The organism is Planobispora rosea (assembly GCF_014648175.1).
Taxonomy (GTDB): domain Bacteria; phylum Actinomycetota; class Actinomycetes; order Streptosporangiales; family Streptosporangiaceae; genus Planobispora; species Planobispora rosea.
The window spans coordinates 113,544-216,792 of the sequence record NZ_BMQP01000011.1; the positions used below are offsets into that span (position 1 = coordinate 113,544).

Annotated in this window: 85 protein-coding genes (1 of these 85 running past the window's edge); 44 read left to right on the top strand and 41 right to left on the bottom strand. The window is 71.4% G+C overall.

What is annotated here, in order from left to right; genetic code table 11:
• Window positions 1-1,090: the end of a DNA gyrase/topoisomerase IV subunit A gene (locus IEZ08_RS13560; RefSeq protein ID WP_068929018.1), read on the top strand. Its footprint begins 1,412 nt before the window's first position; only the last 1,090 of its 2,502 coding nucleotides appear in the window; the start codon falls outside the window, past its left edge; it ends in the stop codon at window positions 1,088-1,090.
• Between the two features lie 118 nt (window positions 1,091-1,208).
• On the opposite strand, the gene IEZ08_RS13565 is transcribed toward IEZ08_RS13560, so the two are convergent.
• A complete protein-coding gene (locus IEZ08_RS13565) occupies window positions 1,209-1,574 on the bottom strand; it encodes a VOC family protein (RefSeq protein ID WP_189242236.1) in 366 nt (121 codons plus the stop codon).
• Between the two features lie 99 nt (window positions 1,575-1,673).
• Entirely contained in the window at window positions 1,674-1,991 is a 318-nt protein-coding gene (locus tag IEZ08_RS13570) for a hypothetical protein (RefSeq protein ID WP_068925440.1), read from the bottom strand.
• Window positions 1,992-2,156: 165 nt separating this feature from the next.
• Between IEZ08_RS13570 and IEZ08_RS13575 the strand changes: the two genes are divergently transcribed.
• On the top strand, window positions 2,157-2,651 hold the full coding sequence (locus IEZ08_RS13575) for a beta-class carbonic anhydrase (RefSeq protein WP_084781057.1): 495 nt from the start codon (window positions 2,157-2,159) through the stop codon (window positions 2,649-2,651).
• A 152-nt stretch (window positions 2,652-2,803) separates the two neighbouring features.
• Window positions 2,804-2,983, top strand: coding sequence for a YegP family protein (locus tag IEZ08_RS13580; protein ID WP_068925444.1), 180 nt, complete (start codon window positions 2,804-2,806; stop codon window positions 2,981-2,983).
• A gap of 198 nt (window positions 2,984-3,181) precedes the next feature.
• Here the strand turns inward: IEZ08_RS13580 and IEZ08_RS13585 are convergent, their stop codons facing one another.
• Entirely contained in the window at window positions 3,182-5,254 is a 2,073-nt protein-coding gene (locus tag IEZ08_RS13585) for a DNA gyrase/topoisomerase IV subunit B (RefSeq protein WP_176728572.1), read from the bottom strand.
• Between the two features lie 238 nt (window positions 5,255-5,492).
• On the opposite strand from IEZ08_RS13585, the gene IEZ08_RS13590 reads away from it, so the two are divergent.
• Window positions 5,493-5,723 (top strand): DUF7455 domain-containing protein, encoded by a 231-nt coding sequence (locus IEZ08_RS13590; protein ID WP_068925449.1) that lies wholly within the window; start codon window positions 5,493-5,495, stop codon window positions 5,721-5,723.
• Between the two features lie 14 nt (window positions 5,724-5,737).
• Here IEZ08_RS13590 and IEZ08_RS13595 read toward each other — a convergent pair whose 3' ends face one another.
• Window positions 5,738-6,481 (bottom strand): GNAT family N-acetyltransferase, encoded by a 744-nt coding sequence (locus IEZ08_RS13595; protein WP_189242237.1) that lies wholly within the window; start codon window positions 6,479-6,481, stop codon window positions 5,738-5,740.
• A gap of 192 nt (window positions 6,482-6,673) precedes the next feature.
• Between IEZ08_RS13595 and IEZ08_RS13600 the strand changes: the two genes are divergently transcribed.
• Window positions 6,674-7,408, top strand: coding sequence for a YaaA family protein (locus IEZ08_RS13600; protein ID WP_068925453.1), 735 nt, complete (start codon window positions 6,674-6,676; stop codon window positions 7,406-7,408).
• A gap of 281 nt (window positions 7,409-7,689) precedes the next feature.
• On the opposite strand, the gene IEZ08_RS13605 is transcribed toward IEZ08_RS13600, so the two are convergent.
• Window positions 7,690-9,324 (bottom strand): RNA polymerase sigma factor, encoded by a 1,635-nt coding sequence (locus IEZ08_RS13605; protein WP_068929019.1) that lies wholly within the window; start codon window positions 9,322-9,324, stop codon window positions 7,690-7,692.
• 242 nt (window positions 9,325-9,566) lie between these two features.
• Complete coding sequence (locus IEZ08_RS13610; RefSeq protein WP_189242238.1) at window positions 9,567-11,660, bottom strand: SpoIIE family protein phosphatase; 2,094 nt, start codon at window positions 11,658-11,660, stop codon at window positions 9,567-9,569.
• A 757-nt stretch (window positions 11,661-12,417) separates the two neighbouring features.
• Here IEZ08_RS13610 and IEZ08_RS13615 point away from each other — a divergent pair.
• The 5 genes from IEZ08_RS13615 (at window position 12,418) to IEZ08_RS13635 (ending at window position 17,117) form a co-directional block, all read left to right on the top strand.
• Entirely contained in the window at window positions 12,418-12,660 is a 243-nt protein-coding gene (locus IEZ08_RS13615; RefSeq protein WP_068925457.1) for a hypothetical protein, read from the top strand.
• Window positions 12,661-13,223: 563 nt separating this feature from the next.
• Window positions 13,224-14,735 (top strand): hypothetical protein, encoded by a 1,512-nt coding sequence (locus IEZ08_RS13620; RefSeq protein ID WP_068929020.1) that lies wholly within the window; start codon window positions 13,224-13,226, stop codon window positions 14,733-14,735.
• A gap of 19 nt (window positions 14,736-14,754) precedes the next feature.
• Window positions 14,755-15,510 carry a LamB/YcsF family protein gene (locus IEZ08_RS13625; protein ID WP_189242267.1) on the top strand — a complete coding sequence of 252 codons (756 nt, stop codon included), beginning with the start codon at window positions 14,755-14,757 and terminating at the stop codon, window positions 15,508-15,510.
• A gap of 40 nt (window positions 15,511-15,550) precedes the next feature.
• Window positions 15,551-16,171, top strand: a complete 621-nt coding sequence (locus IEZ08_RS13630) for a 5-oxoprolinase subunit B family protein (protein ID WP_189242239.1) — start codon at window positions 15,551-15,553, stop codon at window positions 16,169-16,171.
• Between the two features lie 73 nt (window positions 16,172-16,244).
• Window positions 16,245-17,117 (top strand): 5-oxoprolinase subunit C family protein, encoded by an 873-nt coding sequence (locus IEZ08_RS13635; RefSeq protein WP_189242240.1) that lies wholly within the window; start codon window positions 16,245-16,247, stop codon window positions 17,115-17,117.
• A gap of 81 nt (window positions 17,118-17,198) precedes the next feature.
• Here the strand turns inward: IEZ08_RS13635 and IEZ08_RS13640 are convergent, their stop codons facing one another.
• The 3 genes from IEZ08_RS13640 to IEZ08_RS13650 all read right to left on the bottom strand — a co-directional run bounded on the left by IEZ08_RS13640 (window position 17,199) and on the right by IEZ08_RS13650 (window position 22,784).
• The gene (locus tag IEZ08_RS13640) at window positions 17,199-18,305 is read right to left on the bottom strand and encodes a winged helix DNA-binding domain-containing protein (RefSeq protein ID WP_189242241.1); all 1,107 of its coding nucleotides are present in this window, start codon (window positions 18,303-18,305) and stop codon (window positions 17,199-17,201) included.
• A 63-nt stretch (window positions 18,306-18,368) separates the two neighbouring features.
• Window positions 18,369-20,708 (bottom strand): AAA family ATPase, encoded by a 2,340-nt coding sequence (locus IEZ08_RS13645; RefSeq protein ID WP_068925463.1) that lies wholly within the window; start codon window positions 20,706-20,708, stop codon window positions 18,369-18,371.
• Between the two features lie 162 nt (window positions 20,709-20,870).
• Entirely contained in the window at window positions 20,871-22,784 is a 1,914-nt protein-coding gene (locus IEZ08_RS13650) for a tetratricopeptide repeat protein (RefSeq protein ID WP_189242242.1), read from the bottom strand.
• A 526-nt stretch (window positions 22,785-23,310) separates the two neighbouring features.
• On the opposite strand from IEZ08_RS13650, the gene IEZ08_RS13655 reads away from it, so the two are divergent.
• From IEZ08_RS13655 to IEZ08_RS13665, 3 genes are all read left to right on the top strand, one after another.
• A complete protein-coding gene (locus tag IEZ08_RS13655; RefSeq protein WP_084780507.1) occupies window positions 23,311-24,957 on the top strand; it encodes an MFS transporter in 1,647 nt (548 codons plus the stop codon).
• 67 nt (window positions 24,958-25,024) lie between these two features.
• The gene (locus tag IEZ08_RS13660) at window positions 25,025-25,765 is read left to right on the top strand and encodes a DoxX family protein (protein WP_068925469.1); all 741 of its coding nucleotides are present in this window, start codon (window positions 25,025-25,027) and stop codon (window positions 25,763-25,765) included.
• 149 nt (window positions 25,766-25,914) lie between these two features.
• The gene (locus IEZ08_RS13665; protein ID WP_189242243.1) at window positions 25,915-27,063 is read left to right on the top strand and encodes a low temperature requirement protein A; all 1,149 of its coding nucleotides are present in this window, start codon (window positions 25,915-25,917) and stop codon (window positions 27,061-27,063) included.
• A gap of 30 nt (window positions 27,064-27,093) precedes the next feature.
• Here IEZ08_RS13665 and IEZ08_RS13670 read toward each other — a convergent pair whose 3' ends face one another.
• Window positions 27,094-27,480 carry a VOC family protein gene (locus IEZ08_RS13670; RefSeq protein ID WP_068925471.1) on the bottom strand — a complete coding sequence of 129 codons (387 nt, stop codon included), beginning with the start codon at window positions 27,478-27,480 and terminating at the stop codon, window positions 27,094-27,096.
• Window positions 27,481-28,051: 571 nt separating this feature from the next.
• On the opposite strand from IEZ08_RS13670, the gene IEZ08_RS13675 reads away from it, so the two are divergent.
• On the top strand, window positions 28,052-28,213 hold the full coding sequence (locus IEZ08_RS13675) for a hypothetical protein (RefSeq protein WP_176728330.1): 162 nt from the start codon (window positions 28,052-28,054) through the stop codon (window positions 28,211-28,213).
• A gap of 20 nt (window positions 28,214-28,233) precedes the next feature.
• Here the strand turns inward: IEZ08_RS13675 and IEZ08_RS13680 are convergent, their stop codons facing one another.
• The 3 genes from IEZ08_RS13680 to IEZ08_RS13690 all read right to left on the bottom strand — a co-directional run bounded on the left by IEZ08_RS13680 (window position 28,234) and on the right by IEZ08_RS13690 (window position 30,682).
• A complete protein-coding gene (locus tag IEZ08_RS13680; protein WP_084780509.1) occupies window positions 28,234-28,746 on the bottom strand; it encodes a hypothetical protein in 513 nt (170 codons plus the stop codon).
• Window positions 28,743-29,537, bottom strand: a complete 795-nt coding sequence (locus IEZ08_RS13685; RefSeq protein WP_068925473.1) for an SDR family oxidoreductase — start codon at window positions 29,535-29,537, stop codon at window positions 28,743-28,745. The genes IEZ08_RS13680 and IEZ08_RS13685 overlap by 4 nt, the downstream gene beginning before the upstream one ends.
• A gap of 155 nt (window positions 29,538-29,692) precedes the next feature.
• Entirely contained in the window at window positions 29,693-30,682 is a 990-nt protein-coding gene (locus IEZ08_RS13690; RefSeq protein ID WP_307815387.1) for a sigma-70 family RNA polymerase sigma factor, read from the bottom strand.
• 78 nt (window positions 30,683-30,760) lie between these two features.
• Here IEZ08_RS13690 and IEZ08_RS13695 point away from each other — a divergent pair, with 78 nt between their 5' ends.
• The 3 genes from IEZ08_RS13695 to IEZ08_RS13705 all read left to right on the top strand — a co-directional run bounded on the left by IEZ08_RS13695 (window position 30,761) and on the right by IEZ08_RS13705 (window position 33,491).
• Window positions 30,761-31,402 (top strand): TetR/AcrR family transcriptional regulator, encoded by a 642-nt coding sequence (locus IEZ08_RS13695; RefSeq protein ID WP_229803087.1) that lies wholly within the window; start codon window positions 30,761-30,763, stop codon window positions 31,400-31,402.
• A gap of 119 nt (window positions 31,403-31,521) precedes the next feature.
• Complete coding sequence (locus IEZ08_RS13700) at window positions 31,522-32,904, top strand: pyridoxal phosphate-dependent decarboxylase family protein (protein ID WP_189242244.1); 1,383 nt, start codon at window positions 31,522-31,524, stop codon at window positions 32,902-32,904.
• Between the two features lie 98 nt (window positions 32,905-33,002).
• Window positions 33,003-33,491 carry a cupin domain-containing protein gene (locus IEZ08_RS13705; RefSeq protein WP_068925476.1) on the top strand — a complete coding sequence of 163 codons (489 nt, stop codon included), beginning with the start codon at window positions 33,003-33,005 and terminating at the stop codon, window positions 33,489-33,491.
• 38 nt (window positions 33,492-33,529) lie between these two features.
• Here IEZ08_RS13705 and IEZ08_RS13710 read toward each other — a convergent pair whose 3' ends face one another.
• Entirely contained in the window at window positions 33,530-34,156 is a 627-nt protein-coding gene (locus IEZ08_RS13710) for a TetR/AcrR family transcriptional regulator (protein ID WP_068925477.1), read from the bottom strand.
• Between the two features lie 110 nt (window positions 34,157-34,266).
• Here IEZ08_RS13710 and IEZ08_RS13715 point away from each other — a divergent pair, with 110 nt between their 5' ends.
• Entirely contained in the window at window positions 34,267-34,926 is a 660-nt protein-coding gene (locus IEZ08_RS13715; RefSeq protein ID WP_203863377.1) for an alcohol dehydrogenase catalytic domain-containing protein, read from the top strand.
• A gap of 54 nt (window positions 34,927-34,980) precedes the next feature.
• Window positions 34,981-35,154, top strand: coding sequence for a zinc-binding dehydrogenase (locus IEZ08_RS39530; RefSeq protein ID WP_268249331.1), 174 nt, complete (start codon window positions 34,981-34,983; stop codon window positions 35,152-35,154).
• 70 nt (window positions 35,155-35,224) lie between these two features.
• Here the strand turns inward: IEZ08_RS39530 and IEZ08_RS13720 are convergent, their stop codons facing one another.
• The 3 genes from IEZ08_RS13720 to IEZ08_RS13730 form a co-directional block, all read right to left on the bottom strand.
• Window positions 35,225-38,098, bottom strand: a complete 2,874-nt coding sequence (locus tag IEZ08_RS13720; protein WP_189242245.1) for a vitamin B12-dependent ribonucleotide reductase — start codon at window positions 38,096-38,098, stop codon at window positions 35,225-35,227.
• A 90-nt stretch (window positions 38,099-38,188) separates the two neighbouring features.
• Window positions 38,189-38,650, bottom strand: coding sequence for a transcriptional regulator NrdR (nrdR, locus tag IEZ08_RS13725; protein ID WP_068925480.1), 462 nt, complete (start codon window positions 38,648-38,650; stop codon window positions 38,189-38,191).
• A 393-nt stretch (window positions 38,651-39,043) separates the two neighbouring features.
• Window positions 39,044-39,310: a LysM peptidoglycan-binding domain-containing protein gene (locus tag IEZ08_RS13730; protein ID WP_141704179.1), complete on the bottom strand. Its 267-nt coding sequence runs from the start codon at window positions 39,308-39,310 to the stop codon at window positions 39,044-39,046.
• A 524-nt stretch (window positions 39,311-39,834) separates the two neighbouring features.
• On the opposite strand from IEZ08_RS13730, the gene lexA reads away from it, so the two are divergent.
• From lexA to IEZ08_RS13745, 3 genes are all read left to right on the top strand, one after another.
• Window positions 39,835-40,545 (top strand): transcriptional repressor LexA, encoded by a 711-nt coding sequence (gene lexA, locus IEZ08_RS13735; RefSeq protein WP_068925482.1) that lies wholly within the window; start codon window positions 39,835-39,837, stop codon window positions 40,543-40,545.
• Between the two features lie 463 nt (window positions 40,546-41,008).
• Window positions 41,009-43,210 (top strand): glycosyl hydrolase family 18 protein, encoded by a 2,202-nt coding sequence (locus IEZ08_RS13740; protein WP_189242246.1) that lies wholly within the window; start codon window positions 41,009-41,011, stop codon window positions 43,208-43,210.
• 72 nt (window positions 43,211-43,282) lie between these two features.
• Window positions 43,283-44,446, top strand: a complete 1,164-nt coding sequence (locus IEZ08_RS13745; RefSeq protein WP_229803088.1) for a MalY/PatB family protein — start codon at window positions 43,283-43,285, stop codon at window positions 44,444-44,446.
• 55 nt (window positions 44,447-44,501) lie between these two features.
• On the opposite strand, the gene IEZ08_RS13750 is transcribed toward IEZ08_RS13745, so the two are convergent.
• Genes IEZ08_RS13750 through leuS form a run of 3 tightly spaced genes read right to left on the bottom strand, consistent with a single transcriptional unit; the run spans window position 44,502 to window position 49,159 of the window.
• The gene (locus IEZ08_RS13750) at window positions 44,502-45,599 is read right to left on the bottom strand and encodes a hypothetical protein (protein WP_068925484.1); all 1,098 of its coding nucleotides are present in this window, start codon (window positions 45,597-45,599) and stop codon (window positions 44,502-44,504) included.
• A gap of 25 nt (window positions 45,600-45,624) precedes the next feature.
• The gene (locus IEZ08_RS13755) at window positions 45,625-46,617 is read right to left on the bottom strand and encodes a hypothetical protein (protein ID WP_189242247.1); all 993 of its coding nucleotides are present in this window, start codon (window positions 46,615-46,617) and stop codon (window positions 45,625-45,627) included.
• 55 nt (window positions 46,618-46,672) lie between these two features.
• Complete coding sequence (gene leuS / locus IEZ08_RS13760) at window positions 46,673-49,159, bottom strand: leucine--tRNA ligase (protein ID WP_189242248.1); 2,487 nt, start codon at window positions 49,157-49,159, stop codon at window positions 46,673-46,675.
• 565 nt (window positions 49,160-49,724) lie between these two features.
• Here leuS and IEZ08_RS13765 point away from each other — a divergent pair.
• Window positions 49,725-51,419, top strand: coding sequence for a hypothetical protein (locus IEZ08_RS13765; RefSeq protein ID WP_189242249.1), 1,695 nt, complete (start codon window positions 49,725-49,727; stop codon window positions 51,417-51,419).
• Between the two features lie 21 nt (window positions 51,420-51,440).
• Here the strand turns inward: IEZ08_RS13765 and IEZ08_RS13770 are convergent, their stop codons facing one another.
• The 6 genes from IEZ08_RS13770 to IEZ08_RS13795 all read right to left on the bottom strand — a co-directional run bounded on the left by IEZ08_RS13770 (window position 51,441) and on the right by IEZ08_RS13795 (window position 59,828).
• Entirely contained in the window at window positions 51,441-52,715 is a 1,275-nt protein-coding gene (locus IEZ08_RS13770) for a cytochrome P450 (RefSeq protein ID WP_189242250.1), read from the bottom strand.
• A gap of 46 nt (window positions 52,716-52,761) precedes the next feature.
• Entirely contained in the window at window positions 52,762-54,036 is a 1,275-nt protein-coding gene (locus tag IEZ08_RS13775) for a cytochrome P450 (RefSeq protein ID WP_189242251.1), read from the bottom strand.
• 39 nt (window positions 54,037-54,075) lie between these two features.
• Entirely contained in the window at window positions 54,076-54,927 is an 852-nt protein-coding gene (locus tag IEZ08_RS13780) for an alpha/beta fold hydrolase (protein ID WP_189242252.1), read from the bottom strand.
• 132 nt (window positions 54,928-55,059) lie between these two features.
• Window positions 55,060-56,316: a cytochrome P450 gene (locus tag IEZ08_RS13785; protein ID WP_189242253.1), complete on the bottom strand. Its 1,257-nt coding sequence runs from the start codon at window positions 56,314-56,316 to the stop codon at window positions 55,060-55,062.
• 171 nt (window positions 56,317-56,487) lie between these two features.
• Window positions 56,488-58,023, bottom strand: coding sequence for an ankyrin repeat domain-containing protein (locus IEZ08_RS13790; protein WP_189242254.1), 1,536 nt, complete (start codon window positions 58,021-58,023; stop codon window positions 56,488-56,490).
• A 188-nt stretch (window positions 58,024-58,211) separates the two neighbouring features.
• Entirely contained in the window at window positions 58,212-59,828 is a 1,617-nt protein-coding gene (locus IEZ08_RS13795; RefSeq protein ID WP_068929032.1) for a GMC family oxidoreductase, read from the bottom strand.
• Window positions 59,829-60,003: 175 nt separating this feature from the next.
• On the opposite strand from IEZ08_RS13795, the gene IEZ08_RS13800 reads away from it, so the two are divergent.
• Together IEZ08_RS13800 and IEZ08_RS13805 are read left to right on the top strand one after the other, a co-directional pair.
• On the top strand, window positions 60,004-61,539 hold the full coding sequence (locus tag IEZ08_RS13800; protein WP_189242255.1) for a long-chain-fatty-acid--CoA ligase: 1,536 nt from the start codon (window positions 60,004-60,006) through the stop codon (window positions 61,537-61,539).
• 249 nt (window positions 61,540-61,788) lie between these two features.
• On the top strand, window positions 61,789-63,276 hold the full coding sequence (locus IEZ08_RS13805; protein WP_068925506.1) for a GGDEF domain-containing protein: 1,488 nt from the start codon (window positions 61,789-61,791) through the stop codon (window positions 63,274-63,276).
• A 49-nt stretch (window positions 63,277-63,325) separates the two neighbouring features.
• Here the strand turns inward: IEZ08_RS13805 and IEZ08_RS13810 are convergent, their stop codons facing one another.
• The 3 genes from IEZ08_RS13810 to IEZ08_RS39535 all read right to left on the bottom strand — a co-directional run bounded on the left by IEZ08_RS13810 (window position 63,326) and on the right by IEZ08_RS39535 (window position 67,986).
• Entirely contained in the window at window positions 63,326-64,585 is a 1,260-nt protein-coding gene (locus IEZ08_RS13810; RefSeq protein ID WP_068925508.1) for an SAM-dependent methyltransferase, read from the bottom strand.
• 13 nt (window positions 64,586-64,598) lie between these two features.
• Window positions 64,599-65,948: an FAD-binding oxidoreductase gene (locus tag IEZ08_RS13815; RefSeq protein WP_189242270.1), complete on the bottom strand. Its 1,350-nt coding sequence runs from the start codon at window positions 65,946-65,948 to the stop codon at window positions 64,599-64,601.
• A gap of 196 nt (window positions 65,949-66,144) precedes the next feature.
• Entirely contained in the window at window positions 66,145-67,986 is a 1,842-nt protein-coding gene (locus IEZ08_RS39535; protein ID WP_229803089.1) for a serine/threonine-protein kinase, read from the bottom strand.
• 187 nt (window positions 67,987-68,173) lie between these two features.
• Between IEZ08_RS39535 and IEZ08_RS13825 the strand changes: the two genes are divergently transcribed.
• The 7 genes from IEZ08_RS13825 (at window position 68,174) to IEZ08_RS13855 (ending at window position 75,614) form a co-directional block, all read left to right on the top strand.
• Entirely contained in the window at window positions 68,174-69,301 is a 1,128-nt protein-coding gene (locus IEZ08_RS13825; protein WP_068925514.1) for a CaiB/BaiF CoA transferase family protein, read from the top strand.
• Window positions 69,302-69,317: 16 nt separating this feature from the next.
• Complete coding sequence (locus tag IEZ08_RS13830; protein ID WP_189242256.1) at window positions 69,318-70,511, top strand: cytochrome P450; 1,194 nt, start codon at window positions 69,318-69,320, stop codon at window positions 70,509-70,511.
• A gap of 201 nt (window positions 70,512-70,712) precedes the next feature.
• Entirely contained in the window at window positions 70,713-72,959 is a 2,247-nt protein-coding gene (locus IEZ08_RS13835; protein WP_189242257.1) for a hypothetical protein, read from the top strand.
• A 106-nt stretch (window positions 72,960-73,065) separates the two neighbouring features.
• Window positions 73,066-73,911 carry an ABC transporter ATP-binding protein gene (locus IEZ08_RS13840; protein WP_068925517.1) on the top strand — a complete coding sequence of 282 codons (846 nt, stop codon included), beginning with the start codon at window positions 73,066-73,068 and terminating at the stop codon, window positions 73,909-73,911.
• The gene (locus tag IEZ08_RS13845) at window positions 73,908-74,741 is read left to right on the top strand and encodes an ABC transporter permease (protein WP_068925519.1); all 834 of its coding nucleotides are present in this window, start codon (window positions 73,908-73,910) and stop codon (window positions 74,739-74,741) included. The genes IEZ08_RS13840 and IEZ08_RS13845 overlap by 4 nt, the downstream gene beginning before the upstream one ends.
• A 25-nt stretch (window positions 74,742-74,766) precedes the next feature.
• Window positions 74,767-75,006, top strand: coding sequence for a helix-turn-helix transcriptional regulator (locus IEZ08_RS13850; protein ID WP_068925521.1), 240 nt, complete (start codon window positions 74,767-74,769; stop codon window positions 75,004-75,006).
• Window positions 75,003-75,614 (top strand): hypothetical protein, encoded by a 612-nt coding sequence (locus IEZ08_RS13855; RefSeq protein ID WP_141704183.1) that lies wholly within the window; start codon window positions 75,003-75,005, stop codon window positions 75,612-75,614. The genes IEZ08_RS13850 and IEZ08_RS13855 overlap by 4 nt, the downstream gene beginning before the upstream one ends.
• 57 nt (window positions 75,615-75,671) lie before the next feature.
• Here the strand turns inward: IEZ08_RS13855 and IEZ08_RS13860 are convergent, their stop codons facing one another.
• Window positions 75,672-76,139: a GyrI-like domain-containing protein gene (locus tag IEZ08_RS13860; protein WP_068925525.1), complete on the bottom strand. Its 468-nt coding sequence runs from the start codon at window positions 76,137-76,139 to the stop codon at window positions 75,672-75,674.
• Between the two features lie 133 nt (window positions 76,140-76,272).
• Between IEZ08_RS13860 and IEZ08_RS13865 the strand changes: the two genes are divergently transcribed.
• Window positions 76,273-77,712: a GuaB1 family IMP dehydrogenase-related protein gene (locus IEZ08_RS13865; protein ID WP_068929034.1), complete on the top strand. Its 1,440-nt coding sequence runs from the start codon at window positions 76,273-76,275 to the stop codon at window positions 77,710-77,712.
• 106 nt (window positions 77,713-77,818) lie between these two features.
• Window positions 77,819-78,541 carry a YflT domain-containing protein gene (locus tag IEZ08_RS13870; protein WP_068925527.1) on the top strand — a complete coding sequence of 241 codons (723 nt, stop codon included), beginning with the start codon at window positions 77,819-77,821 and terminating at the stop codon, window positions 78,539-78,541.
• 28 nt (window positions 78,542-78,569) lie between these two features.
• Here the strand turns inward: IEZ08_RS13870 and IEZ08_RS13875 are convergent, their stop codons facing one another.
• From IEZ08_RS13875 to IEZ08_RS13890, 4 genes are all read right to left on the bottom strand, one after another.
• Window positions 78,570-79,565, bottom strand: coding sequence for a LacI family DNA-binding transcriptional regulator (locus tag IEZ08_RS13875; RefSeq protein ID WP_068925529.1), 996 nt, complete (start codon window positions 79,563-79,565; stop codon window positions 78,570-78,572).
• A gap of 111 nt (window positions 79,566-79,676) precedes the next feature.
• On the bottom strand, window positions 79,677-80,642 hold the full coding sequence (locus IEZ08_RS13880; RefSeq protein ID WP_189242258.1) for a carbohydrate ABC transporter permease: 966 nt from the start codon (window positions 80,640-80,642) through the stop codon (window positions 79,677-79,679).
• Window positions 80,639-81,619: a carbohydrate ABC transporter permease gene (locus IEZ08_RS13885; protein WP_068925533.1), complete on the bottom strand. Its 981-nt coding sequence runs from the start codon at window positions 81,617-81,619 to the stop codon at window positions 80,639-80,641. Before IEZ08_RS13885 ends, IEZ08_RS13880 begins: the two co-directional genes overlap by 4 nt.
• A 100-nt stretch (window positions 81,620-81,719) precedes the next feature.
• Window positions 81,720-83,075 (bottom strand): ABC transporter substrate-binding protein, encoded by a 1,356-nt coding sequence (locus IEZ08_RS13890; RefSeq protein ID WP_068925534.1) that lies wholly within the window; start codon window positions 83,073-83,075, stop codon window positions 81,720-81,722.
• An 851-nt stretch (window positions 83,076-83,926) separates the two neighbouring features.
• Here IEZ08_RS13890 and IEZ08_RS13895 point away from each other — a divergent pair.
• A complete protein-coding gene (locus IEZ08_RS13895; protein WP_068925536.1) occupies window positions 83,927-85,312 on the top strand; it encodes a GH1 family beta-glucosidase in 1,386 nt (461 codons plus the stop codon).
• A 46-nt stretch (window positions 85,313-85,358) separates the two neighbouring features.
• Here IEZ08_RS13895 and IEZ08_RS13900 read toward each other — a convergent pair whose 3' ends face one another.
• On the bottom strand, window positions 85,359-86,126 hold the full coding sequence (locus tag IEZ08_RS13900; RefSeq protein ID WP_068925538.1) for an SDR family NAD(P)-dependent oxidoreductase: 768 nt from the start codon (window positions 86,124-86,126) through the stop codon (window positions 85,359-85,361).
• A gap of 138 nt (window positions 86,127-86,264) precedes the next feature.
• Here IEZ08_RS13900 and IEZ08_RS13905 point away from each other — a divergent pair, with 138 nt between their 5' ends.
• The gene (locus IEZ08_RS13905) at window positions 86,265-86,639 is read left to right on the top strand and encodes an FKBP-type peptidyl-prolyl cis-trans isomerase (protein ID WP_068925540.1); all 375 of its coding nucleotides are present in this window, start codon (window positions 86,265-86,267) and stop codon (window positions 86,637-86,639) included.
• Between the two features lie 349 nt (window positions 86,640-86,988).
• Window positions 86,989-88,512: an ATP-dependent DNA ligase gene (locus IEZ08_RS13910; protein WP_189242259.1), complete on the top strand. Its 1,524-nt coding sequence runs from the start codon at window positions 86,989-86,991 to the stop codon at window positions 88,510-88,512.
• Between the two features lie 216 nt (window positions 88,513-88,728).
• On the opposite strand, the gene IEZ08_RS13915 is transcribed toward IEZ08_RS13910, so the two are convergent.
• The gene (locus IEZ08_RS13915; protein WP_229803090.1) at window positions 88,729-89,295 is read right to left on the bottom strand and encodes a DUF1707 and DUF4870 domain-containing protein; all 567 of its coding nucleotides are present in this window, start codon (window positions 89,293-89,295) and stop codon (window positions 88,729-88,731) included.
• A gap of 229 nt (window positions 89,296-89,524) precedes the next feature.
• Between IEZ08_RS13915 and IEZ08_RS13920 the strand changes: the two genes are divergently transcribed.
• Entirely contained in the window at window positions 89,525-89,863 is a 339-nt protein-coding gene (locus tag IEZ08_RS13920; RefSeq protein WP_068925546.1) for a hypothetical protein, read from the top strand.
• A gap of 37 nt (window positions 89,864-89,900) precedes the next feature.
• On the opposite strand, the gene IEZ08_RS13925 is transcribed toward IEZ08_RS13920, so the two are convergent.
• The 5 genes from IEZ08_RS13925 to IEZ08_RS13945 all read right to left on the bottom strand — a co-directional run bounded on the left by IEZ08_RS13925 (window position 89,901) and on the right by IEZ08_RS13945 (window position 94,592).
• Complete coding sequence (locus tag IEZ08_RS13925) at window positions 89,901-91,013, bottom strand: DUF4192 domain-containing protein (RefSeq protein ID WP_068925548.1); 1,113 nt, start codon at window positions 91,011-91,013, stop codon at window positions 89,901-89,903.
• Window positions 91,014-91,085: 72 nt separating this feature from the next.
• Window positions 91,086-91,946: an EI24 domain-containing protein gene (locus IEZ08_RS13930; protein ID WP_189242260.1), complete on the bottom strand. Its 861-nt coding sequence runs from the start codon at window positions 91,944-91,946 to the stop codon at window positions 91,086-91,088.
• A gap of 93 nt (window positions 91,947-92,039) precedes the next feature.
• On the bottom strand, window positions 92,040-92,642 hold the full coding sequence (locus IEZ08_RS13935) for a Maf family protein (protein WP_068925550.1): 603 nt from the start codon (window positions 92,640-92,642) through the stop codon (window positions 92,040-92,042).
• A 145-nt stretch (window positions 92,643-92,787) separates the two neighbouring features.
• A complete protein-coding gene (locus IEZ08_RS13940) occupies window positions 92,788-93,771 on the bottom strand; it encodes a hypothetical protein (RefSeq protein WP_189242261.1) in 984 nt (327 codons plus the stop codon).
• 92 nt (window positions 93,772-93,863) lie between these two features.
• Window positions 93,864-94,592 (bottom strand): peptidyl-tRNA hydrolase, encoded by a 729-nt coding sequence (locus tag IEZ08_RS13945; RefSeq protein WP_068925554.1) that lies wholly within the window; start codon window positions 94,590-94,592, stop codon window positions 93,864-93,866.
• 679 nt (window positions 94,593-95,271) lie between these two features.
• On the opposite strand from IEZ08_RS13945, the gene IEZ08_RS13950 reads away from it, so the two are divergent.
• From IEZ08_RS13950 to IEZ08_RS13975, 6 genes are all read left to right on the top strand, one after another.
• Window positions 95,272-96,975 (top strand): ABC transporter family substrate-binding protein, encoded by a 1,704-nt coding sequence (locus IEZ08_RS13950; protein WP_229803091.1) that lies wholly within the window; start codon window positions 95,272-95,274, stop codon window positions 96,973-96,975.
• A 139-nt stretch (window positions 96,976-97,114) separates the two neighbouring features.
• Window positions 97,115-98,623: an ABC transporter permease gene (locus IEZ08_RS13955; protein WP_068925557.1), complete on the top strand. Its 1,509-nt coding sequence runs from the start codon at window positions 97,115-97,117 to the stop codon at window positions 98,621-98,623.
• Between the two features lie 70 nt (window positions 98,624-98,693).
• Window positions 98,694-99,623: an ABC transporter permease gene (locus IEZ08_RS13960; protein WP_307815392.1), complete on the top strand. Its 930-nt coding sequence runs from the start codon at window positions 98,694-98,696 to the stop codon at window positions 99,621-99,623.
• Window positions 99,623-100,801: an ABC transporter ATP-binding protein gene (locus IEZ08_RS13965; protein ID WP_068925562.1), complete on the top strand. Its 1,179-nt coding sequence runs from the start codon at window positions 99,623-99,625 to the stop codon at window positions 100,799-100,801. The genes IEZ08_RS13960 and IEZ08_RS13965 overlap by 1 nt, the downstream gene beginning before the upstream one ends.
• On the top strand, window positions 100,798-101,832 hold the full coding sequence (locus IEZ08_RS13970) for an ABC transporter ATP-binding protein (protein WP_068925564.1): 1,035 nt from the start codon (window positions 100,798-100,800) through the stop codon (window positions 101,830-101,832). Before IEZ08_RS13965 ends, IEZ08_RS13970 begins: the two co-directional genes overlap by 4 nt.
• Window positions 101,833-101,982: 150 nt before the next feature.
• On the top strand, window positions 101,983-103,249 hold a 1,267-nt coding region (locus IEZ08_RS13975; RefSeq protein ID WP_189242263.1), incomplete at its 3' end, for an AfsR/SARP family transcriptional regulator.

The window sequence follows — 103,249 nt, forward strand, 5'->3', positions numbered from 1 at the left end:
CCGGCTGCGCAAGGTCGTCTCCGGCGAGCTCGCGCAGGTCGCCAAGACCTACGGCACCCCCCGCCGCACGGTCCTGCTGGAGTCGTCGGGAGTGGCGAAGAAGGCGCCGGTCGCGCTCGAGGTCGCCGACGACCCGTGCCTGGTGCTGTTCTCCTCCACCGGCCTGCTGGCCCGTACGGCCGACGCCACCCCGCTCCCGGGCGAGGGCAAGCGCACGACCCACGACGTGCTGGTCTCGGTGGTGAGGAGCACCGTCCGGGGCGAGGTCGGCGCGGTCACCAGCGAGGGCCGGATGATCCGCGTCCAGGTGGTCGACCTGCCGACGCTGCCGCCGTCGACCGGCCTGCCGTCGTTGTCCGGCGGCCATCCCGTCTCCGAGTACGTCACGCTGAACCCCGGCGAGACGGTCGTGGGCATCGGATCCCTCGACCCGGACGGGCCCGGCCTGGCGTTGGGCACCGCGCAGGGCGTGGTCAAGCGGGTCGTGCCCGACTACCCGCCCAACCGCGACGAGTTCGAGGTCATCGGGCTCAAGGACGGTGACACCGTGATCGGCGCGGTGGAGCTCGCCTCCGAAGACCACGACCTGGTCTTCATCACCTCCGACGCGCAACTCCTGCGCTACCCGGCCTCCGTCGTCCGGCCGCAGGGCCGCCCGGCGGGCGGCGTGGCCGGCGTCCGTCTGGACGACTCGGCCCGGGTCATCTGGTTCGGCGCCGTGGACCCGGCCCTGGAGTCCCGGGTCGTGACGATCGCCGGATCCTCCACCGCCCTGCCCGGCACCCAGATCGGCGGGGCGAAGGTCTCCGACTACGCCGAATATCCCCCCAAGGGCCGCGCCACCGGAGGCGTGCGCGCCCAGCGGTTCCTCAAGGGCGAAGACGTGCTGCTGCTCGCCTGGGCGGGTCCCGGCCCGGCCCGCGCCGTCTCGGCCACCGGCAAGCCGGTCCCGCTCCCGGAGGAGCTCGGCCGCCGCGACGGCTCCGGCGTCCGCCTGACCCACACCGTGGCCGCGGTCGGCGGCGCGCTGGGCACGACCGTCGGCGTGCCCTCCGACGAGTCCGGACCCGCCGGGGAGCGTGAGGAGTAGCACCCCCGCGGGGACGCCCTCCATAGGAGGCCGTACGGGGCGCATACAGCCCCGTACGGCCTTCCCGGCTGGGGGGAACCTCCGGCGCCGACAGGCCGCTCTCAGGACTGCTGAGACCTCAGGGCAGGCAGAGGCAGAAGGGGTGACCGGCGGGGTCGAGGAAGACCCGGAAGTCGTCGTCCTCGCTCGGCTGGTGGGTGTGCTTGACCGCCCCGATCGCGAGCACCTCGGCCTCGGCCTTGTCCAGGTCGTCCACCCTCAGGTCCAGGTGGACCTGCTGGGGACGGTCCGGGTTGGGCCAGTCCGGCGGCTGGTGGTCGGGCGCCTGCTGGAAGCAGATCCGTACGGGCCCTCCGTCGGAGAGCGTCACCCAGTCGTCCTCGACATTGGTGATCTTCCAGCCGAGGAGCTCGCCGTAGAAATCGGCGAGCCCCTTCGGGTCGGGACAGTCGAGGACGACGGACCGTATCCGTGCGATTGCCATGATTCCTCCCATCTGAGACACCACTGAAGGCTCTATGACGGTGTTCCGATCATCTCAATGGGAGACTGCCCCAGCCGTGCACGGACATGCGGGCGCCCCTCAGACCGGTGAGCCGTGGAGGGCGGCGGCCATCGCGGCGAGCAGCTGCCGAGGCTCGCCGGTCTCCCAGAACCGCACCAGCTTGGCGATCCCGTCTCCGGGCTGGAAGTCGCCGAAGCCGTGCGGGCCGAAGCGTCCCGCCGCCGCCAGCGCCTCCAGGAACGGGTCGTCATCGGCCAGCGTCTCGACATAGGCGGTCGCGTCGAGCAGCGCCAGTGCCGAACGCGCGTTGCGTCCTCTGTCGCGGACCTCCACCCGGTCCAGCTTTCTTCTGGCTTGCTCGCGCAGATAGCCGGCCAGGGATTCGCTCCTGCTCATGACTCTCTCCATGTGATTGCTTTGCGTCACGGCATCATTACGCATGGCGGGTGATGATCGCGCGATCTTCTGCAACTTGGCCGCCGACGGCCCCCCGGAAATATCGATGAAACGGGTATGGGGGATCATTAACGGGACGATTCCGCCGACTGAGAGGTGTACCAGGTGACCGCCTTCGACGATCTGCTGGCCGCCAACGAGGAGTTCTCCGCCACGTTCACGAACGCGGAGCTGACCGGGAGGGCAGCTCGCGGACTGGCCGTCGTCACGTGCATGGACTCCCGCATCGACCCGCTGGGGGTGTTCGGCCTGAAGCCCGGTGACGCCAAGATCCTGCGCAACGCCGGGGCCCGCGTCACCGACGACGTCCTGCGCACCCTCGTCCTGGCGGTCACCCTGCTGAACGTGAGCCGGGTGCTGGTCATGCCGCACACCGACTGCGGCATGGCGAAGGTCACCGACGACGACGTGCACCGCCTCGCCGCCGAACGGGGGGTGGACACCCGCAGCCTGGAGTTCCACACCGTTCCGGACCAGGACGCCGCCCTCCGGCACGACCTGGTGCGGATCAGGACCAGCCCGTTCCTTCCGCAGGGCATGCCCGTGGGGGGCGCCATCTACGACGTGCGCACCGGGAAGATCCTGCCGGTCGAGCTGTGATCGCCTCGGCCGTACGGCGGCCGCCGGGCGCCTCAGCCGCCGGATGCCTCCCCTTCAGGCCCGGAGCCGTACGGAATGCGAGGAATAGGGACGCCCGTGCCGGGAACGGGCAACGGTAATCATCCGGTCAGTTCCCGGCAAGGAGTTATTTCATGGCAGCGCGGTACGTGGTGAAGAAGACCTCTGCGGGGTTCCGCTTCAACCTGGTGGCCGGCAACGGTGAGATCATCGCCACCAGCGAGTCGTACACGACGAAGGCCGGCGCGCTGAAGGGCATCGAGGCCGTCAGGGCCAATGCCGACGCCCCCGTCGACGACCAGACCGGCAACTGACACCGGTCCGGGCGACGGCCCGCACCGCGTCCGTCGCCGGGCTCCGGCGCCCGGCGACGGACGCGGTGCGGGAACCGGCGCGGCGTCCCTCAGGGACTGTCTCCCGGACCTCCGCCTCCCGAACCTCCGCCGCGGCGAGGCTCCGTCCGGGCGACCGCAGGAGACAGGACGATCCGGGAGGCGGGTCCCAGGCGTCGATCAGGCGTCGATGTGGTCGCGGTCGATCTCGGCCGCGCTGCTGACGATGAACTCCCGGCGCGGCGCCACGTCGCTGCCCATGAGGAGATCGAAGATGCGCTCGGCCGCCTCGACGTCCTCGATCCGGACCCGCCGCAGGGTGCGGTGGCGGGGCTCCATGGTCGTCTCGGCCAACTGGTCGGCGTCCATCTCGCCCAGGCCCTTGTAGCGCTGGACCGGGTCCTTCCAGCGCTTGCCGCGGCGCTCCAGGTCACGCAGGACCCGGTGCAGTTCGGCGTCGGAGTAGCAGTAGACGTATCTGGCCTGGCCCCGGCCCGGGTTGGTGATCTCGATCCGGTGCAGCGGCGGAACCGCGGCGAAGACACGCCCGGCCTCGACCAGCGGCCTCATGTAGCGGTGGAACAGCGTGAGCAGGAGACAGCGGATGTGCGCGCCGTCGACGTCGGCGTCGGCCATCAGGATGACCTTGCCGTAGCGGGCGGCCTCGATGTCGAACGACCGGCCCGAGCCCGCCCCGATGACCTGGATGATCGCGGCGCACTCGGCGTTCTTGAGCATGTCCGAGACCGAGGCCTTCTGCACGTTCAGGATCTTGCCGCGGATCGGCAGCAGGGCCTGGAACTCCGAGTCGCGGGCGGCGCGGGCGGTGCCCAGCGCCGAGTCACCCTCGACGATGAACAACTCGCTGCGGTCCACGTCGTCACTGCGGCAGTCGACCAGCTTGGCGGGGAGCGCGGAGTTCTCCAGGGCGGTCTTGCGCCGCTGGTTGTCGCGGTGCTCGCGGGCGGCGATGCGGGCCTTGGCCGCCGCGACGATCTTCTCCAGAGCCGCGCGCAACTGCGGCTTGAGCGTGCGCGAGGGGTTGGCGAACAGCTCCTTGAGCTCGCGGGAGACGACGTGGGAGACGATCCTGCTGGCCGCCGAGGTGCCCAGGACCTCCTTGGTCTGCCCCTCGAACTGCGGCTCGGGCACCCGGACGGTCACCACGGCGGTGAGGCCCTCGAAGATGTCGTCCCGGGTGACCGGGGCGTCGCCGTTCTTGAGCAGGCGGATCTCGCGCAGTTGCTCGTTGACCGTGCGGACCATGGCCCGCTCGAAGCCGTTGACGTGGGTGCCGCCCTTGGGAGTGGCGATCACGTTGACGAAGGAGCGCACGGTGGCGTCGTAGCCCTTGCCCCAGCGCAGCGCGACGTCCACGGTGAGCTCGCGCTGGACCTCGGTGGGGGTCATGTGCCCCAGGTCGTCCAGGACCGGCACGGTCTCGTGGAAGTGGCCGACTCCCTGCAGCCGCAGCACGTCGCAGACGGCCTCGTCACGGGCGAGGAACTCGGTGAACTCGGAGATGCCGCCGTCGAAGCGGAACTCCTCCTCCACGGGCTCCTCGCCGCGGCTGTCGCGCACGGACAGGGTGAGGCCGGGCACCAGGAACGCGGTCTGGCGCAGGCGGACATGGATCTCGTCGAGGGAGACCTCCGCCTCCTTCAGGAAGATCTGGCGGTCGGCCCAGAACCGGACGCGGGTGCCGGTGCCCTTGCGGGCGAGCGGGCCGCCGTCGCGCAGGCCGGACTTCTTCTTGAACTTGGCGGTGGGGCCGTCGCCGTCGAAGACGCCCGGGACGCCCCGGCGGAAGCTGATCTCGTGGATCCGGCCGTCGCGGTCGACCTCCACGTCCAGCCGGGAGGACAGGGCGTTGACCACCGAGGCGCCGACGCCGTGCAGGCCGCCGGAGGCGGCGTAGGAGCCGCCGCCGAACTTCCCGCCCGCGTGGAGCTTGGTGTAGACGAGCTCCACGCCGGCCAGGCCGGTCTTCGGCTCGATGTCGACGGGGATGCCGCGGCCGTTGTCGCGGACCTCGATCGAGCCGTCGGCGTACAGCTCGACCTCGATGCGATCGCAGTAGCCCGCCAGCGCCTCGTCGACGCCGTTGTCCACGATCTCCCACAGGCAGTGCATGAGACCGCGGCTGTCGGTGGACCCGATGTACATGCCCGGGCGCTTGCGGACGGCCTCGAGGCCCTCCAGAACCGACAGATGACGAGCCGTATAACCCGTCTCCGTAGTAACTGCGGTCACACCCACTCCCTCTGCTCGAACACTTGTGCGCAGCCTACCGTCCTTCCCGGTACGGCGCGTCATAGCTTGCCATCAGGGACCTGTCAGCGTTACATCGGGCGCGATTCCCATCACTAAGAGATACATTCCGCTCTCGGCGTACTCATGGGTCGGTTGGGAACGCCCGTATCCGGTTAGATGTTGTCTCAAGTGACTGACGCCAGATCCCCCTCCCCGGGGATGACCCGAAAGGCGATACGTGACTGGAGCCCTCGCCCCCGCCAAGCCCCTGAAGGCCACGGACCGCTGTGACCGGTGTGGCGCCCAGGCCTACATCCGCGCGACCCTTCCCGTAGGTGGGGAGCTGCTGTTCTGCGCCCACCACGGGCGTCAGCACGTAGCCGTGCTGCGCGACAAGGGCGCAGACATCCAGGACGAGTCCGCGCGCCTCAGCGCCACTCCCGCGGTCGCGCCCAACGACGAGAGATGACCGAACGGCGGAGGTCATCCGCGGACCCGATAGTGATATCGGCCCGCCACCGTGAAGCCCAGCCGCTCGTAGAGCGCCCGGGCGCCGGTGTTCGCCTCCGTCACGACCAGATATGCCTGCTCCGCGCCCTGCTCTCGCCCGTGTGAGAGCAGGGCGCCCAGCAGGCGCTCCGCATGACCTCGGCGCCGCGCGTGCGGCACCGAGGCCATGCAGTAGATCCCGAACCACTCCCCCTGCGGCACGCCCCTGCCCACGGCCTCCTCGCCCAGTGAGGCGTAGGCCGCGGGCACACCGGTGAGGATCCGCGTCGCCGTCCCCCGGCCTGAGCCGTACCTGCCGTCCACGCTCCACCAGACGTCCGTCCACTCGCGCCCCGGTGCCGCCGCGATCCGGACCTCCGGCCCGGCGTCCCCGCCGCCCGCGCCTTTCCCGGACCGTTCCGGTACGGCCTCCGCCAGGGACGCGGTCATCACCAGCGTGGGATCGGCCAGCCGGTAACCACGCGCCTCCAGCAGACCGTCCAGCCCCGGCGTGGCACCCCCGCCGACGGAGAACACGCACGGCTGCCCCCTCCCGGCGTAGAACTCCTCCGCCTCCTCGACCGCGTCCTCCAGGTCGGCCCGCGCCCCGAGCGGGAGCACCGAGTTGGCCCGCCTGGTCACCCCGCCCGCGGCCCGCAGCGTCCAGCCGTCCCGGTCCACCCGCTCGAACGCGGGCCATGCCTGGTCGACCAGCCGGTCGAACGTCTGACTGATCACATCAGGAGATCCTAGAACCTTCCCCGCGGCGGGCCGGAGGGGGACGGCGATCCGTGATCCGCGACCCACGGGACGGCCGCGGTCGTCCGCGGGAACGGCGCGACGGTGATCCGCAGTAAGGCGGTGGTCTGCGGGAACGGCGGGGCCGGGACCGGGCGGGGAGCCCTCACGCACCGCCTATGCTCGGAGACCGTGCTGATCCTGCTGCCCCCGTCGGAGGGCAAGGCCGAGGCGGGCGACGGTCCCGCCCTCGACCTGCCCGCCCTGAGTTTTCCGTCCCTGCCCCGGCAGACCGTCCTGGATGCGCTGGCCGCACTGTGCGAGAGCCCGCAGGCGCAGAGCGTCCTCGGCCTCTCGGACGGGCAGGCCGGTGAGATCGAGAAAAACCGGCGGCTGCGGACCGCGGCCACCCTGCCGGCCGGAGAGCTCTACACCGGAGTGCTCTACGACAATCTCGGACTGGCCTCCCTGTCCCCGCGGGCCGCCGCCCGCGCCGAGGAGAGCCTGCTCGTCTTCTCCGGGCTCTGGGGGCTGATCAGGATCACCGACCGGGTCCCGCCGTACCGGCTCTCCATGGGCGTGAAGCTCCCGCCGCTGGGCGGGCTGGGCGCCTTCTGGCGCCGCTCGATCACCCCGCTCCTGGACGCGCGCCCCGGCCTGGTGGTGGATCTGCGCTCCAGCACCTACGCCGCCGCCTGGCAGCCGGGCGACCGCGCGGTGGCGGTGCGGGTGCTCAAGGACGGCAAGATCGTCAGCCACATGGCCAAGGCGACCCGAGGCGCGGTCGCCCGCTCCCTGCTGGAGGGCGACGCCGACCCGCAGACCCCGGACGAGCTCGCCAAGGTCCTCGACGACCTCGGCCACACGGTCAGCCTCGGCCCCGCCCCGTCCGGCAGGCGCCCATGGGTCCTCGACGTGCTGGCCTGACGGCGCTCAGCCCCGGCCCGGCCCCGTCGAACAGACCCATGGGCTCTCCGCGTCCGGCACCACGAACGCGAGAGCCTGAATCTGCAACCCGCGACAACCCCCGTGAAACCACGGGAACCCGCATGACACCGCGAGCGGCCCGCGCCTGATGGCGCGGGCCGCTCGTCGGTTGTGCTCGCGGACCCCGTTGCCCGCGCCGGCAGGGTCACCGGCGTGGTGCGAGGGCCGGTCCCGGTCCAGCGTCCCGGCCCGGGAGTCACCGCCCAGGGGCCTGGCCGGTCCTAGTCCAGGTAGTCCCGCAGGACCTGGGACCGGGACGGGTGGCGGAGCTTGGACATGGTCTTCGACTCGATCTGGCGGATCCGCTCGCGCGTCACCCCGTAGACCTTGCCGATCTCGTCCAGGGTCTTGGGCTGTCCGTCGGTGAGGCCGAACCGCATGGAGACGACCCCCGCCTCGCGCTCGGACAGGGTGTCCAGCACGGAGTGGAGCTGCTCCTGCAGCAGCGTGAAGCTGACCGCGTCCGCGGGGACGATCGCCTCGGAGTCCTCGATGAGGTCACCGAACTCGCTGTCGCCCTCCTCACCCAGCGGGGTGTGCAGGGAGATCGGCTCGCGGCCGTACTTCTGAACCTCGATGACCTTCTCGGGGGTCATGTCGAGCTCGCGGGCCAGTTCCTCCGGGGTGGGCTCGCGGCCGAGGTCCTGCAGCATCTGCCGCTGGACGCGGGCCAGCTTGTTGATCACTTCCACCATGTGGACCGGGATGCGGATGGTCCGCGCCTGGTCGGCCATGGCGCGGGTGATCGCCTGCCGGATCCACCACGTGGCGTAGGTGGAGAACTTGTAACCCTTGGTGTAGTCGAACTTCTCCACCGCGCGGATCAGGCCCAGGTTGCCCTCCTGGATCAGGTCCAGGAAGAGCATGCCGCGGCCGGTGTAGCGCTTGGCCAGCGAGACCACCAGGCGGAGGTTGGCCTCCAGAAGGTGGTTCTTGGCCCGGCGGCCGTCCTCGGCGATCCACTCCAGTTCGGCGCGGACGTCCACCGGCAGCTTGTCGCCGTCGGTGCCGAGCTGTTCCTCGGCGAACAGGCCGGCCTCGATGCGCTTGGCGAGCTCGACCTCCTGCTCGGCGTTGAGCAGGGGAACCTTGCCGATCTGCTTGAGGTAGTCCTTGACCGGGTCGGCGGTGGCTCCGGCGGCGGCGACCTGCGCCACGGGGGCGTCATCGTCGTCGTCGGAGAGGATCAGGACCTCGTCGTCGCTCTGGACGACGGCGGGGTCGGGCTCGGCCTTGGCCTCCTCCTCGACTTCCGCCTCGGCCTCGGTCTCGACCTCGACCTCGTCGGCCTCCACCTCGAGGTCGAAGTCCTCGAGCTCGACGTCCTCGAGGTCGATCTCCTCCTCGTCCTCGGAGTCGATCACCTTCGGCTTGGGCTCGGCCTTGGCCGCCGGAGCGGCGGCGTCCTGGGGCCCGGTTCCCTTGGCCGCCGGGCCGGGGACCGGCTTCTTCGCCGGAGCGGCCTTCTTCGCCGGGGCGGCCGGCTTCTTGGCCGCGGGCGCGGGCTCGGAACCGCCGACGACCGCGGTGACGGTCTCCGGCTGCTCCTTGGCCGCCGCGGCGGCGGTCTTGGTCTTCTTGACGGGGGCGGCGGGCGTGGTCCGCGGGCGCTTGGCCTGGGGCCGCTTCTTGGGGGCCGCGGAGTCCTCAGCAGTCAGCCGTACGGTGATGCCCTCTTTGCTGAGGCTGCGCAGGATTCCAGCGACCTGCGCCATCGGAATGTCCGCTTCCTCGACGGCCTTGCGGACATCCTCGGACTCGAGGAACCCCTGCGAGCGCCCCCGCTCCATCAGCTGCTGAATGACGGGCTCGTTCAGCTCGGATGGCTTCGAGCGAGTCGAACTTGCAGGCGACACGAACACCTCTCGAAGGAAAGCGAGACGAGAATGGACTCAGATGCCCGCTAGGGGCGGATGCCTCTAGGTTGTGGTCAGCGAGGCCGTGCGAACCGCGACGCACCTGCCCAGCATTCTGGCATGACACCGTGATCCATACGGCCGCCTCCTGGCGGTTGCCCTCCACCCTAGGCCGACGAAGACAGTAGTGCGTACGGAAGCAGGGCACCGATACCCGAAAGCAACCCTTATGACTGTTTCATTCAGTCACTCTTCGTCGTCGGAGGGACATGAATTGCAAGCACCGTGACGTCATCATCCTGCTCATACCCCGCCAACATGCGATCCACCAGGAAATCCAACAGCATATGCGGACTTCCTACGACTTCCGGAGGCGCTTCGGTCACAACAGAGCAAAGTTCGGCAAGTCCGGCGTCCAGTCCACGCTTCCGGTTCTCCACCAGACCGTCCGAGTACAGGACCGCGGTGTGCCCGGGCGGGACGCAGAACCGGAACTGACGGCGGCTCGCCGGCCAGCCGAGCGGGGTGCCCGGCTCCCCCTCGCACAGCAGCGGCACGCCCTGGGGCGAGACCAGCAGGGGCGGCGGATGACCGGCCAGCGCCAGCGTGCCCTCCCCCGTGCCCGGCTCGACCACCATGTAGGCGAGGGTGGTGACCTGCTCCTCCTCCTCGGTGGCCTCGAAGACCCGGTCCAGGCCGGTGAGGACCGCCGCGGGCGGCGGGTTGGTCAGGGCCAGGGCCCGCATCGCGTTGCGGATGCGGCCCATCCCGGCCGCCGCCTTGACGCCCTTGCCCATGACGTCGCCGACCACCGCCGCGACCCGGCCGTCCTGCAGGACGAACGCGTCGTACCAGTCGCCGCCGACCTGCACATGGCGGCTGCCCGAGCGGAAGCGCTGGGCGAGCGTCAGCCCGCGGACCACCGGCAGGCGGTCGGGCAGCAGGCTGCGCTGGAGCGTCTCGGCGGTGCGGTGCTCCCGCTCGAAGAGGGTGGCCCGCTCGACGGCCAGGGCGCACTGCCCGGCCAGGGCCTCCAGGAAGACGCCGTCCTCCTGGGAGATCTTCTGGGGGCGGGTGAAGGAGAACCGGAGCGCGCCCAGGGCGCGTCCCGCGGCCAGCAGCGGCAGGCCCACCCATGCCCGCTCGTCGCTGTGCGAGATGAACCCGCTGATGGCCTCCTCGTCCCCGCCCGCGTCCACGAGCTGGGACAGCAGGCTCTCGGGCGACTCGGCGAAGACCGGGCGGCGGCTGTTGACCGCCATGGTCATCACGCTGGAGTGCGAGAGCGGGATCTCGTCGCCGGGCGCACCGGGGACGTCCGGGATGCCACCGCTGTTGACCAGCTTCAGCACGGCCCGGTCGGCGTCGAGCAGCGCGACCGCCGAGCGGTCGGCGGCCAGCGCCGTACGGCCCACGTCGATGATGACCTGGACGACCTGCTCCACCGTGAGCGCCTCGGCGAGGATCGCCGTGGCCCCCTGCAGCCGCGCCGTGCGCAGGGCCGCCGCGCCGAGCTGGTCGGTCAGCCGGCCGCGCATCTCCTCGGCCTCGCGCTGCGGGGTGACGTCGGTGTTGGCGCCGACCCACTCGACCACCTTGCCGTGCCGGATGATCGGCACGGCCCGCACCTCGAAGTGGCGGTAGCCGCTGGCCCGGGTGCGGACCCGGTAGCTCCACTCGAACATCGTGCGCCCGCGCAGCGCCTCGCGCCACGCCTCCTCGGTGTGCGGGCGGTCGTCGGGATGGACGGCCTCCAGCCAGCCGTAGGCGAAGTAGTCCTCCAGCCCCTGACCGGTGATGGCCCGCCACTGCGGGGCGTCCTCCACGATCCCGCCGTTGGGCGCGGTGATCCACACGAGCTGCGACTGCGCCTCGACGAGCGAGCGGTAGCGCTCCTCACCGCGCCGCAGGTCCTCCTCGGCCTGTTTGCTCTCGGTGACGTCCGCCCCGACCAGGCAGACCGCGCGGAGCACGCCCTTGTCGTCGTGGACCGGCGAGAAGGTCAGGGACCAGTGGCGGGTGTCGCCGCCCGCCGTACGCACCCGGATCCGCTGGTCCCCCTCGATCGGGGCGCCCTCCACGACGGCACGGACCGAGCCCGAGATCAGGGCGGTGAGGTCGGCGGAGAGCATCTCGCCCGGATCACGGCCGGCCAGCCGCTCGGCGGCCAGGCCCACCAGCCCGGCGAAGACCTCGTTCACCCGCTGGAAGCGGCCGGCGGGGTCGAAGAACGCGAAGGCGAACGGCGACTGCGACAGCAGGCCCTGCAACAGACCGGAGTCTGAGATGTCCACACCCGACTCCCGGGGACGGGGCACGGAGGTTTCGGCGCTCATGGTCGGCACCTCCGTCGCGTGCCAGGGTCTCCCACGAGGCACATCTCCAAACTTGCGAATTCGGCGTAGCAGAGCTCCGGGAAACCGGACCCCGCCCTACATCATCGGCGATTGGCGCCCATGGACGGAAGTCCCGCCCAAAGTGCGATGAACCAGAGTGCGATGGAGCCGCCCGGCCCGAGGACCGGGATGCCCGCGTTGACCTGCTCTCCCCGTCTGCGAGGACGGGGATTCCCGTGCCGCTCACACGGCGGCTCACGGCGCGCCGCGAACCGCGGAACGGGCGCTTGACGCTTCACCGGCCCGGGCAACCCCTAAAGCCTCCACGTCCCGAGACGACCGGCCCGGCCGCCTGCCCGCTTCGGACTCGAACACGTTAGCGTCCAAGTCATGATCCAGAAGGTTCCGGAACCATCTGTCTCACCGCCCCCCACCGCACCGGCGCGATCATCTCCGGCGTCTCCGAGCGCTCGCGGCCAGGACACTAGCAGGATCGAGCCGGACCGTCCCGACAATCGCCCACCTCGCCTCCGCCGACGCCCCGGACAAGATCAGGCTACTCACTTGCGACTGATTCGGTGCCCGCTTCCAGAAGACCCATTTACCTTCGTGACACCGCCTTGAGTCAAGATATGGGTCAACTTTCCCCCCCGCCCATCGGAGGCTTGACACCACCGCGATACGTTGTGGAATGAAAAGCGCACGTCCCCGCCGTCCATCCGGGGTGTCCTCGGTAATCGGGAGGAATGTGACACTCATGCCCGCTCTCGCCATCCACGCCGCCGGCGCCGCCACCATGACGCACGAGCCCGTGAGCACCCGCCTGGCCGCCGAGTTCCTCACCGTCCCCCTTGACACTGTGGACAGGTGTGTGGCCGACGTCCGCGCGTGCACCGAGCATCTCGGCGTCGAGGCCACGCCCGAGGTGGTCGAGCGCGTCGCCCGCGAACACCTCCTGGCCATCGTCAACTCCGCCCCGCCGCCGCGAGCGTTCCGGTAGGCGCGGGCGTTACGGCGTTCCCCCGCCCCGCCCCGGGCCATCCCGGCCCGGCCCGGCGGGCGCGAACGGGCCCGGGGCGCGCTCCCGGCTCGGGACGCGCTCCCGGCGCGGGAACCGCCGGGTTTATCCGGCGGGAGAAGCGCTCCCCTGTTATGGTTCTGGTGTTTGAACGATCAGGGCTTAGCGTGGAAGTCGGGGCTCGGTCGCCGTCTCCCTCCCCCGGGAGTGAGAAGCCGCTCCCTCCGAGGAACAGGTGATGTCACCACCCGCGGAGCCGCGTCCCGAGCGATGCGGACGCCGTGCATATGATGTTGGTCCGGGCGGGTCTCGTCCCGGCTGGTACTGATCGCGTAAGACTTGATCGTCGGCCGATCGATCGAGCGGCGTGAGCCAGGAATCCCTTTCGGTTCACGAGAGGGAGGAGTCAAAATGAGCGAGCGAGCCCACAGGCACGACGCCCTCCGCAGACCCGGGCTCACATCGCCGGTGGAGGAAGCCGCTTGAGCCGCCGACATCGCAGGGACCCCCGGGAGACCCAGGCACCGGACGAGGTCTTCTCCGAGATGCTGCTGGCCGCCCGCGAACTGCTGGCCGTGCGCAGCCCGCTGGACGCCGAGCTCATGGTCTCCGACATGGTCGGGGCGTGGTGGGGACGGCGGTTGCGGCGCGGGGACGCCGAGCAGGTGCTCGGCGAGGGACTGGTCGACTACGCCGCCAAGGCCGGCTCTCCGGCCGCGCTGACCCTGCTGATCGCACTGGCCTACCTGGGCACCGCGCGCCAGGCCGCCAAGGCCGAGGGCGCGGCCCTGGCGCTCATGGAGCGCGGCGTGGCCCGGCCCCGCTGGGCCGACCGGCTGGGTGTGGTCAAGCCGACCGGCTGCTACGTCTCCCGCGACTCCTACGGCGACCAGGACACCGTGGTGTGCACCTTCGGCTACCGGGGTTCCGACAGCGGTGAGGACCGGCACGCGCTGGTCGTGGTCGTCGACTACAACATGCGGGGCATGGCCCGCGACGCGTGGGTCTCCTCGCAGGTGGACAAGCTGCTGGAGCAGGCCCGCGCAGAGGCCGAGGCCAACGCGATGCTCCGGTTCGAGGAGATCGAGCCGCAGCAGGCCAGGGCCCTGCTGGAGTCGGCCATGAAGGCCACCGCGGAGTACGGCGACCGCAAGACGACCGCCCCGGTCAGCGACAGCTACAGCGCCTACCACGCCTTCGCCCGCTCCCGGATCAAGGCGCTCCCGCCCGGCCGCAAGCGCCCGGCCCCGCTGCACAGCGAGGCCCCCTACAGCCGTGACCGCCGGGCGATGCTGGCCGCCGAGTTCCTCTCATCGGACGCCGCCGAGCACCTGTCGGACCCGTCGGCGGCCTCCCGCTGCGCCGACCACATCATCGACTACGGCTGCGAGCAGGACTTCGGCCGCCCGCTGCGGGTCAGCCCGACCAAGTGCGAGACGTTCCTGCTCGACTGGCTGCCGCGCAAGGTGATGCTGAGCCCGGCCGAGCAGGAGGCGATGCCGCACGTCCTGGGCGCCTGGGCGCGCTTCGCCGCGCGCCGTACCGGCCTGGCCGAGGAGGGACTGCGCGCCACCCTGGACGGCGTCTGGGAGGCGACGGCGAGGTTCGCCGAGACCTACCGCGACCCGACGAGCTTCGGCCTCGACCGCGGCCTGGTGGAGCGGCTGCTGCCGGACGGGGACCTGTCGGCGCTGGCCCGGCGGGTCTTCGCCTTCCCGTTCCTGCAGGGCATGCACGGTGAGATCAAACTGGACCTGCTCAACCCCTCCGACGAGACCGACCGCAGGGTCCTGCTGGAGATCGACCACGCCGACGACCGCGACCGGTTCGACTACGACGAGCACCTGGCCTGGCACGAGGAGATCGCCTCGCGACTGTGGGAGGGCGACCCGCCGCAGCTGTGGGAGGCGGCCCAGCGGCTGCTGGACCTCGGGCACGACCGGCACGAGGTGCTCCACGTGCTGATCGAGATAGCCGAGCGGATCGGCGACGACCCGGAGGAGCTCGCCATCGCCCTCGACGACATCGCCGACATCCCCGACGGACCTCCGGTATAGGTGAGCCACGGTGACCGACATGGAGATCGACCTCAACGCCGACCTCGGTGAGGGTTTCGGCATCTGGCGGCTGGGTGACGACGAGGCCCTCCTCGACGTGGTGACCAGCGCGAACGTCGCCTGCGGGTTCCACGCGGGGGACCCGGTCACGATCCGCCGCACCTGCGCGGCCGCGGTCGACCGGGGCGTGGCCATCGGCGCCCAGGTCTCCTACCGGGACCTGGCCGGGTTCGGCCGCCGCGAGATGGAGATGGACCCGGAGGACCTGTGCGCCGAGGTCCTCTACCAGCTGGCGGCGGTGGACGGCATCGCCAGGGCGATGGGCGGGCGGGTCTCCTACGTCAAGCCCCACGGCGCGCTCTACAACCGGATCTGCCGCGACCCGGAGCAGGCCGAGGCGGTCGTGTCGGCCGTCCTCGACTACGACCAGAGCCTGCCGCTGCTCACCCTGCCGGGCTCGGCCGTCCACGAGGTCGCCGCCCGGGAGGGGATCACCACCGTCACCGAGGCGTTCGCCGACCGCGCCTACACTCCCTCCGGCGCGCTGGTCCCCCGCCGTTCCCCGGGCGCGGTGCTCCACGACCCCGGCGCGGTCGCGGCCCGGGCCGTGCGCATGGCGACCGGGCACGTGGTGACCGCCGTCGACGGCTCCCAGGTCCCGGTGGAGGCCCGCTCGATCTGCGTGCACGGCGACACCCCCGGCTCCGTGAGGCTGGCGCGGGCGATCCGCGACAGCCTGGCCGAGGCCGGGGTGACCCTCAAGGCGTTCACCTGAGGCCGGGGCGGCGGTGAACGACGGAGGGGGCGGAGAGGCCGTGATCAGGCGAGCCGGGGAGCACGGGCTGCTGGTGGAGACCGGAGCGCTGGAGATCTCACACCGGCTGGACGCGCTGCTGCGGGCCGACCGCCCGGCCGGGGTGACCGAGATCGTCCCCGGCCCCGCCACCGTGCTGGTCGTCGCGCCGGGCGCGGACCCGGCCCGGCTCCGCTCGTCGTTGTCCCTCCTGGCCCGTACGGCGCGCTCCCCCGGCGCGGGGACCGCCGCGCCCGAGCGGACCGTGACGATCCCCGTGATCTACGACGGCGCCGATCTCGCCGAGGTGGCCGCGCTGGCCGGGCTCACACCGGAGGAGGTCGTCGAGCGGCACACCCGCCGGGAGCTGGTCGCGGGCTGGCTGGGCTTCGCCCCGGGCTTCGCCTACCTCACCGGCCTGGACCCGGCCCTCCACGTGCCGCGGCTGGCCACGCCCCGGACCTCGGTTCCCGCCGGGGCGGTGGCGATCGCCGGCCCCTACTCCGCGGTCTACCCCTCGGCCTCGCCGGGCGGCTGGCGGCTGCTGGGCCGCTCTCCGCTGCCGGTGTGGGACGTGACCGCCGACCCGCCCGCGCTGCTGACCCCGGGCACGCGTGTGCGCTTCCAGGCGGTCCCGGAATGACCACCCGGCCTGCCCCCGCGCATCCCGTCTCCCGGACGACCATCCGGCCCGTCCCCGCGGACCCGGCGATCGCATGATCGAGGTGATCGCGCCCGGCCCGTACGCCACGGTGCAGGACCTCGGCCGCCCCGGATACGGCCACCTCGGGGTGCCCCGTTCCGGCGCCGCCGACGCGCCGAGCCTGCGGCTGGCCAACCGCCTGGTCGGCAACCCCGAGGACACCGCCGGGATCGAGCTGACCTTCGGCGGGTGCCGCCTGCGTTTCTCCGCCGGGACGTGGGTCGCGCTCGCGGGGGCGCCCTGCCCCGTCGGACTGCTCCTGCCCGAAAGAGGGGGGGACCGCCGGGACCCGAGGGCGGGGATGCTCGCGCCCTTCTGGGTTCCCGCGGGCGGGCAGGTCCGTGTGGGGACGCCTGTGACCGGGCTGAGGACCTATCTCGCGGTCCGGGGCGGCGTGGACGTGCCCCCGGTCCTGGGCAGCCGCTCGACGGACTCGCTCTCGGGCCTCGGCCCCGCCCCGCTCGCCCCCGGCCTGGCCCTGGCCGTGGGCCCGGCCCTCGGCCTCCCGCCGATCGTGGTGGACGCCGCCCCGCCCCGCCCCGCCGAGTCACGGCCGCTGCGCCTGATCCCCGGCCCCCGGGACGACTGGTTCGTCCCGGGGGCGCTGGCCGCCCTGTGCGCGGGGCCGTACGAGGTGAGCCAGGACAGCAACCGGGTCGGCGCGCGGCTGCGCGGGGCGGCGCTGGAACGGGCCCGGGACGGGGAACTGCCGAGCGAGGGCATGGTCGCCGGAGCCCTGCAGGTGCCGCCGGACGGGCAGCCGATCGTCTTCCTCGCCGACCACCCGCCCACCGGCGGTTATCCCGTCATCGCGGTCCTGGCCCCGGCCGACCTGGCCCGCGCCGCGCAGCTCCGCCCGGGGGACACGGTCCGTTTCCGCCTGTGACGGCCCGCCGCGCCCCGTCCGCCGGGCGATCGGGACGGCGATCCGGGGCCTCCGGGAGGCCGCCCTCCGCCGGAATCTCCCCTACTCGGCAGCCCCGCGAGACCCCAGCAGCGCCGTGACGCGCTCGGCCTCGGCCCTGAGCGGCGCGGGCGGCACGTCCTCGAACAGATCGAAGGCGATCTCACCGTTCCCGGCCTCCCAGACCCCGGCGACCCGGCCCCGGTGGACCACGACCGGGGAGATCCATCCGGCGGCGCGGCTGACCTTCGCCCTGGCCTCCTTGGGCAGGAGGGGTTCGAGGTCTCGGGGGGCGCCCAGGATGTACTGGTCGAAGCCGGGAAGCAGGTGCACGCCGCCGGCGGGCTCCGTCGCCGCCAGGTCGTCGAGGTGCTCGGCGAGCACGACCATGGGGCGGCCCTCCACCTCGACCTCGGCCAGCTCGGGGGCGAGATCGCGGAACCAGCCCCGCAGGGTCGCCTTGCGGGCGGCCCCCCGGTAGAGCCAGGCGTCGAAGGTCTCGGGAGCCCCCGGCCCGTGGGCGCCGAGGAAGGACCGGACCAGGACCAGACCGCCCTCCTCGGCCGTGGGCAGGGCGGCCGGCCAGCCCGGCACCCGGTCGCGCGGGGCGGCGAAGGTGACCCGTCCCTCGCGCGGCGGGCCGTAGCAGAGCTCGCCCAGGAAGCTGAGCGGCTTGAGCAGCGCTCCCCAGCCGGAGGTGAGCACCTCTCGCAGATGCTCGTCGCCGGTCACCTCGATGACGGCCTCGACCAGCTCCTCGCGGGTGAGGGTCCGTCCCGCGAGCGCCCGCGGGACGGCGTCGAGGATCGCCTCGACCTCGGCGGCGGTCACCCCGTGGCCGCGCTGCCAGGACCCCTTCTCCCAGTGGCGGAACGAACCCAGGACCGCAGCGTAGGAGGGCAGCTCGTCGGCCGGCACGAGGTGGAGCGTGCCGCGCGCCGTCCAGGTCTTGGCCAGGGTGCGCTCCTGCCACAGGGCCCGGCCGATCTCACCGCGCCGGGGTCGCGCCTGCCGTACGGCGACCGCCAGCTCGGCCGAGGACGCCACCTGGGCCTGCACCCCGGTCAGCCGCCGGACCACCGAGACCGCGTCCGCCCCGGCCGCCGGATCGACGAACTGCCGCTTCAGCCGCCACGCGAGCACCTGGGGCCAGGTCACCGAGATCGTCATGTCCTCATTCCTATACCCGGGCGCCGACAGTTCCCCGGGGACGTCAGCGGCATCCGGGGGTCGTCAGCGGCCGGAGATCTCGTCCACGGCCGCGCGCACGTCGGCACCGGTGATGGTGGTCAGCTCGGCCGCGCTGGCGGGGCCGCCCAGGGCGGCCAGCCGCACGTCGCGGCGCATCGCGGCGCGCTCGAACAGGGACCGGGCGAAACGGCCGTTGCCCAGGCCGTCGATCAGGCCGTTCTCGCACACCCAGGTGAAGACCTCGGCCAGGTTCTGCCGGGCCTCGTCGTCGAACCGGTCGCCCGCCCCCTCGGCGAGCAACCCGGCGATCTCGGCCAGCTCGTCCGGGGCGTAGGAGGGGAACCGCACGCGCTGGTTGAACCGGCTGGCCAGGCCCGGGTTGGTGGTCAGGAAGGAGGTCATCTCACGCTCGTATCCCGCCAGGACGATCACCAGCCGGTCGCGGTCGTCCTCGGCCCGCTTGAGCAGGGTCTGCACGGCCTCGGAACCGAAGGCGTCGCCCCCGGCGTAGCCGCTGTTGACCAGGCTGTAGGCCTCGTCGATGAACAGCACCCCGCCCAGCGCCCGGTCGACCAGCTCGTTCGTCTTGATCGCGGTGGCGCCCAGGTGCTGGCCGACCAGGTCGGCGCGCTGGGCCTCCACCACGTCGGGCCGGGCGAGCAGGCCCAGGGCCGCGAAGATGCGGCCGAGGATGCGGGCCACGGTGGTCTTGCCGGTGCCGGGCGGGCCGGTGAAGACGAAGTGCCGCATCTGCGGCGGGGTGGGCAGGCCGCGCTCCTGGCGCATCCTGGCCACCCGCAGCTGGGCGGTGATCGCGTGGACCTGCTGCTTGACCGGTTCCAGACCGGCCATCCGGTCCAGGTCGGCCAGGGCCTCCTCCAGGGTCGGCGTGGCCTGGTAACCGCGGTAACGGGCGGTGAGCTCGTCGAAGGCCTTGGCGACGTCCGGCCCGGTGGTGGTCACCAGGTCCTCGGTGGTGGGCGAGCCGCCCGCGCCGACCACCCGGACGTCGCGGGCCTGCGCCGCGGCCTCCACCAGGCTGCGGACGAACCGGGCGTTGCCCAGCTCGTCGACGAGTCCGCGGCGGTGCACGTCGGCGAAGCGGGCCAGCAGGGCGGGCCTGGCGTCCTCGGCCATCCGGTCGCCCCGGCGCCGCTGCAGCAGCCCGGTGATCTGGACCAGCTCGTCGGGGGTGTAGCCGGGGAACCGGACCCGGGTGGCGAACCTGCTGGACAGGCCGGGGTTGGAGGCGAGGAAGGAGGTCATCTCCTTCTCGTAACCGGCCAGGATGACGATCAGCCGGTCGCGGTCGTCCTCGGCCCGCTTGAGCAGGGTCTGCACGGCCTCCGCGCCGAAGCGGTCGGGCTGCCCGTCACCGGAGTTGATCAGGCTGTAGGCCTCGTCGATGAAGAGCACCCCGCCCAGCGCCCGGTCGATCAGCTCGTTCGTCTTGATCGCGGTGGCCCCGAGGAACTCCCCGACGAGGTCGGCGCGCTGGGCCTCCACCACGTAGGGCGTCTCCAGCAGGCCGAAGGCATAGAAGATCTTCGCGACGGTCCGGGCGACACTGGTCTTGCCGGTGCCGGGCGGGCCGACGAACACGAAGTGTCGCATCGGCGGCTCGGTGGCGTAGCCCGCCTCCCGGCGCAAGCGGGACGCCTCGATCGAGGCCGCGATGGAGCGCACCTGCTCCTTCACCGGGTCCAGGCCGATCATGGCGTCGAGCTCGCCGAGCGCCTCCTCCACCGAGATCGGCGGCGGCGCGGACCCGCCGCCGTGGCCCTGGACCTGCGGCCCGCCCTCCTGGACCCGGATCCTCACCGGCTGGTCGTGCTCGGAGACCAGACCCCGGACCCGGCGGGCCGCGATGAAGCGGTGGACCAGGACGGCGGCGGCCACCCCGCAGGCGGCCCACGGACCGGCGGCGGGTGCGATGAAGAACAGCGCGAAGGCGGCCACGGCGGCGGGGACCAGCGCCATCAGGGTGGTCAGCCACGGCGGGACCCAGCGGATGAGGTGGGCGATCCCGGCCACGGCCACGCCCAGGACCAGCAGGAGCGCGGGGGCGGGCGACCGCGGGCCGTACAGGCCCATGAAGAAGCCCAGGACGAGCATCCACCCGGCCAGGACCAGCACGGTGGCGCCGGCGCGGGGGAAGCGCAGGGTCAGCGCCGTGAAGCCGAGCAGCGCGATCGTGACGAGGGCGGTGGTGAACAGGGACCAGCCCAGGATCGCGGCCGAGGTCATCGCGGCGAGGAAGGCCACGACGTGGAGCAGCCTCCGCCCGGCGGGGGGAAGCCGGAAGTAGCGCGCCCGCACCTGTTCGAACAGATCCCGTGCCGCCGTCCGCCCGGCCGGCCTGGCCCTGTCGGAGTCCCGCATCACGCCTCCCCGGTCGCCCCCGGTTATACCGCACCCGGCGGGAGTTTGGGCGTGCCTCGGAACGACGCCACGCCGCCGTGCCGGCACAATCCGATAAACGGACGAGTACGGACGATCCACACGATGAGGAACTGTCACTCCCAGGCAAGTACGCGGCGGACGTCAGCGCACGGGTCTGCCGTCCCGGGGACGGAGCCGACCCTGGTGGCGCCCGGGATAGTCACCGACCACGACGTGCTTGGGAGTGACCCGGAGCACCTCGGCCTCGGCGTCTGCGATCGCGACGCCGCGTACCTCGGCCCAGAAACGGCGATCCAGCGGGTCGGCGACGAACACCGCCACCCTCGGGTCCCGCTCGGCCGCCTCCCACGCGTCGTCGGCGGCGATCAGGCGGAGCTCACCGCCCGGGCCGACCGACCCGACCGAGCCCACGGCCAGCGCCCTCGGTCCCGTCGGGTCGGCGTAGGCGAGCACCACCCCCCGCCCGTCGGCGAAGGCCCGGCGCACCGCGCCGCTGAGTCCCACCGGCGGGCGGGCGTCACCGGGCAGGCGCCGTCCGCAGCCCTCGCACATGATCAATGAGGACCGTCCCGGCCCGGGCGTGCCCTGCCACCACGCCCGGGCCGCCCTGATGACGTAGGCGGCCACCACCGTCACCAGGACCCCGACCCCCACCTGCCACGCCCGGCGGTCGAGGGGATCGGGGAGTCCGAGAACCCGTACGGCCGCCGCCGCGGCGAACAGGAGCGACGTGGTGACGAGCAGGGCCAGCACCCCGGCCAGCCACCGGTCGCGGGCGAGCACCGCGCGCAGGCGGAAGGCCCGCCCGGCCCGGCGGTACGACCAGCCGAGCGCGGCCGGGACGGTCACGGCCGCGAGCGCCCAGCGCGGGTCGTCCAGGAGCCGGGCCGCCGCCGCGGTCAGCACCAGCGCCGACCAGGCCCGGACCGCCACGAGCCAGAGCGTCACGTCGATGTCGCGCCCGGCCGTGCGGTCCTCGTCGGCCGCGGTGAACTCGGCCAGCGCCCTGACCGGCCGCCCCCGCCACGCCTCGGCCAGGGTGCGCAGGACGGGGAGGGCGGCTCCGTTGAGGAGCACCAGGAGCGCGGGACCCGCCCACACGTTGCCCGGCAGCGTCCCCGCCAGGACCGCGAGGCCCGCCAGATCCACCGGGGACGCCGGGGTCACCGGGGTCGCGGTCTCCACCGCCGCCGCGAACTGCTGCGCGGCGCGGGGCAGGGTGGCCAGCGCCGCCCCGTAGGCGGCGACCGTCACCAGGGTGATCACCATGCCGAGGGCGAGCCACGGGTCACGGACGAGCATGCCGGGGACGTACGGCCAGAGCCTGACCCGCCGGGCCCGCCGAAGAGTGATCACCAGGACGACGGCGAGCACCGCCGCCCCGCCGCCCCTGGCGGCGGCCACCGGATCGGGTCCGGCGGCCGCCGCTCCCCCCGCACCGGCCGCGGCCACCAGGGCCGGGCCGAAGGCCGCCGCGGCGACCGCCAGGAGCGCCACCGCGAGCAGGACCCGGACCTGCCGGGACCACACCTCCAGGGCGCGCCGGGCCCGGCCGGTCTCCCGGGGGTCCACCGGCCAGGCGGGGTCGTGGTGCCTGCGGGGCCGTTCCCAGCGCAGCATCGCCAGGCCGAGGTTGATCCGCGCGCCGGGATGGTCGTCCAGGCGGCGCAGCGCGTGCCGGTAGGCGGTCCGGGCCTGGGCGTAGTCCCCGCGCAGAAGTGACAGGTCTCCCACGAGCACGTGCGGGTCGGGCTCCTCGGGGGCGTAACGGGCGGCCCGGGCCGCCTGGACCCGCGACTCCTTCCACCGCCCCGGAATCCGGCGCAGGGCCGCTCCCAGGCGCAGCCGCGCGCTCCAGGAGCCCGGTGCCAGCCGTACGGCCTCCTCCGCGGCGGCCACGGCCTCCGCGTCCCGGCCCAGCCGCTCGAACGCCAGGCTGGCCAGGCGGTATCCCCATTCGGCCCCGGCCCCGGCCCGGGGGTCGAGCTCCACCGCCCGGCGGGCCGCCTCCAGCGCGGCCTCCGGTTCGCCGCGGCCGAGGCGGGCCGCCGCCACGGCGCACCATTCCCGGGGGTCCCCGGGATCTCCCGGGTCCCCGAGGCCGCCGAGCTTCCCGGGGTCCTCGGAGCCGCCGGAATCCGGCGGGAGCGGCCCGGGATCACGACTCCCGGGCCCCTCGTGCCCGCCGGAGCCCGTGTGTCCGCCGGAGCCCTCGTGCCCGTCGGAACCATCCTGCCCCTCGGAGCCCTGGTGCCCATCGGAACCATCCGGACCATCGGAGCCGCTCACCATCGCGGCTCGCGAACCTCGCGCCTGTCGATCATCGGGAACCCACGAACCTCGCACACCCTCACCACGACGGCTCACCCTCGCGCCGACTCCCACGACCGCCATGGTCGGTGCGGCTTCCCCGTTTGCCTAGATCCTCGCTACAGGGCTCTATCTCTCTAGAGAGGTCACGGTTCCGGGCCCCGGATGCGCGTATCGCCCCGGAATCGATCTGCCGATACGTCCTCATCCCGTGCGGAAGTTGCCCTAAGCTGCCACGCATGCTCAACCCAGGCCGGTATCCCCTCAGCCGATGACCGCAGTGGAGGTCGCCGTCCGCGCCACGCACGCGGAGACCGGCCGGCGCTCGTCCAGGACCGGCCGCTGGTCGGTCCTCGTCCTGCTGTGCCTCAGCCTCCTGCTGATCACGGTGGACGCCACCGTCCTGCACATCGCCGTCCCGGCGCTGACCGCGGCGCTCGAACCGAGCGCGGTGCAGCTGTTGTGGATCATCGATGTCTACTCCCTGGTGGTCGCCCCGCTGCTGCTGACCTTCGGGACACTGGGCGACCGCTTCGGGCGCAAGCGGCTGGTGCTGATCGGATACCTGGTGTTCGGGGTCTCCTCGGCCGCGGCGGCGCTCGCGACCACCCCCCTCGCCCTCATCGCGGCGCGGGCGCTCCTCGGGGTCGGCGGCGCGATGATCATGCCTGCCACGCTCTCCATCATCCGGCAGGTCTTCACCGACCGGCGGGAGCGGGCGATCGCGCTGGGCGTGTGGAGCGCGGTCGCGGCGGCCGGCGCCGCGACCGGGCCGCTGATCGGCGGCCTGCTCGTCGAGCGCTTCTACTGGGGCACCGTCTTCCTGATCAACGTGCCGATCCTGCTGGCGCTGCTGCCGGCCGCGGCGCGGCTCCTCCCGGAGTCCCGCCCGCGCCCCGGGCAGCCCTGGGACGCGACCAGCGCGCTGCTGTCGGTCCTCGGCATCCTCGCCCTGGCCTTCGGTGTGAAAGAGACGGGCGCGGGCCGTCCCGGAGGGGTCGTCGCGCTCCTGGGCGGCCTGGCGCTGCTGGCCTGGTTCACGCGCAGGCAGCGGCGGCTCGCCTGCCCGCTGCTGGACCTGGACCTGTTCCGGCGGCGGACGTTCACCGTCGGGGTGGTCGCGGTGCTGCTGACCGTCTTCGCCCTGGTCGGCCTCCAGCTGATGCTCGCCCAGTATCTGCAGCTCGTGCTCGGCGACAGCCCGCCCGGCGCCGCCGTCCGCATGCTCCCGCTGATGGTGGCCTCGGTCGCCGGCGGCCTGGCGGGCGCGCACCTGCTGAGCCGGTTCGGGCTGCGCGCGACGATGGGCGGCGGGCTGGCGCTGACCGCGCTCTCCCTGGCGCCCACGCTCACCTGGGGCACCGAGCGGCACTCCGTGGGGCTGGCGGCCTGCTTCGTCGGCATCGGTTTCGGCATCCAGGTCGCGCTGCTGGCCGCCTCCGACACGATCATGTCGTCGACCTCCGAGGACCGGGCGGGCGGGGCCGCCGCGGTCGAGGAGACCGCCTACGAGCTCGGCGCCGGGCTCGGCGTCGCGGTGCTCGGCACGATCACCACCGCCGTGTACGCCCGCTCGCTGCCGCCCGTCGCGGGCGTCGCGGCCGAGCCGATGGCCCAGGCCCGCCAGTCGCTCGCCGCCGCCGCCCACGTGGCCGGGGAGATCGGCGGCGCTCCCGGGGCCGCGCTGCTGACCCAGGCCCGGACCGCGTTCGTGGCCGGGCTGCACTCCACGATCGCGGTGAGCGTGCTGCTGCTGGGCGCCACCGCCGCCGTGGTGTTCATGGTGCCCCGCGGGCGCCGGAAGGCCGGGCCGGTCCCTGTCGGCTGCGCCCCCGCCGGATCCCTCCCCGCCGGTCCACCGCCGTACGGACGGGATCACTCCATTTCACTCGCCGCGATTCAGACCAATCCGGAATAACAGATTTGGTCGGGCCCTCTCCACTTTCTATGGGCAAGGGCGGCTAATCCGACCAGAATGAGGAGCCGTGCGACAATCCCTCCGCGATCTCGCCGCGCTGGCCGCCAGGCTGGGAGTCGGTGGGATCTTCTTCGCCAACGGCTGGACCAAGCTGAGGGCGGGCCTGGACGCGACCGAGGTCCAGTTCGCCGCGCTGGGCGCGCCCCTGCCCGAGCTCTGGTCCCCCGCCACGATGCTGATAGAGCTCATCGGCGGAACCCTGCTCGTCGCCGGGCTCGCCGTACCCGCCTGCGGGCTGCTGCTGTTCGTCGAGGCCCTGGCGGTGTTCATCGTCGCCAGCGGCGATCGCGGCCTGCCGCTGACCGGCGGCGAGGTCAGCCTGATCGTGGCGCTCGGCGCCGCCTCGATCATGCTGGCGGTCAACGGGGCCGGGCGGCTCTCGGTCGATCACATGGTGGTGATCAAGCGGCGCGAGGCCGAGGCGGCCGAGGACTTCGCCGCCGACTCCGAGGCCGACGACGTCCTCGCCTCGCTGCGCGAGCCGGAGGCGATCACTCCCGCCCCCGAGGAACCGGGCCACCCCTCCGCCGAACCGGAGAGGGAGAGCGCGCCGGCTCCCGGCAAGCGCGTCACCCCCGGGAGCGCGGCGCCGGAGAACAGCGAGGACCCGGAGCGCGACACCGACACCGCCGAGTACCCCGCGCCCCGTCCCCGCCCCCGGCGTCGCAGCGGCACCGAGCAACCCGCTCCCGGCAAGCGCGGTGACACCCTGGTCGCCAGGGGCAAGGACGTTCCGGCGGACGACTGAGTCACGCCGGGCCCCCGGGTCACTGCCGGGCCGCCGTGCGGTGCCGTACGGGCAGACCGCGCGGTGCCGTACGGACAGACCGCGCGATGATCGTTCACGCATAGCGAAGCCAGGGCGCAATCCCCCGCGTCCGGGACACAATGGGCGGCATGCGCCTCCCTGGCTGGTTCGCCGAGCGGGCCGAACCCGCGCCCCCCGAGACCGAACTGAGCGTCTCCACGCTTGAGCTCTTCTTCGACCTGGTCTTCGTCTTCACCGTCACCCAGCTCACCCTGGTGGTCGTCACCGGCATCGAGGAGGGCTCCCCCGTCACGGGCGCCCTGAAGGCGCTGCTGGTGTTCGGGGTCATCTGGTGGATGTACGCGGGCTACGCCTGGCTGACCAACGCCATCCCCCCGGTACGGCCCGCCCGGCGGGTGCTGATCCTGCTGGGCATGGCCGGGTTCCTGATCGTGGCGCTGGCGATCCCCTCGGCCTTCAACGGTGGCGGCGTCGCCTTCGTGGTCGGCTACCTGCTGCTGATCCTGGTCCACGCGGGACTGTACCTCCAGGCGACCGCCGCCATGTCCCGGGTGATCCCGTTCAACCTCGGCGGAGCCGCGCTGATCGGCGTGGCGAGCCTGTTCGACGGCCCCTACGCCTACCTGCTCTGGGGCGCGGCGGTCCTCCTGCTCTGGGGCAGCCCGTACTTCATCGGCCAGAAGGGCTTCGACCTCAAGGCCGGGCACATCGTCGAGCGGCACGGGCTGCTGGTGATCGTGGTGCTCGGCGAGTCGATCGTGGCGCTCGGGATCGGCGCCAAAGACCTGCCGGTCGGCTTCGCCCTGGGCCTGACGGCGGTGCTGGGCCTGGCACTGGCCGCGAGCCTGTGGTGGATCTACTTCGGTGGCGACGACGAGGTGCACGCCGAGCACGCCCTGGCCGTGGCCGAGCCGGTACGGCGCACACGGCTGATCCTCGGCGCCTACTTCTACGCTCACATCCCGATGATGCTCGGCGTCGTCGCGGTCGCCGCCGGAGCCAAGAAGGCGATCGCCCACCCGGTGGACCCGCTGAAGCTCAGCGCCGCCGTGGCGCTCGCCGCGGGTGTCGCCCTGTTCCTGGCGGGCAACGCCTGGTTCCGTCGGGTGCTCGGCATCGCGGGCAACCGGCTGCGCGTCGCGGGGGCGCTGGCCGCGCCGGTGACCGTCCTGCCCGGGCTCTGGTCCGCCCTGGCCCAGCTCGCCGTGCTGGTGGTCCTGGTGACCGCGGTGATCATCCTCGAGTACCGGACGGGCCCGGCCCGTTCCGCCGTCTGAGCCGTACGGCCGGGCCCGTTCGGGCGGCGCTCAGCCGCCGCTGCCGTACGGACGGGTGATGATCTCCAGGTTGTGCCGGTCGGGATCCTCGAAGTACAGGCCGCGTCCACCGTCGTTGCGGTTGATCCGGCCCTCCTGCCGGTGGCCGGGGTCGGCGTAGTAGGTGATCCCGGCCTCCCTGATCCGCGCGAAGATCTCGTCGAACTCCTCCTCGGTCACCAGGAAGGCGTAGTGCTGGGAGGTGATCGGGCCGTCACCGGCGTCCATGAAGTCGAGGGTGACGCCGTTGCCCGTCTGGACCGGGAGGAACGGCCCGTACGGCGGGCCGACCTCCAGCCCCAGGACGGTGGCCATGAAGTCGGCGGACGCCTTCTTGTCACGGGCCATGACGATGGTGTGGTTCAACTCGACCGGCATGACGACCTCCTCCGGGTGAACATCGTGATCTTACGCCCCCGTCCCAGTATGGGAACCGTTCGCCCCAGAGGACAGCGGCCGCGGGAAAGAGGGCCCCACATCCCATAAGTCCAGAAATGTCGGACTGGGGAGCTACGGTGAAGAGGTAGGGGAAGCAGCGGACCCTCTATCAGGCACAGGACATCGCCCCAGGTCAGAGGCGGACACCCGGCACATGACATCACTACACGTAAAAATACGGATTCCCTGAGTTACCAAACCTATTGAACCGGGACACGACACCCCGGTAGGTTTGCCCGCATACACCTCCGGGGAGGCAGCCTCGCAAGCGGTCGCCAACCGGACGTCAAGCGACACGGCGCACAGTGGCAGCGAGGAAGGAGGCAGGACCATGAAACGCATCAGGATCAGGCGGCCGCAGACCCGCCCCGTCCGCGTTCCCGAGCTGGATCTGCGGTCTCCGTCGGGCCGACGGCTGCCCTACTGACGAGATCTTTACGGTCGCCTTACGCGACCGTGCGCATATTTGTATAACGGAATCATCACGCCGGGGGGCTCAATGAAGAGGCTTGTGGCTGTGCCACCATACGTCGAGCGGATCAAGATCAGGGATATCCGCTCCGTGACACGCCGCAGGGCTCCCGGCGATGCCAAGGTCGTCGACCTGCGCGCCTACACCGGCCGCAACGTCATCCGTTTCCCCCATCCGAGCGGTCCCACGCCGGCCGCCTGAAGCCGCGCGGCCTCCCGCGGTCACCGGAGCACCCGCCCGCTCCAGGCCAGCATGACCGCTGGAAGCACCACGACCAGCGAGAGCGTGACGACCTGGCCGATCACGTCGACCGTGGGGAAGTGCCCGAGGTGCCCCAGGTGGAAGGCCAGGTGCGGCACCGCGTAAGCCAGATACCCCGCCAGCACCGTCCGCACGAGCAGCCGCTCCGGCCTCCGCCCCGCCACCGCCAGCATCACGCCCATGCCCAGGTTGAGGCCGCCGAAGTCGAGCAGCATGTGCTCGTTGTACGGCGGCAGCAGCGCCACCCACCGGCGCCCCGGCAGCGGGAAGCCCTCGTAGAACCCGGTCGGGGAGACCAGCGCCCATGTCCCCACCACCAGCTGGATGACCGCCAGGCCGACCAACCCCGCCCGGAACCAGGCCACCGCGCGCGAGCGGGTCTCCGGCGGCCCCGTGCGCCGCGCCCGCTCGTCCGCGCCCCGGCCCGCCTTCCGGCCCCGTCCGGGCCGCACCGCCTCCGGCCGCGCGCTCATCGGCCCGCTCCCGCATATCCCGGACGGCCCGCCGCCGTGGTCAGGAACTCCTCGAACGTGATCCGCCCGTCGCGGTGCTCCGGCGCGAGATGCACCCCCCGCCGGTAGGCGCCGATGACCCCGCCGGGGATCGGGACCGGCAGCACGGGCCGCCGTTTCCCGGCCGACCGCAGGTAGAGGCGCGCGAGCTCGGCCGCGCTGAGGATCTCGGGACCGCCCATGTCGGGCACCCGGCCGGCGGGCTCGCCCAGCGCGAGCCCGGCCAGCCGCGCGGCGACCTCCTCGGCCGCGACCGGCTGGAAGGCCACCCCCGCCGGGACGAACACGATCGGCAGCCTGGCCAGCATCCGCATGCCGTACAGCACCAGATCGTGGAACTGCACGGCGCGCAGGATGGTGTACGGCAGGCCCGAACGCTCGATCATGCGCTCGACCTCGTACTTCGCGCGGTAGTAGGAGTAGGGGTGCCGGTCGACGCCGACGATCGAGATGTAGACCAGGTGCGCCCCCTCGGGTGCCGCGGCGATCAGGCGCCGGGCGGCCGCGACGTCGGCCCCTCGCGTCCTGGGGTCGCTGGCCAGGTGGACGATCGTCCGGACGCCGTCGAGAGCCTCCGCCAGGCCCGCTCCGGTGCTCAGGTCGCCGATGCAGGGCTTGCGCGTACGGCTGAGCACGCGGACGGTACGGCCGGCCCCGGTGAGCCGGTCCACGACGGGACGGCCGAGGACGCCGGTGCCGCCGGTGACGAGGATGTCCGCCGTGCCGCCTTCTGCTGTGGTGTTCTCCGTCATGCAGCTGAGAACCGGCGAGTCACCGCGAACGTGACAGATCTGCACGGATTCGTGCGAGAAATTCTCCGGACGGCCGGTCCCGCCCCAGCCCAGCCCGGCCCGGCCCGGCCCGGCCCCGGGAAGGCTCCACCCCTCAAGCCTGCGGGCCCTGCGGATTATGCGGGCTCCACGGGCTCCACGGGCTCCACGGGCTCGGCGAGTCCGGCGAGTTCCGCGAAGCGGGACAGCTTGTCGGGGTTGGCCACGCTCCGCAGACCGACGACCTCCCCGCCCGCGACCTCCACCACGGAGACCGTGAAGACCTGCCCGGCCAGCAGCATGACGATCGCGTCCTGGCCGTTGACCTCGACGATGCGGGTCTCGCCGCGACCGTCTTGGCCGAGCGCGCCGAACCTGGCCGCGAGCCCCGCCACGTAGCGCAGGACCTTCTCCCTTCCGAGAACGGGCCGCCGCGCCGCGCTGACCTTGCCGCCGCCGTCGGCCCAGGCGATCACATCGGCGGCGAGGAGCCGTTCCAGCCCTTCCAGGTCACCGTTCTCCGCGGCCTTCAGGAACCGCTCCACGATCAGGCGGCGCTGCCCGCCGGGGGCGTCGAACCGCCGGAGCTCCCGGAGTCCGCGGCGCTCGCCGGGTTCACCGCGCTCGCCGGGTTCACCGTGCTCGCCGGGTTCACCGTGCTCGCCGACCCGCTGCCGCGCCCGTCGGCAGAGCTGCCGGCAGCCGGCCTCGGACAGGTCGAGCACCTCGGCGATCTCGCGGTAGCCGTACCCGAACGCCTCGCGCAGCACGAAGACGGCGCGCTCGGCCGGGGTGAGCCGCTCCATCAGGACCAGGAAGGCCATGGAGACGCAGTCGCGCTGCTCGGCGGTCTCCAGCGGGCCGAGCGCGCCGGTCGGCACGGGTTCGGGGAGCCAGGAGCCGACGTAGTCCTCCCGGGTCGCGCGGGCGGCGGTCAGCCGGTTGAGACAGAGATTGGTGACCACTTTGGCGAGCCACGCGCCCGGACAGGAGACACTGCCCGGCTCGGTGCCGCTCCAGCGCAGATAGGCGTCCTGGACGATGTCCTCGGCCTCGGTCACCGAACCGAGCATCCGGTAGGCCAGGCCGAACATCCTCGGCCGGTGGACCTCGAACTCCTCGATCACGTCTCCAGCCTGACAGAAGTCCGGCGAATCCGGGAACGATAGAACGGAATATTATGTTCCGTGAGCTACAGTGATGGTATGGAGACAACGAACGCGGCCCCGATGAGCGGCCGCAAGGCCCAGGCGGCCCGCAACGACCAGACCATTCTCCAGGCGGCGCGGGCGGTCTTCGTCGCCGACCCCGGGGCGCCGATCTCGGCCGTGGCCGAGCGCGCCGGGGTCGGCATCAGCGCCCTCTACCGCCGCTACGCCAGCAAGGAGATCCTGCTGCGCAAGCTCTGCTCCGACGGGCTGAAGCTCTACATCGCCGAGGCCGAGGCGGCACTCGCCGACGAGCGTGATCCCTGGACCGTCTTCGCCGACTTCATGCGCCGCATCGTGGACGCCGACACCCACTCCCTCACCCTCAGCCTGGCCGGGACCTTCACCCCGGACGAGGACCTCTTCCGCGAGTCGGCGTACGCCGAGGAACTGGCCACGCGGGTCTTCGAACGGGCCAGGGACGCCGGAGTCCTCCGCCCCGGCCTGGACGTCGCCGACCTGTCGATGCTCTTCGAGCAGATCGCCGCCATCCACCTCGGCGACGAGGAGCGCACCGCGCAGATGCGGCACCGCTATCTGGCCCTGATCCTCGACGGCCTCCGCCTGACCTCGGCCGAGGCGCTGCCGGGCCCGCCGCCCACCGCCGAGGAGATCGGCCGCCGCTGGATCGTCACCTGACCGCCCGGCCCGCCCGGACCGGGCGGGATGCGGTCCGGCACCGCCGGGAGCCGAGCCGTCAAGGCCAATTCCTCGGATTGGCCCGAGACGGGGTGCCGCCGCTCTCCTACGGTGATCCCATGCATCCACTTCTCGGTGACGACCTCGCGCGCCTGCCCGAACTGCTCGACGAGACGCGGGCCTACGCCGTACGGATCCTGCAGGGCCTGGACGACCGGCCCGTCGCCCAGCTGCCGGTACGGCGCGAGCCCACGCCGCTGCCCGCGGAGGGCTCGGGCCTGAAAGGGGCGATGGAGGCGTTCGCCGAGCGCTGGGAGGCCGGCTTCGCCGCCAGCGCCGGCCCCCGCTACCTGGGCTTCGTCACCGGCGGCAGCACCCCCGCCGCGCTGGCGGGCGACTGGCTGACCGGCGCCCTCGACCAGAACCCCACCTCCCGCGTCGACTCCACCGCCCCCGACCTGGAGCGGGAGGCCGCCTCCTGGCTGCGCGAGCTGTTCGGCCTGCCGGCGGAGCACCAGGGCACGTTCGTCAGCGGCGCGACCATGTCCAATCTCGCGGGCCTGGCCGTCGGCCGCGAGTGGCTGGGCGAACGGCACGGGATCTCGGTGGCCGAGCAGGGAGCCGCCGCGCTCGGCCCGGTCAGCGTGCTCTCCGGGACCCCGCACTCCAGCGTCGGCAAGGCCCTGTCCCTGCTCGGGCTGGGCCGCTCGGCGATCCGCCGGGCCGATACGCTGCCCGGACGGGAGGCCGTCGACGTCGCGCGGCTCGCCGAGGCCCTGGAGGGGCTCGGGGGACGCCCCGCCATCGTGGTCGCCAACGCGGGCACGGTGAACACCGTCGACTTCGACGACCTGCGCGCGATCGCCGCCCTGCGCGAGCGCCACCCCTTCTGGCTGCACGTGGACGCCGCCTTCGGGGCCTTCGCCGCCCTCTCCCCCGCCCACGCCCACCTGGTCGACGGGCTCGGCGAGGCGGACTCGGTCTGCGTGGACCTGCACAAGTGGCTCAACGTCCCCTACAGCGGCGCGGTCCAGTTCACCCGCCGCCGCGACCTGCAGGCCCGGGTCTTCGCCAACTCCGCCGCCGCCTACCTGGGCCCGGTCGGCGACGACCCCGACCCGGTGCACCTGACGCCCGAGAACTCCCGGCGCCTGCTCGCCGTCCCGGCGTGGTTCACCCTCGCCGCCTACGGGCGGGAGGGGCACGCGGAGATCGTCCGGCGGGACATCGCCCTCGCCGAGCTGCTCGGCGAGCGCATCGCCGCACTGCCCGGGTACCGGCTGCTGGCCCCCGTCCGGCTCAACGTGGTCTGCTTCACCCTCGCCGAGGCGCCCGAGCGGACCGGGGATCTCGTCACCGCGATCACCGAGTCCGGTGAGGCGTTCCTCACCCCGACCGTCTACGACGGGGTGCCCGCGCTCCGCGCCGCCTTCAGCAACTGGCGGACCACCGAGGCCGACGTCGAGCGGGTGGCGAAGCTCCTGGAGCGGCTCGCGCCGTAGTGGTTCCGGCGCGGCTGACGCCGTAACGCTCCCGGAGCGGACCATGCCGCAGCCACCCGTCATCCCCCGGCGCGGACGGACCACCTAGGGTATGGATCATGACATATCCGGAACCGAGCTATTTCGGGGACAAAGGTGAGATCAACGCGACCTTCCGTCCCGCGGACCACGAACCCGAACTGACCTACCAGAGCGGCAACACGGTGGACTACCTGGCGACGGGCGCCTCCACCGGCGGCAAGTTCGGCCTCTACCGGTGGAACATGGGGCCGGAGCCCTCGGGCCCCGGCCCCCACTTCCACCGGTCGATCTCCGAGTCGTTCTTCATCCTCACCGGGACCGTACGGATCTTCACCGGCGACCGCTGGATCGACGCCGCCCCCGGCGACTTCATCCACGTCCCCGAGGGCGGGATCCACGCCTTCCGCAACGAGTCGGGGGCACCGGCCTCCATGCTCCTGCACTTCTCCCCCGGAGCGCCCCGGGAGGGTTACTTCGAGGGTCTCGCCGAGTTCGCCGTGTCCGGCCGCCCCGGGGAGGAGGAACTGGCGGAGTTCTTCCTCCGCCACGACAACCACTGGCTCTAGGATCCCCGGCCCGCCGCGCCCGCTCAGGCGGGCACGACTCAACCGCCGACGTGCGACGACGCGGAGGTGAGCGTGTCCCAGGCGGCCATTGCGCAGGTGATGACCCCTTCCAACTCGGCGCGGGTGGCGCCGTCGCGGGCCTGTACGGACAGTCCCTGCACCACGGTGGTGTAGTAGCGGGCGACGGCATCGAGGCCGGCGGGCGGCGCGGCGAGATCGCCGTCGGCGACGCCGCGGGCGAGCCGGTCCTTGATGGCGGCGAGCTGGTCGCGCCGGAGGCCGGCCAGGAACTCCCGGACGGCATGGTTCTCCACGGCGCCGGTCGGCGCGGCCAGGACGAGCATGCAGTAGTGCGGGGCGCCGGGGCGGGTGATCTCATCGGCGGTAGCGCGCAGCATGGCGTGGATCGCGGCGCGGGCGGTCGGTTGTTCACGCAGCGCGCGCCTGGGCGGCTCGCCCGAGGTTGCGCCGTACAGCGCCATGACCTTGCGGAACAGGTCCTCCTTGCTGCCGAAGCAGGTGTAGATGCTGGCCGAGGCGATACCCGTGGCCCGGGCCAGGTCGTTGAGCGAGGTGCCCTCGTAACCCCGTTCCCAGAACAGGTCCAGCGCCTGGCGCAGGGCGGTGTCGGGGTCGAATGTGCGGGGCCTGCCGCGAGTAGCCATCGGGATGCGCCTCCCTATTTGTTTGTCGTTCGATCAAGTTTACCTTGACCGGCGCTGAACGGCGTGCCACGGTTTGTTTGTCGTTCGATAAACAAAGGAGCCCGATCACCATGAGCGTCCCCGCGACTATGCGCGCCCTGCAGCAGACGTCCCTGAACGGCCCGCAGGACCTGCGTCTGGTCACCGACGTGCCGGTACCGAGCCCGGGCCCGGGCGAGGTCCTGATCCGGGTCACCGCCGCCGGTGTCAACTTCGCCGACATCTCGCAGTCCCGCGGCACCTTCGCAGGCGGCCCGCAGCCGCCGTACCCGGCGGGCATCGAGGGCGCCGGCGAAGTCATCGCCGTCGGCGAGGGGGTGACCGATCCGGGACTCGGTGCCCACGTCGTCGGCGTCCGCATCGAAGGCGGCGCCTTCGCCGAGTACGTGGTGCTGCCCGCGGCCCGCGCCGTGCCGGTACCGGCGGGCTGGGCCGACGAGCAGGCGCTGGGCCTGGTCGTGAACTGGCCGACCGCGCTGGCGGCGCTCAAGCCGCTGGGCGGCCTCGCCGCGGGGCAGACCGTGCTGATCCACGCCGCGGCCGGCGGGACCGGCCAGGCCGCGGTGAAGATGGCCAAGCACTACGGTGCGACGGTGATCGCCGCGGCCTCGCCGGACAAGCACGAGGTGGTACGGGTGCTGGGCGCCGACCACGTCATCGACTCCCGCGGCGCCGACCTCACCGCCGAGGTCCTGCGGATGACCGGCGGCGAAACCGCGGTCACCAACTGAGGACTGGTCTACAAGCACCAGGTCCACCTCATCGGCCTGAACCTCGGCGTCCTGATCCAGGCCGCGCCACAGGTCTTCGGCGAGATCATGGCCGAGATGGCCCGGCTCCTCGCGGCCGGGGTGCTCGGCCCCGGCCGGCCCACCGTCTATGAGCTGGCCGAGGGGCCGAAAGCACTCGCGGAACTGGAAGCGCGGGCCACCGTAGGCAAGCTGGCGCTGCTGCCCTGAAGCAGGCCGTGCCGCCGGGTGGCGGGTCCCCCGGCCTCTCCGAGGGGCCCGCTCGACCTCGCCCGGGAGATCAGCTGCAGCCGCTGGTGGAGCCGCAGCCCTCGCAGACGTAGCAGCTGCCCGCCGGGCGCATCTTCGTCCCGCAGGTCATGCAGAGCGGGGCGTCGGCGGTGCGGCCCTGGTGGGACTCCAGGGAGCCGCCGCGCACCGGCTCGGGCAGGGACTCGGTCCTGGCCTGGGCCTCGGCGTCGGACTTGGGCTTCTCGATCGGGGCCGAGGTGGCCAGTTCCGCGATGACGGTGTCGTCGTGGAGCGCGGCCGGATCCTCGCCCCGCTGCTGGGCGGCCCGCTCGGCGGCGGAGAAGATGCCGAGGGCGGCCCGCTCCTCGTAGGGCAGGTGGTCCAGGGCCAGGCGGCGGAAGATGTAGTCCATCACCGAGGCGGCCATGCGGACGTCCGGGTCGTCGGTCATGCCCGCCGGATCGAAGCGCATGTTGACGAACTTGCCGACGTAGGTCTCCAGCGGCACGCCGTACTGCAGGCCGATGGAGATGGCCACGGAGAAGGCGTCCATGACGCCCGCGAGGGTCGAGCCCTGCTTGGACATCTTCAGGAAGACCTCGCCGAGACCGTCGTCCGGGTAGCACGAGGCGGTCATGTAGCCCTTGGCCCCGGCCACGGTGAAGCGGGTGGTGGTGCTGGGACGCTGGTTCGGCAGCCGGCGGCGGGTCGGGCGGCTGATCTCCACGACCTGGATCTCCGGCGCGGCGGCCTCGTCCCCGGCCCGCTCCCCGGCCTTGTCCGCGGCCTTGTCGTCGGCCTTCTTGCCTGCCGCCGAGAGCGGCTGGCCGACCTTGCAGTTGTCGCGGTAGACCGCCAGCGCCTTCAGGCCGAGCTTCCAGCCCTCCAGGTAGACCTGCTCGATGTCCTCGACGGTCGCGGACTCGGGCAGGTTGACGGTCTTGCTGATCGCACCCGACAGGAACGGCTGGGTGGCGGCCATCATGCGGACGTGGCCCATCGGGGCGATGGCCCGCTCGCCCATCGCGCAGTCGAACACCTCGTAGTGCTCGGGCCGCAGGCCGGGGGCGTCGACGACGTGACCGTGCTCGGCGATGTACTCGACGATCGCCTCGATCTGCTCGTTCTGGTAGCCGAGCTTCGCCAGCGCCCGTGGGATCGTCTGGTTGACGATCTGCATGGAGCCGCCGCCGACGAGCTTCTTGAACTTGACCAGCGCGAGGTCGGGCTCGATGCCGGTGGTGTCGCAGTCCATCATCAGGCCGATGGTGCCGGTGGGAGCCAGCAGCGAGGCCTGGGCGTTGCGGTAGCCGTTCTTCTCACCGAGCTTGAGGCACTCCGCCCACTCCCGGCTCGCCTCGGCGTGGATGTCGCGGTCCATGACGTCGAGCGTGCTCAGTTCGCCGTTGGCCGCGGCGTGCTTGCGCATGACGCGCTTGTGCGCCTCGGCGTTGCGGGCGTAGCCGTCGTACGGTCCCACGACCCCGGCCAGCTCGGCGCTGCGGCGGTAGGAGACGCCGGTCATCAGCGAGGTGATGGCCGCGGCGATGGCGCGGCCGCCGTCGGAGTCGTAGGCGTGGCCGGTGGCCATGAGCAGCGCGCCGAGGTTGGCGTAGCCGATGCCGAGCTGGCGGTAGGCCCGGGTGGTCTCACCGATCTTCTCCGTCGGGAAGTCGGCGAAGGTGATGGAGACGTCCATCGCGGTGATGATCAGCTCGGTGATCTTCACGAAGTTCTGGATGTCGAAGGAGCCGTCGTCCTTGAGGAACTTCAGCAGGTTGATGCTCGCCAGATTGCAGGAGGAGTTGTCCAGGTGGACGTACTCCGAGCAGGGGTTGGAGGCGGTGATGCGGCCCGTCTCCGGGCAGGTGTGCCAGTCGTTGATCGTGTCGTCGTACTGGACGCCGGGGTCGGCGCACTCCCAGGCGGCGGTCGCCATCTTGCGGAACAGGTCGCGGGCGTCGACCTTCTCGATGATCTCGCCGGACAGGCGGGCGCGCAGGCCGAACTCCTCGCCCTTCTCCACCGCGCGCATGAACTCGTCGGAGACGCGCACGGAGTTGTTGGCGTTCTGGTACTGGACGGAGACGATGTCCTTGCCGCCGAGGTCCATGTCGAACCCGGCGTCGCGCAGCGCGCGGATCTTGTCCTCCTCGCGCGCCTTGGTCTCGATGAACTCCTCGATGTCGGGGTGGTCCACGTCGAGGACGACCATCTTGGCGGCGCGGCGGGTGGCGCCGCCGGACTTGATGGTGCCCGCGGAGGCGTCGGCACCGCGCATGAAGGAGACCGGGCCGCTGGCGGTGCCGCCGCTGGAGAGCAGTTCCTTGGAGGAGCGGATCCGGGAGAGGTTGACCCCGGAGCCGGAGCCGCCCTTGAAGATCACACCCTCTTCCTTGTACCAGTCGAGGATGGACTCCATCTGGTCGTCCACGGCGAGGATGAAGCACGCCGAGACCTGCTGCGGCGAGGCCGTGCCGACGTTGAACCAGACCGGGGAGTTGAAGCTGAAGATCTGGTTGACCAGGGCGTGCTTGAGCTCGTGGTCGAAGATCTCGGCGTCCTCGTCGGTCGCGAAGTAGCCGTGCTCGACGCCGGTCCTGGTGTAGACGCCCACCACGCGGTCGATGAGCTGCTTGAGGCTCCACTCGCGCTGCGGGGTGCCGACGGCGCCGCGGAAGTACTTGGTGGTGACGATGTTGGCGGCGTTGACCGACCAGGTGCTGGGGAACTCCACGCCCCGCTGCTCGAAGTTGACCGAGCCGTCGCGCCAGTTCGTCATGACGACGTCGCGGCGCTCCCAGCTCACCTCGTCGTAGGGGTGAACGCCGGGGGTGGTGAAGACGCGCTTCATCTTCAGCCCCTTGCGCGGGCGCTTGCCTCCGCTGCCCCCGCGCACCGCGCCTCCGACCGTCTCCGTCATGACTTCCCCCTTCCGGACTCCGTACGAGCCCATGAGTCGGACCACATCACCGCGCCGCTTTCGTCCCCCGGCGCCCGGGGATGGAATTCTTCAGTCCTGCTGGGCGGAGCGATCCGCCCGCAACTGCTTGATCTCAGCCTCGAAGTCGGCCAGCGTCTCGAACCCGCGGTAGACCGAGGCGAACCGGAGATAGGCCACCTCGTCCAGCTCCCGGAGGGGCCCGAGGATCGCCAGGCCCACCTCGTGGGCGGGAATCTCCGCGGCCCCGGTCGCCCGGATGCTCTCCTCGACCCGCTGGCCGAGCTGGGCCAGGGAGTCCTCGCTGACCGGCCGCCCCTGGCAGGCCCGCCGGACCCCGGCGATCACCTTGTCACGGGAGAACGGCTCGGTCACCCCGCTGCGCTTGCTCACCATGAGCAGCACGGTCTCCTGCGTGGTGAACCTGCGCCCGCATTCGGGGCACGTGCGCCTGCGGCGGATGGCACCGCCGTCCTCGGTGGACCGGCTGTCGATGACCCGCGTGTCTGGATGGCGACAGAACGGACAGTGCACGCGTCGCCTCCCTGGTCAGCCGAGTGACCCGCCTGCCCCATGTGTCACACGATGCCCGCGCGTAAACTCGCGCACGCCCCTCGGAACACCGAGGTGCGGCGATCGAAACACAACCTGTGGTGGAGCACTCCGACAAAGCCACTAGATGTTGTGGTCCAACCGTAGAAGTGAGCGACCATGAACGCAAGTTAGACACGACCCCCCGGACGAAGTCGCTGATCAGCGCTCCGGACCCGTTCCAGCCGGGCGTGTCGTACCCGGTGGCGCGACCGGCGGCCACTCCCGGCGATCCCCCGGACCGTCCCCGAGACCGTCCCCCGGACCGCCTTCGGACACCCTCCCGCCCTCTCCCGGGCCGCCCTCCCCAGGCCGTGGCCTTCCCGGCAGCCGCTCTCAGCCCGCCAGGCCGCCCGCCAGGTGGAGCCGGTCCCCGGGCCGGACCGTCGGGCCGGGCATCCCGTCGAGGTCCATGATCCGGCGGACGGTCTCGGCGGGGTCGCCCTCCGGGGCCACCGCCCCGGCGATCCCCCAGAGCGTGTCACCCCGGTGCACCATGACCCAGGGCAGGCCCGCGCGGTCGGGGCGCTCGGCGGCCGAGGCCGGGGCGATGCGGGTGCCGAGCCAGAGCATTCCGAGGGCGGCCAGAACGAGCAGGGCCACCACCACGATCTTCCCTCTCCGGGTGAGCCGGACAGGCCTGCGAGGATATCGGATGTTCTCCCCCGGGCCGGGCCTCCGGGCAGGTGCCCGGCGAGGCCGCCCCTGCGCGCGCCGGGGCCCTCCCGTCCGCACGCGCCCGGGTTCTTCCGTCCGGGCGCCCGGGACCCGCCCCTCCTGCGCGCCCCGGGGCTCCACCGCCCGCAGACGCCGAGCCTGCATCGCCTGCATGTATTCCGGCCCCACCACCTGCAGGTGCCGGGGTCCCCGCCCCTGCGCGCGCCGGGATCGTCGTGTCTGCGCAGTCGCCTTCATCATGGCCCCCCATCTCCCCGCCCGGGCCGGACACGGGCGAAGAAAGATCGGCGAATCGAACACGATGTCGATCGAACTCCCGTACGATGTTGTACACCACGCCGTCGCCGATTTCGAGGACAACTCGAACAATTGTTTGAAGATGATCTTCGATGGGAGTACGGTCGCTGTGTGCGACATATGGAATACGGACCGGGAGGCGAGAAGATCACATGAGCGAGCACAAAGAGAACGGCTCGGTTGTCAGCGATCTGGCGGTGCGCAGGCGTGACTCCCTCGGCCTCACCCCCAGGCAACGCAAGATCCTTGAGGTGATCCGCGACTCCGTGCAGCAGCGCGGCTATCCCCCGTCGATGCGTGAGATCGGCGAGGCCGTGCAACTGACCAGCACGTCGAGTGTGTCGCACCAGCTGACGGCGTTGCAGCGCAAGGGCTATCTGAGGCGTGACCCGCACCGCCCCCGGGCGCTCGAGGTCCGCCTGCCCGGCGAGCCCGTCCTCTGGGTCGACCCCGACGCGAACACCGAGGAGGCGTCGGTCAGCCGCCCGACCGCGGCATACGTGCCGCTGGTCGGCCGCATCGCCGCCGGCGGCCCGATCCTCGCCGAGGAGAGCATCGAGGACGTCTTCGCCCTGCCCAAGCAGTTGGTCGGCGAGGGCACACTCTTCCTGCTCCAGGTGACCGGTGACTCGATGATCGAGGCCGCCATCGCCGACGGCGACTGGGTGGTCGTGCGCCAGCAGCCGGTGGCCGACAACGGTGACATCGTCGCGGCGATGATCGACGGTGAGGCGACGGTCAAGACCTTCAAGCGCAGGGACGGTCACGTCTGGCTGGTCCCGCACAACCCCAACTACGACCCGATCCCGGGTGACGAGGCCACCGTGCTCGGCAAGGTCGTGGCGGTGCTGCGCAAGCTCTGACCCCGCCGGCCCGTCGTTCGCGACGGCGGGCCCGGACGGATCCCCCTCCCCGAGCCTCCCCTGCGCCCTGCGCAGTCCCCACGCCTCCCCGCGTTTCGACAGCGGCCGCCTGCCCTCTGAGGACAGGCGGCCGCTGCTTTGTTTACGGGCTTCCGAAACAGTGGATTTTATTCCTCGATAACCCGCCATTCCGCTCTCCCGGAATGACGCATTTCCCCACTCATCGGATGAAGTCCCGTCCTCGGCGCACAGCGGGCGGCAGCGCGCCCTCCGGATCCGCCACACGGCGTTCACCCCGCGGATCCCGTCTCTTGACCCAGCGTGGTCATGGGGATACCTTCGCTTCATTAATAGGAAAGCTTCCTATTAGTTATCACCCCCCACGCAGGTAGGAGAGGTAGTCCTCGTGCGAAACAAACTCGTCCTTAAACTTTTAGGCGCGGCGGGAGCTCTCTTGCTCCCCTTGGGAGCCGCTGTCGCCACGGCGCCGGGCGCGTACGCCGCCGCCGTACCGATCCGCGCCAACTCCGGCGGCGCGGCCCTCACCGACGGCGCCGGCGTCCAGTGGTCCGCCGACAAGGCGTATACCAGCGGTGACTGGGGCTACCAGACCAGCTACGGGACGAACACGACCGGCAGCCCGATCGCCGGAACCGACGACGACGCGCTCTACCAGAGCTACAACACCTTCAACGGCTGGGGCGGCTACCGCTTCGACCTGCCGAACGGCACCTACCAGGTGACGTTGAAGATGGTCGAGGACTGGGCCAACGGCGCGGGACAGCGCAAGTTCGACGTCCGGGCCGAGGGCGCCAACGTCCTGACCGCCTTCGACATCTTCGCCGCCTGCGGCCGCCTGACCGCCTGCGACAAGTCCTTCCCGGTGACGGTCACCGACGGCGCCCTCAACGTGCAGTTCAACATGAACGGCGGGGCCAACTACGCGACCGTCTCGGCGATCTCGGTCACCGGGCAGACCGGCGGGGACACCCCGCCGACCGCTCCCGGCGGCCTGCGCTCCACCGCGACCACCACGACCAGCGTCTCCCTGCAGTGGAACGCCTCCACCGACGACGTCGGCGTCACCGGCTACGAGGTCTACCGCGGCACCACCCTCGTCGCCACCGTCACCGGCACCGGCCACACCGACACCGGGCTGACCCCCGGGACCGAGTACACCTACACGGTCCGCGCCCGCGACACCGCCGGTCAGCGTTCCGGACCGAGCAACGAGCTGAAGGTCACCACCGAGGACGACGGCGGCGGCGACACCGAGGCGCCGAGCGTCCCTGGCAACCTGCGCGCCGGGACCGTCACCGCGGACAGCGCCGAGCTGAGCTGGAACGCCTCGACCGACAACGTCAAGGTCACCGGCTACGAGGTCTACCGCGGCACCACCCTCGTCGCCACCGTCACCGGCACCGGCCACACCGACACCGGCCTGTCGCCCACGACCCAGTACACCTACACCGTCAAGGCCCGCGACGCCGCCGGGAACCGGTCCGGGGCGAGCAACGAGCTGAAGGTCACCACCAAGGAGCGCGGCACCGGCGGGAACAAGCTCGTCGGCTACTTCACCAACTGGGGCGTCTACGGCCGCAACTACCACGTGAAGAACATCGTGACGAGCGGTTCGGCCTCCAAGCTGACCCACATCATGTACGCCTTCGGCAACGTCCAGGGCGGCCGCTGCACCATCGGCGACGGCTTCGCCGACTACGAGAAGTCCTACACCGCCGACCAGAGCGTCGACGGCGTCGCCGACACCTGGGACCAGCCGCTGCGCGGCAACTTCAACCAGCTGCGCAAGCTGAAGAAGGCCTACCCGCACATCAAGGTCGTCTGGTCCTTCGGCGGCTGGACCTGGTCCGGCGGCTTCGGCCAGGCGGCGGCCAACCCCGCGGCGTTCGCCGAGTCCTGCTACAACCTGGTCGAGGACCCGCGCTGGGCCGACGTGTTCGACGGCATCGACATCGACTGGGAGTACCCCAACGCCTGCGGCCTCACCTGCGACACCAGCGGCCCGGCGGCCTTCAGGAACCTGATGTCCGCGCTGCGGGCCAAGTTCGGCTCCGGCAACCTGGTCACCGCGGCGATCACCGCCGACGGCTCCAACGGCGGCAAGATCGACGCCGCCGACTACGCCGGCGCCGCCCAGTACGTCGACTGGCTCATGCCGATGACCTACGACTTCTTCGGCGCCTGGGCCGCCCAGGGCCCGACCGCTCCGCACTCTCCGCTGACCTCCTACAACGGGATCCCGCAGGAGGGCTTCAACTCCGACGCCGCCGTCCAGAAGCTGAAGAGCAAGGGGATCCCCGCGAGCAAGCTGCTGCTGGGCATCGGTTTCTACGGCCGCGGCTGGACCGGCGTGACCCAGTCGGCCCCGGGCGGCACCGCGACCGGCCCGGCCCCCGGCACCTACGAGCAGGGCATCGAGGACTACAAGGTCCTCAAGACCAAGTGCCCCGCCACCGGGACGGTCGCCGGCACCGCCTACGCCCACTGCGGCACCCAGTGGTGGAGCTACGACACCCCGGCCACCATCGGCGGAAAGATGAGCTACTCCAAGAACCAGGGCCTCGGCGGGGCGTTCTTCTGGGAATTGAGCGGCGACACCGCCAACGGTGAGCTCATCAACGCAATGAAGACCGGTCTCGGATGATTTAACTCGCCATTGACTGATAAGCCAGATATCTCCTGATATATCGGTCACCGCCCTGGATAGTCTGGGGCGGTGACCGAGATCTCTTCCCTGAACGCGCTGACGTTGGAGAACCTGACCTCCCGGGACGGGATCAAATGGTCCCACCCGGCACCGGGAGTGATCCCCGCGTGGATCGCCGACATGGACTTCCCGGTCGCCGCCGCGGTGCGCGACGCCCTGGCCCGCCGGGCCCACGGCGACCTCGGCTACCCCGCCTGGGACGAGCGGCACGACGCCGGCCCGCTGGCCCTGGCCTTCGCCGAGCGGATGGAGAGCCGGTACGGCTGGCGCCCCGACCCGGAGCACGTGCGATCCTTCACCGACATCAACCAGGCCCTCCAGGTGATCCTGCACGTCGCCACCCGGCCCGGCGACGAGGTGGCCGTGCACGTCCCGGCCTACCCGCCGTTCCTGGAGACCTGCAAAGAGATGGGCCGTCCGGCGCTTCCGATCCCGATGGAACCGGCCGGCGACTCCTGGGGGTTCGACGCCGAGGCCCTGGCCGTCCGGCTCGCCGAGGGCCGCTGCCGCGTTCTGCTGCTGGTCAACCCGCAGAACCCGACCGGCCGCGTCTTCACCCGCGAAGAGCTGACCGGCCTGGCCGAACTGGCCGAGCGCCACGACCTCCTGGTGATCTCCGACGAGATCCACGCCGACCTGGTCCACACCCCCGGCGAGCACATCCCCTTCGCCACGCTGCTGCCGGAGCGGACGGTCACGCTCACCTCCGCCACCAAGGCGTTCAACCTGGGCGGCGTCCGCTGCTCGGTGGCGCACACCGGTGCGCCCGCCCTGCGCGAGGCCCTGGCCGCCCAGCCCACCCACCTGTACGGCATGGCGAACGTCTTCGGGGTCGAGGCGACCGTCGCGGCCTGGCGGCACGGAGACGACTGGCTGGCGGAGGCCAGGACGGTGCTCGACCGCAACCGGCACCTGATCGCCGAGCGGCTCCCCGACGGCGTCGGCTACCGGATCCCCGACGCCACCTACCTGGCCTGGCTCGACCTGTCCGGCCTCGGCCTGGCGGAGGAGCCCGCCGCGTTCCTGGAGCGCGAGGCCAAGGTCATGCTCAGCCCCGGCCCGCTGTTCGGCCCGGGCGGGGAGGGCTTCGCCCGGCTGAACTTCGCCACCTCCGGCCCGGTCCTGTCGGAGATCCTCGACCGGATCACCCGGGCCGTGAAGACGTCCTCCTGACCGCCTCCGGGATCCCGGCCGCCTTCACCTCCGGTCAGTGCCGCGCGGGCGGGACTCAGGGGGTCGGTGTGGGCACCGGCAGGCGGCTGTCGACCGCCGTGGGGTCGGCGACCGCCTCCAGATCGCGGGTGAGCAGCATCCGGTGCACGAAGGAGGCCGGGGTGCCCGGGGCGAGGGCGAGGGTGGCGCGCAGGACGGTGAAGTCCCCTCTCACCACCTCGTCGTGCTCGATCTCCTCGGCGTGATCCCCGTACCGCGTGCCCTGGGTGGTCGGGGCAGCCGTGGTGAGCTCGGCGGTGAGCGCCTGCCTGACCGCGGTGATCGCGCCGCTCCTGGGCGCCACGCAGATCACGTTGACCGGCGTGTCGCCCGGGGACGCGGGGCGGCGCAGTCCGACGCCGTAGAGGGCCACCGCCCCCGAGCCCTGCGGCACGGTGAGCACCGCGGTGACGACGTCGCCGAGGCAGTCGGCGACGGCGGCGTGCGCGGAGACGTCCACCAGGGAACGCTCACCGCCGAGCACGGCGGAGACCGGCGCGGCGGCCGATCCCACGGCGACCGTGGAGCCGGTGACGACGACCTTGTTGAGCTGGTTCACCAGACCGAGATCGATCAGCGGTCCGTCCGGATCGAGGGCGTGGTCGTCGGCGAGCGACAGGCCATCGTGGTCGCCGATCTTTCCCGGTCTGCCGCCCAGCACGGTCAGCTTGGTCTTGATCGCCTCGACGTCCACGCCGCCGTCGATGCGTACCGCCGTATCCGGCGGTACGCCGATCGAGACGGCGTGGTCGGCGGCGTAAGGGGTGATGCCCGTCCGTTCCGTCAGCGGCCGCCCCGCCCGGACCAGTTCGCCCAGGCCGTACCCGATGACGGGCAGCCAGGTCTTGTCCCGCCCCGGCCCCTGATCGGTGGCGAGACCGATGTCACGCCAGTGGGCCAGGTCACCGTACTCGAAGTGGAGGGCGGCGGGCCCCTCCCCCGAGACCTCGGCCATCGCCGCCCGCAGCCCGGTCGCAGCGGGCGCGGAGGCCGTGGGAGCGGCGGAGGCCGTACGGGCTCCGGGCTTCCCGCCGGAGCGGGGATCGCCGTCGCCGCCGGAGCAGCCCGTCGCGAACAGCCCGCCTGCCAGCAGGAACACACCGATACGTCGCATGCCCGAACCCTAGTGCCAGCCGGACTCAGGACGGGCCGGACTCCTGGTAGTCCTCCGGAGCGAGCGTCCGGAGGAAGAACGAGGCCGAGGTCGCGTCGGTGTGCCTGACCGTGGCCCGGAGCACCGTGAGGTCCTCGAATCCGACCTCGTCGTGGACGATCTCCCCGGCGTGGTCGCCGAACGGCTTGCCCAGGCGGTTCTTCCCCTCCGTGGTGAACCGGGTGGTGAAGTCCCCGCGCACGGCTGCGTGCCCGGCCGCCTGCGGCAGTACGCACACCACGCTGACCGGCCGGTCGGTCGCGGACGCCGGAGGCCGCACCCCCACCCCCTGGAGCCTCACCTCCGGCCCCGAGCCGACCTCCTGGGGATCCATTATGAAAGCGGCGGCGACGTCCCCGAGACAGGTCGCGATCGCGAGGTATCCATCCTTTCCGGCAAGTGTGGGCGATCCGCCGAGCACGTCCCTGACGGCCGACCCGGACGGACTCGCCGCGATGACGGAGCCGGTGACGGCCACGTTGCCGAACGGGTCGTCGGCGGAGGTCTGGACGAGCATGCCGTTCTCCGAGGTGGCGGTGACGTCCTCACCCCGGGTGATCACTTCGTGCTCGCCGAGCCTGCGGGGCGCTCCTCCGGCCGCGACCAGCCTGTCCCGGACGGCGGCGGCGTCGAAGTCTCCGTCCAGTCGTACGGTGTCCGGCGGTATGCCGATGGAGATCGCCCGTTCGGCCCCGGACAGATCGCCGCCGACCGGGTCCCGCCGTTCCGGGACGCCGAACGCGCCGAGACTGAAGGAGGCCATGTCCTGCCAGGGACGCTCCGTCTCCTGTCCGGGGGTCAGGCCGAGGTCCCGCCAGTGGGCCAGGTCGTTGTAGAGGAACGCCTGACTCGCCGGCGCGCTCTCGGCCACCTCGGCCATCGCCTCGGCCAGCTCTGTCCCGGAGGAGTCGCCGCCCGCCTGCGCGCAACCCGCCAGGGCCAGAGCCGCCGCCACCGTGAGCACACCGACACGCCGCATGGGAGAACCCTAGGGGACCTTCGCACCATGATCCGAAGGTCCCTCTCCGATGAGGCTACGGGACGATGTTGACCAGCTTCGGCGCGCGGACGATGACCTTGCGCGGCTCGCCGGACAGGAAACCCCGGACCTTCTCCGAGGCCAGGGCCAGGGCCTTCAGATCGGCCTCGGAGATGTCCGGGGAGACCTCCAGGCGGTCGCGGACCTTCCCGGCGACCTGCACGACGCAGGTGACGGCGTCCTCGACCAGCAGGGCGGGATCGGCGACCGGCCAGCCCGCCCGCGCGACCGAGGCGGAGTGGCCCAGCCGCTCCCAGCCCTCCTCCGCGGTGTACGGCGCGACCAGCGACAGCATGACGGCCAGGGTCTCGGCGGCCTCGCGGACCGCCGGGTCGGCGGCGCCGGGGCCGGAGTCGATGGCCTTGCGGGCCGCGCTGGTCAGTTCCATCATCCGCGCCACCGCGACGTTGAACCGGTGGCCCTCGACCAGCTTGGTGACCTCGTCGACGGTCTTGTGGACCGTCTTGCGCAGGCTCAGGTCGCCGGTGGTGGCGTCCGTCCCCGGGGCGGAGGCCGCCCCGGCCTCGGCCATGACGCGGAAGGCGCGGGCCAGGAACTTCTGCGAGGCGGCGGGCGAGACGTCGGCCCAGTCGATGTCGTCCTCGGGCGGGCCGGCGAAGATCATGGTCAGCCGGACGGCGTCCACGCCGAAGGCGTCGATCTGCTGGCCCAGGTCCACGCCGTTGCCCAGGGACTTGGACATCGCCTTGCCCTGGTTGATGACCTGGCCCTGGTTCAGCAGCCGGGTGAAGGGCTCGGTGAAGTCGACCATGCCCATGTCGTGCAGGACCTTGGTGAAGAACCGGGAGTACAGCAGGTGCAGGATGGCGTGCTCGACGCCGCCGACGTACTGGTCGATCGGGCCCCACTGGCGGACCTTCTCGACGTCGAACGGGCCGTCCTCGTAGTCCGGGTCGACGTAGCGCAGGTAGTACCACGAGGAGTCGACGAAGGTGTCCATGGTGTCGGTGTCGCGCCTGGCGGCGCCACCGCACTTGGGGCACCCCACGTTCACCCAGTCCCCGGCCGAGGCCAGCGGGGAGACGCCCTTGGGCGCCAGGGCCTCACCGCGCAGATCGGGCAGGGTGACCGGCAGCTGCTCGTCCGGGACGGGGACCTCGCCGCAGTCGGGGCAGTGGACGATCGGGATCGGGCAACCCCAGAAGCGCTGGCGGGACAGCAGCCAGTCGCGCAGCCGGTAGTTGACCGCCGCCTTGCCGGTGCCCCGCTCGCCCAGAATCTCGATGATCTTCCGGATCGCGGAGGTCTTGTCCAGGCCGTCCAGCGGGCCTGAGTTGACCAGGGCGCCGTCCCCGGAGGTCGCCACGCCGGTCTCGCCCGGGTCGGCCAGGCCGGTGTGCACGACGACCCGGACCGGCAGGTCGAAGGCGCGGGCGAAGTCCAGGTCGCGCTGGTCATGCGCGGGCACGGCCATGATGGCGCCGTGACCGTAGTCGGACAGCACGTAGTCGGCCGCCCAGACCGGCATGCGCTCGCCGTTGACCGGGTTGATCGCGTACCGGCCCAGGAAGACGCCGGTCTTCTCCTTCTCGGTGGACAGCCGGTCGATGTCCGACAGCTTGGCCACCTCGGCGCGGTAGGCCTCGAAGGCCGCCCGCTGCTCGTCGGAGACGATCTCGGCGGCCAGCGGGGCGTCCGGGGCGACCACGAAGAAGGTCGCGCCGTACAGCGTGTCGGGGCGGGTGGTGTAGACCGTGACCGGCTCGTCGCGGCCCTCGATCACGAAGGCGACGTCGGCGCCCTCCGAGCGGCCGATCCAGTTGCGCTGCATGCTCAGCACGCGCTCCGGCCAGCCGCCCTCCAGCTGCGCCATGTCGTCCAGCAGCCGGTCGGCGTATTCAGTGATCTTGAAGTACCACTGGGTCAGCTCGCGGCGGACCACCTCGGCGCCGCAGCGCTCGCACCGGCCGCCGACGACCTGCTCGTTGGCCAGCACCGTCTGGTCGTTGGGGCACCAGTTGACCAGGCCGCCCTTGCGGTAGGCCAGGCCGCGCTCGAAGAAGCGCAGGAACAGCCACTGGGTCCAGCGGTAGTACTCCGGGTCGCTGGTGTGCAGGCGGGTGGACCAGTCGAAGGAGACGCCGTACCGCTTGAAGGAGGCGGCCTGGGTCTCGATGTTGGCGTAGGTCCACTCGGCCGGATGGGCGTTGCGCTTGATCGCGGCGTTCTCGGCCGGCAGGCCGAAGGAGTCCCAGCCGACCGGGTGCAGGACGTTGTAGCCCTTCTGCACCCAGTAACGCGCCACGACGTCGCCGATGCCGAACGCCTCGGCGTGCCCCATGTGCAGGTCGCCCGAGGGATAGGAGAACATGTCGAGCATGTAGCGCTTCTCGCGGGTGTCGGCGGGGTCGTCCGCGGCCCGGAAGGGGTCCAGCTCCTCCCACCTGCGCACCCACTTGGCCTGCAGCGCCTGCGGGTCGTAGTGCTGCTCGTCGCTCTGTATGTCGGCTCGCTCGCTCACGTTTTCTTCCCTCGGTGTCCGTCCGCACAGATGAACAGATGATCTGAATCATCCGACCCAATAGAAAAACCCTCCGCTCAGGCGAAGGGCAGCCGCACCGGTGGGGCGTCTAGCGCCGGGAAGGCCGGTGCGGCCCGGTAAGCAGCAGGGTCGCGGCACGCATATCTAAAGCCTATCGCAGTCCGTAACGCTTTTCATGAGCACGGTACGGACGCGGCCCCGAACACGGTACGGAGGCGACCGAGCCGAATCCGGGACGCCGGGACCGGGGGGTCGGCACAATGGTGGGACGTCACACGCGGGGCAGTCGGCACCCGGGCCGGTAGATCCGTTGTGACCTCGACTGTCCCTGCCGTTTACCCTTTTCACCGTGGCACACTCAGCAGCGCCGGGGCAGGGCCCTGATCCCACGGAGGCGGGCCTGCCGATGCAGGATCCTCCGACCGATCCCACCGGGCTTCAGTTCAGGGGGGCGTTCTCCCGTTTCCCCGCCGATCCCCCCGCTTCGCATGAGAGCATGCCCAATATTCCCAATTCGGGCACCCATACGAGAGGTAAGGAACCCATGGCCCCGGATGATTCCAGCCGGCCCCACTTGCCTCCGGCATGGGCCCCGGCCCCCGAACCCCCGCCGGCTTGGGCGAACGACCCGCTCGGCACCGGTACGGGCGGCACCGGCCCGCTCGGCACCGGCCCGCTCGGCACCGGCGGCACCGGTCCGGGGCTCCCGCTCCCGCCGCAGGTTCCCGCCCCGGGCGACTCCTCGCGGCAGGCCTCCGTCCCGGGCAGCCGCTCGTGGCAGCAGATGTTCCAGACGCAGTCCTCCACCCCCGCGAATCCCCGATCGGGGGCGCCGGCTGCCGGCGCGCGGGATGACGACGGCCCGTCGTACGGCGGGCCCGCCCAGGGAGATCCCGCCCAGGGCAGCTGGCCGCCCGTGGCCGCGACCGGCAGCTGGCCGCCCGTACCCGCGGCTCCGGCCCAGAGTTCTCGGGGCCCGGAGAACGGTGCACAGGCCCCCTCGGCCGATCCGTTCGCCAGGCACGACCCCTCCATGTCCGGCGATCCGTTCGCCAGGCACGACCCCTCCATGTCCGGTGACCCGTTCGCCAGGCACGACCCCTCCATGTCCGGTGACCCGTTCGCCAGGCACGACCCCTCCATGTCCGGTGACCCGTTCGCCAGGTCCGCGCCCTTCGCGCAGACCTCCACGTTCAGCGTCCCCGCGCCCGCGGAGGCGGGCCGTTCCGGCAACGGCGGTCCGGTCGGCAACGGCGGGAGCCCGGGCGACGGCGGGCATCCCGGCAACGGACATCCGGGTAACGGCGGGCCGGGCCAGGGCCACCCGCAGTCCCCCCAGGTCCCGCCGGGCGGCCACCTGAGCCGGGACCCGTCCGACCCCAACCGGCCGTTCGTCACCGCCGGTCAGATCAGCGGGCCCAAGACCCCGCCGCCGGAGCGCCAGCAGGAGCTGTGGAACACCGTCTTCGGCGAGAACTACCAGGCCATCGGCGACGAGGGCGAGCTGGAGGAGACCGGCAGGCCGGTCTGGGTCTTCGCGCTCGCCGGGTCCGTGGCGATCGCGCTGGTCGGCGCGCTCATCTGGGCCTTCCTGGCCGGGCCGCTGGCCTCCGCCGACGAGGTCACCGAGCCCGTGGCCGACAGCAGCAAGCCCGCGGCCTCGCCGAAGACGACCGCCAAGCCGAAGATCGGCCGCCTGCCGAAGTACCCGGGTGAGGCCTCGCCGGTCGCCGGCACCCTCACCGATGCCAACGCCGCCATCACCCTCGCGCGGCTCGGTGCCCCGTGGCGGCAGGACACCCGCCCGACGATGCCCACGACGTACGGCTTCAGCACCCGCCAGTACGCCCCGGCGGGCCAGGACTCGACCGGGAAGAACCAGTACGCCCAGGTCATGTCCGGGCCGCTCTCACCCCGGCTGCGCAAGCACTACACCTCGCCGGAGAACCTGGCGCCGGTGATCAACGCGGTGGCGAACGCCGCGCGCAACAAGTTCTTCCCCGAGGGCAACAAGGCCCGCAAGACCGCCCAGCAGACCCTGTCGGTCAGCGGCCTCCCGGGCCAGCTGGCCGCCTACGAGATCACCTCCGGCACGGACACGACCACCATCGTCGTGGCCGCGGTGAGCACCGGGGCCGATCTGCCCGCGATCGTCTACATGTCGGTCCCGGAGAGCGGCGAGGAGCTGCTGCCCGACGTCAACACCGTCTTCAAGTCGATCAGGACGGCCGCCGGCTGAGGGCCGGGGACGGCCCCGGCCTCAGAAGCGGCACTCCATGTGCTTGATGCCGTTGATGAAACTGGAGTAGAGCCGCTCGGGGGTGCCGCCCTCGATCTGCGGCACGCGGCGCAGCAGCTCACGGAACATCACCGTGATCTCGCGGCGGGCCAGGTGGGCGCCGAGGCAGAAGTGCGGCCCCGGCCCGCCGAAGCCCACGTGCGGGCCCTCGGTGCGCAGGATGTCGAACCGGAGCGGATCGGTGAAGACCGTCTCGTCCCGGTTGGCGGACCAGTAGTAGAGGACGACCTTCTCGCCCTTGCGGTAGAGGGTGCCGTTCATCTCGTGGTCGCGGGTGAGTTTGCGCCGCATGAAGTTCACCGGGGCGGCCAGCCGGACGATCTCCTCGACCGCGCCGGGGGCGTGGCCGTCGATGTCGGAGAGCCAGAGCGCGCGCTGGTCGGGGTTGCGGGTCAGCAGGCGCAGGCCGTACGAGATGGCGTTGCGGGTGGTCTCGTTGCCCGCCACCACCAGCAGGATGAAGAACGAGCCCAGTTCCTGGGCGGTGAGCCGCTCTCCGTCGATGTTGGCGTTGACCAGTGACGAGGTGAGGTCGTCGGTGGGGTGCTCGGCGCGGTACGCGGCGAGGTCCTGGACGAGCTGGTTGAGTTCCAGTCCGGCGGCCAGCAGCCTCTCTGCGATCTTGGTTATGTCGTCGCCGCCGTACTCCGGGTCGAAGCCGCCGAGGATGACGTTCGACCGGTCGAAGACGAAGCCGTAGTCCTTCTCCGGAATGCCCATCATGTCGCAGATGATCTTCAGCGGCAGCCGGGCCGCGACCTCGGTGACGAAGTCGCAGCCCGGCCCCCCGGCGAGCAGATCATCGACGATCTTCGAGGCCGCCGCGTCGACGTCGGCCTCGAACTGCTTGATCATCTTTGGGGTGAACGCCCGGGAGACGATCCGGCGCAGCCGCGCGTGCCGGGGGTCGTCCATATTGATCATCGAGCCGAAGTACTCGGTGAACTCCGGCGGCATGTCCGGAATGTTGGTGGCGCCGCCGTCGCCGGAGCAGAAGACCTCCGGATTCCGGCTGGCCTCCAGGATGTCGGCGTGCCGGACCAGCGCGTGGTAGCCCGGCCCCGGCGGGGCGAAGTCGATCTCCGGCTCCCGGTAGAAGACCGGATGCTCCAGGCCCCGCAGGAGCTGGAAGGCGTGCTCCCGCTCGTGCATGGGCCTGGCCCAGAAGTCGTAGTCCGACAGGTCGAAGTCGGCGACGGAGACGATCGGCCTCCGCTCGGCTGGCGTCACGCTCATGACCCCGATCCTTTGCAGAAGCAACCACTTACGTCAATGGGGTGATTCAGAACTCGCAGGTCAGGTGCTTGATGCCGTTGATGAAGCTGGAGCGCAGGCGGTCGGGCTCACCGGCGGAGCGGATCTGCGGGAGCCGGGTGAACAGCTCGCGGAACATCACGGCGATCTCGCGGCGGGCCAGGTGGGCGCCGAGGCAGAAGTGCGGCCCCGGCCCGCCGAAACCGACGTGGGGGCCCTCGGTGCGCAGGATGTCGAAGCGGCAGGGGTCGGTGAAGACGTCCTCGTCACGGTTGGCGGACCAGTAGAAGAGCAGCACCTTGTCACCCTCGCGGTAGAGGGTGCCGTTCATCTCGTGGTCGCGGGTGACCGTACGGCGCATCCACGTGACCGGGGAGGCCAGCCGGACGATCTCCTCGACCGCCCCGCCGACGCGGCCGTCGAAGTCCGAGAGCAGCAGCGCCCGCTGGTCCGGGTTCTCGGTGAACAGGTGCAGGCCGTGGGAGATGGCGTTGCGGGTGGTCTCGTTGCCCGCCACCACCAGCAGGATGAAGAACGAGCCCAGCTCCTGCATCGTCAGCTTCTCGCCGTCGATGTTGGCCCTGGTGAGGGTGGCGATGAGGGCGTCATCGGCCAGGTCGCGCGAACCGGCCAGGGAGGTGACCAGGTCCTGGAGGCGCTGACCGGCTCCCAGCAGCAGTTCGGCGGCCTTGCTGAGGTCCTCGATGAACTCGGGGTCGCCGCCGGAGAGGATGACGTTCGAGGCGTCGAAGACCGTCTGGTAGTGCTCCTCGGGGATGCCCATCATGTCACAGATGATCTTCAGGGGCAGCCGGGCCGCGACCTCGGTGACGAAGTCGCCGCCCGGCCCCCCGGCGATGAGGTCGTCCACGATGCGGGTGGCCTCGGCCTGGACGTCGGCCTCGAACTGCTTGATCATCTTCGGGGTGAACGCCCGGGAGACGATCCGGCGCAGCCGCGCGTGCCGGGGGTCGTCCATATTGATCATCGAGCCGAAGTACTCGTTGAACTCCACCGGCAGGTCCTGGACGCTCGTCGCGCTCCGGCCCGAGCAGAAGACCTCGGGGTTCCGGCTGGCCTCGACGATGTCGGCATGGCGCACCAGCGCGTGGTAGCCGGGGCCCGGCGGGGCGAAGGAGATCTCCGGCTCGGCGAAGCGGATCGGGCCCGGCTGCGCGCGGAGTACGGCGAAGGCCGCCTCGCGTTCGGCCATCGGCCGCTCCCAGAACGCGATGTCGGACAGGTTGATCTCCGACAGCGGGATCGCCAGTCCGGGGTCCGAAACCGTCACACCAGCCTCCATTAGAACCGAGTTCGGTTTCTTGCCGATCCTGCCATACGGTCACCGTCCCAACCAGTCCAGAATCAGCGCGTTCACCTCCCGGGGCCGCTCCAGGTGGAGGAAGTGGCCGGCGAGGGGAACACGCTTCATCCGGGATCCCGGCGGCAGGAACTGCGGGGCCGCCATCGTCAGGTCCGGGTGCAGGCAGCCGTCGCGCTCCCCGTGCAGATAGAGGATCGGCACCTCCCCGCCGCCCGCGGCCCCCTCGGCGGCATAGCGGCCGGTCGGCGGCACGGTGCCCAGCATGGCCCGGTAGTAGCCGATCGCGGCGGCCAGGTTGGCGGGGCCGGCCAGGCTCCGCCGTACCTCCGCGACGTCCTGCGCGGCGTCGTAGCCCGGCGACCAGTCGCGCCACAGCCCTTCGATGAACCCCTCCCCGGCGGCCGCCGTCTCGGCCAGGGGCGTCTGGAACAGGAAGATGTAGAAGGAGCGCTTGAGCTGCTCGTAGTCGAAGAAGGCCGAGATCATCGCGGCCGGCGGGGGCACCGCCATGGCGACCGCCGTCCGCCAGCGCTCGGGAGCGAAGGCGGTGGCGCCGTAGACGGGGAAGGCTCCCCAGTCGTGCCCGATGAGCACCGCGTCGCCGTCGCCGCCGAGCGCCTCGTGCAGCGCGCAGGCGTCGGCGACCAGCGCCCCGGGCTCGTAGGCCCCGTCGGCGGGGATCGAGGTGGGCGCGTAACCGCGCATGAACGGCGCGACCGCCCGGTAGCCGCGATCGGCCAGCGCGGGCAGGAGGTGCCGCCAGGTGTGCGCGGTGTCGGGGAAGCCGTGCAGGCAGAGCGCGAGCGGCCCCTGCCCCGTCTCCAGGTAGCCGAAGTCGATCCCGTTGGCCGTGACCGTCCTGATCTCCATGCTCGTGAACCTAGCACTAGCTTGACTCCGGGCAGTGGGCACTCTTCCGCAATCACCCCCCTCCCCCTGCCGCAACAGGACCGCGACCCGCTCCTGGTCGGCCCACCCCGAGGAGATCGACGCGCAGACGGGTCAGGTCGCGTACGGCAGATGCTTGATGCCGTTGATGAAGTTGGACAGCAGGTAGTCGGGCTCGCCGGTGGAGCGGATCTCCGGCAGGCGGGTGAACAGCTCGCGGAACATCACGGTGATCTCACGGCGGGCCAGGTGGGCGCCGAGGCAGTAGTGCGGGCCCGGGCCGCCGAAGCCGACGTGCGGGTTGGGGTGCCGGGTGATGTCGAAGGCGTCGGGGTCGGTGAAGACGGCCTCGTCGCGGTTGGCGGAGTTGTAGAAGAGCAGGACCTTGTCGCCCTTGCGGTAGTCCATGCCGTTCATCGTGTGGTCACGGGTGAGCGTTCGGCGGAACTGGATCACCGGCGTGGAGTAGCGGATGATCTCCTCGACCGCCCCGCCGATGCGGCCCTCGAAGTCCGAAAGGAGCAGCTCCCGCTGCTCGGGGTGGTCGGTGAGCAGTTTCAGCCCGTGGGAGATGGCGTTGCGGGTGGTCTCGCTCCCGGCGACCACCAGCAGGATGAAGAACGAGCCCAGCTCCTGGGGCGTGAGCGACTCCTCGCCGTTGACCAGGAGACTGGTCAGGTCGCCGGTGGAGTTCCCCCGGCGCGCGCGGCCGAGCCGGGCGGCCAGGTGGTTGAGCGAGCGGCCGGCGTTCATCAGCTTGACCAGGCCGCGGGCCACGTTCCAGCGTTTGAACTCGGGCTCGATGCCGGTGTACTCGGGGTCGGCGTTGCCCAGGATGATGTTGGTCGCCCGGAGCACCCGGTCATGAAATTTCGGAGGAATCCCCATCATGTCGCAGATGACCTGGACCGGGAGCCGGGCCGCGATCTGGGTCACGAAGTCGCCGGGTCCCTCCGCGATCGCCTCGTCCACGATCCGGGTGGCCGCGCGCTGGAGGTCCTCCTCCATCTTGGACAGGATCCGGGGCGTGAACGCCCGGGAGACGATCCGGCGCAGCCGCGCGTGCCGGGGGTCGTCCATGTTGATCATCGAGCCGAAGTAGACCGCCATCCACCGGGGCATGTCCACGATGCTGTTGGCCGTCGGCTCACTGCTGAAGATCCCGGCGTTCCTGCTGGCCTCGGAGACGTCCGCGTGCCGCACCAGCGCGTAGTAGCCGGGCCCGTGCCCGACGAAGGGAACCTTGTTCTCCTTGACGAACACGGGCCGGTCCAACCGGCGGAGCCGCCGGAAGGCGTCCGCGCGCTCCGCCTGCGGGAGAGCCCAGAACGGGATCTGCGACAGGTCGATATCCGCCACGCTCACTGTCATAGCCCCAGGCTTGAGCAAGCGCTCACTTACGTCAAGTGTGAGCCGCGGCACACCGCCCGGAGGCCGTCCGGCGTCTCTCGGTCCGGTGGCCGGTCACCACGGCTGCGCGCCTGGATCGCCCGTCCCGGGCGCAGGCACGCGAGGTGACCGCGCCGGCCTCATTCGGCGAGCTCATTCGACGCCCGGCTGCGGCGCGGTGACGGGTTCGAGCAGTGCGGCGGCCGCCGGCTGGTGCAGGTGCCTGGCCCACTCCAGCGGGGTCGCCTCGAAGCGCCGGTCGCGGAGGCCGGGATCGGCGCCCAGGTCCAGCAGCCGGCGGATGAGCTCGACGTCGCCGTTGGCTGCGCCGTGGTGCAGCGCCGTCTCCCAGGCCTCTTCGACCGGCGCGTCGCCGCGCCCGTAGGCGTTCACGTCGAAGCCGAGCTCCGCCAGCAATGCGACCGCCTCGCTGCCGCCCCGGGCCGCGGCCCACACGATGAGCCCGGGGCGGCTGCGGCGGGCTTCCTCCACGGCGTCGGGATGCTCGGCGCGGACGCGGTTCAGTGCGGACCGGTCGGCGCGGAGCGCCCCGGCGATCAGCTCGTGCACCGGGTCGGGTCCGGGCGGCGCGGCCCCCTGGGCGAGGAGATAGCCGGCGATCTCGGTATCGCCGTTCAGCCGGGCCAGCTCGACCGGTGTCCGGCCGTCACCGGGGCTCCACGCGGGCCCGTCACCCTCGAACGGCGAGCGGAAGTCGACGCCGTGCTCGACCAGGAGCCGCACCCGGGCGGGCTGGTGGTGCTCGACAGCCCAGCGCAGCTGGACGCGCAGCATCCGCGCGGGCTCGTCGAGCTCCCCGATCCGCCTCTTCCACGGACCGCCGTCCCCGGTGCCGAGCCCGTATGCGAACAGCAGTTCCAGATGCGAGTCGTCCGGCTCGAACATCCGGTTGTACAGGGTCTGAGCGTCGTTGGGATCGGCGCCCGCGTCGAGCAGCAACCGGCCCAGCGCCTGCCAGTGGGGGTGCGGAGGCTGACGCCGCCGGCCCAGCTCGCCGTGACCGAACACCCCGGTCAGCAACGTGAACGGCGGCGGCAGGGCGTTGAAGAGGTAGCCCTCGTTGGCGTCGGCGCCGGCGCCGAGCAGTTTCCGGGCGACCGCGAGCACCCGCTCGGCCGGCACGGCCGGGTCGAATCGCGAGTAGACGAGGTAGTAGAGCGGTCGCCAGCGGAACGGGCCACCCCGCTCCACCGCCCGCCGCGGCTGCTCGGCGAGCAGCCTGCCGACGTCGTCCGGGCGGGCGGCGGCCGCGGCGGCCCAGATGTTTCCCGTGGTCAGGCCGGGGTGCCGATCGAGCAGTGCGCGGGCTCGCGCCCAGCGCGCCGGCCCGTCCTCGCGGCTGTAGGTCAGGCAGGCGAGGCGGCAGAACTCCTCCGCCGGGTCGGTCACGGGCCTCGCGCCGAGTCTGGCGTCCCAGCCGTGTTCGGCCGCGGTCTCCAGGTACCGCGTGAGCCGGGGCCAGCTGGCGAACCCGTATTCGCGGGCGAGGACGAACTGCGCCGCGCTGAGCCGCAGGCCGCCGACGTCGTCCGGCACCCCGCCGGGATGATGGCGGGCCAGTCGTGCGACGGCCTCGGGGTCCCCGGCCCGAACGGCCCGCTGCAGGGCACGGGCCTGGCGACGGAAACTGTCGAGGTGGGGGCGGTCGGGCATGCCCAGGGTCGGCACAGCGGCCTCCTCTCGTCTGCCTGCTGTCCGCTCGGTCAGGCCGAAAGGAGAACGATGGTGACACGTGGTGCACACGCCAGGTGGGCTGAGCCCATTCCCGCGGACCGGAGGCGCCCTGGAGCCGCCGTCATTGTAATCCGGTCCCGGGGGCGGCGGGCAAGCGTGGAGCTCTTCGGACGGCTGTCCGCTCAGGAGGCCGTACGGTCCGCCGCGATCAGATCGGCCGCCTTCTCCCCGATCATCACGGCCGGGGCGTGGGTGTGCCCCCGGTTGATGACCGGCATGATCGACACGTCGGCGACCCGGAGCCCCGCGACTCCCCGCACCCGCAGCGCGGGATCGACCACCGACTCCGCGTCGGCGCCCATGCGGCAGGTGCCGACCGGGTGGTAGAGGGTCTCGCTGCGCTCCCGGATCCAGCGGGCGAGTTCCTCGTCGGTCCGCGGCCCCCAGTAGGGGTCCATCGGCGGGCCGGCGAACGGCTTCAGCGCCTCGGTGGCGAACAGCTCCCTCGCCTTGCGCAGCCCGGCGACCTGCCGCCGGATGTCGGCCTCGGCCGTCAGGTAAGCGGGGTCGATCACCACCTCCCGGCCGTTGAGGGAGATCCGGCCTCTGCTCTCGGGCTGGAGCAGGATCGAGGCGATGGTCAGGCCGTGACCGGACGGGGGCGTCATGCCGTGGTCGATGAACGGGCCGGGGGCGAAGATCAGCTCGATGTCCGGGGCGGGCTCGTCCGGGGTGGTGCGGATGAAGGCCACGGCCTCGCCGACGTTGGAGGTGAGCATGCCCCGCCCGCGGACCAGGAAGCGCAGCAGGTTGGCGGTGGACTCGGCGCCGGTGAGCGTGACCGGCCGGGGGCAGTTCAGGATGACGCCCGAGGCCAGGTGGTCCTGGAGGTTCCGGCCGACCTCGGGCAGGTCGCGGACCGGCTCGACGCCCTGGGCCCGCAGTTCGTCGGCGGGCCCGACGCCGGAGAGCATCAGCAGGTGCGGGGAGCCGATCGCGCCGGCGGAGAGGATCACCTCGCGGGCCGCGCGGGCCACCGTGCCGCCGCCGGAGGCCCCGCCGCCCGAAGCCCCGCCCGAAGCCCCGCCCGCGGCCCCGTCCGGGCCGTGGCCGTACTCCACGCCGGTCGCGCGCCCGTCCTCGATGATGACCCTGCGCACGTGCGCGGCGGTGACCACGGAGAGGTTGGGGCGCTTCGTCGCCGGCCGCAGGTAGGCGTCGGCGGCGCTCCAGCGGCGGCCCCGGTGCTGGGTGACGGGCGTGGGGCAGTACCCCTCGTTGGAGGGGCCGTTCAGCTCGTCCAGCCGGGTCAGGCCGAGCTCCTCGCAGGCCGTCAGGAACGCGGTGGTGGTGACGTTGGGACTGCGCAGCTCGGAGATGTAGACGGGTCCGGCGGTGCCGTACACGCCTCCGCGGTTGCTGCCGACGCGGCGTTCGGCCTTGCGGAAGTACGGCAGGACCTCCTCGTAGGACCAGCCGGGCACGTCCCAGCCGTCGTAGTCGGCCCGGTGCCCGCGCACCCACATCTGCGCGTTGAGCGAGGATGAGCCGCCGATCACCCGGCCGCGCGGCCAGTAGAGCTCCCGGCCGGACATCTCGGGCTGTTTGGCGGTGGTGAAGTTCCAGTCGTAGTCGGTCTTGAACAGCTTGGCGAACCCGACCGGCATCCGGATCTCCAGCTTCCGGTCCGGCCCGCCCGCCTCCAGCAGGAGCACCCTCGCCGAGGGATCCTCCGACAGGCGGTTGGCGAGAACGCATCCCGCCGACCCGGCGCCCACGATCACGTAGTCGTAGTCCATGTCCACTGACCCTTTCCTCATGAGGCCGGCCAGCTCGCCTCCCCGTAAGCGGGCTCTTACCTGCATACTTCCGGTGGTCATCCCTGTCAATTCGTGACCTGGGCTACCTACCGGTCGGTATGCTCCCCCTGCAAGGATGGGCGGGTCAGAGTTTGTTCGGACGGAGGACCCATCCATGCTCAACCTGTCGATCGTGCTGGAGGACAGCGCCCGGGAGACCCCTGACCGCACCGCGCTCGTCTTCGGTGAGCTGCGCCTGCCGTACTCCCTGGTCAACACCGTCGCGAACCAGGTTGCCAACCTGCTGGTATCCCGGGGAATCGGCAAGGGGGACAAGGTCGCTCTGGCCTGTCCGAACCTCCCCTACTTCCCGTTCGTCTACTACGGCATCCTCAAGGCCGGTGCGACGGTCGTCCCGCTCAACGTCCTGCTCCAGTCGCGTGAGATCACCTACCACCTGGAGGACTCCGAGGCCAAGGCGCTGTTCTGCTTCGAGGGCTCCCCCGAGCTGCCGCTGGGCGAGCGGGGCAGGGCGGGCTTCGAGGGCGCCGCGGGGACGGAGCACTTCTTCGTCCTGCCGGCCACGCCGTTCGCCACCGAGTCGGAGTACGGCGAGACCGTCTGGGCGGCGCTGGACGGGGTCTCCGCGGAGTTCGAGACGGTGCAGACCGCGCCGGACGACACCGCGGTGATCCTCTACACCAGCGGCACCACGGGCCAGCCCAAGGGCGCCGAGCTCAGCCACCAGAACATGCTGATGAACGCCATGGTCTCGGACGAGATGTTCCCGCGCACCGAGGGCGGCGACGCCTACCTCGCGGTGCTGCCGCTGTTCCACTCCTTCGGCCAGACCGTGATCATGAACGCCGGGTTCCGCCGCCGCGCCACCCTCGTGCTCATGCCGCGCTTCGAGCCGGGCCCCGCGCTGGAGCTGATGCGCAACGAGAACGTCACGCTGTTCGCGGGCGTGCCGACCATGTACTGGGGCATGCTGACCAAGATCCACGCCGACGGCGACGAGGTCCCCACCTCGCTGCGGGTCGCGGTGGCGGGCGGCGCGTCCTCCCCGGTCGAGGTGCTCAAGGACTTCCAGGCGACCTTCGGGGTCGGCATCCTGGAGGGCTACGGCCTGTCCGAGACCTCCCCGGTGGCCAGCTTCAACCAGCCCGGCAAGCCCAGCAAGGTGGGCAGCATCGGCACGCCCATCTGGGGCGTGGAGATGAAGCTGATCGACAGCGAGTGGAACACGGTCGAGGGCGAGGGCCCCGGCGAGATCGCCATCCGCGGCCACAACGTGATGAAGGGCTACTACAACCGGCCCGAGGCGACCGCCGAGGTCATGCGGGACGGCTGGTTCCGCACCGGCGACATCGCCACCCGCGACGAGGACGGCTACTACGCGATCATCGACCGCGCCAAGGACATGATCATCCGGGGTGGCTTCAACGTCTACCCGCGTGAGCTCGAAGAGGTCCTGATGACCCACCCGGAGGTCTCCCTCGCCGCGGTGGTCGGGGTTCCCCACGAGTCGCACGGCGAGGAGGTCAAGGCCTACATCATCCGCACGCCGGGGGCGACCGTCACCGAGGAGCAGCTGGTCGGCTGGTGCAAGGAGAACATGGCGGCCTACAAGTACCCGCGGATCGTCGAGTTCCGCGACGCCCTGCCGATGACCGCCACCGGCAAGATCCTCAAGCGCGAGCTCCGCTGACGGTCCCGCTGACGGGCACCACGCCGTACGGCGGCGCCGGAGACGTCCGCGTCCCGGCCCGCCGTACCGGCGCCGGAGGAAGAGGGGCCCGGACGAGACCGGGTGAAGCGGTGCCGGGACCGGGAACACCGAAGGAACGGCGGCATTGCGGCCGGGGACACCGGAGGAACGGCGGCGCTGTGGCCGGGGGCACTCGGGCACCGGGCGGGATTTCCTCAGCCGGGGGTGCGGCGTGCCGATGGAACGGGCATGACGGCCGCCAAATCCTGGGTTTTCCTCGTTGTCGCGAGTGCGGTCTCGGGCGTGACCGCCGCGATCTACGCGTCCGTGCCGGGGCAGATTCTCTATTTCGCTCTCTACGGCGTGATCTGCGCGCTGGCGTGGTGGGCCGCGTTCCGGCTGGTCCCCGCTCAGGACCGGCGGCCGTGGCTGCTCATCGCGCTCGCCCAGACGCTCTGGGTCACCGGTGACGCGATCGAGCTGGCGTTCCTCCATTTCACCGGCGAGGTGCCTCCCGTCGGGGTCAGCGACGCCTTCTGGCTGAGCGGCTACCCTCTGATCGCGCTGGCGCTGACGCTGATGGCCCGCCGACGGGCTCCCGGCCGGTTGCGCGGCGGCGTGCTCGACGCGCTGACCCTGTCCACGGTGGCCGCGCTGGCCTCCTGGCAGTTCCTGATCCAGCCCTTCATCGACGAGTACGGCCTGAGCCAGTCCGTCATCCCCGCGCTGTACCCGGTCGGCGACCTCGTGCTGCTGGCCGCGGTGCTGTTCCTCACCCTGTCGCCGGGGGAGCGCGGCGCCCCGACCCGGCTGCTGCTCGCCGCCGTCTCCACCTATCTGCTGGTGGACCTCGGCTACAACCTCCTGCCGTACCTGGTGGACTACAGCTACGTGGAGAAGCTGGGCGCGGGCCTGCTGCTCGGCCACGCCCTGTTCGTCACGGCCGCGCTGCACCCCCGCCGGGCCGAGCTGACCCGGCCCGGCATGGACATGCGGACGCTGCACCCGGCCCGGGTCGTCTTCCTCGGCCTGGCGCTGCTGGGCACGCCGGCGCTGGCCCTGCGGTACGCCGGTTTCAGCGGGCAGGAGATGGCCACCATCGTGGCCAGCGCCGCCTGCGCGGCGTTCGTGCTGGCCCGGTTCACCGGGGCGGTCCGCGAGCAGGAACGCATCCAGGCCCAGCTCGCCTACCAGGCGCGTCACGACCCGCTGACCGGGCTGGCCAATCGGACGGTCCTGCACGAGGCCCTGGAGCAGGCCGTGGAACAGATCGTGGAGAACCTGCCGTCCGGGCAGCCCGCACGGCCCGGCGACGCCGGGGTGGCGGTTCTCTACCTCGACCTCGACGGCTTCAAGGAGATCAACGACGTCCACGGCCACGACGCCGGGGACGCCATCCTGCGCGCGGTCGCAGGGCGCCTCGCGACCGCGGTCCAGGGAGCCGGCCTGGCGGCCCGGCTCGGAGGGGACGAGTTCGTCCTGCTGTGCCGGAACGCGTCCCGGCAGGACGCGGTGCTCCTGGCCGAGCGCGTCCTGCGGGAGATCGCCGAGCCGGTGCCCTTCGGGGAACACCGGCTCGGCGTCGGGGCCAGCGTCGGCATCGCCGTCTGCGGCGCCTCCGGGGACTCTCCCGCAGAGGTCCTGCGCGCGGCCGACTCCGCGATGTATTCGGCCAAGCGCCTCGGCAGAGGCCGCTGGGTCGCGGCCGGCGACGCCGGACCGCTCATGGCCGCCTGAGAACGCCCCGTCCCTCCTCCACGTGACCCGTCCGGCCCCCTCCTACGGCCTACGGCCAGTCGAGGGAGGGCCGCAGGGGCATGTGGGAACCGCCCGCGGAGTCGAGCTTCGTGGCCAGCACCTGGTGCAGCTGGATCTTGTTGCGCTCGAAGCCGACCACGCAGCCGGCCATGTAGAGCCGCCAGACCCGGGCCGTGCCCCGGCCCACCTCCCGGACCGCCTCGTCCCAGTGCTCGTCGAGGTTGGCGCACCAGTGGCGGAGGGTCCGGGCGTAGTGCTCGCGCAGGTTCTCCTCGTGCCTGATCTCGAAGCCGGTGTCCTCCATCTGCCGGATGAGGTGGCCCACCGACTCCAGCTCCCCGTCGGGGAAGACGTAGCGGTTGATGAAGCCGCCCGCGTTGAGGGTCTTCTCCCTCCCCGTCGGCCGGGTGATGCAGTGGTTGAGCAGGCGGCCGCCGGGTACCAGCTTGTTGTACAGGAACCGGAAGTAGAACGGCAGCTGCTCCTTGCCGATGTGCTCGGTCAGGCCGATCGAGCTGACCGCGTCGAAGCCGGTCTCCCGGACGTCGCGGTAGTCCATGTGCCGGATCTCGACCAGGTCGCCGAGTCCGGCCTCGGCGACGGCCTTCTGCCCCCACTCGGCCTGCTGGCGCGAGAGGGTGACCGCGAGCACCTTCACCCCGTACTGCCGGGCGGCGTGCATGGCCATGCCGCCCCAGCCGCAGCCCACGTCCAGCAGCCGCATCCCCGGCTTGAGCCCGAGCTTCTTGGCCACCAGGTCGAACTTGGCGAACTGCGCCTCCTCCAGCGACGCCTCCTCGGTGGGGAAGACGGCGCAGGTGTAGGCCATGGACGGGCCGAGCACCCACTCGTAGAAGGTGTTGGACACGTCGTAGTGGTGGTGGATCACCTCGGCGTCGCGCCGCCTGGCGTGCCGGCTGCCGAGCCGGGCCATCACGCTGCGCCGTACCTCCTGGGGGGGAGGCGGGACCCACATGGTCAGAGGCTTGAGACCGATGGCACGCAGTGTGTCGATCTTGTCACGCATGGGGATGTCGTTGACGGTCAGCGACCACATCCGCGACAGCAGGGTGTACATGTCCCCGTGGACGTCGAGGTGCCCGGAGACGTACGCCCGGGCGAGCCCGAGCTCCCCGGGAGCCTGCGCCAGGTAGGTCACCGCGACCGGGGACCGCACCTCGAGGGTGACGTCGGCGTCGGAAGGACCTGCCTCGCTCCCGTCGTAGGCGGTGAGGCGGATGCCCGCCTCGGGACCGATGACCTTCTCGAAGATCTCAGCGAGCCTCACAGAACGTACCTCCTTAACGCCCCCGTACACACTTGTCGTAGAGGTCGAGCAACCGGCCGCCGGAGTCGTAGGCTCGTTTGACCGGCCAGTAGGCGTCCCCGTTGTAGAGCCGCCAGAATTCGTCCCGGGGGTAGAACGACGTGGAGTACAGCGACTTGTGGCCGTCCAGCGCGTGCACCTCGTGCTCGATGAGACGGTTGTAGTAGCCGTCGAACTGGCCCCTGGGCAGCGGGACGGTCCCCCAGAAGCCGAAGTTCACATACAGCCGGCCCGGCTCCAGCGGGTAGAGCGGCCACCGGTCCGCAGCCTTGAGCGGGCACATCCAGACCGGCGTCATGCCGACCTTCTCATGGAAGAACTCCAGGAAGTCGGCGCCGCGCTCGACCGGCACCTCGATGTCCTGGATGACCGACTCCTGCACGGGCTGGTTCCGCCACCGGTCCAGCCGGGCGATCACCCCGTACCTGCGGTCGAGGCCGACGAGCCTGCGGTAGACGTCCGAGCGCATCCACCGGCGCGGCATCAGCGAGCGCACCAGCGGCGCCTGCACGCCGAAGGCCCGCGAGCACCAGAACCAGTCGGTGTCCCAGCGCCACAGGTAGTCGCGCACGGTCAGCCAGTCGCGGGTCCTGGTCCGGATCGACTGGTAGTAGATCCGCATGCCGGTGTAGTCGGAGACGTACGGCGCGCGCTCGGCGAAGCGGCCGAGGGTGATGTAGAGCTCGCCCGGTTCGAAGAAGGTTCCGTCCACGAAGTCGACCGGCTCGCCGTCGTGCTCGCCGGTCTCGCAGATCTCCTGCATGGCGAGCATGCACTTGTGGGCGTCGGTGAAGCGCACGTGGGCCAGCCGGACGTACGGCTGGACGGGCTTGAGCCTGATCCGGATCCGCAGCGCGTAGCCGAGTGTGCCGTAGGAGTTGGGGAACGCCCGGAACAGGTCGCGGTGCTCGTTGTCGTCCCGCGCGACGACGATGCGGCCGTCGCCGGTGAGGATCTCCAGTTCCTCCACGGACTCGTGCGGCAGCCCGTCGCGGAAGCTGGTGGACTCGATGCCGAGCCCGGTCACCGCGCCGCCGAGGGTGATGGTCTTCAGCTGCGGCACGACGTACGGCATGAGCCCGTGCGCGAGCGTGGCGTCCACCAGGTTCTCGTACGTGGTCATACCCTGGACCTCGGCGGTCATCGTGACCGGGTCGACCTCGATGACACGGTCCAGGTCCCGGGCCGAGAGCGCGGCGGTGCGGGTGCCGTGCCGGAACCGGAACAGGTTGGTGGTGGCCTTCGCCAGCCGGGGCGGGGCGTCCTGCGCCATCGTGGCGTACGACTCCCTGATCTGCTCGACCGCCCGCCGGTGCACCGACATCCGTGTCGTGGTCGTCACAGGACCTCACCCCCAGGGCTCTCGGCCAGAAAGATCGCCTATAGAACGTTATATCCCGAGCATCCCGTAAGCGAGGAGGGGCGCGTTAAACCCCGGAAAACTCTCCAGGGACGCGACACCGCCCTTCCTCCCGCGGGAGCCGGCCCCGGAGGAAGCTCCGCTCCGGTGTGCTCCCGCATCAGGAGTATCCTTCCGACGCCTCGAAGGTCCTGAACACACTGCGCGCCATGTCCGGCAGCACCCGCCACTCCTCCCTGGGCACGACCCAGGTCAGGACGGCGACGTTGCCCCCCAGCGCGATGAACCGCCGCGTCTCGTGGTAGACCACGCCGGGCGCGGCCCAGTCCGACGAGGCTCCCTCCTTGAGGCGCCAGGTGAACGCCCAGTCGAGCGCCTCGTCCGAGGTGTCGGAGACCGGGAGCGACTCCTCGGAGAGGATGGTCGCCTCCTCCTGGACGATCTCCCTGGCGCTGTCGCGTACCGACTCCAGGTCGAAGACCAGGTTCGCCCCGCCCACCGACATGAACGCGCCCCCGCCGGGACGGGTCCACCGGACCGTCTCCGGGTCCGGGAGGCTCTCCATCCAGTCGGAGGGGCACTGGATGGACCAGCCGCCCTCCTGCGGGGCGCACTTCCTCAGGTCCGGCCTGCTCACGATGGGACCGTTCTCGCTGGGCTCCGGCGTGGGAGAGGGTGGGGGCGACTCCTTCTTCTTCTCGTTCTTCCCCGGCTTCTTCCGGCCGGTCGGCGTGGCCTCGGCCTTCACCGGCGCCGCGGTCGTGCCGTCGGCGGCCGGCTGCTCCGTCCCCCGTGTGGCCCACACGACCGTGCCCACGCCGGCCAGGAGCACCGCCACCAGCACGGCGACCAGCGCGGCCGGGCTCCGCTTCGGCTGCCGCGCGGGCGGCGGCGACGGCCGTCCCGGCCCCGGTCCGGGGTGAACGTGCCCCGGATGGACCTGTCCCGGATAGGTGGGTCCCGGATGGCCCTGCCCCGGATAGGCGGATCCCGGATGGGCCTGGCCCGGATAGGTGGGTCCCGGATGGCCCTGCCCCGGATAGGCGGATCCCGGATGGGCCTGGCCCGGATAGGTGGGTCCCGGATGGGACGGGCCCGGCTGCCTCGGGCCGGGGAGGGAGTGGCTCGGATGGGTGCGCGAGGCAAGGGCCTGGTTCTGATAGGTCTGCCCGGTGCGGGCCGCCCCCACCGGGGCCCCGCTCGCCTCGGCCAGCAGCAGGTCGGCCTGCTCGGCGGTGAGGCGGTGCGCGGGCTCGCGCCGGAGCAGGCCGGAGAGCACCTCGTACATCTCCGGGGGCACCCGGCTGAAGTCGGGCTCCTCGGTGAGCAGCGCGCCCAGGGTGGCGATGGCGTCGCGGCGCTCGAAGGGCGCGTGGCCCACCAGCATCGCGTACATCGTGGCGCCGAGCGCCCACAGGTCCGACCAGGCGCCGGCGGGCGCGCCCGTGGCGCGTTCCGGCGCCAGGAAGCTGGGCGAGCCGGTGACCATGCCGGTCTGGGTGAGTGAGACGTCGCCCTCCACGGTGGCGATGCCGAAGTCGGTGAGCACGGCCCTGCCGTCGGAGGTCAGCAGGATGTTGCTCGGCTTGACGTCCCGGTGCAGGATCCCGGCCTGGTGGGCGGCGTGGAGCGCCGAGAGCACCTGGCGGCCGATCTCGGCGACCTGGCGCACCGGCAGCGAGCCGAGCTGGTCCAGCCCGCGCGCCCTGACCAGTTCCATGATGATCCAGGGACGGCCGTCCTCCTCGGCCACGTCGTAGACCGCCACGATGCCCCGGTGGCTGAGCCGGGCGGCGGTCCTGGCCTCCCGGGAGGTGCGGGTCAGCTGGCGCTCGTGCTCGGCCGGGGAGAGGTTCGGCGGGAGCAGCACCTCCTTGACCGCGACCGGACGGTCCAGGAGCGTGTCGTGCCCCTCCCACACCACGCCCATGCCGCCCCGGCCGAGCTCGCGCAGGAGCCGGTAGCGCCCTGCGATCGCCCGTTCCCCGTGCGGGTGTGCCATTCGTGCCCCCAGGTGCCGATCCATCGAGTCGCAAGTTTCCCACAGGTCCCGCCCGGCGGGTGGGGCGTCTTGCCAGCCGGAGCCGAATATTGTTCTACTTGCTCCGGAAGAGGACCGCAGGCTACCAAGCGATTGCTTGTTTACGCCGTGCCGGGCTACAGTCGAGACCGCACCGAGGAGAACGCCGATGGATCACAGGAAGGGCCCGCTGGCCGGAGTCCGCGTGCTGGAGCTGGCCGGTCTGGCCCCGGGGCCGTTCGCCGGGATGATGCTGGCCGACCACGGCGCGGAGGTGCTCCGGATCGACCGGGTCTCCGCCGTGGCCGCCGCGGGCGACAAGCCGCGCGCCGACGTGATGGACCGCGGCAAGCGGAGCATCGGCCTCGACCTGAAGTCCCCCGAGGGGGTCTCCGCCTTCAAGCGGCTGGCCGCGTCCGCGGACGTGGTCATCGAGGTCTTCCGGCCCGGCGTCGCCGAACGCCTCGGCATCGGCCCCGCCGACCTGCACGCGGTCAACCCCCGCCTGGTCTACGGCCGGATGACCGGCTGGGGCCAGGAAGGGCCGCTGGCGCCGACCGCCGGGCACGACATCGACTACATCGCGATCTCCGGCGTGCTGTCGATGCTCGGCCGCGAGGGGGCCAAGCCCACCCCGCCGATCAACATCCTCGGCGACTTCGCCGGCGGCGGCCTGATGCTGGCGTACGGCGTGCTGCTGGCGCTGCTGGAGCGGGAGCGGACCGGCGTGGGCCGGGTGATCGACGCGGCCATGGTCGACGGGGCGGCGACGTTGTTCTCGATGTTCTACCACGGCGTGCAGAGCGGCTTCTGGGGCCCGCGCGGCACCAACCTGCTCGACACCGGCGCCCCCATGTACGACACCTACGAGACCGCCGACGGCAGGTTCATGGCGGTGGGCGCCCTGGAGCCGCAGTTCTGGGCGGAGATGGTCAGGCTGATGGGCCTTTCCGACCTGCCCGACCGGAATGACCGGGCCAACTGGCCCGCGTTGCGCGAGCGCCTGGCCGCGGAGTTCCGGTCCAGGACCCGAGCCGAGTGGGAGGCCGTCTTCGAGGGGTCGGACGCGTGCGTCTCGCCCGTGCTGGAGATGCCCGAGGCCGCCGACCACCCGCACAACAAGGCGCGCGGCACGTTCGTCGAGGTCGGCGGGGTACGGCAGCCCGCACCCGCGCCCCGGCTGGCGGGCGTGCCCGAGCAGGACCTCTCCCCCGCGACCCGGCTGGCCGACCTGTCCTCGTGGGGCCTGCCGGAGGAGACCGCCGCCGAACTGCGTGAGGCGGGAGTGCTGGCCTAGACGAGAGGGGAAGCCCGTGGAGAGTGCCGAAGGCGCCGGGACCACCGGGGACGCCGTCCGGATCGACCTGCTCGACGGAGACATGTACGCCGGGGACCCCGGACCGGTGTACGCCTGGCTGCGCGAGCACGCCCCGGCCTACTTCGACGAGGGCAACGGCCTGTGGGGCGTCTCGCGGCACGCCGACATCTCCGCGATCGAGCGGGACGGCAGGCTCTGGTCCAGCACCGGCGGCTACCGGCCGCAGCTTCCCAGCGACCCGTCGATGATCGGAATGGACGACCCCGAGCACGCCGCCCGCCGCCGCCTGGTCTACCGGCGCTTCACCCCGCGTCACGTCGCGGAGAAGTACACCGACCGGGTCCGGGCCGTGGTGACCGAGCTGATCGACGAGGCGCTGGAGAAGGGCACGGTGGACGCCGTCCCGGCGCTGGCCGCGCCGCTGCCCGGCCGGATGATCGGCTGGCTGCTGGGCTTCCCCGACGAGCGCTGGCCGGAACTGGTCCACTGGTCGGAGACGACGATCGTGGCCGGGGGCGGCCTGCGCTACGTCACCCACGACGCGGCCGTGGCGGCGGGCGAGTTCGCCACGGCCGTGCTGGAACTGGCCGAGGAACGGCGCAGGTGCCCGCACGACGACCTGACGTCGCTGTGGGCGGGCCACCCGGACTACGACGACGAGCACCTGGCCAACGAGGCGCTCCTGCTGCTGGACGGCGGCGCGGAGACCACCAGGACCGTCATCGCCACCACCATCGACGCGCTGATCAGGCACCCGGAGCAGTGGGCGGTGCTCCGGGAGGATCCGGGGCTGATGGAGAACGCGGTCGAGGAGTTCATCCGCTGGACCACCCCCGTCCTCAACATGTGCCGGACCGCCACCCGCGACACGGTCCTGGCCGGCCGCGAGATCTCCGGAGGACAGCAGGTCCTGCTGATGTACGGCTCCGCCAACCGCGATCCGGAGGTCTTCACCGACCCGGACGTCTTCGACGTGACCCGGCCCGCCGGCCGCCACATCGCCTTCGGCCTCGGCACGCACTTCTGCCTCGGCGCGGCGCTGGCCCGGCTGGAGCTGCGGATCTTCTTCGAGGAGTTCGTCCGCCGGATCGGCTCGGCCGCCTGGGCCGACGACCGGGGGCCGCGCATCCTCCCGAACGCCTTCGTACGGGGCGTCACCTCCTTCCCCGTCACCCTCGAACCCCGCTGACGCCTCCCGGACCCCGCCGGCCCCCGTCACCCCCGTGTCCCGCTGACGCCGCCGACTCCCAGGCGTTGCAGTGATCTGGCATTGCAGTGATCTGGCATTGCAGTGATCTCGCAGCGATCCGCAAGCGGCTTGCCATTCGGCTTGGAAAGCATGTGCCCCTTCCGATCATGAGAGGGGTGTGAATTGAGATCATCAGCGTTGTTGCTGAGCCTGGGGACGGCCGGCGTCCTGTTCGCGGGACTGCTGGCCGGGCCCGCGAGCGCGGCGGCCGCTCAGGGCCCGGCCCGGGGAACGGTCCAGAGCGCGGCGCCGGGAGCCGTCACCCAGAAGACGGCCTCCCACACGGTGGCCGCGCCCGCGGTCAAGGTGGCCGTGGGCAAGGTCAAGGCGAGCCCCGCCCGCCACTCCGGGGGATGTCCCGCCACCGTCGACTTCTCCGCCGTCATCGCCGCCAAGGGCACCGGGACGGTGAAGTACCGCTGGGTCCGCGGTGACGGGAGCCGGGGCAGCGTCAAGACCATCAAGGTCCGCGGCGCCACGACCAGGAAGACCGTCGTGCGCGACCGCCAGAGCTTCGACTGGAACGTCAGCGGCTGGCAGGCCATAGAGATCGTCGGCCGCAAGGGACTGTCCAGGAAGGCCTACTTCAACGTCTCCTGCTCCGGCGGCGAGCCCGTCGTCTACGACCGCACCCACCCGCTGCCGCCCGCGCCGGACCCGACCGGCAAGCCCTCCCCCGGGCCGACCGACCGGCCGCAGGAGCCCGTCCGCGCCGCCGCCTCGGTCACCGCGACCCCGGCCGCCTACACCGGCCCCTGCCCCGCCACCGGCCAGCCGGTCCGTTTCGACGCCCTGATCCAGGTCGACCGGGTCCCGGCCCGCGTCGCCTACCAGTGGATCGACAGCGCCGACGGCGCCGGCCCGGTGCAGTATCTGGACTTCGCCGCCGCCGACGCGCGCAGCCGTACCGTGTCCCTGACCCATCCGGTCAAGACCACGGCCACCGGGTGGAAGTCGGTGGACATCATCAGCCCCGCCGGCAGCGTCGACTCCCTGCGCGCGAACTACAGCGTCACCTGCGCCGACCCCGCGCCGGAGCAGAAGATCACTCCTGCCGCCGCAGTCGACAAGCCCTCCTACACCGGCACCTGCCCGGTCGCCCTGACCTTCACCGGCACCATCACCGTCACCAAGGTCCCGGTGAAGGTGAAGTACCAGTGGCGTGACAGCCAGGGCGGCGTCGGCCCCGAGCAGGAGCTGGAGTTCACCGGCACGCCGGGCGGCAAGCCCGTCACCCCGCACACCATGACGGTCCGGTACGACGACGAGGTGCCCACCGTCAAGGGCGCGGGCACGCTGCGCATCCTGTCCCCGGCCGCCGAACCCGACGTCGCCCAGGCCGCCTTCACCGTGACCTGCACGGGCGGGACCACGCCCCCGCCCGCGGTCGTGACCGCGTCGGACATCAAGGTCGAGCCCTCCAGCTACACCGGCCCGTGCCCCGGGTCGTACGGCGTGGCGCACACCGTCTCGGCGAAGATCACGGTCACCAAGCCGATGACCGTCAAGTACCAGTGGATCAGCCACCAGGGTCCCTGGCCGGGGCCTGACTCCGTGTTCTCGGTGACGTTCACCGAACCCGGCAGCAAGACCGTCAGCAACACCTTCGGCTCGGGCCCGAACGGCTACAAGGGCACCAAGCGGCTGAAGATCGTCGACCCGGCCGGCGGCGGCGAGACCGCGGACGCCTCGTTCAACACCGTCTGCGTCAACCCGGACGTCACCGCGTCGGACATGAAGGTCGACCCGGCCCACTACACCGGCCCGTGCAAGACGCCGGCCGATGTGGAGCGCTCCGTCTCGGCGAAGATCAAGGTCACCAAGCCGATGGCCGTCAAGTACCGGTGGATCGACCAGCAGGGCCGCCCCTGGTTCAGCTCGGGCCCGTTCTCCACGACGTTCCACAGCGCCGGGAGCAAAACCGTGGCCAACGGGTTCAAGTCCGTCGCGACCGCCCGGGGCTCCGTGCGGCTTGAGGTCGTCGAGCCCGCCGGCGTCCCCGTGACCGAGGCCGCGGAGTTCAGCACGGTCTGCGTGAACCCGTCGGTGTCCGGGGTGAGCAAGCAGCGCACGGACGAGAACGAGGAGTGCGGCCCCGGCCGGTCCGCCGAGTTCGCGCTCAGCGCGAAGCTCGCCGTGGCCGACGGTCCCGCCTCCGTCGGTTACCGCTGGTACCGCAGGAGCAACGAGACCGGCAACCGGTGGACGCTGATCAGCGGCGGGACCGCGTCGTTCACCGGCACCGGGAAACAGGAGAAGACCATCACCGGCACGTACGGCACGCGGCGCTCCGAGTCCGGTTACTTCAAGGTGGAGCTCACCGAGCCCTACGAGGGGTCGGCGCAGACCGGCTTCCTCGTGACCTGCCAGTCGAGGCACGACCGGTAGACCGGTAACCGGAGACCCGGCAGAGGGGCGGTGCACCTGTTCGAGGTGTACCGCCCTTTGTCGTAGGGATTGATTGGAATGTAGTAGATGTACTACATTCCTCAGCATGAGTACTGCGGTGAGCGTTCGCGGGCTGCGGATGTCGTACGGCACGGCCGAGGTGTTGCGCGGGGTGGACCTGGAGATCCGCCAAGGCGAGATCTTCACCCTCCTCGGCCCCAACGGCGCCGGGAAGACCACCACGATCGAGATCCTGGAGGGCTTCCGGAAGCGGTCGGCCGGAGAGGTGAGCGTCCTCGGGACGGATCCCGACAAGGGCACCGACGCCTGGCGGGCCAGGCTCGGGATCGTGCTGCAGAACTGGCGGGACCACGCCAGGTGGGGGGTGCGGGAGCTCATCGTCCACCTGAGCGAGTTCTACGACCGCCCGCACGACCCCGACGAGCTGCTCGCCGCCGTCGGACTGACGGAGCAGGGCGGTCAGCAGATCGCCCGCCTCTCCGGCGGGCAGCGCCGCCGCCTGGACGTCGCGCTGGGCATCGTGGGCCGGCCCGAGCTGCTCTTCCTGGACGAGCCGACGACCGGCTTCGACCCGGAGGCCCGCCGGGAGTTCCACCGGCTGATCGAGAAGCTGGCGGCCGACGACGGCATGACGGTGCTGCTCACCACGCACGACCTGGTCGAGGCGGAGAAGCTGGCGCACCGGACCGCGATCCTGGCCGGCGGCCGGATCACCGTCTGCGGGACCCCGGCCGAGCTGGCGCAGGCCGTACAGGCTCCGTCGCGGGTGCGCTGGGTGGAGGACGACCGGGAGCAGGTCGTCACCACGCCGGACCCCTCACGGACGGCCTGGGAACTGCACAGGAGATTCGACGGGCCGGTGCCGGGGCTGGAGATCCGGCGGCCGTCCCTGGAGGAGAGCTACCTCGAACTGGTCGGGAGGAACGCGTGAACGCCAAGGCGCTGCGCATCGGGATCAAGCGGGGCTGGACGGAGCACACGCACCTGCTCAAGACCCGCAAGGAGCTGGTCGGCACCCTCCTCGGCACGGTCGGGGTCTTCGCCGCCCTGACCCTGTGGATGGGCGACTCCGTCATCGAGGGGACGGGGGTCTCCAGGCTCACCTTCCTGATGGTGGGTTTCCTGGCCTACACCGTCTTCGGCACCGCGCTGATGACCCTCCCGATGGCGCTGGTCGCCGACCGGGAGGAGGGCACGCTGCTGCGGCTGCGCACCATCCCCGGCGGCATCCTCGCCTACCTGGCGGGCCGGGCGACGACCGCCCTCTGCCAGATCGCCGTGCAGAGCGCGCTGATCGTCGCCACCGGCGTCCTGCTTGGCGGCGCCCCCCTGCCCCACGACTGGCTCACCCTGGCCTGGGTGCTGCTGCTGGGCACGGTCGCGACGGTCCCGCTGGGCGCGGCGATCGGCTCCGTGCTGCCGAGCAAGAACGCCGTGGGGATCGCGACCCTGCCGATGATCGCCCTGATGTTCACCTCGGGCGTCTTCTTCCCCGCGACGATCATGCCTGAGGCCCTCCAGTGGATCGCCCAGACGTTCCCGCTCTACTGGCAGGGGCTCGGGCTGCGGGCGGCGTTCCTGCCCGACACGATGCTCGCCGCGGAGATCGCCGGGAGCTGGCGCCTGCCGTACGTCGCGGCCGTGCTGGCGGCCTGGACGGCGGCCGGGATGCTGCTCGCACCGCCGCTGATCCGCCGGGTCACCCGGCGGGAGTCCGGCTCGCGGCTCGCCGCGCGGCAGCTGGCCGCTCAGCGTTCGTGACCCCCTCACCTGGGATGCTGCTGCGATGAGCGCGGAAGAGGTCTACAACCGGATCCCGATGCTGAGGGCCGAGCGCGGCGTCTCGCGCAAGGAGCTCGCCGCCGCGCTCGGGGTCCACTATCAGACGGTCGGCTACCTGGAGCGGGGCGAGTACAGCCCGAGCCTGCACCTCGCCCTGCGCATCGCCGAGTATTTCGAGGTTCCCCTGGAAGTGGTGTTCTCATTGAAACCGTTCCCCCGGCTGGGCAGCGAGGTCAGACGATGAGTGGGCGCAAGAGCCTCCGGCAGATGAGCTGGGCGGAGCTCAAGCGGATGAGCTGGGCGGAGTTCCGGCAGTCGGGCGGCTGGGCGGAGTTCAGGAAGATGAACCGGGCCGAGGTCATGCAGCTGGACATGATGCCCGCCTGGTACGCCACCCGGGAGCGGCGGCGGTGGCTCGCCGGGGCGGGGATCCTCTCGCTGGCGCTCCAGTGGCTCAACGCGGCCGTCTCCTGGGCCGTCGAGCCCGACGGCGGAGGCGGCTGGATCATCCTCGCCCTGGTGGCGATCACGATGGTGGTCTACCTCCCGGCCGTGACACTGATGAACATCGCCACCCGGGGCCTCGTCGAGCTGGCCGAGCGCCATCTGGACGAGCGGCAGGTGGGCGAGCGGCTGCGCGCCACCACCATCGCCCACCGCATCACGACGGGCCTGCTGGCCGCCTGCTTCGTCGCGGCGGTGACGGCGGGCATGGGCGGCGGGGACGACTACGCGGTGCCGGAGAGGACGGTCATCATGCTGACCGTCGCGCTGGCGATGACCCACTTCGTGCTCCCGCTGATCGTCTCGACCTGGCGGCTGCCCGACCCGCTCCCCGACGACGAGGAGTGACGCCCGGCACCGGGTGTGCGGGGACCCGGCGGGCGGTCGGCTCACGGTCGGCCGCGGTCAGCCCATCGGCGGGAAGACGGCGACGTAGAGGTCCACGCCCTCCGGGTGGTGGACCTCCAGGTCGGTGGTGAAGGCGCGGGCCGGGGTCCCGCCCGACTCGGTGTGCTTCCACAGCTGCTGCCACGACTCGATGAGCGCGCCGGGCATCGGTCCCCGGGCCTCCAGCCGCAGCGCCGGAACCCCGGGCACCCGCACCGCGACCATGCCGTCGGGCAGCCGCGGGACGCTGCGCACGGCCACCCCGACGATCTGCGTGTAGGCGCCGTGGTGGTCGCTCTCGTAGTCGGTCAGGACGGCGTACAGGTTCTCGTCGATCCGCCCCGGCACGTGCGCGAACGCCCCCGGGGCCCCGGCCCGCCGCCACAGCGCCGGCAGCTTCGCCCGTGCGGGGTCCATCTCCTCGGCGTTGGAGGTCCGTACGGCATGCCCCACGACGAGCGACTCCGGCCGATCAACAACGATCACACTGCCTCCCACGACTAATCCGATAAAAGGTGCGAATCGGATCTTAGTCCCCCGCTCGACCGGAAAGCTCTGGTGGTCAGAGCGCAAATGGGGAATGAACACTCATGACCGTTCACCGATAAGGTTGATGCACGTGAAGTTTCTCAATGAGGCGGTCCCGCCCTACGACCTGACCTACAGCGACGTGTTCATGGTCCCGTCGCGCTCCTCGGTCGGATCCCGGCTCGCCGTCGACCTGTCCACCTCCGACGGCACCGGGACCACGATCCCCATCGTCGTCGCCAACATGACCGCGGTCGCCGGGCGCCGCATGGCCGAGACCGTGGCCCGGCGCGGCGGCATCGCCGTGATCCCGCAGGACATCCCGATCGACGTCGTCGCCGACGTCGTCGACTGGGTGAAGAAACGCGACCTGGTCCACGACACCCCGCTCACCCTCACCCCGCACGACACCGTCGGCGAGGCGCTCAACCTCCTGCCCAAGCGCGCCCACGGCGCGGTCATCATCGTCGACTGGGACAACCGCCCGATCGGCGTGGTCACCGAGGCCGACTGCCACGGCGTGGACATGTACACCCAGCTGGCCAACGTCATGTCCGACCACCTGCTCGCCCTGCCCGCCGGGCTCGACCCCCGCGAGGCCTTCGACCGGCTCCACGAGGGCCGCCACCGGCTCGCCCCCGTCGTCGACGGCGACGGCCGCCTGGTCGGCATCCTGACCCGGACCGGGGCGCTGCGGGCCACCCTGTACACACCGGCCGTCGACAGCCGGGGCAGGCTCCGCGTCGCCGCCGCCGTCGGAATCAACGGCGACGTGGCCGCCAAGGCGAAGGAACTGCTGGAGGCCGGCGTCGACTGCCTGGTCGTGGACACCGCGCACGGCCACCAGGAGAAGATGATCTCCGCGCTGCGGGCGGTCCGCGCGCTCGATCCCGCGGTGCCGGTCGCCGCGGGCAACGTCGTCACCGCCGCCGGCGTGCGCGACCTGGTCGAGGCGGGCGCGGACATCCTCAAGGTCGGTGTCGGGCCGGGCGCCATGTGCACCACCCGGATGATGACCGGCGTCGGCCGCCCGCAGTTCTCCGCCGTGCTGGAGTGCTCCGCCGAGGCCCGCCGCCTGGGCCGTCACGTCTGGGCCGACGGCGGCGTCCGGCACCCCCGTGACGTGGCGCTGGCGCTGGCCGCCGGAGCCGCCAACGTGATGATCGGTTCCTGGTTCGCCGGCACGTACGAGTCCCCCGGCGACGCTCGCACCGCCGCCGACGGCCGCACGTACAAGGAGAACTACGGCATGGCCTCCGCCCGCGCCGTGAAGCTCCGCACCGCCGACGACTCCCCCTTCGACCGGGCCCGCAAGGCCCTGTTCGAGGAGGGCATCTCCACCTCCCGGATGTACCTCGACCCGGTACGGCCCAGCGTCGAGGACCAGATCGACGCGATCGTGGCGGGCCTGCGGTCCTCCTGCACCTACGCGGGGGCCGCGAACCTGGAGGAGTTCCACGAGCGCGCCGTGGTCGGCGTGCAGAGCTCCTCCGGCTACAGCGAGGGCATGCCGCTCCACCAGAGCTGGTAGAGGGGCGTTTCCCCGCTCCACCGGAAAACCGGCCCGGGGCGCGCATCGTCGTGCGCGCCCCGGGTAGCCGCCCTTCGAGCACCCCCACTCGGAAGGGCGAAAGGACATGACACAGCTACCCTTCGGCCTGGACACCCCGGTCACCGTCGACCGGAGGGCCCTGGTCGGTTACGACAACTACCTGGCCGCGCAGCGGGCCGTGGACACCCTCTCGGACTCCGGATTCCCCGTCGAGCACACGGCGATCGTCGGCAGCGACCTCCGGCTGGAGGAGACCGTCACCGGCAGGATGACCAACGGCCGGGCCGCGCTCGCCGGAGCCGGCAGCGGCGTGCTCTTCGGCCTCGTGGTCGGGGCGTTCCTCGGCCTGTTCACCTCCACCACGCTCTCCTTCTTCATGCTCGTGCTCTGGGCGGGACTGTGGGGCGCCGTGATGGGCGCCGCGTTCGGGTTCATCAACCACTACTTCACCCGCGGCAAGCGGGACTTCGCCTCGCGCAGCGCCATCGTCGCCGGCCGCTACGACGTGCTGGTCGCCACCTCCCACTACGACCACGCCCGCGCCGTGCTGGAGGGCGCCCCCATGCCGGCCGACACCGTGGTCGTCGAGCCCCCGCCCTCGGCCGGGCTGTACGACCCCGCCATGGGCCGGCCCGCCGACCCGGCCCAGTCCCTCACCCCGCAGCAGCCCGTGGCCGAGAACCCCACCGCTCCGGCGCACTCCATCTCCCAGCAGCAGGTGGCCGAGAACCCCACCGCTCCGGCGCACTCCGTCCCCGAGCAGCACGCCCCCGAGCAGCCGGCGGCCGCGCCGCGGAAGCGCTCCTGACCCGGCGGACCAGACCCGGCGGACCCGGTCAGACGGACTCGCGGATGACCAGCTCGGTGGGGAGGATGACCGGGTCCGTGGAACCGCCGGAGAACAGGCCGAGCAGCAGGCGGACCATCGCGGCCGCCTGCTCGACGATGGGCTGGCGGACCGTGGTCAGCGGCGGCTCGGTGTAGCGGGCCGCCTCGATGTCGTCGAACCCCATCACGGCCACGTCGTCCGGGACCCTCCGGCCCGCCTGGCGCAGCGCCTGCAGCGCGCCGACGGCCATCAGGTCGTTGGCGACGAAGACCGCGTCGAGGTGCGGATCGTCCTCCAGCAGCTGGCGCATCGCCACCGCCCCGGACTCCCGGGTGAAGTCGCCGACCGCGATGATCGAGCGGCGGTCGGAGCCGCGCATGACGTTCCGGTAGCCGGTCAGCCGGTCCTGCCCCCCGATCATGTCCTGGGGGCCGGCGATGGTGGCGATCCGGCGGCGGCCGGAGTCGATCAGGTGGCGTACGGCGAGCTCCGCGCCGCCCACGTTGTCGTTGTCGACGTACGGCAGGTCCACCGGGACGGCGGGCCTGCCGTAGGAGACCACCGGGACGCGCATGCGGGCGATCGCGGCGGGCAGGGGGTCGGCGCCGTGCATCGAGAAGAGCATGACGCCGTCGACGTGGCCGCCGGCGATATAGCGCTCCACCCGGGCGTGGCTCCGGGCCGACCCGGCCAGCATCAGCACGACCTGCTTGTCGGCCGCCTCCAGCTCGGCGCTGGCCGAGCGGATCACCGTGGAGAACATCGGGTCGTCGGAGAAGACCCGGGTGGGCGACTCGGAGACCACCAGGGCGACGGAGTCGGTGCGCTGGTTGACCAGGGTGCGCGCCGCCGCGTTGGGGACGTAGCCGAGCTCCTCCACCGCGCGCATGACCACCTCGCGGATGCCCGGAGCGACCGTCGGCTGGCCGTTGACCACCCGCGAGACAGTGGCCCGGGAGACTCCCGCGCGGGCGGCGACCGCCTCCAGGGTGGGGCGTTTCATCGCGCTCCTCCAGAACAGGAATAGCCATGACGATAACCCATCCGGGCCGCCGTCCGAGGGGGACGGGCGGAGGCACGGATGACCGATCCTTGACGGCCCAGCCTCGACGGCTCAGCCCTTGACACTGCCCGCCAGCAGGCCCCGTACGAAGTACCGCTGCATCGACAGGAAGACGATCAGCGGGATGATCACCGAGACGAACGCCCCGGCCGTCAGGCGCTGCCACTCGTTGCCCTTCGTCCCGGCCATCTGCGCGAGCCGGACCGTCATGGGGGCCGTCTCGGCGGTGCCGCCGGCGAAGATCAAAGCTACCAGCAGATCATTCCACACCCAGAGGAACTGGAAGATACCGAAGGCGGCCAGCGCGGGCGCGACCAGCGGCAGGACGATCGCACGGAAGATCACTCCGTGGGTCGCGCCGTCCGCCCTGGCCGCCTCCATCAGCTCGCCGGGCAGCTCCGACATGAAGTTGTGCAGCAGGAAGACCCCGAGCGGCAGGGCGAAGCACGTGTGCGCGAACCACACCTGCGCGAAGCGGGCCGTGCCCTCCAGCTCCCAGGCGGGCAGGAGCTGGACGCCGGAGACCGAGACCCCCTCCGAGAAGAAGGACAGCAGCGGCACCAGCGCCATCTGCAGCGGTACGACCTGCAGGGCGAAGATCCCGATGTAGACCCAGTCGCGCCCGCGGAAGGGCACCCAGGCCAGCGCGTACGCCGCGAGGGCGGCGAAGGCCAGCGGGAACAGCACCGACGGGATCGTGATGACGATCGAGTTGATCAGGAAGCCGGCCATCCGCCCGGAGGACGAGGAGGTGCCGAAGAGCACCTGCTGGTAGTTCTCCAGAGTGAGGTCCGGAGCGGAGAAGAACGTCCACCAGCCGGTGCTCTTGATCTGGTCCTCGGGCCGCAGCGACGACAGGAACAGCCCGAAGGTCGGGGTGGTCCACAGCAGCGCGATGACGATCGCCACGGCGCTGGCGGTCCGGCTCGTCAGGCTTCTCCGGACGCGCCGGGCGGCGCCCCCGGCGTCCTCGGCGCCGGGCCGCACCACCGTGACGGTGCTCGAAACAGTCGTCATCGGACGGCCTCCCGGCGCTGGCGGATCTGGTAGACGACGATGGGCGTGACGAGGACGAACAGGAAGACCGCGAGCGCCGCGCCCTTGCCGGTCTCGCCGTACCGGAACGCCTGGTTGTACATCTCGTTGGCGATGACGCTGGTGTCGAACTGACCGCCGGTCATGGTGCGCACGATGTCGAACAGTTTGAGCGTGCCGATCGACTGGGTGACCAGCACCACGATCAGGGCCGGGCGGATGCTGGGCAGCGTCACCCGGAGGAACATCTGGACCGGCGAGGCGCCGTCGAGCCTGGCGGCTTCGACGATCTCGGCGGGGATGCCCTTGATCGCGGCAGACAGGACCACGGTGGCGAAGCCCGCCTGGATCCAGACCATCACCACGACGAGGAACAGCGTGTTGAACGGAGGCTCCTGCAACCACTGCCGGGGCGTGCCGCCGGAGGCCACCACGAGCTGGTTGAGCAGGCCGATCTGGTCGGCGCCCTCCGGCCGGTAGGCGTAGACGAACTTCCAGATGATGCCCGCGCCCACGAAGGAGATGGCCATCGGGAGGAAGACCAGCGACTTGGCGAGCGACTCGAAGCGGGTGCGGTCGACCAGGACGGCGTAGAGCAGGCCCACCGCTGTGACCAGGACGGGGACGAGCGCGACCCAGACGAGGGTGGTGCGCAGCACCGTCACCGCTTCGGGCTGGGTGAACATCCAGATGTAGTTGTCGAGCCCCACCCACGCGGTGCCGTCGCCGCTCATGAACGACAGCAGGGTGGTGCGCACCGCCGGCACGACCAGCCCGATCGCGAGCAGGACGAGTGCCGGGGCGAGCAGGACGGCCGCGTGCAGCCGCGCCCGCCGCCGCATCGGCGCGCGGTCGAGCACGAGCAGCAGCAGGGCCACCACCGCGCAGAACGCGACGACGCCCAGCAGCAGCTGCACGAGCTTCGGCTGCTCCGCGGCGAAGTCGAAGTCGAGGTTCATCGAGGGGGACTCCCGAAAGGGTCGTGCGGTACGGGAACGCCCGGCTCCGCCGGATGCCCTCGTCCCGGGGCGGGGTTGTCCTCCCCGCCCCGGGACCCGCCTAGGACTTCGGCCAGGAGGCCTCGATGAAGTCGAGGGTCTCCTTCGTCTCCTTGCCGTTGATCCAGTCGGTCATGCCCTTCCAGAAGGCGCCCGCGCCGACCGCGGCCGGCATCAGGTCGGAGCCGTCGAACCGGAAGACGGTGTCCGGGTCCTGGAGCATCTGGATGGAGAGCTTGTCGATCGGGTTCTGCGCGTTGCCGATGTCGACGCCCTTGTTGGCCGAGACGTAGGTGGCCAGCTTCATGCGGGCGTTGGCGAAGTCACCGGTGGCCAGGTAGGCCTGGACGGCCTGGACCTCGGGGCGGTCGGCGAAGGCCGCGACGAACTCGCCCGCGCCCAGCACCGGCTTCTCGGCCGGGTCGTTGCCGGGCAGGTAGAAGGCGAACACGTCGCCGTCCTCGGCCACCTCGGTGCCCTCGGGCCAGAAGTTGGCGTAGAAGGAGGCCTGGCGGTGCAGCGCGCACCTGCCCTCGGTGATGGGCACGCCGCCCTCCTGGAAGGCGGTGCTGGCGATGCTCTTGACCGGACCGTACCCGCCGTTGACGAAGTTGTCGTTCTTCAGGATCGCGCCGACCCGGTCGACCGCGGCGACGACCTTGGGGTCGTTGAAGGGGATCTTGTGAGCCACCCAGTCGTCGTAGCCCTGGGGACCGAGCTCGCGCAGGAGCACGTCCTCGATCCAGTCCGTGGCGGGCCAGCCGGTGGCCTCACCGGACTCGATGCCCGCGCACCAGGGCTTGATCCCGGCGGCGGCGATGGTCTCGCTGAGCTTCATGAGCTCGTCCCAGGTCGTGGGGACGGCCCAGCCCTTCTCCTTGAACATGCCCGGCGAGTACCACACGAAGGACTTCACGCTGGCGCCCAGCGGGGCGGCGTAGAAGGTCCCGTCGACCGTGCCGTACTCCACCCAGTCCGCCGACCAGTTCTGCTCGGCGAGCTTCTTCACCTCTGCGGGGGCGGGCTTGATCCTGCCTGCCCCGGCGAAGCGCTCCAGCAGACCGGGCTGCGGGAAGAACGCGAGGTCCGGCGGGTTGCCGCCGTCGGAGCGGACCTGGATCTGCGCCTCGAACTCGCCGGTGCCCTCATATGTGATCTTCATCCCGGTGCACTTCTCGAACGGCGCCCAGGCCTGCTGGAACAGGTCGGCCTCGACATCGCGGATCGGCGAGTAGATCGAGACCTTCTTGCCGTCATGCTTGCCGAACTGCGTGAACGGCGCGCAGTCGGCGGATGTGCCGCTGCCGCCCGCCGCCGAGGTGCCCGGCGTGGCCGAGCCGCATGCGGTGACGGCCAGCGCCAGACCCACGCCGCCCGCGACCAGGGCGACACGGGCGGGACGAGAGAGGAGTGACATGGACCCTTCCTCCATTACTTTGCCGGGTCGGACCCGTCCGGCGGGTCGGACCCGTCCGGCGGGTCGACCGGCTACCTCACGACGCCCGCAGGCCGCCGCGCGAGCCCGCGTCCCGCTGTGGTGACCGAGCAGCCCACACGCCGGTGAGAGCGCTCTCTGAGCTTTGCGGTGGGGCCGATATGGTGTCAACGTCCGTGACACTACGGTTACGGACTTGATAAGGCGGAGTTTCACCCTTCTCGCCCCGGGAGGCGCGGAGGAGCGCGGGAGGAGCGGAAGTGAGAGCGCTCTCGAATATACGCCAGGCGGAGCCCCGCTCGACCACCGGCCGGCGGCGTACGGCACGTCGCGCCCCGGGCACCGGGTCGCCCGCGGTGGTGCGGGACACCGGAGGACGACGGAACCCGCCGAGCGGCCGCCACGGGGAGCGGCAGAACCGCCGGAGGAGTCAGCACAGCGTGTCTCCCGATCACCTCACGGAACGGCCCGCCTGGCTCCCAGGGAAAGGAGAGGGTACGCTTCCGGAGTTGTGGGAGCGCTCCCAAAATGCGAGGACGCCGTGGCGGAGCAGGTCGCCGGGGCACCGGAGGGCGTCTTCCCGGCGCCGGGTCCGCGGACGGGCGGAGTCTCCGGCCGAAACCCTTTGAGAGAGCGCTCTCTTATGGGTACCGGGCCGGACGCGGACGCCTCTCCGGCAGGTCTTCCTGGCCTTTCCCAAGGTTCAGGAGCATCCTCCTTGACATGCCCGTTCGGCTGCCCCGATGCTGTGTGAGAGCGCTCTCTGCCGCACGGGGCGAGGCGGATTGACGGCGAGGCGAAAGGGGCGGCGAAGAATGAGCCTGTCCACAGGAATGTCCACTGAGCTATCCGCGGAGACCTCCGGCGAACCCGCGGGCGACCTGACCTTCCCGCCGGGCTTCTTCTGGGGAACCGCGACCGCCGCCTACCAGATCGAGGGAGCGGCGCGCGAGGACGGCCGCGCGCCGTCCATCTGGGACACCTTCTCCCGCACTCCCGGCAAGGTCGTGGGCGGCCACACCGGCGAGGTGGCCTGCGACCACTACCACCGCTACCGCGAGGACGTGGCCATGATGGCCGACCTCGGAATGCAGGCCTACCGCTTCTCGATCGCCTGGCCCCGGATCCAGCCGGACGGGTCCGGCCCGGCCAACCCGCGCGGCCTGGACTTCTACGAGCGGCTCGTCGACGAGCTGCACGACCACGGCATCACGCCCATCGTGACGCTCTACCACTGGGACCTGCCGCAGTCCCTGGAGGACCGGGGCGGCTGGACCAGCCGGGAGACCGCCGAGCGCTTCGCCGAGTACGCCGCCGTCGTGTACGGCAGGCTCGGCGACCGGGTCCAGACCTGGACCACCCTCAACGAGCCCTGGTGCTCCTCCTTCCTCGGTTACGGCTGCGGGATCCACGCGCCCGGCCGCGCCGAGCCGGGGGCCGCCTTCGCCGCGGTCCACCACCTGCTGCTGGGCCACGGGCTGGCCACCGCCGAACTGCGTGCCGCGGGGGCGGCACAGGTCGGCATCACCCTCAACCTCGCCCCCATCAGCGGTCCCGACCCCGAGGCCATCGCGATCATCGACGGCCTGCACAACCGGATCTTCCTCGACCCGGTCCTGAAGGGCGAGTACCCCGCCGACGTCGTCGAGCGCACCCGCAGGTTCACCGACTGGTCCTTCGTCCGCGACGGCGACCTGGACCTCATCTCCGCCCCCGTCGACCTGCTCGGCATCAACTACTACAGCCCCACCCGGGTCGAGACGCGCGCCGGGCAGCCCGCCAACCCGGTCCACCCGGGCAGCGAGGGCATCGCGTTCGTCCAGGGCGAGGAGGAGAAGACCGCGATGGGCTGGTCGGTCGTGCCGTCCGGCCTCACCGAGCTGCTGACCAGGGTCGCCCGCGACTACCCGGGCACCCCCCTGGTCATCACCGAGAACGGCGCCGCCTTCGACGACGTGCTCACCGACGGCCGGGTCGCCGACGAGCGGCGGATCGCCTACCTCGACGGGCACTTCCGCGCCGCGCACGCCGCGCTCACCGCCGGGGTCGACCTCCGCGGGTACCTGGTGTGGTCGCTGATGGACAACTTCGAGTGGGCCGAGGGATACGCCAAGCGCTTCGGCCTGGTCCACGTCGACTACGCCTCCCAGCGCCGGACGCCCAAGGACAGCGCCCTGTGGTACCGGGAGGTCATCCGGAACAACGGCCTGCGGGCCTGACCTCGCCCCGGTCCCGGGGACCGTTTCCGGGAAACGGCCCCCGGGGTCAGACCCTGCGCCAGCCGCCCCCCGCGTTGATGCCCCCGTCGACGTGCAGGGTGGTCCCGGTGATGAACCCGGCCATCGGGCTCACCAGGAACACCACCGCCGCGGCGGCGTCCGCCGGATCGCCGAGGCGCCCCAGCGGCGGCAGCCGTACCGGCTCGAAGGGCAGCGGATCGGCCAGCATCCGCTCCCGGACCGCCTCCTCCCCTCCGGTGGGCAGGGCGTCGGGGGCGACGGCGTTCACCCGGATCCCCAGCGGAGCCAGCTCCAGCGCCAGCGACCGGGTGAGGCTCTCCACGGCCGCCTTCATCGCCGCGTAGACCGCGAACCCGGGGGCGGCCTGGTGCGCCTCGCTGGAGGTCACGTTGACGATCGAGGAGCCCTCGGGCATCAGCCGCAGGAACCTCCGGATCACTGCGGTGACCTGCGTGAAGTTCTCCTCGATCAACATGTTCTCGCCCCGCGGCGAGACGTCGGCGAAAGCCGCGTGGAAGGTGCCCCCCGCGTTGTTGACCAGCACGTCCACCCGGCCGAACCGCTCCTCGACCGCCTGGGCGAACACCTCCAGCGCCATCGGATCACGCACGTCCATGGTCATGGTGAACGCGTCGCCGAACCCGTCGATCGGCTTCCGGTCACAGAGCGCCACCTCGGCGCCGAAACTCCGCAAGATCTCCGCGATAGCCCTGCCCAGTCCCCTCGCGGCGCCGGTCACAACCGCGACCTTCCCGGTGACCAGGATCTCCTCCGGCCCGTACGGCGTACGCATCCCGCCTCCTCACGATCTCCATGAGCGTACGACGCAAGAGCCGTCACGTCCTCCTGTCACCCCCGAGGCCGTGAACCCCGTAGAGTCGTCCGGCCGGTTGGACCTCGGCCGGCACCTATCCGATCAAGGAGAGACCACGTGGCACTGGAGAAGCCGGAGATCGACTTCCCGGAGGGCGACGCGCCCAAGGAGCTGCAGATCATCGACATCGTCGAGGGGACCGGCCCGGAGGCCAAGCCTGGTCACCAGGTGAGCGTGCACTATGTCGGCGTCGCCTTCTCCACCGGCGAGGAGTTCGACGCCTCCTGGAACCGGGGTGACACCTTCGAGTTCTCGCTCGGCTCTGGTCAGGTCATCGCGGGATGGGACCAGGGCGTGGCGGGCATGAAGGTCGGCGGCCGCCGCCGCCTCGTCATCCCGCCCCACCTGGGCTACGGCGACCGCGGCGCGGGCCGCGTCATCAAGCCCGGTGAGACCCTCATCTTCGTCGTGGACCTGCTCGGCGTCCGCTGACACCCCCGGGTGCCCGGCCACCACGCCGGGCGCCCTTCCCTCCTCCCATACACGGCGCCCTTCCCTCCTCCCATACACGGCGCCCTTCCCGCACCGCCCGGCCCCGTTTTCCAGCCCTCTCCCCGCACCGCCCGGCCGCACCGCTCTGCCGCCTCCCCTGCACCGACTGCCGCCTCCCTTGGTGAGGCTCTTCCGGCGCCGGTACGACGAGGTGGGTGACGGTGGTCTCCGGCGCCGCCGTACGGTGCGTCGGCGGCGAAGAACACCTCTCCGCTTTACGGTGTAGATCGATAGGGAATCCCGGGACCGCTCTGCCGGATTGTCGCCCTCAGCTCATAGGCTGATTCCTGTGCTGCTGATCGATCTCGCCCGAACCTCCGCGGCCGTGGCCGCCGACTCCGCCCGGCTGGCGAAGATCCGCCACCTCGCAGAGCTGCTCGGCCGGGTGGAACCCGACGAGGCGGAGATCGCCATCGCCTACCTCTCAGGCGACCTGCCCCAGCGGCAGATCGGCGTCGGCTGGACGAGCCTGCGCGACCTCCCCGATCCCCGGCTCGCCGCGACCGCGACCCTGCGCCAGGTCGACGACCTGCTCAGCCGGGTCAAGGCCCAGGCCGGCCCGGGCTCCCAGGCAGCGCGCAAGGCCCTGGTAACGGAACTGTTCGCCGCGCTCACCGCTCCCGAGCAGACCTTCCTGTCCCGGTTGATCCGCGGCGAGCTGCGGCAGGGCGCGCTGGAAGGGGTGATGGTCGAGGCCATCGCGAAGGCGGCGGGAGCACCGGCCGCCGAGGTGCGGCGGGCCCTGACCCTGCGGGGCTGGCTGCCCGCCGTGGGCGCGGCCGCGCTGAGCGGCGGGGTCGAGGCGTTGCGGGCCTTCCACCTGGAGGTGGGCCGCCCGGTCGCGCCGATGCTGGCGCAGAGCGCCGCCTCCGTCGCGGCGGCGCTGGACAAGCTCGGCGGTCCGGCCGCCATCGAGTGGAAGCTGGACGGCGTCCGCATCCAGGTGCACCGTTCCGGCGACGCCGTGTCCGTGTTCAGCCGCACCCTCGACGAGATCACCGGGCAGGTGCCCGAAGTGGTCGAGGCGGTCCGCGCGTTCCCGGCCGCGGATCTGGTGCTCGACGGGGAGGTCATCGCCCTGCGGCCGGACGGCCGCCCCGCCCCCTTCCAGGTCACCTCCGGTCGTGTGGCCAGCCGGACCGACGTTGACAAGGCCCGCCGGGCCACACCGCTGAGCGTGTTCTTCTTCGACGCGCTGCGGGTGGACGGCGTCGACCTCCTCGATCTGCCCGGCGAGGAACGCCACGCGGCGCTCGCCCGGACCGTTCCACCCGAGCTGGTCACGCCCCGGCTGGTCACCGACGACGCCACGAGCGGCGAGGCGTTCTTCGCCGAGGTGATCAGGGAGGGTCACGAAGGCGTGGTGGTGAAGTCGCTGCAGACCCCCTACGCGGCGGGGCGGCGGGGCGCAGGCTGGATCAAAGTGAAGCCCCGGCACACGCTGGACCTGGTCGTTCTCGCCGCCGAATGGGGCAGCGGCCGCCGGGAGGGCTGGCTGTCCAACCTCCATCTGGGAGCCCGCGACCCCGGCGGCGGCTTCGTCATGCTCGGCAAGACCTTCAAAGGCCTGACCGACGAGCTCCTCACCTGGCAGACCGAACGTTTCCTGGAACTCGCCGAAGGCCCCACCGACGACTGGACCGTCGCCGTCCGCCCCGAGCTCGTCGTCGAGATCGCCTTCGACGGCGTCCAGCGCTCCAGCCGTTACCCCGGTGGCATGGCCCTGCGCTTCGCACGGGTCATCCGTTACCGTCCCGACAAGACCGCCGACCAGGCCGACACCGTGGACACCGTCCGTTCCCTGATGCTCTGACCCCCCGGCCCCTCCACCTCACCCAGGAGCCAGGCCCCCACGACCCAGGCCCCCACGACTCAAGCTCCTGGGATTCGGCCCCGTCTCCTCTCGACCTCCGTGACCCCGGCCCCGCCTTCCCGGCCCGGGCGTTCCCCGCCCCGGCCCCGACGGACCCCCGCACTCCGAACGCTCCCGTCCGCCCGGAGTGACGATCCTTCGCAGCGGGAGGCGGGGTCACTTCACCAGACGAAGGGTGAACGGGTAACGGAAGTTCCCCTCTCCCAGAGCCGCCACACCGCCGACCACGGACAGCACCACGCCCGCGACCCAGAGCACGGGGATCAGCACGGCGCCGACGACCGTGATCCCGAGCAGGACGGAGGCGCCGATCAGGGTCAGCTGGAAGTTGAGGGCCTCTACCGCGTGCCTTCGGATGTAGGGCGAGGTCCTGCCCGCCGCCAGCAGCATGATCAGAGGTCCGAGCACGACCAGTCCGGTCAGCAGCGGGAGCAGGTGAGCCGCCGCCGCTCCCACGCGGTCTCCGCCGCTGCCCGCCCGCGCCCCGCCGCAGCCGGGACCGTTGCCGTAGCCCGGGGCCGGAATGACCGCACTCCGCGTGGGCGGGTACGGTGCCGGCCCGCGAGTGCCGTACAGCTCGTGCATGATCGGCATGAGGTCGCCGTGGACCCGGGCCGTCATCGCCCGCTCCAGCCGGTCGTCGAACTCGAGCTTGTCCAGCCTCCCCTCCGCGTAGGCCGCCTTGACGTGCTCGACCACCTGCTCACGGTCCTGGTTGCTCACTCTGAGATCGGCGTAGCCCGGCCTCGGGCCCGCTGCCGGAACGTGCCCGTGCCATGGATTCGCCGGCGGTGTCGCTGTGCCTGCCATGGAACCGAACTCCCTTTCGTCGTTGTGACCTCCATGTTCGTCCGGCGGGGGCGCCCAGCACATCCGGGTTCTCCCTTACCTGTCCCCGAGAGTCCTCCCTGGAGTCCGCCATGGAATGGCCCAGGGATGTATAAAAAGGAACATGAGATGGCGGGATCGCTATGGGTTGAGGCGTCTGCGCGGACCGAGGATCGCCAAGTTCGATCGTGAGGCGAACGACGCCGACATCGAGGCGCTCATCGCCTTCGCGAAGTCACGGCGGGGTGTGGAGTTCTACGTCGAACCGGAGACCTTCGCCACGGACACCACGGCCGTCGCCGTGGCCGACGACGGCGAGTGGACCCGGCGCCGGGTCGGTTCCCCCGCGGTGATCGGCAAGATAGCCCGCAACCTCGCCCTTCCTGTCTACGACGTGCAGCTCACCGGTTATCCGGCCCGGATGCGGGCCTACAACGAGCGCCGCAAGCGCGAAGAGGGCTGATCGCCGGCCGCCGCCCGCGATCGGCTGGACCCGGTGGTCATCCGGCCAGGGCGATCGCGTCGGGAGGCGCCTCCCCCAGGAAGGCCGTCACCGGAAGCAGCCAGGAGGCCCGGGGAGCGCCCATCTCCTCATCGAGTTCTTCCGGGCTGGGCATCCTGTCGTTGAGCGCCTGCGGCGGGAGCATACGGCGTAGCGCCTGCGTGAGCAGGTTGGCCATGGAGTAGCCGGAGTCGGCGTCCCGGGCCCGGGCCAGAGCCATCCCCGCCAGGGCGGAGTCTCCCTGGCACCAGGCGGTCATGGCGAGCAGGGAAGCGGCCGGAGCCGCGAACTCCGGCTCCAGCCGTCGGGTGAGATCCCGCCAGAGCCGGTGATGGACGTCGCGGTCCTTGCCGGCGATCAGTGCCCAGGCCTCGTCACGGACCCGGATCATCGCGAGATCGAGGCCGAGCCTGGCCGCCTGCTCGTCGTCGAGCCGCCCGCCCGAGGCGTAGACCTCCAGAGCCTCGCGCACCCGGGCGATCCCGCCCGCGACGAACTCCCCCGCGAACCTGTCGGCGTCCTCGCACTCAGCGAGCCGGATGCGCAGTCCTTCCAGGACGCGGGCGGTGGCCCGGCCCATAGCCGCCCGTTCGGGCCCTTCGAGGGGGGCCAGCGAGCGTTCCAGGGCGGCACGGTCGGGCAGGGCGGTCAGCCCGTGCACCGTGGCCTGCGCCGCGATCACGCCGCTCTCCCGATCGTACGGCGTGCCGGAGGGCGGGCAGCAGTCGGCGCGCGAGCAGAGATAGGACCAGTAGCGCCCGTCCTCCACCCGGAGCACGTCGAGGAGCGCGATCCGCTCCTCCCGCAACGACGTGATGACGGCGTCGGCCGCCGGGGTCACCAGAGGCCCCCGGCCGTATCCCACGACGACGGCCCGCGTGATCTCCTCTTTGCCCAGCAGCGAGACGACCCGGTCGACCTCCGGGACGGCCAGCGGCAGGTCCCACCGGGCGGTGAGGTGCAGGCGGGCCCGGGGCGGCGCTCCCCTCAGGCCGATCACGACGAGGCTGTCGGCGGGATGGAATCCCAGCAGGTAGGGCACCGCGCCGAGGAGGTCCTCCGTGGAACCCAGCAGGAGACCGGGACATTGGGCCGGGATGTCGGTTGTCATGGCCGGAAGTCTGGCCGGATCCGGCTACGGCGTTCTCTCCACCCGGGAGTCCTGTGGACGGCCGCCGGCGGTTCAGCGTCCCTGTGGAAAAGCACCACCGGACGGGAACTGCCCGGGCGGCACCGCCCCTGGCCGTACGGTACCCGGCGGGAGGTGTCCGGGCTGCCCGGCCCCGGAGGGGGCGACGGCGGGTGCCAGCCGCGTCCGGACCATGATGGCCGCGCCCGCCACGGCGGCGGGCATCGCGATCACCGCTCCCAGGGGGATGAGGAAGAGCAGGAAGACAAGCACGCCGAACCCGAGGGCGGAGGCCCTGTTCGCACGGAGCACGGCGAAGCGGTTCTTGCGCGCCAGGCCCCGGCGCTCCATGGCCAGCGCGGTGAGCTCCACGGTGAGGAAGAACCCCGAGACCATGGCGCCGAGCACCGGGACCACCGTCTGCCCGATCACCGGCACGAACCCGAGGAAGAACAGCGGGATCGTGAACAACAGCAGGTAGCCGAGGGTGACCAGGCTGTCCTTGATCGACCTGGGGATCGACCGCCACAACGGCACCTCGTGATCACGGGGCACCTCGCCGTAGGACTCCTCCACCTTCTCGGAGAGCTTCTCGTAGAACGGCTCACCGAGGACGAGGGTCACCGCGGCGAAGGTCACCACGGCCAGCACCAGTCCGGCGCCCAGGAACACCACCCCGACCAGGAAGCGGAAGGCGCTCCTGGCCGCCTCGGTCCATCCGTCGGCGAAGGGTGTCGCCCACTCGGCCATGCCTCCCGCGTTGACCCCGAGGAAGTAGAGCCCGACGGCGTACAGGACGAACACGATCAGCGCGGGGACCAGCCCGAACAGCCACCACCGGGGGTGCCGGGCCACCCAGCGCAGTCCCTGGAGGAAAAAGCCGATGCCGTCCTTGAAAGAGCGGATTACACCCATGCCGTGAAGGCTATCGGGATCGGCTGGTCACCGCGCGACGGCGCCGGGGACCGCCGCGCCACGACCCGCCGCACCGGTGCCGGGGCTTGGGGACTACCGGGCCGGGAGAGGGCGCCAGAGGGAGGGGACGGCGACGTCCAAGGCGGCGAAGAGGCGGCGCAGGAGGGGGAGGGAGATGCCCAGGACGTTGCCGTGGTCGCCGTCGATGCCGTCCACGAACCAGCCGCCGGGACCGTCCAGGGTGAAGGCGCCCGCGACCTTGAGAGGCTCCCCGGTCTCGACGTAGGCGGCGATCTCGTCGTCCGTGGGGGTCCCGAAGCGGACGGTGGTGGCGGCGACCTCCGCGACCTCGCGGCCGGTCGAGACGTCGATCACGCAGTGACCGGTGAGCAGGCGGCCGCTCCTTCCGCGCATGCTCCGCCAGCGGGCTGCGGCGTCCTCGGCGGAGGACGGCTTGCCGTAGGCCCTGCCGTCGAGCTCCAGCACCGAGTCGCAGCCGATGACCAGGGAGTCGTTGAGATCCTGTGCCACGGCCGCCGCCTTCATCCTCGCCAGGGTGAGGCAGAGGGCGGCCGGGGTGTCGGCGGTGACGGCTTCCTCATCCACCCCGCTGACGATCACTTTGGGGTCGAGTCCGGCGCTGCGGAGCAGGGCGAGGCGGGCGGGAGACGCGGAGGCGAGCACGATCTGGGTCACGTCGGCCCAGCTTACCGATGGGCGCCGGACTTTCCGCCGGCTCCGGCCGGACCGTTCCGGCAGACCGGGTCGCGGGGTTGCGCGTCTGCGGCGGCCGTCCGGCCCGTCCGCGGGGCGGTGTGATCCGGCCGTTCCCCCGCCCGGGTCACACCGGCCTGATCGACGTCGCCACCGTGTTGATGTCACGCCAGCGGGTGCGCTGGGAGTCGGGGATCGTCACGAAGACGAGGGCGGGCTTCGACCCGGCGACCTCGGTCACCGCGACGGCCGCCATGGAGGAGCGGGCCTTGCCCTTCATCTTGTACACCACCTTGTAGGCGAGCAGCCAGCCGTCCTTGATCGGTTGGGAGGCGACCCAGCTGATCCGGCCGCCCTTCGGGTGGTGGTTGAGCGTCCAGCGGGCCGCGATGAGGGCGGTGTCCTTCAGAGTGGCCTGCACCAGGGTGGGGACCGGGCAGCTCACCAGCATCGCCCGGTGCCCGGCGCCCCGTACCGGCGGCAGCACCTGCCGGGTGGCGAAGGGGGAGGCGCCATAGGGCTTCCACGGCTTGCCGAACCGGATCAGCGACACTCCGGACTTCTCGTCGCTGATGCGGCTCTTGCTGGAGCTCGCCTTGCCGGGGAGACGGCCGAGCCGCTTGTCGGCGGGCAGTTCCGGCACCCGGGGATCGGCCAGCGCCGCTTTGACCGCACTGTCGTCCGGCGCGGGAGCGGCCTCCGCCGTGGGGCTGCTCACCGCCGTGGGGCTGCTCACCGCCGTGGGGTTGCTCGCGGCGGCGGGTACGGCGGCCGACGAGGTGGGACCGGACGAGGGGGCCGCGGTAGATGGCGCGGCGATCTGCCCCGGCCTCCCCTCGTCCGGTTGCTCCGCGGAGCCGGACGGCAGGAGCCCGGCTACGACGGCGACCGCCGCCGCGATCAGCACGACGGCCACCGCGAGGACGCGGTAGACCACTTTCATCCGCAGGTCGCCGATGCGGGAACGCTTGAGGGGCTTCACGACGCGGAGCGCGGGACGTGCCCCGCGAGCGGTGCCGGTCATCTCGGGCGCACCGGTTCCGGCGACCTCGTCCGTCGGAGCGACATCCGTCTCCTGAGTCCCCTGAGTACCGCCCAGCCCATCCAGCACGCTCGGGAGCGTACGACAAATCCCGTTTTCGTGTGTGCAATCCCCATCACACTTCGGGAACGAGTGTCCTCCTCATCCGGTGTTCCCCGTGGTCAGGACGACCGCGACGGCCCGCACCCGGCCGGCCGGAAGTCCTCCCCGCGCAACCACGGGGCGTCCGCGACGACGGTGCGCGAACCGGGCTCGATCTCGGTGAACCCGGCGTCCCGCACCGTCGGCAGGTCCATCCCGCTCAGCGCGGCCCACATCTCCGGCGAGGCGGTCCGTACGGCGAGCGCGAACCCCCGCTCCCGCCACTCCCTCCGCGCGTCCTCTCCGCCGGCCCACCAGGCGAGCTGGGCCGCGTGCCCTGCCTGGGCCATGGCCTTGCCCGCCGACATCGACAGGTCCGGGTTGATCCAGAGCACCGTCTCCCCGCCCTCGGGCGGTCCCGGTGCGGCGGAGTCGACCAGGTCGGTCCCGGAGACCTGGAGCCGGGCAAGGTCCCGGGGCCAGGCGTCCAGCGGGATCGGCGGATGGACACGGACCTCCGCGGTGCGGTGCGTGACCGTGATTCCCGGCAGGTCGAGCGCCCGCCGCCATTCGGCCCCGCGCGCCCGCCGTACGACCTTCCTGATCCTGCCGTTCCCCCAGCTGCGCACCGCCTCGGCCCACTCGCCCTCCAGCGCCCGGGGGTCGGTGAGCAGCGACAGCACGGCCAGCGCCGCCGCCTCCAGGGCGTCGGTCCGTTCGGGCGGGGCGGCCCGCTCGATCCGGACCACCAGGGGGAGCACCTTCTGGTCCGCCAGCTGATCCGCCGGGCCCTCACGCTGATCTGTCATGCCCTCAAGGATGCCCGCACCGGAGAGAGTCCGGACACTGGGCGCAGACCGGCACGGGAGGGACGGAGACGGAGGGACCGAGACGGAGTGCCAGGCGCAGGCCGCGGGGCAGGGATATATAGAGCAACATTCCGTGAAACCACAATACATAGGATGATTCGACCACCCCCGCCTCCCGCACCTCTCACCTCACGGCGAAATCGCTGACAGGGGCCTTCTTTCCGGAACTTTTCCAGCACCATGGACCGACGGCCCCGCGAAAGCCCTCTTCGCAATGACGGGAAGACCGGACCCCCTCCTCCGATCACGGAGCGTCAGAAACGATCTCTCCTTCCGTGACGGCTCCGGCAGGGAAATCACCGGTCGTCCTGGGCGGATTGCCACCACACACCACTGATAGGCTACTCTCTGTCATCTCAAATACTGGGACGATTCGGGCAAAGGTTACGTTTTTCCCGATCCTCACCTATTGCGATGTTTTAGGCTTCACGCCCGAGTTTGTTACAGGTTGGGACGCTGCCGGTCTCAGGTCTGCAACACCACTGTCGTCCTACTTGTCCAGAACAGAGTCACGATGCTCAGCTTTGTTCGACCATAGCTGGCGGCTGACCTCAAACCGGATAACTGAAGGAGTGCTGCCGTGTTCCACACGCGGACATCTGGCAAGTTTCTAGCTGCAGTGGCAGGAGGTGCACTCCTGCTGAGCGCCTGTGCGGGCGAGAACTCCGCGACCGAGCCCGGGGCGACGGGCTCGGCCCCCGCCTCCGCTCCGGCGGCCTCGACGATCACCTATGCCTACGAGCAGGAGTTCCACTCCTACAACAACAACACCGTCGCCGAGAACGCGACCCGCAACGCCGGTCCCCTGCAGCGCGTGCTGACCGGCTTCTGGATCTACGGCGAGAACGGCGAGATCACTCCGAACACGGACTTCGGCACCTACGAGAAGACCTCCGACGACCCGCTGACCGTCGAGTACACGATCAACGACAAGGCGGTCTGGTCGGACGGCACGCCGATCGACTGTGACGACGTCATGCTCTGGTGGGCCTTCAGGTCGGGCAAGGTCAAGGGCTTCTCCTCCGCCGACACCAACGGCGTCCAGGACACCAAGGTCCCCGACTGCGAGAAGGGTGGCAAGAAGTTCACCCTGACCTACAGCAAGCCGTTCGCCGACTGGCACGCCAACGGCCCGGGCACCACCGAGGTCATGCCCGCCCACGTGGTCGCCAAGCAGGACGGCCTGTCCGAGGATGACTTCATCGCGGCGGTCAAGGCCGCCGACCACAAGAAGCTCGCCAAGGGCATCAAGTTCTTCAACGAGGGCTGGGTCATCGAGGGCTCGCTGCCCTCGGAGGACCTGATCCCGTCCTCCGGCCCCTACAAGCTCTCCAAGCTTGACGCCGGCCAGTCGCTGACCTTCGTCGCCAACGACAAGTGGTGGGGCGCGCCGCCGGCCACCCCGACCATCGTCGAGCGCTTCATCGCCCTGGACGAGCAGGCCCAGGCGCTGCAGAACCGCGAGGTCCAGATCGTCGAGCCGCAGCCCGGCCCCGACGTGCTCAACCAGCTCAAGGCTCTGGAGGGTGTGAAGATCAACAACACCACCCAGTACACCTACGAGCACCTGGACTTCAACTTCGACTCCAGCGAGTTCAAGGACAAGGCGCTGCGTGAGGCCTTCGCCAAGTGCGTGCCCCGGCAGCTGATCGTCGACAACCTGATCAAGCCGATCGCTCCCGACGCCAAGACCCTGGACATCCGCAACGTCGCCCCGTTCCAGCAGAACTACGCCACGGTCCTGCAGGCCAGCGGCGGTCCCGGCGCCTACGCGCAGCAGGACATCGAGGGCGCCAAGGCCCTCCTGGAGAAGGCCGGCAAGACGGGCCTCGAGGTCAAGATCGGCTACCAGACCCCGAACCCGCGCCGTACCGCCGCGGTCCAGCTGATCAAGGACGCCTGCGACAAGGCCGGCTTCAAGGTCGTTGACGGTGGTTCCGAGGACTTCTTCGGCACCGTGATGCCCGCCAACAACTACGACGTCGCGCTGTTCGCCTGGTCCGGCTCCTCGCTGGTCAGCGGCTGGGCCTCCACCTTCACCACGCCGAAGAAGTGCGACGGTGAGAGCAAGGGCAACAACAACGGCTGCTACTCCAACAAGAAGGTCGACGAGCTGATCGCCAAGCTGAACAGCACCGTCGACGTGGCCGCGCAGGACCCGATCATCGCCGAGATCGAGAAGACCCTGTGGGAGGACCTCGCCACCATCCCGCTGTTCCAGCACCCCGGTCTGACCGCCTGGGACGAGACCATCCAGGGTGTGGTCCCGAACCCCGCGCAGTCGACCATCACCTGGAACATGGACAAGTGGGCGATGTCGTAACCCGCCTGTCCTAGGTCCTCCACACCGCGCGTGCGGTTGACGGAACACCCACCACCCCAGGGCCGGGGCCAGGGAGCACAAGCCCCCGGCCCCGGCCCTGGTCCGCACCTACAGTCCCTCACACAGCAGGAGGTGACGAATGATCGTCTTCATCGCGCGAAGACTGGTCATCTCGTTCTTCGTCCTCCTGGCGGCCACCGTCATCATGTTCGTCCTCACGGCGCTCTCGGGCGACCCGTTGGAAGATCTCCGCCAGGATGCCAGCCCCAACAAGGCCGCGAAGATCGCGGACCGCGTCGAACGCATGCAGCTCGACGAGCCGATCCCCGTCCGCTATCTGACCTGGCTGGGCAACGTCGCCCGCGGCGACCTCGGCGTGAACCGCGACGGTCACGATGTGGCGACCATGCTGGGCGAGGCCCTGTCGGCCACCCTCCAGCTCGTCATCGCCGCCACCGTGATGGCCATCATCATCGGCATCGTCATCGGCATCATCTCGGCCCTCCGCCAGTACAGCGGCTTCGACTACACCGTCACCTTCGCCGCCTTCGTCTGCTTCTCGCTCCCGATCTTCTGGGTCGCGGTGATGCTCAAGCAGTACATGGCCATCGAGTTCAACAACTGGCTGAAGGACCCGAGCATCCCCCCGGTCGTCATCGGCGCCCTGGCCCTGCTCTCCGGCCTGATCTTCGGCGCCCTCACCGTCGGGGACCGCAAGCGCCGCCTCCTGTCCTTCGCCGCCGGCCTCCTCATCGGCGGCGCGCTCTTCACCCTGCTCTCGGTGACCCGCTGGTTCGCCGACCCCGGCTTCGGGCTGCCTCTCATCCTGGCCATCTCGCTCGCCGCGGCCGTGGGTTTCACGGTTCTGTCCGCCGGGCTGAACCCGCGCGGCCCGCTCTACGCCGCCCTCGGCGCCGCCCTGCTCGGCACGGTCGCCTCCGAGGCGCTCAGCCCGCTCCTCGCGGACCCGACCTGGTTGGAGATCATCGGCCTGGCCCTGGTGACGGTCGCGGTCTGCGCCGGCCTCGGCTACGCCCTCGGCGGGCTCCAGCGCCGCCAGGCGATCAACGCCGCCGTCCTGACCGGCCTCTTCACCGGCGGCGTCGTCTTCGTGGACCGCATGCTCCAGGCCTTCAACGGCTACAGCGAGCGCGTCCGCGGCCGCCCGATCTCCACCATCGGCGCGCGCACCCCCAACTTCCAGGGCGACTTCTGGCAGATGAACCTGGACTCCGCCGGTCACCTGCTGCTGCCGAGCATGGCGCTCATCCTGATCTCGCTGGCGACCTACACCCGCTACAGCCGGGCGAGCATGCTGGAGGTCATGAACCAGGACTACGTCCGCACCGCCCGCGCCAAGGGCCTGCCCGAACGGACCGTCGTGGTCAAGCACGCCTTCCGCAACGGGCTCATCCCGGTCACCACCCTGATGGCCGTCGACTTCGCCGGCGTGATCGGCGGCGCGGTCGTCACCGAGAACGTCTTCGGGTGGCAGGGCATGGGCAACCTGTTCATCGAGGGGCTCGACACGGTGGACCCGACGCCCGTCATGGCGTTCTTCATCGTCACGGGGACCGCGATCGTCGTCTTCAACATGATCGCCGACATCCTCTACGCGTACCTCGACCCGCGCATCCGGCTGTCCTGAAAATCGGAGAAGCACCATGACGCTCAATGCGCAGGCGACGGGGCCTGACACCGCCTCAGACGCGCAGGGAATGACGATCGTCGCCCGGACCCAGGGGCAGATGGTCCGCCGCCGGTTCTTCCGGCACCGCGCCGCCCTCGCCGGAATGATCCTCTTCGGTTTCGTGGTCATCCTGGCGTTCAGCTCCATCGGCTTCGCCGGCATCCCCGGCTGGTGGGACAAGACCTACCTCGACACCGGCGCCCTGGTGAACCAGGGCAAGCCGACCCTCAGCGTGGTCCCCGAGTTCCTCGGGGGGGACGGCATCCGCCTCGGCGAGCATCCCTTCGGCCAGGACGACATCGGCATCGACTACTTCGCGCTGACCATGCGCGGCGCCCAGCAGTCGCTCATCATCGCCTTCCTCGTCGGCATCGTCGGCACCGTCGTCGGCACCGTCGTCGGCGCCGTGGCCGGTTACTTCCGCGGCGGGACCGAGTCCGTGCTGATGCGCCTCACCGACGTGATGATCACCATTCCGGTCCTCATCATCGCGGCCGTCATCGGCCGGATGATGGGCGACAGCGGCGCCGTCGTCCTCGGCGTCTTCCTCGGCCTGGTCCTCTGGCCGACGCTGGCCCGCCTGGTCCGCGGCGAGTTCCTCTCCCTGCGCGAGAAGGAGTTCGTCGAGGCCGCCCGGGCCGTCGGCACCTCGGCCAGGCGGATCATCTTCCGGCACATCCTGCCGAACACCATCGGCGTGATCATCGTCGCCGCGACGCTCTCGGTCGCCAGCGCGGTGCTGCTGGAGTCGGCGCTGTCCTTCCTCGGCCTCGGCATCCAGGCGCCGGACACCTCGCTCGGCCAGCTGATCAGCCGCTACCGCAGCGCGATGGTGGTCCGCCCGTGGCTGTTCTGGTGGCCCGGACTGTTCATCATCCTGATCGCACTCTCGATCAACTTCATCGGCGACGGCCTGCGTGACGCCTTCGACCCCCGACAGACCCGGGTGCGTGCCTAATGACGACTCCTCCGAACGTGCCGATCGAGCCCCACACGGTCGACCCGCACACCTTCGACGATCCCGCGGTCGCGGCGGCGTCCGGCCAGATCCTCGACTCCGCCGAGGAGGTGCACGTCGGCCTGACCCTGGACGCGGTGCGCCCGCCCTCGCAGGAGGAGATCCTCCGGGTCGAGAACCTGACCGTGGAGTTCCCCACCGAGGACGGCGTGGTCCACGCGGTCCGCGGCGTCTCCTACAACCTGCGCGAACGCGAGGTTCTGGGCATCGTCGGCGAGTCCGGCTCCGGCAAGTCCGTGTCGTCGCTGGCCGTCATGGGCCTGCTGCCCCGGACGGCCCGGATCAAGGGCCGGATCCTCTTCCGCGGCGAGGACATGCTGAAGATGTCGGCGCGCAAGCAGCGCGGCCTGCGCGGCCGGAAGATCGCGATGATCTTCCAGGACCCGATGACGGCGCTGAATCCGGTGCACACGATCGGCGACCAGCTCGCCGAGGCGGTGCTCGCGCACGAGCTGATGCCGCGCAAGACCGCGCTGGCCCGGGCCCGGGAGATGCTCGACCTGGTCGGCATCCCGCAGGCCGAGACACGGCTGCGCAGCTACCCGCACGAGTTCTCCGGCGGCATGCGCCAGCGCGCGATGATCGCCATGGCGGTCATCAACAACCCGGACGTCATCATCGCCGACGAGCCGACCACGGCCCTCGACGTGACCGTCCAGGCGCAGATCCTGGAGAAGCTCCTGGAGGTCAAGGACGCGGTCAACGCCGCCATCGTGCTCATCACGCACGACCTGGGCGTGATCGCGGGCATGGCCCACCGGGTGCTGGTCATGTACGCCGGGCGCCCCGTCGAGCTCGGCGAGACCGACCCGGTGTTCGAGGAGCCCCGCATGCCGTACACCGCGGGCCTGCTCGGCTCGATCCCGTCGCTGGAGGGCGGCGGCGCGACCCGGCTCCGTCCGATCAAGGGCACTCCCCCGTCGCTGATCAACCTGCCGTCCGGCTGCCCGTTCTCCCCCCGGTGCCCGCTCGCCACGGACATCTGCCGGACCGAGGAGCCGCCGCTGGCCGAGACCGACAGCGGCGGGCACTTCGCGGCCTGCCACCACTGGGACAAGCTGGCCGCGGCCGAGGACCCCACCGAGTTCTTCCGTACCGAGAGCGAGACCGTGGCATGAGCGTGAAGACCGATGTGACGCCCGCGCCCCAGCGCGAGCCGGACACGGGCGACCACCTGCTCAAGGTCCAGGACCTGGTGATGAACTTCCCGGTCCGCGGCGGCGGTTTCCTACGCCGGGTGGTGGCCCACGTCCAGGCCGTCAGCGGGGTGTCCCTGCACGTGGACGAGGGCGAGACCCTCGGCGTGGTGGGCGAGTCGGGCTGCGGCAAGTCCACGACCGGCCGGGCGATCCTCCAGCTGCACAAGCCCACCGGGGGCTCGGTCCGCTTCCAGGGCAAGGAACTGGTCGGCCTGTCGGCCAAGCAGATGCGGCCGGTCCGGCGCGACATGCAGATCGTCTTCCAGGACCCCTACGCCTCGCTCAACCCGAAGCTGCCGGTCAACGACATCATCGCCGAGCCGCTGAGGGTCCACGACCGCTGGAAGGACGGCGGCCCGGACCGGGTGGCCGAGCTGCTGCGCCTGGTCGGCCTCAGCCCCGAGCACGGCAACCGCTACCCGCACGAGTTCTCCGGCGGCCAGCGCCAGCGCGTCGGCATCGCCCGCGCGCTGGCTCTGGAGCCGAAGCTGCTGATCCTGGACGAGCCGGTCTCGGCGCTGGACGTGTCGGTCCAGGCCGGCGTGGTGAACCTGCTGGAGGACCTGCAGGACCGGCTCGGCCTGGCCTACGTGTTCATCGCGCACGACCTGTCGGTGGTCCGCCACATCTCCGACCGGGTCGCGGTGATGTACCTCGGGAAGATCGTCGAGACCGGCCCCCGGGACGACCTCTACGACCGGCCCGCCCACCCCTACACACAGGCGCTGCTGTCGGCCGCCCCCATGGCCAACCCGAAGGAGGAGCGCGCCCGTGAGCGCGTCATCCTCACCGGTGACGTGCCCAGCCCGCTGAACCCGCCGAGCGGCTGCCGCTTCCGCACCCGCTGCTGGAAGGCTCAGGAGATCTGCGCCGTCGAGGAGCCGGCCCTCGTCGACCGCGGCAACGGCCACCCGGTGGCCTGCCACTTCGCCGAGGTCACCGCCCGCTGAGCGCCCCGCGTGCGAGCCGTACGGGATCCTTCCCGTACGGCTCGCCGCGTTGTGCGGGCACCGCTCCCCCGGGTTCTCCGGGACGGCGGGAGAGGGCCCGGGGCGGCCGCGGGTGACGCGTGATCTCGCATCTCCTGGGACAATCCCATCGTGTGGTTCGGCGTTCTGGGGTCCCTGGAGGTACGGCTCGGCGGGCGGTCCGTCGCGGTCGGCGGGCCGAGGCTGCGCGCCCTGCTGGCGATGCTGCTCCTGGACGCGGGCCGGGTGGTCGCCGCCGAACGGCTGGTCAACGGCCTGTACGGCGATGAGCCCCCGGCCAACGCCGCCAACGCGCTCCAGGCACAGGTCTCCCGGCTCCGCCGCCTGCTCGGCGAGACCGTTGACGGCGGTGGCTCCGGCAGCGGCTCCGGCGGTGGCGGCGGCGGTGGCGGCGGCGGTGAACTGATCGTGCACCACCCGGCGGGCTACCTTCTCGCCGTCGGCCCCGACGACGTCGACGCCCACCGTTTCGAGCGGCTGGCCGCCGAGGGACGCGCGGCCCTGGCAGCCGGAGATCACCGGCGGGCCGCCGGCGCGCTGGACGAGGCTCTCGGCCTCTGGCGCGGCCCGGCCCTCGCCGACGTCGGCGACGCGCCCTTCGCAGCGGCGCAGGCCGTACGGCTGGAGGAGCTGCGCGTCACCACCGCCGAGGACCGGGCGGAGGCGCGACTGGCGCTCGGTGAGCACCGCGACCTCGTGCCCGAGCTGCGTGAGCTCCTGCGGATCCATCCCCTGAGGGAACGGCTGGCCGGGCAGCTCATGCGGGCGCTGTACGGCTCCGGCAGGCAGGCCGACGCGCTCGCCGTCTTCGACGACTGCCGCCGGCGGCTCGCCGAGGAGCTCGGCGCCGACCCGTCCGCCGAGCTGGCGGCGGTCCACCTCGCGATCCTGCGGGCCGACCCGTCCCTGGACGCCCCGGCGCCCACGCCTCCGGCCGCTCCCGCGACCCCGGCGTCCGCGTCTCCGGCCGCTCCCGCGACCCCGCCTCCCCCGCCCCCGGCCGCCCCCGTCTCCCGGCGGGGGGTGCCCACCCCGCTCACCGCCCTGGTCGGCCGGGCGGAGGAGCTGGAGCGGATCGGCACGCTGCTCACCGGGGCCCGCCTGGTCACGCTCACCGGCCCCGGCGGCACCGGGAAGACCCGGCTGGCGGCCGAGGTCGCCGGGAGGCATCCCGGCGAGGTCTGCTTCGTGGAGCTGGCGCCGCTCAGCGGCGGGTCGGAGGTGCCGCAGGCGGTGCTCGGCGCTCTCGGCGTCCACGAGACCGGCGTACTCACCGGACCGGGTGCGCAGGTGGGCGCGCCCGATCCGGTGAGCAGGCTGGTGGCGGCGTTGAGCGGGCGGGAGGTGTTGCTGGTGCTGGACAACTGTGAGCATGTGG

Coding starts and splice junctions, on each gene's coding strand:
- IEZ08_RS13565 (WP_189242236.1), bottom strand. CDS start 1,574: ATGGCAATCGCACGGATACGGTCCGTCGTCCTCGACTGTCCCGACCCG.
- IEZ08_RS13570 (WP_068925440.1), bottom strand. CDS start 1,991: ATGAGCAGGAGCGAATCCCTGGCCGGCTATCTGCGCGAGCAAGCCAGA.
- IEZ08_RS13580 (WP_068925444.1), top strand. CDS start 2,804: ATGGCAGCGCGGTACGTGGTGAAGAAGACCTCTGCGGGGTTCCGCTTC.
- IEZ08_RS13610 (WP_189242238.1), bottom strand. CDS start 11,660: ATGAGCGCCGAAACCTCCGTGCCCCGTCCCCGGGAGTCGGGTGTGGAC.
- IEZ08_RS13615 (WP_068925457.1), top strand. CDS start 12,418: ATGCCCGCTCTCGCCATCCACGCCGCCGGCGCCGCCACCATGACGCAC.
- IEZ08_RS13620 (WP_068929020.1), top strand. CDS start 13,224: ATGCTGCTGGCCGCCCGCGAACTGCTGGCCGTGCGCAGCCCGCTGGAC.
- IEZ08_RS13625 (WP_189242267.1), top strand. CDS start 14,755: ATGGAGATCGACCTCAACGCCGACCTCGGTGAGGGTTTCGGCATCTGG.
- IEZ08_RS13635 (WP_189242240.1), top strand. CDS start 16,245: ATGATCGAGGTGATCGCGCCCGGCCCGTACGCCACGGTGCAGGACCTC.
- IEZ08_RS13640 (WP_189242241.1), bottom strand. CDS start 18,305: ATGACGATCTCGGTGACCTGGCCCCAGGTGCTCGCGTGGCGGCTGAAG.
- IEZ08_RS13645 (WP_068925463.1), bottom strand. CDS start 20,708: ATGCGGGACTCCGACAGGGCCAGGCCGGCCGGGCGGACGGCGGCACGG.
- IEZ08_RS13655 (WP_084780507.1), top strand. CDS start 23,311: ATGACCGCAGTGGAGGTCGCCGTCCGCGCCACGCACGCGGAGACCGGC.
- IEZ08_RS13665 (WP_189242243.1), top strand. CDS start 25,915: ATGCGCCTCCCTGGCTGGTTCGCCGAGCGGGCCGAACCCGCGCCCCCC.
- IEZ08_RS13670 (WP_068925471.1), bottom strand. CDS start 27,480: ATGCCGGTCGAGTTGAACCACACCATCGTCATGGCCCGTGACAAGAAG.
- IEZ08_RS13680 (WP_084780509.1), bottom strand. CDS start 28,746: ATGAGCGCGCGGCCGGAGGCGGTGCGGCCCGGACGGGGCCGGAAGGCG.
- IEZ08_RS13685 (WP_068925473.1), bottom strand. CDS start 29,537: ATGACGGAGAACACCACAGCAGAAGGCGGCACGGCGGACATCCTCGTC.
- IEZ08_RS13695 (WP_229803087.1), top strand. CDS start 30,761: ATGGAGACAACGAACGCGGCCCCGATGAGCGGCCGCAAGGCCCAGGCG.
- IEZ08_RS13700 (WP_189242244.1), top strand. CDS start 31,522: ATGCATCCACTTCTCGGTGACGACCTCGCGCGCCTGCCCGAACTGCTC.
- IEZ08_RS13705 (WP_068925476.1), top strand. CDS start 33,003: ATGACATATCCGGAACCGAGCTATTTCGGGGACAAAGGTGAGATCAAC.
- IEZ08_RS13710 (WP_068925477.1), bottom strand. CDS start 34,156: ATGGCTACTCGCGGCAGGCCCCGCACATTCGACCCCGACACCGCCCTG.
- IEZ08_RS13715 (WP_203863377.1), top strand. CDS start 34,267: ATGAGCGTCCCCGCGACTATGCGCGCCCTGCAGCAGACGTCCCTGAAC.
- IEZ08_RS13720 (WP_189242245.1), bottom strand. CDS start 38,098: ATGACGGAGACGGTCGGAGGCGCGGTGCGCGGGGGCAGCGGAGGCAAG.
- lexA (WP_068925482.1), top strand. CDS start 39,835: ATGAGCGAGCACAAAGAGAACGGCTCGGTTGTCAGCGATCTGGCGGTG.
- IEZ08_RS13750 (WP_068925484.1), bottom strand. CDS start 45,599: ATGCGACGTATCGGTGTGTTCCTGCTGGCAGGCGGGCTGTTCGCGACG.
- IEZ08_RS13755 (WP_189242247.1), bottom strand. CDS start 46,617: ATGCGGCGTGTCGGTGTGCTCACGGTGGCGGCGGCTCTGGCCCTGGCG.
- IEZ08_RS13765 (WP_189242249.1), top strand. CDS start 49,725: ATGGCCCCGGATGATTCCAGCCGGCCCCACTTGCCTCCGGCATGGGCC.
- IEZ08_RS13770 (WP_189242250.1), bottom strand. CDS start 52,715: ATGAGCGTGACGCCAGCCGAGCGGAGGCCGATCGTCTCCGTCGCCGAC.
- IEZ08_RS13775 (WP_189242251.1), bottom strand. CDS start 54,036: ATGGAGGCTGGTGTGACGGTTTCGGACCCCGGACTGGCGATCCCGCTG.
- IEZ08_RS13780 (WP_189242252.1), bottom strand. CDS start 54,927: ATGGAGATCAGGACGGTCACGGCCAACGGGATCGACTTCGGCTACCTG.
- IEZ08_RS13785 (WP_189242253.1), bottom strand. CDS start 56,316: ATGACAGTGAGCGTGGCGGATATCGACCTGTCGCAGATCCCGTTCTGG.
- IEZ08_RS13795 (WP_068929032.1), bottom strand. CDS start 59,828: ATGGACTACGACTACGTGATCGTGGGCGCCGGGTCGGCGGGATGCGTT.
- IEZ08_RS13800 (WP_189242255.1), top strand. CDS start 60,004: ATGCTCAACCTGTCGATCGTGCTGGAGGACAGCGCCCGGGAGACCCCT.
- IEZ08_RS13805 (WP_068925506.1), top strand. CDS start 61,789: ATGACGGCCGCCAAATCCTGGGTTTTCCTCGTTGTCGCGAGTGCGGTC.
- IEZ08_RS13815 (WP_189242270.1), bottom strand. CDS start 65,948: ATGTCGGTGCACCGGCGGGCGGTCGAGCAGATCAGGGAGTCGTACGCC.
- IEZ08_RS39535 (WP_229803089.1), bottom strand. CDS start 67,986: ATGGCACACCCGCACGGGGAACGGGCGATCGCAGGGCGCTACCGGCTC.
- IEZ08_RS13825 (WP_068925514.1), top strand. CDS start 68,174: ATGGATCACAGGAAGGGCCCGCTGGCCGGAGTCCGCGTGCTGGAGCTG.
- IEZ08_RS13840 (WP_068925517.1), top strand. CDS start 73,066: ATGAGTACTGCGGTGAGCGTTCGCGGGCTGCGGATGTCGTACGGCACG.
- IEZ08_RS13850 (WP_068925521.1), top strand. CDS start 74,767: ATGAGCGCGGAAGAGGTCTACAACCGGATCCCGATGCTGAGGGCCGAG.
- IEZ08_RS13855 (WP_141704183.1), top strand. CDS start 75,003: ATGAGTGGGCGCAAGAGCCTCCGGCAGATGAGCTGGGCGGAGCTCAAG.
- IEZ08_RS13870 (WP_068925527.1), top strand. CDS start 77,819: ATGACACAGCTACCCTTCGGCCTGGACACCCCGGTCACCGTCGACCGG.
- IEZ08_RS13875 (WP_068925529.1), bottom strand. CDS start 79,565: ATGAAACGCCCCACCCTGGAGGCGGTCGCCGCCCGCGCGGGAGTCTCC.
- IEZ08_RS13880 (WP_189242258.1), bottom strand. CDS start 80,642: ATGACGACTGTTTCGAGCACCGTCACGGTGGTGCGGCCCGGCGCCGAG.
- IEZ08_RS13885 (WP_068925533.1), bottom strand. CDS start 81,619: ATGAACCTCGACTTCGACTTCGCCGCGGAGCAGCCGAAGCTCGTGCAG.
- IEZ08_RS13890 (WP_068925534.1), bottom strand. CDS start 83,075: ATGTCACTCCTCTCTCGTCCCGCCCGTGTCGCCCTGGTCGCGGGCGGC.
- IEZ08_RS13895 (WP_068925536.1), top strand. CDS start 83,927: ATGTCCACTGAGCTATCCGCGGAGACCTCCGGCGAACCCGCGGGCGAC.
- IEZ08_RS13900 (WP_068925538.1), bottom strand. CDS start 86,126: ATGCGTACGCCGTACGGGCCGGAGGAGATCCTGGTCACCGGGAAGGTC.
- IEZ08_RS13920 (WP_068925546.1), top strand. CDS start 89,525: ATGAGATGGCGGGATCGCTATGGGTTGAGGCGTCTGCGCGGACCGAGG.
- IEZ08_RS13925 (WP_068925548.1), bottom strand. CDS start 91,013: ATGACAACCGACATCCCGGCCCAATGTCCCGGTCTCCTGCTGGGTTCC.
- IEZ08_RS13930 (WP_189242260.1), bottom strand. CDS start 91,946: ATGGGTGTAATCCGCTCTTTCAAGGACGGCATCGGCTTTTTCCTCCAG.
- IEZ08_RS13945 (WP_068925554.1), bottom strand. CDS start 94,592: ATGACAGATCAGCGTGAGGGCCCGGCGGATCAGCTGGCGGACCAGAAG.
- IEZ08_RS13955 (WP_068925557.1), top strand. CDS start 97,115: ATGATCGTCTTCATCGCGCGAAGACTGGTCATCTCGTTCTTCGTCCTC.
- IEZ08_RS13960 (WP_307815392.1), top strand. CDS start 98,694: ATGACGATCGTCGCCCGGACCCAGGGGCAGATGGTCCGCCGCCGGTTC.
- IEZ08_RS13965 (WP_068925562.1), top strand. CDS start 99,623: ATGACGACTCCTCCGAACGTGCCGATCGAGCCCCACACGGTCGACCCG.
- IEZ08_RS13970 (WP_068925564.1), top strand. CDS start 100,798: ATGAGCGTGAAGACCGATGTGACGCCCGCGCCCCAGCGCGAGCCGGAC.